Annotated in this window: 94 protein-coding genes and 3 tRNA genes (1 of these 97 running past the window's edge); 56 read left to right on the top strand and 41 right to left on the bottom strand. The window is 40.3% G+C overall.

From position 1 onward, the window contains the following. Positions 1-752 precede the first annotated feature (752 nt). Positions 753-2,756, bottom strand: coding sequence for a M13 family metallopeptidase (locus ACK2WI_RS10305; protein ID WP_409150685.1), 2,004 nt, complete (start codon positions 2,754-2,756; stop codon positions 753-755). Positions 2,757-2,893: 137 nt separating this feature from the next. Here ACK2WI_RS10305 and ACK2WI_RS10310 point away from each other — a divergent pair, with 137 nt between their 5' ends. Further along, a complete protein-coding gene (locus ACK2WI_RS10310; protein WP_409150687.1) occupies positions 2,894-3,541 on the top strand; it encodes a hypothetical protein in 648 nt (215 codons plus the stop codon). Continuing rightward, positions 3,522-3,890, top strand: a complete 369-nt coding sequence (locus ACK2WI_RS10315; protein ID WP_409150689.1) for a hypothetical protein — start codon at positions 3,522-3,524, stop codon at positions 3,888-3,890. The genes ACK2WI_RS10310 and ACK2WI_RS10315 overlap by 20 nt, the downstream gene beginning before the upstream one ends. Here ACK2WI_RS10315 and ACK2WI_RS10320 read toward each other — a convergent pair. The 3 genes from ACK2WI_RS10320 to ACK2WI_RS10330 form a co-directional block, all read right to left on the bottom strand. After that, positions 3,887-4,081: a hypothetical protein gene (locus tag ACK2WI_RS10320; RefSeq protein ID WP_093098030.1), complete on the bottom strand. Its 195-nt coding sequence runs from the start codon at positions 4,079-4,081 to the stop codon at positions 3,887-3,889. The genes ACK2WI_RS10315 and ACK2WI_RS10320 overlap by 4 nt on opposite strands. A gap of 193 nt (positions 4,082-4,274) precedes the next feature. Further along, entirely contained in the window at positions 4,275-5,066 is a 792-nt protein-coding gene (locus ACK2WI_RS10325) for a S1/P1 nuclease (protein ID WP_093098493.1), read from the bottom strand. A gap of 8 nt (positions 5,067-5,074) precedes the next feature. Next, a complete protein-coding gene (locus ACK2WI_RS10330) occupies positions 5,075-5,536 on the bottom strand; it encodes a DUF4268 domain-containing protein (RefSeq protein ID WP_313368302.1) in 462 nt (153 codons plus the stop codon). Positions 5,537-5,614: 78 nt separating this feature from the next. On the opposite strand from ACK2WI_RS10330, the gene ACK2WI_RS10335 reads away from it, so the two are divergent. Beyond that, entirely contained in the window at positions 5,615-6,151 is a 537-nt protein-coding gene (locus ACK2WI_RS10335) for a lipocalin family protein (protein WP_093098495.1), read from the top strand. Here ACK2WI_RS10335 and ACK2WI_RS10340 read toward each other — a convergent pair. Further along, complete coding sequence (locus tag ACK2WI_RS10340; RefSeq protein WP_409150692.1) at positions 6,148-6,459, bottom strand: hypothetical protein; 312 nt, start codon at positions 6,457-6,459, stop codon at positions 6,148-6,150. The genes ACK2WI_RS10335 and ACK2WI_RS10340 overlap by 4 nt on opposite strands. A gap of 80 nt (positions 6,460-6,539) precedes the next feature. Beyond that, entirely contained in the window at positions 6,540-7,868 is a 1,329-nt protein-coding gene (locus ACK2WI_RS10345) for an OmpA family protein (RefSeq protein ID WP_093098035.1), read from the bottom strand. A gap of 126 nt (positions 7,869-7,994) precedes the next feature. On the opposite strand from ACK2WI_RS10345, the gene ACK2WI_RS10350 reads away from it, so the two are divergent. After that, positions 7,995-9,404 (top strand): alkaline phosphatase, encoded by a 1,410-nt coding sequence (locus ACK2WI_RS10350; protein ID WP_093098036.1) that lies wholly within the window; start codon positions 7,995-7,997, stop codon positions 9,402-9,404. Between the two features lie 81 nt (positions 9,405-9,485). On the opposite strand, the gene ACK2WI_RS10355 is transcribed toward ACK2WI_RS10350, so the two are convergent. Beyond that, positions 9,486-9,863, bottom strand: a complete 378-nt coding sequence (locus ACK2WI_RS10355) for a single-stranded DNA-binding protein (protein ID WP_313368305.1) — start codon at positions 9,861-9,863, stop codon at positions 9,486-9,488. A 154-nt stretch (positions 9,864-10,017) separates the two neighbouring features. Here ACK2WI_RS10355 and ACK2WI_RS10360 point away from each other — a divergent pair, with 154 nt between their 5' ends. Continuing rightward, positions 10,018-10,401, top strand: coding sequence for a hypothetical protein (locus ACK2WI_RS10360; protein ID WP_409150695.1), 384 nt, complete (start codon positions 10,018-10,020; stop codon positions 10,399-10,401). 63 nt (positions 10,402-10,464) lie between these two features. On the opposite strand, the gene ACK2WI_RS10365 is transcribed toward ACK2WI_RS10360, so the two are convergent. Together ACK2WI_RS10365 and radC are read right to left on the bottom strand one after the other, a co-directional pair. Further along, positions 10,465-11,175: a pirin family protein gene (locus ACK2WI_RS10365; protein WP_093098041.1), complete on the bottom strand. Its 711-nt coding sequence runs from the start codon at positions 11,173-11,175 to the stop codon at positions 10,465-10,467. A gap of 75 nt (positions 11,176-11,250) precedes the next feature. After that, complete coding sequence (gene radC, locus ACK2WI_RS10370; protein WP_409150696.1) at positions 11,251-11,943, bottom strand: RadC family protein; 693 nt, start codon at positions 11,941-11,943, stop codon at positions 11,251-11,253. A gap of 151 nt (positions 11,944-12,094) precedes the next feature. Between radC and ACK2WI_RS10375 the strand changes: the two genes are divergently transcribed. The 8 genes from ACK2WI_RS10375 to ACK2WI_RS10410 all read left to right on the top strand — a co-directional run bounded on the left by ACK2WI_RS10375 (position 12,095) and on the right by ACK2WI_RS10410 (position 19,456). Further along, on the top strand, positions 12,095-12,553 hold the full coding sequence (locus ACK2WI_RS10375; protein ID WP_093098044.1) for a peptidylprolyl isomerase: 459 nt from the start codon (positions 12,095-12,097) through the stop codon (positions 12,551-12,553). A gap of 22 nt (positions 12,554-12,575) precedes the next feature. Further along, positions 12,576-12,980, top strand: a complete 405-nt coding sequence (locus ACK2WI_RS10380) for a DUF5606 domain-containing protein (protein ID WP_093098045.1) — start codon at positions 12,576-12,578, stop codon at positions 12,978-12,980. 115 nt (positions 12,981-13,095) lie between these two features. After that, positions 13,096-14,190, top strand: coding sequence for a DUF695 domain-containing protein (locus ACK2WI_RS10385; RefSeq protein ID WP_409150697.1), 1,095 nt, complete (start codon positions 13,096-13,098; stop codon positions 14,188-14,190). A 10-nt stretch (positions 14,191-14,200) separates the two neighbouring features. Beyond that, the gene (locus ACK2WI_RS10390) at positions 14,201-14,650 is read left to right on the top strand and encodes a GNAT family N-acetyltransferase (protein ID WP_093098496.1); all 450 of its coding nucleotides are present in this window, start codon (positions 14,201-14,203) and stop codon (positions 14,648-14,650) included. A gap of 192 nt (positions 14,651-14,842) precedes the next feature. Beyond that, on the top strand, positions 14,843-15,436 hold the full coding sequence (locus ACK2WI_RS10395) for a methyltransferase domain-containing protein (RefSeq protein WP_409150700.1): 594 nt from the start codon (positions 14,843-14,845) through the stop codon (positions 15,434-15,436). Then, entirely contained in the window at positions 15,429-15,638 is a 210-nt protein-coding gene (locus ACK2WI_RS10400; RefSeq protein WP_093098049.1) for a hypothetical protein, read from the top strand. The genes ACK2WI_RS10395 and ACK2WI_RS10400 overlap by 8 nt, the downstream gene beginning before the upstream one ends. 603 nt (positions 15,639-16,241) lie before the next feature. Beyond that, positions 16,242-17,090, top strand: a complete 849-nt coding sequence (locus ACK2WI_RS10405; RefSeq protein WP_409150702.1) for a DUF3347 domain-containing protein — start codon at positions 16,242-16,244, stop codon at positions 17,088-17,090. 44 nt (positions 17,091-17,134) lie between these two features. Continuing rightward, on the top strand, positions 17,135-19,456 hold the full coding sequence (locus ACK2WI_RS10410; RefSeq protein ID WP_409150704.1) for a multicopper oxidase domain-containing protein: 2,322 nt from the start codon (positions 17,135-17,137) through the stop codon (positions 19,454-19,456). 54 nt (positions 19,457-19,510) lie between these two features. On the opposite strand, the gene ACK2WI_RS10415 is transcribed toward ACK2WI_RS10410, so the two are convergent. Both ACK2WI_RS10415 and ACK2WI_RS10420 read right to left on the bottom strand, forming a co-directional pair. After that, positions 19,511-20,380 (bottom strand): pirin family protein, encoded by an 870-nt coding sequence (locus tag ACK2WI_RS10415; protein WP_409150706.1) that lies wholly within the window; start codon positions 20,378-20,380, stop codon positions 19,511-19,513. Positions 20,381-20,530: 150 nt separating this feature from the next. Then, positions 20,531-20,977 (bottom strand): DoxX family protein, encoded by a 447-nt coding sequence (locus ACK2WI_RS10420; RefSeq protein WP_093098056.1) that lies wholly within the window; start codon positions 20,975-20,977, stop codon positions 20,531-20,533. A 183-nt stretch (positions 20,978-21,160) separates the two neighbouring features. On the opposite strand from ACK2WI_RS10420, the gene ACK2WI_RS10425 reads away from it, so the two are divergent. From ACK2WI_RS10425 to ACK2WI_RS10440, 4 genes are read left to right on the top strand one after another with little or no spacing between them, the layout of a single operon-like run. Next, complete coding sequence (locus ACK2WI_RS10425) at positions 21,161-21,946, top strand: N-formylglutamate amidohydrolase (protein WP_409150708.1); 786 nt, start codon at positions 21,161-21,163, stop codon at positions 21,944-21,946. Further along, a complete protein-coding gene (locus ACK2WI_RS10430) occupies positions 21,933-23,768 on the top strand; it encodes a flavohemoglobin expression-modulating QEGLA motif protein (protein ID WP_409150709.1) in 1,836 nt (611 codons plus the stop codon). Before ACK2WI_RS10425 ends, ACK2WI_RS10430 begins: the two co-directional genes overlap by 14 nt. 21 nt (positions 23,769-23,789) lie before the next feature. Then, positions 23,790-24,797: a glutathione synthetase gene (locus ACK2WI_RS10435; protein ID WP_093098061.1), complete on the top strand. Its 1,008-nt coding sequence runs from the start codon at positions 23,790-23,792 to the stop codon at positions 24,795-24,797. Positions 24,798-24,800: 3 nt separating this feature from the next. After that, the gene (locus tag ACK2WI_RS10440) at positions 24,801-25,910 is read left to right on the top strand and encodes a hypothetical protein (RefSeq protein ID WP_409150711.1); all 1,110 of its coding nucleotides are present in this window, start codon (positions 24,801-24,803) and stop codon (positions 25,908-25,910) included. Here the strand turns inward: ACK2WI_RS10440 and ACK2WI_RS10445 are convergent, their stop codons facing one another. After that, a complete protein-coding gene (locus ACK2WI_RS10445) occupies positions 25,911-26,885 on the bottom strand; it encodes a YihY/virulence factor BrkB family protein (protein WP_312697756.1) in 975 nt (324 codons plus the stop codon). 130 nt (positions 26,886-27,015) lie between these two features. On the opposite strand from ACK2WI_RS10445, the gene ACK2WI_RS10450 reads away from it, so the two are divergent. Continuing rightward, complete coding sequence (locus ACK2WI_RS10450) at positions 27,016-27,183, top strand: hypothetical protein (protein ID WP_157739536.1); 168 nt, start codon at positions 27,016-27,018, stop codon at positions 27,181-27,183. A gap of 415 nt (positions 27,184-27,598) precedes the next feature. Here the strand turns inward: ACK2WI_RS10450 and ACK2WI_RS10455 are convergent, their stop codons facing one another. From ACK2WI_RS10455 to ACK2WI_RS10475, 5 genes are all read right to left on the bottom strand, one after another. After that, positions 27,599-30,769, bottom strand: a complete 3,171-nt coding sequence (locus ACK2WI_RS10455) for an efflux RND transporter permease subunit (protein ID WP_093098065.1) — start codon at positions 30,767-30,769, stop codon at positions 27,599-27,601. A 25-nt stretch (positions 30,770-30,794) separates the two neighbouring features. After that, positions 30,795-31,853, bottom strand: a complete 1,059-nt coding sequence (locus ACK2WI_RS10460) for an efflux RND transporter periplasmic adaptor subunit (RefSeq protein ID WP_093098067.1) — start codon at positions 31,851-31,853, stop codon at positions 30,795-30,797. A 13-nt stretch (positions 31,854-31,866) separates the two neighbouring features. Then, positions 31,867-33,186 carry a TolC family protein gene (locus ACK2WI_RS10465; protein WP_093098068.1) on the bottom strand — a complete coding sequence of 440 codons (1,320 nt, stop codon included), beginning with the start codon at positions 33,184-33,186 and terminating at the stop codon, positions 31,867-31,869. A gap of 1 nt (position 33,187) precedes the next feature. Next, positions 33,188-33,793 (bottom strand): TetR/AcrR family transcriptional regulator, encoded by a 606-nt coding sequence (locus ACK2WI_RS10470; RefSeq protein ID WP_409150713.1) that lies wholly within the window; start codon positions 33,791-33,793, stop codon positions 33,188-33,190. Between the two features lie 152 nt (positions 33,794-33,945). Then, the gene (locus ACK2WI_RS10475; RefSeq protein WP_093098071.1) at positions 33,946-34,608 is read right to left on the bottom strand and encodes an NrtR DNA-binding winged helix domain-containing protein; all 663 of its coding nucleotides are present in this window, start codon (positions 34,606-34,608) and stop codon (positions 33,946-33,948) included. A gap of 142 nt (positions 34,609-34,750) precedes the next feature. On the opposite strand from ACK2WI_RS10475, the gene pfkA reads away from it, so the two are divergent. From pfkA to gap, 3 genes are read left to right on the top strand one after another with little or no spacing between them, the layout of a single operon-like run. Then, complete coding sequence (gene pfkA, locus ACK2WI_RS10480) at positions 34,751-35,734, top strand: 6-phosphofructokinase (protein ID WP_093098073.1); 984 nt, start codon at positions 34,751-34,753, stop codon at positions 35,732-35,734. Between the two features lie 4 nt (positions 35,735-35,738). Next, positions 35,739-36,587, top strand: a complete 849-nt coding sequence (locus ACK2WI_RS10485) for a hypothetical protein (RefSeq protein WP_093098074.1) — start codon at positions 35,739-35,741, stop codon at positions 36,585-36,587. Positions 36,588-36,592: 5 nt separating this feature from the next. Beyond that, positions 36,593-37,588: a type I glyceraldehyde-3-phosphate dehydrogenase gene (gene gap, locus ACK2WI_RS10490; RefSeq protein WP_409150714.1), complete on the top strand. Its 996-nt coding sequence runs from the start codon at positions 36,593-36,595 to the stop codon at positions 37,586-37,588. Between the two features lie 757 nt (positions 37,589-38,345). Here gap and ACK2WI_RS10495 read toward each other — a convergent pair. Both ACK2WI_RS10495 and ACK2WI_RS10500 read right to left on the bottom strand, forming a co-directional pair. Beyond that, entirely contained in the window at positions 38,346-38,546 is a 201-nt protein-coding gene (locus ACK2WI_RS10495) for a hypothetical protein (RefSeq protein WP_409150715.1), read from the bottom strand. A 375-nt stretch (positions 38,547-38,921) separates the two neighbouring features. Next, positions 38,922-39,311 carry a nuclear transport factor 2 family protein gene (locus ACK2WI_RS10500; RefSeq protein ID WP_093098079.1) on the bottom strand — a complete coding sequence of 130 codons (390 nt, stop codon included), beginning with the start codon at positions 39,309-39,311 and terminating at the stop codon, positions 38,922-38,924. Between the two features lie 112 nt (positions 39,312-39,423). On the opposite strand from ACK2WI_RS10500, the gene ACK2WI_RS10505 reads away from it, so the two are divergent. Then, entirely contained in the window at positions 39,424-39,756 is a 333-nt protein-coding gene (locus tag ACK2WI_RS10505; RefSeq protein WP_093098080.1) for a helix-turn-helix domain-containing protein, read from the top strand. A gap of 604 nt (positions 39,757-40,360) precedes the next feature. Here the strand turns inward: ACK2WI_RS10505 and mnmA are convergent. Further along, entirely contained in the window at positions 40,361-41,461 is a 1,101-nt protein-coding gene (gene mnmA / locus ACK2WI_RS10510) for a tRNA 2-thiouridine(34) synthase MnmA (protein WP_093098082.1), read from the bottom strand. A gap of 187 nt (positions 41,462-41,648) precedes the next feature. Between mnmA and ACK2WI_RS10515 the strand changes: the two genes are divergently transcribed. From ACK2WI_RS10515 to ACK2WI_RS10530, 4 genes are all read left to right on the top strand, one after another. After that, positions 41,649-41,724: transfer RNA gene (locus tag ACK2WI_RS10515), tRNA-Phe, on the top strand. A 41-nt stretch (positions 41,725-41,765) separates the two neighbouring features. Continuing rightward, a tRNA-Phe gene (locus ACK2WI_RS10520) sits at positions 41,766-41,838 on the top strand. A gap of 193 nt (positions 41,839-42,031) precedes the next feature. Then, entirely contained in the window at positions 42,032-45,211 is a 3,180-nt protein-coding gene (locus ACK2WI_RS10525) for an ATP-binding protein (RefSeq protein WP_409150718.1), read from the top strand. 27 nt (positions 45,212-45,238) lie between these two features. Then, entirely contained in the window at positions 45,239-46,015 is a 777-nt protein-coding gene (locus ACK2WI_RS10530) for a hypothetical protein (protein WP_409150720.1), read from the top strand. Positions 46,016-46,953: 938 nt separating this feature from the next. Here ACK2WI_RS10530 and ACK2WI_RS10535 read toward each other — a convergent pair. The 3 genes from ACK2WI_RS10535 to ACK2WI_RS10545 are packed head-to-tail and all read right to left on the bottom strand — an operon-like array spanning position 46,954 to position 49,335. Next, a complete protein-coding gene (locus ACK2WI_RS10535; RefSeq protein ID WP_409150721.1) occupies positions 46,954-47,922 on the bottom strand; it encodes an exonuclease in 969 nt (322 codons plus the stop codon). Beyond that, positions 47,922-48,518: a dephospho-CoA kinase gene (gene coaE / locus ACK2WI_RS10540; protein ID WP_409150723.1), complete on the bottom strand. Its 597-nt coding sequence runs from the start codon at positions 48,516-48,518 to the stop codon at positions 47,922-47,924. Before coaE ends, ACK2WI_RS10535 begins: the two co-directional genes overlap by 1 nt. A 1-nt stretch (position 48,519) precedes the next feature. Then, on the bottom strand, positions 48,520-49,335 hold the full coding sequence (locus ACK2WI_RS10545) for a hypothetical protein (RefSeq protein WP_236736493.1): 816 nt from the start codon (positions 49,333-49,335) through the stop codon (positions 48,520-48,522). Between the two features lie 301 nt (positions 49,336-49,636). On the opposite strand from ACK2WI_RS10545, the gene purL reads away from it, so the two are divergent. Together purL and ACK2WI_RS10555 are read left to right on the top strand one after the other, a co-directional pair. Further along, on the top strand, positions 49,637-53,311 hold the full coding sequence (purL, locus tag ACK2WI_RS10550) for a phosphoribosylformylglycinamidine synthase (RefSeq protein ID WP_409150725.1): 3,675 nt from the start codon (positions 49,637-49,639) through the stop codon (positions 53,309-53,311). 85 nt (positions 53,312-53,396) lie between these two features. Further along, a complete protein-coding gene (locus tag ACK2WI_RS10555; RefSeq protein WP_409150727.1) occupies positions 53,397-54,266 on the top strand; it encodes an aminoglycoside 6-adenylyltransferase in 870 nt (289 codons plus the stop codon). 9 nt (positions 54,267-54,275) lie between these two features. On the opposite strand, the gene ACK2WI_RS10560 is transcribed toward ACK2WI_RS10555, so the two are convergent. Both ACK2WI_RS10560 and ACK2WI_RS10565 read right to left on the bottom strand, forming a co-directional pair. Next, positions 54,276-54,893, bottom strand: a complete 618-nt coding sequence (locus ACK2WI_RS10560; RefSeq protein WP_409150728.1) for a hypothetical protein — start codon at positions 54,891-54,893, stop codon at positions 54,276-54,278. Positions 54,894-54,999: 106 nt separating this feature from the next. Continuing rightward, positions 55,000-56,598 carry a Na+/H+ antiporter gene (locus tag ACK2WI_RS10565; protein WP_312696712.1) on the bottom strand — a complete coding sequence of 533 codons (1,599 nt, stop codon included), beginning with the start codon at positions 56,596-56,598 and terminating at the stop codon, positions 55,000-55,002. Positions 56,599-56,639: 41 nt separating this feature from the next. Here ACK2WI_RS10565 and rlmF point away from each other — a divergent pair, with 41 nt between their 5' ends. The 12 genes from rlmF to ACK2WI_RS10625 all read left to right on the top strand — a co-directional run bounded on the left by rlmF (position 56,640) and on the right by ACK2WI_RS10625 (position 75,961). Further along, positions 56,640-57,524, top strand: a complete 885-nt coding sequence (gene rlmF / locus ACK2WI_RS10570; RefSeq protein WP_409150730.1) for a 23S rRNA (adenine(1618)-N(6))-methyltransferase RlmF — start codon at positions 56,640-56,642, stop codon at positions 57,522-57,524. 466 nt (positions 57,525-57,990) lie between these two features. Next, positions 57,991-60,954 (top strand): SusC/RagA family TonB-linked outer membrane protein, encoded by a 2,964-nt coding sequence (locus tag ACK2WI_RS10575; protein ID WP_409150732.1) that lies wholly within the window; start codon positions 57,991-57,993, stop codon positions 60,952-60,954. A gap of 6 nt (positions 60,955-60,960) precedes the next feature. Next, positions 60,961-62,466 carry a RagB/SusD family nutrient uptake outer membrane protein gene (locus ACK2WI_RS10580; RefSeq protein ID WP_169919011.1) on the top strand — a complete coding sequence of 502 codons (1,506 nt, stop codon included), beginning with the start codon at positions 60,961-60,963 and terminating at the stop codon, positions 62,464-62,466. 11 nt (positions 62,467-62,477) lie between these two features. Then, the gene (locus tag ACK2WI_RS10585) at positions 62,478-63,578 is read left to right on the top strand and encodes a fasciclin domain-containing protein (RefSeq protein ID WP_409150734.1); all 1,101 of its coding nucleotides are present in this window, start codon (positions 62,478-62,480) and stop codon (positions 63,576-63,578) included. Between the two features lie 24 nt (positions 63,579-63,602). After that, positions 63,603-64,694, top strand: coding sequence for a DUF5007 domain-containing protein (locus ACK2WI_RS10590; RefSeq protein WP_093098100.1), 1,092 nt, complete (start codon positions 63,603-63,605; stop codon positions 64,692-64,694). 11 nt (positions 64,695-64,705) lie between these two features. After that, entirely contained in the window at positions 64,706-67,867 is a 3,162-nt protein-coding gene (locus ACK2WI_RS10595; protein ID WP_312696715.1) for a SusC/RagA family TonB-linked outer membrane protein, read from the top strand. A 5-nt stretch (positions 67,868-67,872) separates the two neighbouring features. Next, positions 67,873-69,417 carry a RagB/SusD family nutrient uptake outer membrane protein gene (locus tag ACK2WI_RS10600; protein ID WP_236736494.1) on the top strand — a complete coding sequence of 515 codons (1,545 nt, stop codon included), beginning with the start codon at positions 67,873-67,875 and terminating at the stop codon, positions 69,415-69,417. Continuing rightward, a complete protein-coding gene (locus tag ACK2WI_RS10605; protein WP_139185470.1) occupies positions 69,389-70,174 on the top strand; it encodes a hypothetical protein in 786 nt (261 codons plus the stop codon). The genes ACK2WI_RS10600 and ACK2WI_RS10605 overlap by 29 nt, the downstream gene beginning before the upstream one ends. A 4-nt stretch (positions 70,175-70,178) precedes the next feature. Continuing rightward, positions 70,179-71,789 carry a DUF5008 domain-containing protein gene (locus ACK2WI_RS10610; protein WP_312696717.1) on the top strand — a complete coding sequence of 537 codons (1,611 nt, stop codon included), beginning with the start codon at positions 70,179-70,181 and terminating at the stop codon, positions 71,787-71,789. A 10-nt stretch (positions 71,790-71,799) separates the two neighbouring features. Beyond that, positions 71,800-73,518, top strand: coding sequence for a LamG-like jellyroll fold domain-containing protein (locus ACK2WI_RS10615; protein ID WP_312696718.1), 1,719 nt, complete (start codon positions 71,800-71,802; stop codon positions 73,516-73,518). An 11-nt stretch (positions 73,519-73,529) separates the two neighbouring features. Further along, positions 73,530-74,906, top strand: a complete 1,377-nt coding sequence (locus ACK2WI_RS10620; RefSeq protein WP_312696719.1) for a BT_3987 domain-containing protein — start codon at positions 73,530-73,532, stop codon at positions 74,904-74,906. A gap of 17 nt (positions 74,907-74,923) precedes the next feature. Beyond that, positions 74,924-75,961 carry a PKD domain-containing protein gene (locus ACK2WI_RS10625; RefSeq protein WP_312696720.1) on the top strand — a complete coding sequence of 346 codons (1,038 nt, stop codon included), beginning with the start codon at positions 74,924-74,926 and terminating at the stop codon, positions 75,959-75,961. 389 nt (positions 75,962-76,350) lie between these two features. Here ACK2WI_RS10625 and yajC read toward each other — a convergent pair whose 3' ends face one another. The 4 genes from yajC to ACK2WI_RS10645 are packed head-to-tail and all read right to left on the bottom strand — an operon-like array spanning position 76,351 to position 79,214. Next, entirely contained in the window at positions 76,351-76,662 is a 312-nt protein-coding gene (yajC, locus tag ACK2WI_RS10630; protein WP_185214208.1) for a preprotein translocase subunit YajC, read from the bottom strand. Positions 76,663-76,689: 27 nt separating this feature from the next. Beyond that, on the bottom strand, positions 76,690-77,133 hold the full coding sequence (locus ACK2WI_RS10635) for a DUF1573 domain-containing protein (RefSeq protein WP_409150735.1): 444 nt from the start codon (positions 77,131-77,133) through the stop codon (positions 76,690-76,692). An 11-nt stretch (positions 77,134-77,144) separates the two neighbouring features. Continuing rightward, complete coding sequence (gene nusB, locus ACK2WI_RS10640) at positions 77,145-78,095, bottom strand: transcription antitermination factor NusB (protein WP_312696721.1); 951 nt, start codon at positions 78,093-78,095, stop codon at positions 77,145-77,147. A 48-nt stretch (positions 78,096-78,143) separates the two neighbouring features. Next, positions 78,144-79,214, bottom strand: a complete 1,071-nt coding sequence (locus tag ACK2WI_RS10645; RefSeq protein ID WP_093098116.1) for a Glu/Leu/Phe/Val dehydrogenase — start codon at positions 79,212-79,214, stop codon at positions 78,144-78,146. 147 nt (positions 79,215-79,361) lie between these two features. Between ACK2WI_RS10645 and ACK2WI_RS10650 the strand changes: the two genes are divergently transcribed. The 4 genes from ACK2WI_RS10650 to ACK2WI_RS10665 all read left to right on the top strand — a co-directional run bounded on the left by ACK2WI_RS10650 (position 79,362) and on the right by ACK2WI_RS10665 (position 85,211). Next, the gene (locus tag ACK2WI_RS10650) at positions 79,362-81,134 is read left to right on the top strand and encodes an ABC transporter ATP-binding protein (RefSeq protein ID WP_409150736.1); all 1,773 of its coding nucleotides are present in this window, start codon (positions 79,362-79,364) and stop codon (positions 81,132-81,134) included. A 98-nt stretch (positions 81,135-81,232) separates the two neighbouring features. Further along, positions 81,233-83,203 (top strand): DUF3857 and transglutaminase domain-containing protein, encoded by a 1,971-nt coding sequence (locus ACK2WI_RS10655; protein ID WP_409150737.1) that lies wholly within the window; start codon positions 81,233-81,235, stop codon positions 83,201-83,203. Continuing rightward, on the top strand, positions 83,200-85,101 hold the full coding sequence (locus ACK2WI_RS10660) for a DUF3857 domain-containing protein (protein ID WP_409150738.1): 1,902 nt from the start codon (positions 83,200-83,202) through the stop codon (positions 85,099-85,101). Before ACK2WI_RS10655 ends, ACK2WI_RS10660 begins: the two co-directional genes overlap by 4 nt. Before the next feature lie 36 nt (positions 85,102-85,137). Beyond that, a tRNA-Ala gene (locus tag ACK2WI_RS10665) sits at positions 85,138-85,211 on the top strand. A 323-nt stretch (positions 85,212-85,534) separates the two neighbouring features. Here the strand turns inward: ACK2WI_RS10665 and rpmA are convergent. The 5 genes from rpmA to glmM all read right to left on the bottom strand — a co-directional run bounded on the left by rpmA (position 85,535) and on the right by glmM (position 89,607). Next, positions 85,535-85,801, bottom strand: coding sequence for a 50S ribosomal protein L27 (gene rpmA, locus ACK2WI_RS10670; protein ID WP_409150740.1), 267 nt, complete (start codon positions 85,799-85,801; stop codon positions 85,535-85,537). 43 nt (positions 85,802-85,844) lie between these two features. Further along, positions 85,845-86,156 carry a 50S ribosomal protein L21 gene (gene rplU, locus ACK2WI_RS10675; RefSeq protein WP_093098124.1) on the bottom strand — a complete coding sequence of 104 codons (312 nt, stop codon included), beginning with the start codon at positions 86,154-86,156 and terminating at the stop codon, positions 85,845-85,847. 395 nt (positions 86,157-86,551) lie between these two features. Then, positions 86,552-87,481 (bottom strand): hypothetical protein, encoded by a 930-nt coding sequence (locus tag ACK2WI_RS10680; RefSeq protein WP_409150742.1) that lies wholly within the window; start codon positions 87,479-87,481, stop codon positions 86,552-86,554. Positions 87,482-87,580: 99 nt separating this feature from the next. Beyond that, entirely contained in the window at positions 87,581-88,150 is a 570-nt protein-coding gene (locus ACK2WI_RS10685) for a hypothetical protein (RefSeq protein ID WP_409150744.1), read from the bottom strand. 74 nt (positions 88,151-88,224) lie between these two features. Further along, positions 88,225-89,607 carry a phosphoglucosamine mutase gene (glmM, locus tag ACK2WI_RS10690; RefSeq protein ID WP_093098130.1) on the bottom strand — a complete coding sequence of 461 codons (1,383 nt, stop codon included), beginning with the start codon at positions 89,605-89,607 and terminating at the stop codon, positions 88,225-88,227. A gap of 191 nt (positions 89,608-89,798) precedes the next feature. Here glmM and ACK2WI_RS10695 point away from each other — a divergent pair, with 191 nt between their 5' ends. Further along, positions 89,799-90,398, top strand: a complete 600-nt coding sequence (locus tag ACK2WI_RS10695) for a phosphatase PAP2 family protein (protein WP_093098131.1) — start codon at positions 89,799-89,801, stop codon at positions 90,396-90,398. Beyond that, a complete protein-coding gene (locus tag ACK2WI_RS10700; RefSeq protein WP_093098133.1) occupies positions 90,395-91,231 on the top strand; it encodes a ZIP family metal transporter in 837 nt (278 codons plus the stop codon). The genes ACK2WI_RS10695 and ACK2WI_RS10700 overlap by 4 nt, the downstream gene beginning before the upstream one ends. Here the strand turns inward: ACK2WI_RS10700 and ACK2WI_RS10705 are convergent, their stop codons facing one another. After that, positions 91,232-91,702, bottom strand: a complete 471-nt coding sequence (locus ACK2WI_RS10705; protein WP_093098135.1) for a MarR family winged helix-turn-helix transcriptional regulator — start codon at positions 91,700-91,702, stop codon at positions 91,232-91,234. A gap of 106 nt (positions 91,703-91,808) precedes the next feature. Here ACK2WI_RS10705 and ACK2WI_RS10710 point away from each other — a divergent pair, with 106 nt between their 5' ends. The 5 genes from ACK2WI_RS10710 (at position 91,809) to ACK2WI_RS10730 (ending at position 96,845) form a co-directional block, all read left to right on the top strand. Next, the gene (locus ACK2WI_RS10710) at positions 91,809-92,048 is read left to right on the top strand and encodes a FeoA family protein (protein ID WP_312696728.1); all 240 of its coding nucleotides are present in this window, start codon (positions 91,809-91,811) and stop codon (positions 92,046-92,048) included. After that, positions 92,048-94,150 (top strand): ferrous iron transport protein B, encoded by a 2,103-nt coding sequence (gene feoB / locus ACK2WI_RS10715; protein ID WP_409150747.1) that lies wholly within the window; start codon positions 92,048-92,050, stop codon positions 94,148-94,150. The genes ACK2WI_RS10710 and feoB overlap by 1 nt, the downstream gene beginning before the upstream one ends. Beyond that, the gene (locus ACK2WI_RS10720; protein ID WP_157739540.1) at positions 94,150-94,296 is read left to right on the top strand and encodes a FeoB-associated Cys-rich membrane protein; all 147 of its coding nucleotides are present in this window, start codon (positions 94,150-94,152) and stop codon (positions 94,294-94,296) included. The genes feoB and ACK2WI_RS10720 overlap by 1 nt, the downstream gene beginning before the upstream one ends. A 427-nt stretch (positions 94,297-94,723) precedes the next feature. Beyond that, positions 94,724-96,163, top strand: coding sequence for an amino acid permease (locus tag ACK2WI_RS10725; protein ID WP_409150749.1), 1,440 nt, complete (start codon positions 94,724-94,726; stop codon positions 96,161-96,163). Positions 96,164-96,173: 10 nt separating this feature from the next. Continuing rightward, positions 96,174-96,845, top strand: a complete 672-nt coding sequence (locus tag ACK2WI_RS10730; RefSeq protein ID WP_093098141.1) for a lysoplasmalogenase — start codon at positions 96,174-96,176, stop codon at positions 96,843-96,845. Between the two features lie 47 nt (positions 96,846-96,892). On the opposite strand, the gene asnB is transcribed toward ACK2WI_RS10730, so the two are convergent. From asnB to ACK2WI_RS10745, 3 genes are all read right to left on the bottom strand, one after another. Beyond that, positions 96,893-98,587, bottom strand: a complete 1,695-nt coding sequence (asnB, locus tag ACK2WI_RS10735; RefSeq protein WP_409150751.1) for an asparagine synthase B — start codon at positions 98,585-98,587, stop codon at positions 96,893-96,895. Positions 98,588-99,031: 444 nt separating this feature from the next. After that, positions 99,032-100,870, bottom strand: a complete 1,839-nt coding sequence (locus ACK2WI_RS10740; protein WP_409150753.1) for a UbiD family decarboxylase — start codon at positions 100,868-100,870, stop codon at positions 99,032-99,034. A 63-nt stretch (positions 100,871-100,933) separates the two neighbouring features. After that, the gene (locus tag ACK2WI_RS10745; protein ID WP_409150754.1) at positions 100,934-101,806 is read right to left on the bottom strand and encodes a hypothetical protein; all 873 of its coding nucleotides are present in this window, start codon (positions 101,804-101,806) and stop codon (positions 100,934-100,936) included. A 203-nt stretch (positions 101,807-102,009) separates the two neighbouring features. Between ACK2WI_RS10745 and ACK2WI_RS10750 the strand changes: the two genes are divergently transcribed. The 4 genes from ACK2WI_RS10750 to ACK2WI_RS10765 all read left to right on the top strand — a co-directional run bounded on the left by ACK2WI_RS10750 (position 102,010) and on the right by ACK2WI_RS10765 (position 108,617). Then, on the top strand, positions 102,010-103,245 hold the full coding sequence (locus tag ACK2WI_RS10750) for a deoxyribodipyrimidine photo-lyase (protein ID WP_409150755.1): 1,236 nt from the start codon (positions 102,010-102,012) through the stop codon (positions 103,243-103,245). A gap of 199 nt (positions 103,246-103,444) precedes the next feature. Then, on the top strand, positions 103,445-106,186 hold the full coding sequence (locus ACK2WI_RS10755) for a 2-oxoglutarate dehydrogenase E1 component (RefSeq protein WP_409150757.1): 2,742 nt from the start codon (positions 103,445-103,447) through the stop codon (positions 106,184-106,186). A 65-nt stretch (positions 106,187-106,251) separates the two neighbouring features. Beyond that, the gene (gene odhB / locus ACK2WI_RS10760) at positions 106,252-107,499 is read left to right on the top strand and encodes a 2-oxoglutarate dehydrogenase complex dihydrolipoyllysine-residue succinyltransferase (protein WP_409150758.1); all 1,248 of its coding nucleotides are present in this window, start codon (positions 106,252-106,254) and stop codon (positions 107,497-107,499) included. Positions 107,500-107,618: 119 nt separating this feature from the next. Continuing rightward, positions 107,619-108,617 carry a hypothetical protein gene (locus ACK2WI_RS10765; protein WP_409150759.1) on the top strand — a complete coding sequence of 333 codons (999 nt, stop codon included), beginning with the start codon at positions 107,619-107,621 and terminating at the stop codon, positions 108,615-108,617. On the opposite strand, the gene ACK2WI_RS10770 is transcribed toward ACK2WI_RS10765, so the two are convergent. Together ACK2WI_RS10770 and ACK2WI_RS10775 are read right to left on the bottom strand one after the other, a co-directional pair. Next, the gene (locus ACK2WI_RS10770) at positions 108,614-110,542 is read right to left on the bottom strand and encodes an LTA synthase family protein (protein ID WP_409150760.1); all 1,929 of its coding nucleotides are present in this window, start codon (positions 110,540-110,542) and stop codon (positions 108,614-108,616) included. The genes ACK2WI_RS10765 and ACK2WI_RS10770 overlap by 4 nt on opposite strands. A gap of 1 nt (position 110,543) precedes the next feature. Next, on the bottom strand, positions 110,544-112,424 hold the full coding sequence (locus ACK2WI_RS10775; RefSeq protein WP_409150762.1) for an LTA synthase family protein: 1,881 nt from the start codon (positions 112,422-112,424) through the stop codon (positions 110,544-110,546). Positions 112,425-112,592: 168 nt separating this feature from the next. Between ACK2WI_RS10775 and ACK2WI_RS10780 the strand changes: the two genes are divergently transcribed. Then, complete coding sequence (locus tag ACK2WI_RS10780; RefSeq protein ID WP_409150764.1) at positions 112,593-115,208, top strand: valine--tRNA ligase; 2,616 nt, start codon at positions 112,593-112,595, stop codon at positions 115,206-115,208. 71 nt (positions 115,209-115,279) lie between these two features. On the opposite strand, the gene ACK2WI_RS10785 is transcribed toward ACK2WI_RS10780, so the two are convergent. Then, positions 115,280-115,343 carry the final stretch of a PepSY-like domain-containing protein gene (locus ACK2WI_RS10785; RefSeq protein ID WP_409150766.1) on the bottom strand. Its footprint extends 437 nt past the window's final position, so the window shows 64 of its 501 coding nt (coding positions 438-501); the start codon falls outside the window, past its right edge; its stop codon occupies positions 115,280-115,282.

The raw sequence follows: 115,343 nt of genomic DNA on the forward strand, positions 1-115,343 counted from the left end.
GCGGTTGTAAACAAACTGATCAAACAGGCGTTCGCCATTGCAAAGTCTGGTGAGGTATATCGAGTGGAAAAAGGATTAGCAGAATAAAATTTGGAAAAAATTTAAAATAAATTTGGAAATAGACACAGTTCATCCTCCATCTTCGATGGAGGACCTGTACCCCAATACCCCCACTTTGTAAGGTTCCGAGATCCTTCCTGCGTCACGATGACAGCGGGAAATGGAAAATAAATATATGTGAGCGGCATTCCGCCAACGATCTTGGTCCATCCTCCAATCCCGAACATCCTGGTTCAAAACGGTTGTATCATGACTGATAATCAATTATTTGTATTGTATAGTTCCGAGATCCTTCCTGCGTCAGGATGACACTGGAAAAGGACATTTTTTTTGCAACATACTGCCCTAGAAGGGCAGTATTATTTTAGCTTAGATGGTAAACTATATAGGGGTAATGCAAAAACGATGTTCGATTAATCGAACATCGTTTTTGCGCTACTTCCAGGCTAAGGTGCCATGTCTGCTAAAATAATGGAACCCCAAAAGGGGTTCTATATTTAAAAAATAAAAGAGCTAATTTATTTTCATTGCCAACATGCTGTCATCACCTTCCAATAAATTTAGTCCAAATTTTTACTTCTCAGGATGACACTGGAAAGGAGATTTTTTTTGCGCCATACATCCCCTCACCCCCCAAAAAAAACAGGAGCAACCTTCCGGCTGCTCCTGTTTCTCTTGATATCAAAATCTGCTTACCAGATTACGATACGTTTATCTTTAGGGATATACAATTTATCACCTTCTTTGGTTTCGAATGCTTTGTGGAATGCATCTAAATTGATGATCGGTCCAGTAGCACGGTATTGAGCCGGTGAATGTGGGTCAGTTTTCACTTGGTTTACCACAAACTCATCGGTAGTTTTGGTACGCCAGATGGTTGCCCATGAAAGGAAGAAACGTTGGTCTTGGGTGTATCCATCGATCAAACCAGGGTTTCCTTTGTCTTTTAGGTACATCTGCAATGCATCGAATGCAACTGAAGAACCACCAAGGTCACCAATGTTTTCACCTAGGGTGAATCTACCGTTCACAAATACTCCCGGTACAGGTTCGTAAGCTTCGAATTGCGCAACTAATGCATCAGCAGCAGCTTCAAATTTAGTTCTGTCTTCGTCAGTCCACCAGTTATTCAGGTTACCATTTCCGTCGTATTGAGAACCAGAGTCATCAAATCCATGTGATAACTCATGACCGATAACCGCTCCGATACCACCAAAGTTCACTCCTGGATCAGCTTTATAATCATAGAATGGAGGTTGTAGGATAGCGGCTGGGAAAACGATCTCGTTGAACAATGGGCTATAGTAAGCATTTACCGTCTGTGGCGTCATGCCCCATTCTGACTTGTCTACTGGTTTGCCTTGTTTAGCAAGGTTTTCTTCAAATGACCAACGACGCACGTTATTTACATTTTCGATCAAAGAAGTACCTACTTCTAAGTTAGAATAGTCTTTCCATTTGTCTGGGTATCCGATTTTCACGGTGAATTTAGAAAGTTTCTCTAAAGCTTTTTCTTTAGTGGTTGGTGACATCCAAGCTAAATCTTTGATGTGTACATTGAAAGATTTGATCAAGTATTGAACCAACTCCTCACATGCAGCCTTTGCCTCAGCAGGGAAGTTTTCTTTCACATAAAGCTTTCCTAACAATTCACCAGCGTTGCCATTGACAAATTCCAAACCTCTCTTATCCAACGCACGTTGTTCTTTTTGACCTCTTAATTTCTTTCCGTAGAAATCGAAAGACAATTGATCTAGTTCTTCAGTCAAATAACCAGTAGCGTCATCCATTACATGGAATTTCAAGTATTCCTTGATAACTGGTAAATTCTCCTCATTAACGATCTTGTCTAGATTCTGGTAATATTTCAATTCACCGATGATCACGGTATCCGCTTTGAATCCCAAGGCTTGGATGTATTTAGCCACATCCATATTCTTCACCATTTTATTCAAATCTTTTACCGCAACCGGATTGTAACGTTTTTGAGCATCACGCATCTCCTCTACTGTTTTTAGGTTGGAAGCGATCAATTTCTCAAATTCTATTACTTTCGGTCCTTTTAGATCTCTGGTCTTCGGATCAACCTTTCCATATAACGCATTGATATATTGGTTATAGTTACCCAAGGTTTCGGTGTTTTTGGCATCTTCTTTTTGGTAATAAGTACGTCCAAGACCTAGACCACCACCACCTAAATAAACAGCATTCATATTACTGTTTTTCATGTGGGCATAAACATAAGCTCCGAAGAAAGGGTTGCCACCGATTGCTCCGTATTTCACGAAGTAATCGTAAAGACCTTTCAGGTTCTTCACTTGATCGATATCCTTCAATTGTTGTTGAATAGGAGCTATTCCCAACTTGTTACGGGTATCAAAATCTACATAAGATTTATAAAGATCAGCAATCTTTTGACCATCAGTTCCTTTTTCGAATTTGGTATTCAAGGATTCTTTAAGGATTTTCAAGGCTGCTTCATCTGTGTTCTCTCTTAGTTGATCAAAAGAACCCCAACGAGCCTTATCAGAAGGAATTTCTACAGTTTTCATCCAATTACCATTGACATAATTGTAGAAATCATCTTGGGGACGAACGGATTTGTCCATGTAGGAAACATTGATTGCTTGATGTTCTTGCCCAAAAACACAGGCTGAACTAGTAAATAATGCTGCCATTAATACGTATTGTTTCATAATTAACCTATTTTGTTTAAGAACTAAGAGATAGTTCCTATGCAAACATAGCGAATCTAGGAAAAAACAAAAAGTAACTATTTTTATATATTTAATTGATTTTAAATTAACACAATGGATTTGCTAAATTGGCCGAAATGATAATTCAGGTTGAAAACATCGATTATTTATTGGTCAGCAGCAATAAAAAAAGGATAAGCATTGATTTCAATGGACAGGATTTACCTGTCATATATGCTCCTGCTGATCTATCTATCCAAGAATTGACTGCATATGTCAAGCGTTTTGCCAAGAAAAATGCCAACAAGGCTATTCCAACGGAAGAATTGGAATTCTTTAGCTTGAAAATCTTCTCCAGGGAATATCCTGTGCGGCCTTTGCCTACTGGACAATCTAAACCCTATTTAAAAAATAATATTATCTACTATTCCAAATCCACATTGACCACTAAAAGTCAGGAAAAACTGGAAAAACAGCTGGGACAATATATGTTTGAACAGATGATCATGAGCTTGGTTGGCAAATGGGAAGAACTTTTGGATTACCTTTTGGAAGACATCAAATTCAAGAAAATACCAAAGAGTTATTTTGTCTTTTCAGGGAAAACATTAGTCTACAATAAATCCAATATTGACCTGGACTTGAGGTGCAATGAATATTTATTGGCAAAGGCTTTGATAGAGATAGCTGGTAAAAACAAACTACGGCCTACTATTTTGGAAAGACATTTTCCAGATGCGAGGCAAATTGAAAAAATATTATCCTATGGAAACGAAAGAATATAGATTTGAAACTGAAATCAACCAGCAACAACTGGAGGGCATATCAACCGATCCTTCTGCATTATTGGACATCATATCAAAAGAAGAACTGGATAAGTTAAGCTGGTTTATTTTTGATGTCTTAGGGGATAAGGATGGCAGCCCGGAAGTTGGGAATATCCAGGTTTCAAGTTTTAAATATGATGCCGAAAAGAACAAGGGGACCTTTCGAATGCAATTTGACATTGACCGAAAGTTTTGCTGTTCCGATATGGGTAGCTGCAGCAATGATTACCTTGATTTCAACTTCAATATTGAAAATAATCTCTTGGTAGCAAGCGGTAATTACTTCGATTGGACCTTGAACAATTAAGCGAATTTATAGACTTTGAAATAATAAATGATAATGGCGATCAATATCAACATGATCGAAAGGATTAGCAAATTTGCTTTCAATGCAGCCCAGTCTTTCTGTACTATATTGCTACTGATTAAAATCAATTTGAATAGGACACTTATTCCAGCTATCAGATAGAAAAAGTTAAAGAAGTTAATCTCCATCATACGCTTGAAGGGTTAGATTTTGTTAATAATTGGTTTTGAATCAAATATACAAATTTCAACTTTTAATTTCCTAGTAATTAAAAGTTTATATCCCGATTAGCGTAAATTGATTAAAAAAGAATAGGTATCTGAAATTAGACACCTATTCTTTTTAGTAATAATGTTCTTTTTGTTCGATTGAACAAGGGAATTCTTAGCCAAATACTTCGTTCAATTCTTTTGCAAGTCTTAACCCAGCTTTCAACAGGGCGTTTTCCATAGGATCTTTGAACCTGAAGATATAATCGTAAGATAACTTGTTGTTCTTAGCTACATCATCATAAATGATATTTGCCATTTGATGTGATTCATACAACCAGTCCTCTAGTGTTGAATTTGTGTATTGCTTATAGAAGGACTTTTCAAAATCCAGCACACGTGCGTATTCAGTATAAGACCATTTTTCGTTATCGACTAAGTCGCTATCCCAAACACGGTGGATATTAGATCCCCTTCCAAAGAAAGTAACGGCAATTTTATTTCCACCAAGGTCCTCTGCCCTACTCACATGCATGGGTTGATGGGCATCCCCTAATAAATGGACCATAAAATAAAAAGCCTGTCTTCTTTGTTCGATGGTCAAGTCTTTGTTTGCAACATCTTTTTTCACTCGTTGATAAGCTTTGTATAGATTCTGTTCAGGTGAATTTTGGAGTTCCAGCAAAAACTGCTCATGTGTCAGGTTACCTGGGGTATTTAAGAAATGCCACGATCCTGTTTTCAGGAGTACCGAATCTGGTGAAGACTTGATAAAGTCTGCCCAATTGGACCAATAGGCAATTTTTTGATGGCCTATCAGTTTTTCGATGTTGCGTTTAGCTTTTCTTGTCAAATGTTGTTCTGCGATTTCAGAAATCACGCGATGTCCAGTCATCCCCCATGCCATTACATGATGAGATTGCGTTAATAGCATAAAAAATACTAGAATTCTACCTACTAGTTTCATATTCCTCATTATTTAAAAAGTTCAAATCCATATTGTGCTGTTGACCAAAAGCTATCCAGCGCGATGATGCGAGGTTTAAAGAAAGAAATGAGTTCTGGCCAATCTTCCTTTTTAAAGACACTCAATCCTCGAATTTCGGTGTATATACGAGCTGTTTGTTTGCCGTAATCATCGTAAAAGGAGTCGTCCCAGATCCATTCCTCCCCAAGTTCTGCTTCCAGTACCTTGGCATATTCCTTAAATTGTTCAAAGAGCAGGGCACGGATTCCGTCATCAGGATTGGCTATCTCGATCCCAATCTGTGCTATCTTATTGGTTGCTTCCATTCTAAAGAACAAGAAGCGAATACCGGTTTTATAATTCACCCATGTTACCTTTTCACCATCCTCGCTTGGGATTGGCGCCATGTATTGCCCAAAAGTGGTCCAAAAGGACTCCTTTATTTTCTTTGCTTCTTCTCTTGAATACAATTCTTTAATTTTATGCAAAACTAGGAATCTCTTTAAACATTTATGAGGTTTAACCTGTTTTCCTATAAAATATTTACGATGGACAAGAAGAAAACCCTAATAGCCCTTACCGCAGTAGCCCTCGGTTCTGTAGTCTACAACTATTTGAAACCCATTAAATCAAATGCAGATGCTGTTCAAGATTTTGACCTGCAAAGATATCTTGGAAAATGGTATGAGATTGCCCGATTGGACTTTTTCTGGGAAAAGGACCTGAAGAACGTGAGTGCTGAATACAGTTTGAATGATGATGGATCCGTTCGGGTGAAAAATGAAGGTGTAAGCACTGTGAATGGCAAAACTAAAACAAGTATTGGAAAGGCTAAATATGCAGGTGATGTCAATGAAGGTTCCTTAAAAGTTTCTTTTTTCGGTCCTTTCTATTCCGGTTACCATATTGTACAATTAGACGAAAACTATGAGGATGCCTTGGTCTTCGGGGATAACCTGGATTATATGTGGATCCTTTCCAGAACAAAAACCATCAGGCCAGAAAGAGAAGCAGCTTACCTGAAATATGCAGAAGCTTGTGGTTACGACACTTCAAAATTAAAGTGGACCATACAGGAAGGTTAAAGATCAAATACAGGTTGGATGATGGAATAATTCAAGGTAGGATCTTGTTGAATTACCGTTGCGATTTCTTGTTGATCGGCAGCACTGATAACATTTCCTAATCCTGCATTAAAAAGACACACCAATAAAAGGGCAGATTCTGCCTTTTCGTGGTTGGTCAGTAAAGAACTTCCAACATAGAAGTTAAGGATTGATGCGGCATAGTCTCCAAAGAGTTCGAAATCCAAGGTCTTTCCTTTGGATTTCAAATCCTTAAAGAACTTTTCAAAATCCCCATTGATCATGTCTTGTTGTGTCTCTGTAAGCATACAGCAAAAATAACAATCGGATTGACAATAAAAAAAGCAGTCCAATGTAAATTGGACTGCCTCACTTTGGTTTTCAATAGTTATTTTCTTACGCTTATCGCGACTCTTCTATCTTTCACACGATCAGATTCGGGTGCATCAGCGGGATATTTAGCGAATTGGGAACCATAGCCTTCGGTTGCCATCACCCTATCTCCTACTCCTTTGGTATCAAAAGCATTCTTAACTGCAATTGCCCGATCATTAGAAAGCTTTTTATTGATGGCTTCATCACCGGTTTTATCGGTATAGCCACCAAGTTTCACTTTAGCATCTGGGTAAGCATTTAAGATAGCGACCAAATTGTCCAGCTGAACCTGACTTTCAGGAAGAATATTAGCTGTTCCGGTTTCGAAATTTAAATTGTCGAAATCAAACCAGCGGTCTTTCAATTCTTCATCTGATAAGCTCTTGTAATCAGAATTCAGGAACTGTACCAATTGATCTTCAATACCACCTTTATAGGCGTTGAGTTCGGTATTATTTGGCAGAGTTACCATAATACTTTCCCTAACCACTTCCATTGGGCTGGTTGTAGTATCTTGGTTTACGACAGAGTCAGTGATCAAGGAGTCCACATGGGCATCTGACACAGGTGCTTCTTCTCTATTACAGCCTTTTCCGAAAAAGAACCATAACAGCAGCAGGATAATCGGAAGCAGGATCCACCAAAGGCCTGCACCTTTCTTACGGTCTTCATCTGCAGGGGGAAGTGCCGCTGGCGGCTCTTCACGTCGAACCCTGGAGGTAGGAACTATTGGATCTTCGACAAGAACGTCTCTTGCTGGATCGACAATGGGATCAACCTCAACCACTTCTTCCTTGACAATGGTTGGTCCTTTTGGCTCTTCGCCAAGGATATTCAAGGGAAGTCCGGCAGGCAATGCCTTCAGGAAGTTAGAACGGTTGTTGTTAAGATCGGCTTCAATGGAGGTGGTGTCCCACCGTTGCCCATTGCTGGTCAAAGCACCTACCACAGCGGGAATTGCTGCAGAGAACATACGAATCAAGGAGTTCGTATTCAGGCCTAAAAAGTTTGCCGTATTGGGTATTACCTGGTCAAATGAATTCCCGAAAAGGGAGCTTAACACCGTCCTTGTGGTATCCCCATCTTGAGGTACATCCTGCACTGGAGGGCTGAACCTCAATACATCTGAAAAATTAAATCCAGAAAAATTTGATTTCAATGTTTCTAAAAGATTTCCTAGACCGTGGCCGGCTTTACGTTGGAAACCTAAGAATAAAGAAGGAATTACAGTTTCGATTCCTTTTTTTGCCTGATCTGGGGAAATGTTTTCCTCGGAGGCAAGAGTACTATAGGTGTGCTCATTGAAGTATTGATGAGCAAGCTCTAATAAATTGTTTTCCATAACTGAGTTTATAAGTACAATTACAGAAACAATCCGTGTAACATTTTGTTTGCAACAAGCTGTTTTTGCCAATTAACATTATCTTAATATGAGAACCTTAGTTTTGTATAAATTAATCCATTTGGTATGAACATTAAATTTTTCAATTTATTCCTCGCCTTATTTTTATTTATAGGCTCCAGTTTTGCACAGAAACAACCGAAATACATTTTCTTTATGATTGGAGATGGTATGGGTTTGAACCAAGTCCAGGCGGCAGAAGTATACAAAAGCTCCCTAGAAGGCAAAAATTCAGTGTACCCAACTGTTTTCAGTCAATTCCCTTATGCGACCTTTGCAACATCTCATTCTCTATCCCATGGGGTAACGGACTCTGGTGCTGGTGGTACGGCCTTGGCAGTAGGTTACAAAACTAAGAACGGTGTAATTGCCATGGACAGTGCTGGCGTGAAATCTTATAAAAGCATTGCCTATTTAGCTAAAGAAAAAGGAATGAAAGTTGGGATTACTACTTCGGTAAGTATTGACCATGCTACTCCGGCATCTTTCTTTGCAAACCAACCTGATCGCGATATGTATTATGAAATTGGTTTGGATATCATCAAATCTAAATTTGACTTCTTTGCAGGATCTGGTTTCCTAAAACCAACTACGAATGCTAAAAAGGAAGAAGTGGCTTCTATATTTCCTCAATTGGAGAAAGCAGGCTATAAATTGCTTTATGGTTTAGATGACTACAAAAAAGCGAATAAAGCCGATAAATTGATCTTGATGAATAAAAAAGGTACTGACAATGTATCCTTAAAATATGCGATCGATCAAAAACCTGGAGACTTGAACCTTGCTGAAATCACTTCGGCTGCCATCGAATCCCTAAGCCAAGGCGATAAAGGTTTCTTCTTGATGGTTGAAGGCGGTAAAATCGACTGGGCATGCCATTCCAATGATGGTGCTACAGCGGTACATGAAGTTTGGGATTTCAATAATGCAGTTCAAAAAGCGTTTGAATTCTATCAAAAACATCCTGAAGAAACATTGATCATTGTTACGGCGGATCACGAAACGGGTGGTATCGGCGTTGGCAACGGTAGCTCTACTTTGCGTTTGAAAAACCTAGAAAACCAGAAGATTTCCCAAGAAGCGCTTTCAGCTGCAATCAATGAATTCAGAAGCAAGAATGAGAATGCTTCATGGGATCAATTGAAAGAGTTTTTAGGACAGCACCTTGGTTTGTGGAAAGCAATCAAAGTAAGCGAAGATGATAACGAAGACCTACATGAAGCCTATAAAAAAAGCTTTATTGAACATAAGAATGAAACTAGCAAAAGCCTATATGCTACCAACGATAAAATCGCTTCTTTAGCGATCAAAGCTTTGAACAAAGCTTCATCGATTAGCTGGGCTTCTGGAAGCCACTCGGCAGCCTATATCCCAGTTTATGCTATTGGAGTAGGTGCTGAACAATTCCATCAGAAAATGGACAATGTGGATATTCCGAGAACGGTTTCTAAAGTTGCGGGTTGGCAACATCCATAATAAGTCAAAGAACTTAATCAAGTTATTTATCGGGAGCTGATGTACATACAGCTCCCTTTTCATTGCTGTGGGGGCCTATTTTCAGGCGCTGATTTCAGGTTGCATCTTCTGGTTCAGCCCCATCCCTTCCATCAGAAACATCAACTTATTTGCCCTGATTTCACAATACTGTTGTGTATTGCCGCTTTCCTTTTCGTATTGTTTGTAGAAAATAGTTCCTTGGATCAACCAAAGACTACCTTTTTTACCGCGTTTCTTCATTTGATTGCACAGCATATTGCCCCATACCGCTATCCGATGCCATTGACTTTTCTCATACTGTTCACCATTCTTCTTGACCCCGTATTCATTAGTGACCAAAGAAATAAAACAGTATGGTATACCAGTGCTGCTGATCTTGATCTCTGCTTCCTGACCTAACCTTCCCAATAGTTGTACTGAATTTTTTATCGTGCTCATGGATATTTCAATTTTTGATATTTATTTTCTTATTAATCAATTATCTTAGCTAAGTAACTGATACAAAATTGAGGAAGGGTGCCTAGTTTATTCGTATTTCAAACAGTTAAAAACGACTGTAGTCGGTTTTAAACGATTAAAATCATTTATTGCCATGGGTATTAGAACATGTAAAGAATGTGAAGAGGTATTGCGCGGAAGGACTGACAAAAGGTTTTGCAATGATGGATGCAGAAACGCTTACAATAACAGAGAAAACAGCAAGGATAGTGACATCCTCAAGAAGATCAATAATCAGCTTCGAAAAAACAGGAAGATTTTGAGAACATTGCTTGCAGAAGAGAAAATGCTGAAAACGAATAAAAGTAAGCTCCTGGCAGAAGGGTTCTCCCTAAAATACCATACCCATCGGATAATCACTTTAAAGGGGCAAGAATATATCTTCTGTTATGAATATGGTTACTTAGATCTAGGGAATGATTATATCCTGATAGTCAAGAGCAAGGAAAAGAAACGCGAGATCAATGCCTTGGTTTAGTTTTGGATCCATAAAAAAGCACCTGTATTAGATACAAGTGCCTTATACTTAATAAAAATATATTTATACCGGAACTTCCATCAACAGAAATTCAGCATTGGTATCTGCTTTGATCTTAACATCATGAGCACCTGCAATTCCTAGGCCATCCCTGCTGTGCAATTTTTGACCTTCCACATCTAGCTCGCCATTCAGCACGAAAATATACAAGCCCTGATCAGGTTTTTTCATCATATATTGACGGGCATAACCCGCATCAAAATCAGCAAAATGAAACCAGGCATCTTGGTGGATCCAAACGCCTGCATCATCGGGATCAGGGGAAAGGATCTGTAAGAAATTATTCTTGGCTGCTTTGAAATCGATGCTCTGCTGATCGTAACGTGGTTCAACGTTCTGTTTATTTGGAACAATCCATATTTGGAGGAATTTAACTGGATCAGTTTTGCTGTTGTTAAATTCGCTATGTTCCATTCCTGTTCCCGCGCTCATCACTTGGATATCTCCTTTTTTAATGACCGAACCAGTCCCCATACTGTCGTTATGCGCCAACTCGCCTTCCAAAGGAATGGAGATAATCTCCATATTGCTATGTGGATGTCTTCCGAAACCCATGCCGGCCTCTACATTATCATCGTTTAAAACACGTAGTGCACCGAAGTTCATTCTTTCGGCATTCATGTAGCCTGCAAAACTGAACGTATGATTAGATTTTAACCATCCATGATCTGCATGTCCACGAGAGTCAGCTGGGTGATAAAAAAATTTTGCCATAATATTCTCCTCCTTTAATAATTAACACAAAGTTCAAGCATTAAGTTTTATTGTACATTGACATAGGTTAAGAAATCAAGTGATCAAAATTCCTTCATCTCGGAAGCTATAATAACTCTCATCTGTAATGATGAGGTGATCGTGGACATGGATGTCCATCAGTTTGGCGGCCTGCGCTATTTTCTTGGTCAAGGTCCGATCGGCATCGCTAGGCCTTAGGGTTCCTGAAGGATGGTTATGGGCCAGGATAATGGAATTGGCCTTGTTCATCAGGGCAAAGCGGAGGATTATCCGCACATCAACAGGTGTAAAATCATTGCCTCCCCTTCCGATCAATTGCTTGTCCAGCACCTTACAACTGGTATTGAGAAAAATCACCCAGAACTCTTCATGGCTCAGGTCTTCTAAAAGATGTTTCAAAAATTCATAGGCTTTTTTGCTGCTATTGAGGACGGGTTTTTCCTGGATTTCTGACTCCTGCCTTCTTCGGCCGAGTTCCAGTGCGGCAATGATGCTGATGGCCTTGGCCTCTCCGATTCCCTTAAATTGACAAAGCTCCTTGACATCCATTTTGCTGAGCCGGAAAAGGTCGTTGCTAACCGAGCTGAGGAGCCTTTTGCAGAGTTCAACAGCAGTTTCATGCCTGGATCCGGATCCGATCAATATGGCCAGGAGTTCGGCATCTGTTACGGCCCTTCGGCCTTGTTCGAGGAGTTTTTCGCGCGGTCTATCCGATTCTGCCCAATCCCGAATGACTAATTTCTGCATATACTTTATTGCAATAATATTTCTTTAAAGTAAATATAGTGATTGTAAACGAGAGCTTAAAAACTGGGATTCAACATCTTATTGTACAATCTTTAGAATTTACGCAGAAACCTTATCTTTGTAGGCTATTACAACATTAAGGACAGAAATAATGAGCAAAGCGATTATCAAAACAGAAAAAGGCGACATGACTGTGCAGTTTTACACAGAAGATGCTCCAAATACAGTAGCCAACTTCATTAAGTTAGCTAAATCAGGATATTATGATGGTTTATCATTCCATAGAGTTATTCCAGATTTCGTAATTCAAGGCGGATGTCCTAATACACGCGAAGGCGCAACAGGCATGCCAGGTACTGGTGGCCCAGGATACAAGATCGATTGCGAATTGGATGGTGAAAACCAATACCATGACCGCGGTGTCCTTTCCATGGCGCACGCTGGAAGAAACACAGGTGGATCACAATTCTTCATCTGCCACAGCCGTAACAATACTGCTCACCTAGACCGCAACCACACTTGTTTCGGAAAAGTAATCGAGAACGTCGATGTTGTTGATGATATCCGTCAAGGTGATCGTATTTTAGGAGTAGAGATTATTGAAGATTAATTCTTATATAAGAAGCAAAAAAATGAATTTAAGAGGATTAGTGTCAGTTACTGGCAAACCAGGATTATTTAAATTGATCGGTCAAAACAAAGGTGGATTCGTTCTTGAATCCCTAGATGCCAGCAAAGTTAAATCGGTAGTGAACCTATCGACTACTAAAATGGCTACCCTAGAGGATATCACTATCTACGGTGAGGATGAGGAAATCCGTTTATTGGACGTGTTTGAAACCATCAAAACAAACGGGGGCAATACTCCAGATGTAAAAGCTGACGGAAATACTTTGCGTGAGTATTTCAGAGAAGTAGCTCCTAATCATGATGAAGCAAGAGTTTACTCTTCTGATATCAAAAAGATTATTACATGGTACAATATCATCAAAGAACTTCCTTTGTTTGAAGAAGAAGCTCCAGAGCCTCTAGCGTAAATTGACCAACATATAAAAAAACCTATCCTAGATATTTTTTAGGATAGGTTTTTTTATATCCTTATATTTAAGAATTGGTGATATTATCGATTACATTCAAGTTAATTCCATAAATATGAGCAGCGAAAAACCCACTTCATCTACCCATTTGATCAACAGCTATCATGAATTCTGGCATTGGTTCGAATCCCGAGCACAGGAATTCTATGATGTCATCAGATCGGGCAAGGATGTTGAAGAAAAGTTCATCAACATTTTTGCTCCAGAGTTGGACAGTGTGGAACCTAGGGTATTTTTCTTGGTCGGTATGGATAAGGATAAAAAGGCGGAGCTGGTCTTTACCCCTGATGGTATCATCAAGAATGTGCTGTGGGCAGAAAAGATTGTCGCCGCTGCCCCTGCTATAGACAATTGGAAATTTAGAGCTCTCAAGCCTGAGTCCAACAATGAAGACTTTGCCATCCGTATGCACGACCTGCAGTTTGATAAAGAAAACATTAAGTTCTACCCTATCCTGCACGACAATTATCCGGATAAAATAGACCTGATGTTTGTTTATGATTCCTATCATGAAGAATCCAGGGAAGAAATCCTTAATGGCATCTTTATCTTTTTGGACAATTATCTAGGTGAGGAAACCATGATCCAATGTATAGATAAGATTGATGTCCGTGGTCCGCTAAACCTACAGGAAGAATTGATCCCTTTGAACAAATTAGTGGATTACATCAAATGGAGAGAGAAGGAATTTGTGGAGAAGTACCAGGATGTCAGACATGATTCCAGCGATGACCGTTTTTCAGGCTTTGAAGGAACAGTCGAAGGTGGCAAACCCATCCTATCGACCATTAACACTTCGGTCTTGGATTGGGACTATAAGGCTTCCCATCCTTGGATCTTGGTGATCATGAATGCTTATGATGCAGAAACGGAGGCTGGTTTCCCAAATCCGGAAACTTATGAGGACATATCTAAACTTGAGGAAGACCTAGAAGCTGAGCTGCCTAGTATAGATGGCTATATCTTCTTGGGATCTGAAACAGTGGATGGCTTGAGGGAAACGTTTATTGCCTGTAGGGAGTTCAGAAAGGCTACGGAAGTGATGGAGAGATTGCTGCAGAAATACCAGAGCCAGCTGAACCTATCCTTTGATTTCTTTAAGGACAAATACTGGCAATCCTTTGAGCGTTATAGAATGGACTTACCCTAATAGCAGAACCATGGACAAATTCTCTATCCGTCGTTATCAGCCTGTTGATTTTCAGGAGGTCATTGGAGTATTCAATACCAATGTCCCAGATTTCTTTGATCCTTCGGAGACCCAGGATCTTTTTCATTATCTGGAACAAGAGATTGAAGATTACTTCGTCATTATCAAAGATGCCCAAATTGTGGGTGCCGGTGGTATCAACTATGATGCTGATGGAATCACTGCTCGCCTTAGCTGGGATTTCTTGGACAGGAATATGCAACAAAACGGTGCCGGAACCATATTGACACAACATCGAATCTTACATGTGCAACAACTGCCCCATATCCAAAGATTGATCGTGAGGACTTCCCAAATGGCAGAAGGCTTTTACCAAAAGATGGGCTTTGAAGTCAAGGAAAGGCTTCCTGATTATTGGGCTAAGGGTTTTGACCTGGTAGTGATGGAATTCAAAGCCTAGCTAAGATCAAAACCGACATTTTTTTAGCTTCGGTATTCCTTTGAATACTTCTTGAGAAAATTTAATCCATTCTCGTCAATCCAACAGGAAATAGCTATGTAACAAAAGATACAGAGCAACATAATATTAATCTACACTTTTGTGCTATTCTTTGTAAGAAATAAGGAGTAGCGTTCTTAAAAAAATCACTCAATGGAAACATCTTTAGATCAGAACTTCTGGAATGAGCGTTGGGAAAACCAACAGACTGGTTGGGATATTGGCTATGCATCTACTCCTATTGTGACCTTTATGGACAGTTATCCAAACAAGGATGCGAGAATTTTGATTCCCGGATGTGGCAATGCCTATGAAGCGGCTTACCTCTTGGAACAAGGCTTTACAGACCTGACATTGATCGATATTGCTCCAAAGGCAATCGAGCAGGTACGGAAGCGGTTTAAGGATGAGCCCAACATCGAAATCATATTAGGCGATTTCTTTGAACATGAAGGCAAGTATGACCTGATGCTGGAACAAACATTTTTCTGTGCGTTAGAGCCGAAACTCCGCCCTGACTATGTAAAAAAAGCTCATTCCCTATTAGGGGATAAAGGACAGATTGCAGGAGTATTGTTTGGAATCGAATTCGAAAAGCAAGGACCTCCATTTGGTGGTTCAGCTGAAGAGTATAAAGAACTATTTGAACCTTATTTCAGACTAGATAGAATGGAGCCATGCTACAATAGCATTGCACCAAGGAATGGAACGGAATTATTTATAAAATTGGAGAGAAAAAATGGATAAAGTAAAAATTTATTTGTCCCAATGGAATGTGATGCGTGTGTTGCGTTTGGTAATGGGTATCCTCATTATTATCCAAGGGGTTAAAGCAGAAATGTGGCTAATTGCCGGATTAGGAGTATTATTCACGATTTTACCTTTAATGAATATTGGAGGTTGTTCGGTAAATGGATCCTGCCAGGTGCCACCGAGAGAAAGAAGATAAAACATTCTCATATTAAAATAGCAAGGTATAATTAATAATAGTTAGTGATTATAGGCCCAGGTTCCCAACTTGGGCCTTCACTTTTATATGCTTTTGCTTTCTAAAAATTTTACATAGCTTTGTAAGTATCACATGATGACGAAGATAATTTACATAATTTGTTTCACCCTAATTGCCCTGATGAGTCCTAAGCATACTGTTGCTTGTTCTGAACATCAGGAAAAGGCATCTATGGAAACAAGTTGCGATACTGATCAACATCATGCGACAAATGAACATGACTGCTGCGATACGAAAACTACTGATCATGCTGACAACAAAAAAGATAACAGTACCTGTGGCGATAGCAATTGTTGCTGCCCTATGATGGCAAACCATAGCTGTTGCCTCTATTCCAATCCAGCATTCGAATTTCATTTCCATACCCCAGCTTACAAGGAGAAAATATCTACTTTATTGGTTTTCCTAGAAACCACTGGATATTCGTCAATTTTCATCCCTCCCAAAATAGCTTAATACATCAATAGAAAACCTTTTTGGTTTTAGAAAGTAATGGCAGGCCTCCGTTTGCCGGGTTATTTATATGTATTAAAATTTTTAAAAATGAAAAAGATATCCTTAATCTTAGGCCTGATCCTTGGTCTAGGTATAAATGCTAGTATAGCACAAATCAACAATGCAAAAACAGTATCGGTAGCCGTAAATGGTAACTGCGGAATGTGCAAGAAGACCATTGAGAGCAATGGATCGGAAGGCAAAATCTCGAAAGTATCCTGGGATTCCAAACAGAAACAAGCGGAAATAACCTTTGATACCATCAAGACCAGCGAAGCGGCTGTCCTGAAGAAGATCGCACAGGCCGGTTATGACAATGCACAATTCAGGGCTCCAGATGATGTATATGCAAACCTACATGAGTGTTGCAGATATGATAGAAGCCATGAAATCAAAGGTGGCCCACATGCCCAAATGAATCATAATGACATGCCAAAGGCAGCAGCCCAGCACGGCGATGCAGAGCAGGCAAAAGGCTTAGCTCCTGTATTCCAGTCCTATCTTGGCTTAAAAGATGCTTTGGTAGGTAGCGACCAGAAAAAAGCAGCCCTTGCAGCCGAGAAATTAGGCCAGAGCATCCAAAAAGTGGATATGAAATCCCTTGCAGATGCTGAGCATACGCAATGGATGAAGCTAAAAGGAAGCTTGGAGAAAGCTTCTGAATCTATTGCAAAGGACAGCAAACTGGATGGCCAAAGGAATACCTTTATGGACCTTTCCAACCATATGTACGAACTGGCAAAGACTTCCAAATCTAGCCAAGGTCTTTATTGGCAATATTGCCCAATGGCAAACAACAATAAAGGCGCCCATTGGCTAAGCAAGGAAGAGGCCATCAAAAACCCTTATTACGGATCAAAAATGATGAGCTGCGGCGAGGTAAAAGAAAAAATCTAAAACCATTGCTGCAGAACTATTATTTTAAAACGTAAGAGGTAATCATGAGAGAACAAATCAAATACCTATTGATCTGTGCGTTTATGTTATGCTCAACTATTGGGTTTTCCCAAAAAGTTGTGCGCTACGACCTGAACGTTACAGACAGTATGGTAAACTATGCAGGTAAGAACCGGAGGGCGGTGGCAGTGAACGGTATGATCCCCATGCCTACGCTGACCTTCACCGAAGGTGATACTGCAGAAATACATGTACACAATAAGCTCAAGGAAGGGACTTCCCTCCATTGGCATGGGGTCTATCTACCGAATAAGGAAGATGGGGTTCCCTTCTTAACGCAGATGCCCATCGAGCCCAATAGCACCTTTACCTATCGCTTTCCTATCATCCAAGATGGAACCCATTGGTATCACAGCCATTCGGGGATGCAGGAGCAGATCGGTATGTACGGGGCGATGATCCTGAAGAAAAGACCTGACGACCCCAATTTCCGGAAAGGCATCGATGACCTTCCTGAGATCCCGGTAGTTTTAAGTGAATGGACCAATATGGACCCAGACAATGTCCATCGGATGCTCCACAATGCCAATGATTGGTTTGCCATCAAGAAAAATGCAACCCAGAGCTATGCAGAAGCAATCAAGGAAGGTCATTTTAAAACTAAGCTGACCAACGAATGGAAGCGTATGGTTGCCATGGATGTCAGTGATGTTTATTATGATCGATTCCTTTTGAATGGTGATTCAGAACAGACCTATTCCCAGTTCAAAGCTGGGGATAAGGTAAGGTTGAGGGTCATCAATGCTGGTGCTTCCTCCTATTTCTGGCTGACTTATGCAGGCGGAAAGATCACTGTTGTGGCCAATGACGGTAATGATGTAGAACCTGTGGAGGTGGACCGATTGATCGTTGGTGTATCAGAAACCTACGATATCGTGGTGACGATTCCCGAGGATGGATTCGCCTATGAATTCATGGCGACTCCAGAGGATAGAACCAATCATGTTTCCATGTATTTAGGTTCAGGAGTCAAGCAATTGGTCAGTCCTTTACCGAAGTTGAAATACTTCGAAGGAATGAAGATGATGAACGACATGATGAAAATGAATGGTGACCTTGATGATATGGGTATGAAGATGAGCCTCCAGAAAATGGACATGAATACCGTTATGTACCCCGAGATCCAAGATCAGAAAGGACATCAGGACCATCAAAACCATGGAGCTCATGATAGCTCAGCAATGAAGGAGGACCATTCTATGCACGATATGGGAAACAAAAATGAGCATGCTGCCGAACAGGATCATTCAGAAATGAAAGCTATGGACCATAGCCAACATGCAAGTTCCGATATCGTGACTTTAAATTATGGCATGCTGCGCTCTCCTACCAAGACCACACTCCCGAAAGACGCCAAAGTAAGGGAAATGAAGTTTGAGTTGACAGGGAACATGAACCGGTATGTTTGGAGCATGGACAATAAAGTCCTTGCTGAAAGCGACAAAATCTTGATAAAAGAGGGTGAAGTTCTAAGGATCGTCTTATATAACAACTCCATGATGCGGCACCCCATGCACCTGCACGGACATGACTTTAGGGTGATCAACGGCCAAGGAGATTACGCTCCTTTAAAGAATGTCTTGGATATCATGCCTATGGAAACCGACACCATCGAATTCCTTTCCAATGTGGAAGGCGATTGGTTCTTCCATTGCCATATCCTTTACCATATGATGGCGGGGATGAACCGCGTGTTTAGCACCGAGGACCAACAGCCAAATCCTTATCTCCCAAATAAGGAATGGGCATATCGCGAACTGCAAAAAGAAAGCAATATGAAACATTTCATGATCCAAAATGATTTTGCGACCAATGGAAATGATGGGGAATTGATGCTACATAACACCCGGTATAGCCTGACCACCGAATGGCGACTGGGTTATTCCGACATGCATGGCTATGAAGTCGAGACCCATTTGGGCCGGTATATCGGTAAAATGCAATGGTTTATGCCGTTCATCGGTTTTGATTATCGCTATAGGCGTATGGACAAGCATGGTCCAGAAAAGAACATTTTCGGACAACGGAACAGCAAAAACGAAAGGGCATTACTATCTGCCGGTTTTACTTATATGCTTCCTATGCTGGTGCGATTCCAGGCAGAAGTGTATCATGATGGAAATGTACGATTGCAATTGATGCGTGAAGACATTCCAGTAACCAAAAGATTAAGAGCCGGAGTTATGGTCAATTCCGATCTAGAATATATGGGCGACCTACGTTATATCCTGACCAAGAATCTCGGAATCCGAACACATTACGATTCGGATATGGGCTTCGGAGTCGGACTGTCGGTCAACTATTAAAAGCAACAAGGGTAGAACAAATGTTCTACCCTTGTTAATTTATCGAAGGAATTATTAATCTTCTAAATAACCGAATTTCCCAGTTTGGAAATCACGGAATGCTTGTTTGATTTCATCTTCGGTATTCATCACAAATGGACCATAAGCTGCAATAGGTTCATTAATGGGCTGACCGCTCAATACCAGTACCAATGCATCTTCTGTTGCTTCCACAGCTATCTTCTCACCATTGTTTTCAAACAGCACAAAATGATCCGTAGCAACATCCTGTCCATTGACTTTCACCGATCCTTCCAGAATCAACAAGCCTGTATTATAGTCAGCAGGAATGTCAAATTCCACTTTGGCAGTTGCTTTCAACTTAGCATTGAACAAATTCACAGGGGTAAATGTACTCGCAGCACCCTTCGTTCCTTTGTATTCTCCTGCTACCACTTCAACATATCCTAATCCACCGTCCACATCCACTTTTGGAATCGCATTATTTTCCAAAGCCTGATATTTGGGAGCAGACATCTTGTGTTCAGCAGGCAGGTTTACCCATAACTGCACCATTTGGAATTCACCTCCATTCTTGCTCCATTCCGATTCATGGAATTCCTTGTGCAGTACTCCGGAGGCTGCGGTCATCCACTGCACATCACCCTCGCCGATGATTCCACCACCGCCACTGTTATCGGCATGCTCTACCCGGCCCTTATAGGCTAAGGTCACAGTTTCAAATCCGCGGTGTGGGTGAACTCCCACTCCCTTCGGAATCTCACTGGCTGGAAAGTTATATTTTGAGTTATAATCAAATACGATAAAGGGATCCATTCTCTGCATTGGAATCGCAGAAGGAATAAAACTATGTACTCTAAATCCGTCCCCTACAAAATGTGGCATTCCAGGTTTGATAATCCTTTCAATTTGTTTTTCTTTCATGGTATTCTCCTTTTTGGTAATACAAAGTTAACCCTTCCTTAACCTGAAAGCGTTGACCTATGGTAAGAAGTAATAGCCAAAAAATTAAGGCCTTGCGAGCAAGGCCTTTCCAATTAATACTAAGAAATCTTTATAGGTGCTTTCCACCTATTAAATTTGTCTTTTATAACCTGGCTTATCCATTGCTTTGTCCAGCGACATCGGTCCTGAACCTACGATCAAGAAATAGATAAGGAGTAAAAGTACCACTAGGGACAACCAAAATTCGGAATTCAAAAAGCTGAATCCATTCGTAATGTTCACAAAGAATACCGCCCCTATTAGGATTGGAATCTGTAAAGCTACAGCCAATCGGGTACACAATCCCAATGCGATGAATATCCCCCCAACTAGGTGGGCAAACACAACATAGTGGACTGCACTCCAAATGGACAATTGAAAATGTGTCTTCTCAATCAAAGTAGCAACTGAATCACGATCCATAATAAAGCTTATTCCTTTTGCAAAGATCAGAATCCCGAGAACAATCCTCATAAAATCGATCCATCTCGGATGATGGGCATCTCCCCAATGTTCAATGCGTTGAATTAGGTTCATAACAACCTCCTTTTTAACTGGTTATATAAATAAAACGCAGATTAAGACCCTGATATTATGTGATTTATTAATTTTTGTAAAATAAATACAATCCATCCTCTTCCTTAAAATCAATAAATCTATCCTAGTCCCACAGAAAACTAATTAATGGGTTTGTTGTTCATTAAGGTAGAAAAGATATTTATGGCAAAATTCACTAAGTATTTCATTAAAAGAATAGATAGCCCATTTTGGGCCTTTGCAATTCATGACGGACAGCAGATCGATCCTTTTATTGATCCATATATCAATCTCAAGGAGGACGAAAGACTGCGTGAGGAGGATCCATTTACAGCCGTAATGGCTGAATTACCGATGAATCAGTTTATCGTCGGCTCCTCTCGGTTCCAACTTGATCTCAACCGAAAGCTTGAAGATTCGGTATACCTACGCCCTGATCAAGCTTGGGGCTTAGAGGTGTGGAAAGATAGTCTACCTGAAAATATTGTTACAGAACTCCACCTAGATCATAAAAATATCTACCAAGAAATCGAGGAACAGATCCAAGAGACCATTGATCAATATGGCTATTTTGTACTGTATGATATCCATAGCTATAATGCCAAAAGAAACGGACCTCAGGAAGAAGTCGACTCCGAAAGCAATCCACAAATCAACCTTGGTACAGCCTATATCGAGCCGAAATGGCGCCCTCTGATCGATCAATTGACTGCATTCATCAGCAAGGAAAACCTGTATGAGGGACCTATTGATATTCGAGAAAACATTAAATTTAAGGGAGGATACTTATCCCAACTGATCAACAAAAAGTTTGGAGAATACGGTTGTGTGGTTTCATTCGAGTTCCGAAAGGATTTCATGGATGAATGGACCGGTGCTCCAGACCTGCCTAGGGTAGTCTCCTGCAAACAGCTTCTAATGAACTCAATCCAGGTCTTAAATCAGTATTTTAAAAATGACTCCAGATAAGAACAAACCCCTATTAAGAATCCTAAACGCAATAAATAAGCGGAATGCAATCCATTACCAGATTCCAAACGTAGGCAAGTTCATCTTCAATAAAATTGTCCCTTATATCTTTATTTATAGAGTGCCCAGCGCAGAAAAAAGGGATAAGATGTTGGTGGACCTAGCTAAAACGGAAAATGCCAGCATCGTATGTCGATCCAAGGAGTTTGATCTGGAGGAATGGATAAAGCCTATTTCGCATCGTCTTGCAGAAGAGTTCGGCGCCTGTCTTTTAGTTGAAGCATGGACGGCAGAACCAGGACAGAAGGAAGACATCATGGTCCACGTTGGTCAGAAGGATATGCTGCCCTTAGCGGAATATTTCCAGAAGAACATCAAAAAGGAAGCCCAGGAAATCAATATCTCCTTGGCAAAGGACCTCAATATACCGCAACCTTTGGATGTCCCTGCCCTGTTCAGCAAGAAGGAATTGCAGAACCGACAGATCCTGTACATGGGGCTTTCCATTAAGCAGAATTATATCGAGGATGAAGATCAGGTCCTACCTATCCTGATGCGCTTATATCGCGAAACCTTAGCTAAGTCCCTTTCCAGACTTTTCTTTGAGTTCCTGCGCGTCTATACCCATTTAAATGCCACCGCACAAAGGCTCAACTTCCATCAGGAACTGACTCCTTTGATGATCGATATCGATAAATCCTTGGCACAGGAAAGCACTAAATTCGATTTCCTATTGATGGTCACCCCATTGAATGCCCATGAAGCCTGGCTGCAGTTCAAAAAAGATAAGTTCTGGAAAACGCCCAAGTTCCTATACCGACCTATGCACATCGACCCTGATTTGGTCAAGCGTAGGCTGTACAATCTACGTATTGAAGATATCTACGACCCGACCATGGCCTACATCTTCAGGGATAAGCGGACAGAATTGGACTCCATGGTCAGCATGATTGCCGACCGTGGTAAAGAGGACTTCCTACATGGCAGTCTTCAGGTCTTTGGCAACGTCTCAGAGAAGCTATACAAATCAGCAATGGCCATTCTGATGGTGACCGAACCTGAGGAACCCATCAAAAAAAGTGATGATTATATCTCAGCTAATGAGTTCGCAAAACTGGCTAGGGACGAAATCAAGTTCCTTCAGAGGCAGAACGTGGAATTCAACAGTCCTGTCCGTGTCCGGGAAGATATCTCCGGAGTAATGGTCAACCGTGGCGTCCTAAATATCAGCAAGGAATACCGCTTGACCCGCAAGCGTGCCGAAGCCTTGATCCAACATGAGATTGGCACCCATGTGGTCACTTATTTCAATGGTCGGCAACAACCCTTGAGCATCTTCAGCCTTGGGGTACCTGGGTATGAAGAGCTCCAAGAAGGACTTGCCGTACTCGCAGAATATATCGTAGGCGGATTGAACAACGACCGTCTCCGCATTATCGCCGCAAGGGTAATTGCAGTGCAGAACATGCTTTTGGGAAATTCATTTATCGATACCTTCAACATGCTGGTCGAGCAATATAGCTTCCAGCCAGAAACAGCCTTCCAGATCGTTATGCGCGTTTATCGTGGTGGCGGCCTGACCAAGGATGCACTCTACCTAAAAGGGATCATGGAACTTTTGAATTACCTAAAGGATGGGAATAATGTACATCTGCTGATGATGGGGAAAATCCGCAAGGATTACCTGCCCATTATCAAGGATCTCCTGCAAAAGGAGATCTTGATCCCTCCTGCCATTACACCGCGCTATCTTTTCCCGGAGTTCAGTCCCCAATGGAAGGACGTCAAAAGGAAAGGAAGCATCTTTAAATTAATCCAATAAGTAATTTTTTCAACAACATATATGAAAATAGCGATCTTAATCAACCAGTCTCACAAAGAAGAGGAAAAATTTACGACGACCATGCTGGCCCTCAAAGCCCTTGAAAGAGGACATTCCGTTCTTTACATTGGCTTGGCCGATTTTGTTTATGAGGACGAACAGACCGTCTTGGCGCATTGCAGGGTCATAAAGCCCGAACATGGCCTAACCAATGGAGCAGATTTTGTAAAATACCTGAAAGATGCAGAAAAGACATTGGTAGACCTTGGCGAGATTGATGTCCTTTGGTTAAGGTTCGACCCTACCTTGGATATGCTCAACAGACCTTGGGCGGCAGCTGCAGGTATACAATTCGCACAGATTGTCAAAAAGAATGGCCGTTATGTCATCAATGACCCTGATTATCTGGTCCAAGCCAACAACAAACTCTATCTCGAGAATTTCCCCAAATCGGTACGTCCGAAAACCTTGGTCACCAGAAACCATGATGATGTGCTCCGGTTCTTGGAGGAACAAAAAGATAAGATCATCCTGAAGCCATTGAAAGGTTCAGGTGGTAAGAATGTCTTTATGATCGATTACAAAGAACGGCAGAACCTCAAACAAACCGTAGAGGCCATCGCAAGGGATGGTTATGTCATCGCCCAGGAATATCTACCTGAAGCAAAAAAAGGCGATATTAGATTCTTTATGATGGATGGTGAACCTTTGATCGTCGATGGCAAATATGCCGCCGTCAGGAGGGTGCAAAAAGAAGATGAAATCCGTAGCAATATCCACCAAGGTGCAAAACCTGAGGAAGCGATCATTGATGAAAACATCTTAAACCTAGTAGGTCAGGTATCACAGCAATTAAAGGATGATAACATGTACTTGGTAGGCTTGGATATCGTAGGCGATAAGATCATGGAGGTGAATGTATTCAGTCCAGGGGCTTTATACCATGCATCGAAGATTCTGAACAAAGACTTTGCAAATGCCATTATCATGGATTTAGAAAAAAAAGTAAAAGATTTTTACAATAAATAATTGATGAGAAAGCTTGTTCCATGGAGCCTCTTGCTAATGTTCTTAACGAGCATTAACCAAGTCGAGGCTTTTCAGGTAGAGGTATTAGACACCGTTGCGGTAGATTCCGCATTTACAGACCTGCTGTTGCCTGCAAACCCAATTGGGATATCAGGAGCAGATGGAAGCATTTCAATTGATCTGGGCCAAGGAAAATCGCTCTTCCTCTGGGGAGACTCCTTCCTTGGTCCCATTAAGGATAATATCCGCCAATCCCCATCTAAGTTTATCTTAGGAAATACAGCAACTTTATACATCAAAGACTCCATTCAAAGTCTATATTCTGGAAATTTTGAGCAGCCCAGTTCTTTTATTGATGTGAAAGATGAAGAGCGAGGCAAATATTGGTATTGGCCTGGTGATGCCCTGCTTTATAAGAAGCATCTGCTCGTATTTATGGCCAAATACAGCAAAAAGGCAAATGAAAAAGGTCCTTTTGCTTTCCAATACGAAGGCTGTGACTTTCTACTCCTAGACCCCAAAAATTACCAAATCCTTCACCGTGCTCCATTTATTGATGCCAATAACCCCATACATTACGGACATGCCATTATCCGGAAAAATTACGAACTCTATATCTACGGCTCAAAAGCAGACAATAGCAAGTTCAAATCCGAACTGCATGTCATGCGTGCAAGGATCAAAGGGAATAAACTGGAAAGATTGGAATACTGGAATGGAAGCCAATGGGTAAAGGATGCCAGTCAGAGCCAAGCCATCCAGGGAATAACGAGTATGGTATCCGAACAGTTCAGTGTTCGAGAGCTCAATGGGAAGATCGTCTTAGTGAACCAAGATCGGTATCAAATACCCGGAAAGATATATTCCTACACAGCTAATGATTTCCAAGGACCTTTCAGCCAGGAGAAACTACTCTATCAAATAAATGAACCCGAACTAAGAACAGATAGCCTATTTACCTACAATGCCATGTTCCATCCGCAGATCAGAAAGAATAACAAGGTTCTGATCAGCTATAATGTGAACACCTACAGCGAAAGACTCTGGTGGAAGAAAGCATCGGTTTACCGTCCCAGGTTTATTTGGATACCTATAGACAGCATCTTAAATTGATTATTTTTCAATAACCTTTTCCTCCTCAGTTAGTGGCGCGGGGGGGATTTCACTGACATTCCTTTCTATTTCCTTCAGTTCTACATGTACAGCATACTCCGAAGGTTCTATGCTGATGCCATGGAATGTGGCAAATTCTCTTGTAAATATGGCTCCAAAATAAAGGATGGCCGCTGTATAATACACCCACAACAAGATCAGGACAATGGATGCTGCGGTACCATAAGTAGATTCCGTATCGGAGGATTGCAAGTAAAAACCGATCCCAAACCGACCTATAGCAAAAAGAATGGCCGTAAAAAAGGCACCAGCTTTTACAGGTCGCCAGCCTATGGTCACATCTGGCAACACCTTAAAGATCACAGCAAAGAGAATAAAGGTAATCCCGAAGGTCAGGGCAAAATTGATCGCGTCCATCACATAGACGGTCATATCGGGGAAAAACCGCAATAACCTATCCGTAAAGGCCAGGATAATACCATTGACAACCAAAGTCACGACCAATAAGAATCCTAATCCAATGATCAAGGAAGAAGACAGCAAACGGTCCATAATAAGCTTTAACCAGCCCTTTTTAGGCTTTGCCTTCACATGCCAGATCTTGTTTATCGAGTTTTGCATATCTCCAAAAACCGTCGTGGCACCGATGATCAAGGTCACGATACTGACGATCATCGCCAGATTGGATTTACCGGAAAGGCTCAGGTTCTTGATTACATCTTGGATCTGACGGGCAGCGGTCAAGCCGACCAGCTCATTCAATTCAGAAAACAACTTGCCTTTGATGGCATCCTCTCCATAGAAGATCCCTGCAAGGGAAATCATCAAAACCAATATGGGACCAAGGGAAAATATCGTATAATAAGCTAGTGATGCACTGTACTTCATACTGTCCTCATTCATAAATCCCATGACAGTATTCTTTAATATTTGAAAAGTATCCTTAAAAAAACCTTTGCTCTTTTGTTTTTCCATAAATTATCGTTGCTCTCTACCTGTTACAAACAGCCATGAAATTAAAATGTTTGCTGATGCAACCTACAATTGTAAGAACATAAACTAGCCTGCCTTGTTCTATCCATAGTAAATTTTAAAAACGATCATCATGAGTAAACAGAAAGAAACAAGACCAGAAGATTTAGAAAAAGACAAAACCGAACAACCTCGGGAGGAAAATGAAAAGGTGCAATCCGATACTGGGAAACGTCCCGAAGGTGACACCAATCCCCTGCCTCCTAACCCGAATAAGGTCGATGACCACGATGGAGATTAAAAAAACGAAAAAATTAAACGGCCTGGACCCTTGCGGATTCAGGCCGTTAGCATAATAGTTAGTGTGTGTGATTTTTCAATATCTCGATCCAAAAACCGATTTCAAATTTAATACGATTCGTTGGAGGAATTTGCTTGCTACCAAGTACGGTAAAATTCACCACAGAAGGATATAATTCTAAAAAAAGTAAATGCTTTCCATGGTCTCAAAAAAACACAAAACAGCCTTAATCATAAAATAAACATAGATTTTACAGCATTTAAATTACATGTTTAACCATTGACTTTTCCATAAATTTCCATCGTTTTCTAAGCCATTTCCATCCAAATCAGCGGCTAATTTTTCCCTATTATCCATAAAAAAGGCCTGAAACGAATTCCAGGCCTTTGGTATTTAGAAAATTAATTGTTCGAGTTTAGTTATGCTTAACTTCCATTTCATCGACATAATGTTCGTTAGGAACATAATCCGCTTCCATCATTTCTGCATAATCTGTTTTTTCCTTCTTACCCCAACGACGACCGAAACCATCGAAGATTGAGTAAACCACCGGTACTACAACCAAGGTTAATAATAGAGACGATAAAAGTCCCCCGATAATTACAATCGCTAAACCTCTGTTGGTATCTGCACCATCACCTGTCGCCAATGCAATCGGGATCATACCGAATACCATCGCAATAGTCGTCATCAAGATCGGACGTAGACGGGCATGGTTGGCAGCAACCAAGGCATCATGCGTACTATCACCATGTTCTTTCCGGTGGTTGGCAAAGTCAACCAATAAGATCGCATTCTTCGCCACCAAACCAATCAACATGATAATACCTAAGATGGTAAAGATATTCAGAGTCTGGTTCGTTAAAGCTAGCAACAATAACGCTCCGATAAATGACAATGGAATCGAGAACAATACCACAAATGGAGTAGAGAAACTGTCATAAAGTGCAACCATTACTAAGTATACCAATAAGATGGATGCAACCAAGGCTACTCCTAAGGTACCGAAACCCTCAGTTTGGCTCTCCATGTTACCACCCCATACATATACTACACCTGGCTTACGCTCTAATTGAGAGAACCCTGTTTCCCATTCTGCAGCCACCGTACCCATTGGGCGACCAACTACCGAACCTTGTACAGATACAGCAGGTGATTTATCGCGACGTTCCAATAAAGTTGGCCCTGAACCGTAACCTACAGTCGCAAACTGATCCAATGAAATGGTAGCTCCTTGGTTATTGATAAACTTCAAGTTTCTAACATCATTGATATTCGCTCTTCCACTTTCAGCAAAACGGATATTGATATCATATTCGTTATCACCAGCGCGGAATTTATTGTCTGTGTTACCTGAGAATGCAGTCTGCATGGTCATACCCACAGTTGCCACATTCAATCCAAGTGAAGTCATCTTATCACGGTCCACTTGAACGCGGATCTCAGGGTTACCATCTTCCGAAGTCAATTTCACCCCTGTAGCTCCAGGAATATTACGTAAAATCTCTTCCGCTTTGATCGCAAACTCACGTGCATCTTCCAAATCTGAACCCATAACGGTCAATTTCAAAGGCGCTTGCTCTGCTCCCATCAAGCCCATATTTACGGCTGTAACTTTGGAACCGATCAATTTATTCTCCAACTCACGTTTCAATCGAGCTGAATAAACCTTGGAACTTTCTGTATAGGTATCTTTTAAGATTACGTGGATCTCCGACTTATAGCGTGAACCTGCAGTAGACATCACCCCATCTGAAGATTGACCTACCGTGGTAATGATACTTTCTACTTCTGGCTTAGACTCAATGATAGACTCCGCTTTTTGTGTCAGGAAGTTGGTTTTCTCCAAAGACGCATCTTTTTCCAATTCCAACTGGATCATGAATTCTCCCTTATCTGATGCTGGGAAGAAATCGGTACCAATATATCCAAGTCCTACCAATGCGAATGAACCAAAGAATAGAACCAAGGCGATAAACAAAGTTGCCAATTTGGTCTTCCAGTTTTTCAAACACCATTCTAGGATACCTGTGATCCAATGCGTGAATGCGGTCAATCCTGCCTCAAAACCATGTACAATCTTTCCGATAAAGGAATTAGGATTGATATGCTCTAGTTTTCCGAAACGTGAATACAACCATGGCACCACCGTAAAGGAAACCAATAGGGATAATAAAGTGGAAATAATTACCGTCACACAGAACTGTGCAAGAATGTTGGCCACCAAACCTGTTGACATCGCAATCGGTAAGAATACCACCACGATAACCAAAGTAATTGCCGATACGGTAAATCCAATCTCTTTTGCCCCATCATAAGCCGCGCGAACCTTATTCTTACCCATCTCCATATGGCGGTGGATATTCTCGATTACAACGATCGCATCATCGACCAAGATACCTACCACTAGGGATAGACCTAACAAGGACATCAAGTTCAAAGTATAGCCCATCAATAACAAACCGATAAAGGTTGCAATCAAGGACAATGGAATCGCAATCATCGTAATGGCCGCGTTTCTCAAACTGTGCAAGAAGAACAACATGATAAAACCTACCAAGGCAATCGCAATCATTAAATCGTGGATTACGTTGTCTGCTGCGTTCAAGGTATAATCCGTTGAATCGTTCGCAACCCTGATCTGTATATTATCTGTTTTGTAATCAACCTGAACCGTTTCAATGGTTTCTTTTACCAATTTGGAAACCTCTACCGCATTCGCATCCGACTGTTTGAACACCTGCAATAAAATAGTGTTCTTACGATCTAAACGAGCGATTTTCTCGATTTCCTTGATTCCATCCTGAACATCGGCAACATCTTTCAAGAAGATCGTTACACCTGAAGGAGTGGTAATCGGCAAGTTTCTCAACTCTTCCACATCCACCACCTTACCTGCCAAACGGATCGTCGTTCTCGACTCACGTGTACTCACGTTACCCGTAGGGAAATCCAAGTTGGACTGAGCAATTACGTTTTGGATTTGGGAAATGGAAACACCATAACCCTCCGCTTTTTGTGGATCCACGGAAACCTGGATTTCACGTTCTTCACCACCGACCATGTCTACTTTGGCAACCCCAGAGATACGCGCAAAGATCGGCTGTATCTTGTTGTCCAACAGGTCGTACAATTCTTTCTCCGATTGGTTGGAGGTCACCGCCAAGCTCATGATGGCGATATCATCCAAGGAGAATTTATTCAAGGATGGAGCCTCAACGTCTTCAGGGAGGTCATTTAAGACCGCATTGATCTTCCGCTGGGCATCCGTGAGCAGGAAGTTGACATCCGCTCCATCATTCAGGGTGATCATAACAATCGAAACGTTCTCCAAGGAGGTTGATTCCAATTTCTTGATATTTTCCAAAGAGGATACAGCATCCTCGACTTTCTTGGTTACAGTACTCTCAACCTCGGAAGGTGAAGCACCTGGATACACCGTTTGGATGGTAATTACGTTTACCTCAAACTTGGGTATCAACTCATAACCCAATTGGGTATATGAGAATATCCCGCCTAATGTCAATAGTATGAATAATACTATGATCAGACTCGGACGTTTTATCGATATTTCAGTAATCTTCATTTTATGACTTCGTTCTTAGCACAAATTATTTAATGATTTCAACAGGTGAGTTGTTAAACAAGTTGATTTGACCTGAAACAATAACTTGGTCACCAGCTTGTAAACCGCTAAGAACCTCAATATTATCACCAAAGCTTCTTCCTGCTACAACCTCTGATTCTACTGCTTTTCCGTTTTTCAAAACGAATACTTTGTTATCCGAAATACTACCTACGAATGCTGTTCTAGGAACCACCAATACGCTTGATGTACCGCTTGCGCCGAATACGGCTGTACCGTACATACCTGCACGCAATTCATTATTCGGATTGTTCGCTATCTCGATCTCTACAGGGAAGTTCAAGCTACCATCTGATTTAGGTGCGATAAAAGTAATCTTTCCTGTAAATTCCCTGTCAGCATAAACACTCACTCTAACCTTTACAACCTGTCCAACACGAAGGGTTGCAACATTCTTTTCATCCACATTCACACGCAATTTCAAGGTGCTAACATTGACGATATCAAATGCGGGAGTACCTGGGCTTACATATGCTCCGGGCTCAATCTTACGTGAATTCACGATACCTGCAACTGAGGTTTTGATCGTAACATCACCAGCAGTCAATTTTGCGCTTTTCAAGTTGTTTTTTGAACTTTCAAATTGCAGGCGCATTTGATCTACCTGTTGTTGCGTAACACCACCTGTAGTAAGTGCATTTTCATAACGTTGTAAGTTAGCTAGCGCATTATCGTAAGATGCCTGTGCGTTGGCCACATTTACATTCAACTTATCGCCTTCAACGATTGCCAAAGTTTGGCCTGCTGAAACTCTTGATCCTTCATCAACCATAACACGAACCACACGACCACCAGTTTCTGCTGCTACCGTTACTTCTTGTTTTGGCATAAAAGTACCATTCGCTAGGTATTCTAAGCTCATATCGCTATTCTCAGCAGTATCGATACGAACTGCCACTGCAGCGTTCTTCTCAGCTACTGCAGCTGTATCTGCATCATTTTTTGCTTTATTCTTTTGGAGGATAAAGTAAATACCTGCTCCAGCAGCAATGATAACAATTAGGGTAATTAATGTACGTTTCATTTATGTGGTTATATTATTCGTTTACTAATGATTTTAACTGTCCGTTTGCTTTGATCAATTGGACCTCGGCAATCTTATAATTCAATAAAGAGGTATTCAAGTTGTTCTCTGCCGTAGCCAATGCATTCTCAGCATCTAAAAGCTCGGTCAAGGTTGCCAAACCGTTACGGTAGTTGTTTTGGGTGTCTTCCAAAACCTCTTTCGACAACTGTACGTTTCTTCTGTTAGCATCAACGGTCAACAAACTGTTCTTGATCTGCGCTTTCGCATTTTCATTCGCCAAGTTCAGCCCTAAACGGGTGTCTTCCATATCAACCTCCAATTGCTTGATCTGTATGGTCGCTTGATTGATCTTCGCTTTGGTAGATCCACCATTGAAGATTGGAATAGAAAGGTTCAAGCCCAGTCCTGATGTTGGGAACCATTTGAAGTCATTGCTTCCCGGAATCCCTTGACCGAAACCTTGGTAACCGATATCACCACCAAATGATAGGGATGGATAATAAGCAGCTTTCATGCTTTTTCTATTTAATTCCAATAATTCAGCTTGTTTTTCCATCAATTTGATTTCAGTTCTTCCCGCTAAATCCATGGTTGTTGTTGCCAGCTCCAGGTTCACATCAAATGTTTCCTCTGGTAATTCGATATCAGTTTCAATTGGCATACCGATAGCAAACTTCAAGGCATTCTCCTTCAGCTCCAGTGCATTGACAACAATCTGTCTCTGTGCTACCAAATTGTTGATATTTACGATGATACGATCTAAATCGATCTGTCTAGCAATACCCGCAGTTACCAAACCTTCGATAACCGTTTTGGTCTTGTTTGTATTTTCCAAGTTATTGTCGATGGTTTCCAATTGCAATTGCGTTTGGAAAACATCATAATAGGCATTGGCAACTTTCTCGATCAAAGTTTCGTCGGTCAATTGTCTGTTGATCGTATAAAATTCGCGAGTAGTCCTTGCTGCTTTCAAACCAGTGAACAATGATTGGTTGAAGATCTGTTGGTTCACCGAAAGTCCAGCAGTGGAGTTCCAAGGCTGACCCATTTTAAGGTATTGGGTCTGTCCCCCCACCTCCAATGGCATACTTGGAATGATCGCATTGTATTTTACACTTGCCGAGCCGTTGATCTGTGGTAAAGCCCCTGCCCTAACCTCATCGATTTGGTACTCCGAGTTTTCTAGGTCGAGCATTGCCTTTTTGGCTTCAGCTTTATTTTCCAATGCAAATTTTACCGCTTCCTGCAAGGTCAAGGTCTCTTGTGCATGTAACAATGATCCAGATAGCATTCCAGCTACCATAAGGGCCATGAGTTTAGTTTTATTCATTCTATTTATTGCTAGCTATTCGTGCTTCGAAAATTAATTTTAGCGCTCTTTTTTGACTCTCGACGATCTTGTCTACATTCGACTCATTGGGAATGCCTGTGATGACATCCGAAATGGTATGGATGATCCCAAGTCCTTTCTGTACTTCGACCAGAGTCTGCGCACATCCTTCGATATCGTCCATGATCAATTCACCCGCATCTACAGATCGCTGGAATAGCATCTTGATCAAGGCTACCTCGCGTTTGTAGAAATCCTGCATCACTTCATTTAGATCTAGACCTTTGATCCAGTCCAGGTTCTCACAGATATGCAACACATAATATTTACGTGTATAGGCAGCCCTATAATCCAACACATCCGTCATCGTCTTCATGATATCTCCTGAATACGATTCTACAATTTCCTTCTCTCCTGCATACACATCATTTCCAATCTTTATCAATACATCTAAAATAAGAGTTGACTTATCTGGGTAATAGTAGTAAAGATTGGCTTTTGTAATTCGCAGATCATCAGCAATTTCATTCATTGTGGTTTTATGAAAACCAAAATGAGAGAAGCGTTTTAACGCTGCATCAATGATTTGATCCTTACGGTTCTCCATTTTATACCTTTTTTATTTTTGACTTTTTCTAAAAATTGTTCAAAAGTATAAAATTGACAGCAAATAATATCATCCCTTTGTCAAAAAAGTGACGATTAACACTTTTTTAACACAAGGACTACGTTTAGACAAAAATTTAAGGAAGATGTTTTTTAATCCTGGCTAAAGATTTTGTGGAATTTCTTTTTATCGAATGAATATAGTTTGGCAGCACGATAGGATACTCCTTTTTGGAATTCGTTCAATTCTTTGAGATAACCCAGATTATTGATTTTTTTCCTAAAGTTTCTTTTATCAAGTTGTTTATGGAGTAGTGCCTCATAAACCTGCTGCAATTGGGTCAGGGTAAATTTGGCTGGTAATAATTCATAGGGAGTAGTAGAAAAAGTAACTGTTTTCTTCAGTCGGTCCAAGCTTAGCTCAATAATATCCTTGTGGTCAAAGGCCAGGTCTGGCAATTCTGTTACAGGAAACCATTTCAACTGGCGCATATAAGTGCTGCCTGAAGAAATTTTATTCTTGACCTCTTCCATCTGGACCAAGGCCATGTAAGCGACCGTCAAGATCCGACCTTCGGGATGTCGTTTGACCCCGGCGAAGGCCGCCAATTGATCCATGTAAATATCCTTTAAGCCGGTCATCTCGAATAGGATACGAGCCACCGCATCGGCCATTTCCTCGTATTTATTCACAAAATAGCCCGGTAGAGCCCACCAATCCTTATAAGGATATTCATTTCTTTCCGCTAACAATACTTTTAGTTGGCCCTCATCAAATGTCAGAATGACACAATCTATGGTAAAATGTGTTTGCAAAATCTAAATTTATTTTAATTGATCAATTGTTTCCCCTAAAACCTCAACAATAATAAGAATTACACAAACAAATTACTAAAAAAATTTAATAGTGTAAGAAATACACATTATATTCGTATTTCTAAAAAATAAGAAAGACCTAATGAACAAGATACGAAGGATTGGCGTTTATACATCAGGAGGAGACGCTCCAGGCATGAATGCAGCCATTCGCGCAGTAGTTCGAACAGCACTTTTCAACGACCTCAAAGTAACAGGTATATTTAGGGGATACGAAGGTATGATCGAGGGAGATTTCACCGAAATGGTAAGTCGCTCGGTCAGTTCTATCCTTCAAAAAGGTGGAACGGTTCTGAAATCTGCTCGCTGCCCTGAATTTAGAACTCCCGAAGGACGTAAAAAAGCTTACGAAAATATCAAACGTGTGGGCATCGATGCCTTAGTGGCAATCGGTGGAGACGGAACCTTTACGGGTGCCGAAGTGTTCTCACAAGAATATGACATCCCAGTGATGTGTATCCCTGGAACGATCGACAACGATCTGTACGGTACTGACTATACCCTGGGCTTTGACACCGCAAACAATACTGTTATTGATGCCATTGACAAAATTAAGGACACTGCCGCATCACATAACCGTCTGTTTTTCGTTGAAGTAATGGGTAGAGACTCGGGATGTATCGCTCTGAATGCCGGTGTGGCTGGTGGCGCTGAAGCCATTATGCTCCCTGAAAAAGATACCGCCATCGACGAACTGATCGAGATGCTGGAAGTAGCAAAAGATAGAAATAAAACCTCCATGATCGTTATTATCGCCGAAGGTGATAAAAATGGCGGCGCCTATAATGTCGCTAAACGCGTGGAAGAAAAATTTGATTTTTATGACACAAAAGTTAGTATATTAGGACATTTACAGCGTGGAGGATCCCCAAGTAGTTTCGACAGAGTACTTGCAACCCGAATGGGATACTTCGCCGTCAATGAACTAATAAATGGCAATAGAAGCGCTACAGTAGGAATACGCGGTAGCAAAATGGTAAGCACCACGCTAGAGGAGGCTTTGCGGGGCAAAGAATTCAAACTGGACGAAGAACTTATCACTATTGCAGAAGTAATGAACATATAAACTTATGATTGCAGTCGTTTTTAGTGGATCAAGATATGCCGATTGGCGCCTTGCCGAAAAAGGCAGGATCCTGCATGGATTCCGCACTACCGGTATCAACCCGTATATCCAAGATGAAAGATTTATCTTTCAACTGCTCAATAAAAACACCCAACTGATCAACAATGCCGAACGGATCCGCAAGATCTATTTCTTCGGCGCCGGTGCATCTTCCAAAGAAAGACAGGAAAAGATCGAAAAGGTATTTTCCAATTTCTTCAAGAATGCCAAAGTCAAAGCCAGCCACGATATGTTGGCCTCGGCGATCTCCACCTTCGGAAACGAAAAGGGAATCATCGGCATCATCGGTAGTGGATCAAATGCTGCTTATTATAACGGACGTAAAGTCGTAGAGAACAATTTTGGCCTGGGCTACATCCTAGCGGATGAAGCTTCTACAAACTGGCAGGCCCGTCAGATCCTCAAGGATTTCCTGACCGAAGCCATGCCCCAGGGATTCCGCGAAAAACTATTGAACAAACACAATATCGATCGCAAGGTAATCCTGGACAAAACGTACAACAGCCCGAACCCAAATATCTTCCTGACCTCTTTCGCCGATTTCATCCTAGAAAACAAGGATGACCCCTACATGGAAGGAATCATCAAAAAAGGTCTTGAAACCTATGTGAAGACATATTTGATCCCTCTTTCTGAGACTTACCCTGATTCAACCTTGAATTTCACAGGTTCAGTTGCTAATAATTACGCCGATTGGTTGCGCGAAATCGCCAAAGAAAACCATTTGGCCGTGGGCACCATTATTAGAGAACCTGTACAAAACCTTGTTAAATATTTTATAAATAAAAATTAGTAAAAATGAAAATTGGAATTAACGGATTTGGCCGTATTGGCCGTTTAGCATTCAGAGCTGCAGTAAAACGCAGTGATATCGAAGTAGTAGGTATTAACGACTTAGTGGAACCTGATTACTTAGCTTACATGTTGAAATACGATTCAACACACGGTCAATTTGACGGTACTGTTGAAGTAAAAGACGGAAACTTAATCGTTAACGGAAAAACTATCCGCGTTACTGCTGAGAAAGATCCTGCTAACCTGAAATGGAATGAAGTAGGTGCTGAAGTGGTAATCGAATCTACAGGTTTCTTCTTGACTCAAGAATTAGCTCAAAAACATATCGAAGCTGGTGCTAAGAAAGTAATTATGTCTGCTCCTGCAAAAGACGACACACCTACTTTCGTAATGGGTGTAAACCATAAAGATCTTAAACCAGAATACAACATCGTTTCTAACGCTTCTTGTACTACAAACTGTTTAGCACCTATCGCTAAGGTATTGAACGATAAATTCGGTATCGTGGAAGGTCTGATGACTACAGTTCACGCGGTGACTGCTACTCAAAAAACAGTTGACGGTCCTTCAGTAAAAGACTGGAGAGGTGGACGTGGTGCTTACCAAAACATCATCCCTTCTTCTACTGGTGCTGCTAAAGCAGTTGGTCTTGTATTACCTGAATTGAAAGGTAAATTGACTGGTATGTCTTTACGTGTTCCTACTGCTGACGTTTCTGTTGTTGACTTAACAGTACGTCTAGAAAAAGGCGCTTCTTACGAAGAAATCAAAAAAGCAATGAAAGATGCTTCTGAAGGCGAATTGAAAGGAATCCTTGGATACACTGAAGATGATGTAGTTTCTACTGACTTCTTAGGTGATGCTCGTACTTCGATCTTCGACGCTAAAGCTGGTATCTCTTTGAACGACAACTTCGTGAAAGTGGTTTCATGGTACGATAATGAGTGGGGTTACTCTAACAAAATTATCGACCTAGCTCAAGAAGTAGGTAAATTATAAGGATAATAGGATTAGTTCCTGGAAACAGGAGTAATCTTTAAGATAGAAACAGTAGTGGCGGAAAGCTGCTACTGTTTTTTTTTGTGTTACTTTTCGAGGAAAAGTAACCAAAACCGCTGTTGAGTGTATGTTTGAACCAGGATTGGGTTCGACTCCCCTTCGACGCCGCTCAGGGTACGGGATGGGAGGATGGGCCAAGATTTTAATCAATTATTCGCTGGAAAGTCCCCAATACTGTAGGGGCGTATCGCATACGCCCGCCATATACAAACCTAAATTAATATCAATTTTGATTAAAGAAATTCCTAGATTTTCAAACTCTCTGCTGTACAAATCCACAACCCAAAACCTCATAGGTAACATCTTTTTAAAAAATCAAAATCGATCAACGGTCCACGGATACCTCACAGCGTGGGCGGAATATTTATCATCCATTTCCTCTGTTACTTTTGGAGCCCAAAAGTAACCAAAACCGCTGTTGAGCTTAGGTTTGAACCAAGATTGGGTTCGACTCCCCTTCGACGCCGCTCAGGGTACGGCTCACCCAACGAGGATGGGAGGATGGGCCAAGATTTTAATCAATTATTCGCTGGAAAGTCCCCAATATTGTAGGGGCGTATCGCATACGCCCGCCCCATACAAACCTAAATTACCATCAATTTTGATTAAAGAAATTCCTCGATTCTCAAACCCTCGCCTGTACAAATCCACAACACAAAACCTCATAGGTAACATCTTTTTAAAAAATGAAAATCGATCAACGGTCAACCCTCAGCGTGGGTGGAATATTTTTCACCAAAATCTCATCGTTACTTTTGAAGCGCAAAAGTAAGCAAAACGCTTCGGCCCATTTAAGGTGGCTTTTCGCACAATCATCCGCACATGGATAGAATGCCTTGTTGTCGGGAATATCTTTCAAAAGATCATCCCTTTTGATGGGATGATCTTTTGAAAGCATTCCAAGGCCAATCCCATCGCACAGGACATCGGCATTCTATCCATTTTTCCGCCACTGGAAATGTGCCGGAGGCTAAAGGACTTCCTTCGGAAGGATGATGTTTGTGGAAAACCCTAAGCGAGGGTGAAATCTTTTCTAAACCCTTTCGTGTCACCCTTCGGCTGCGCCGTCAGGTCTCGGAAATATTGCCCATATTTTTTTAAAACCCCCAGCGGGGGTGAAATCTTTATAGAATAACCAGCTCGATAAGCGGCGAACCCACAGCGTGGGTGAAATATTTTTCAACCGTTCTTTTTGTTGCTTTTCTCGGCACAAAAAAAAGAGCATTCATTTAGAATGCTCCTTTACCATTTTTGCCCATTGAATAATATTTCACTATTTCCCCCAAAAAGTATTTTCAGCTTCTTGATCACCTGAAAACAACCACACTTCGGTAATCTTTCCGTTTTCTACTTTGAACAAATCAATGCCATTCATATCCATTTTGCGGTCTTCTATTGTACCACTGAAACGCAAAGGCATAGCAACCAATTCGCCATTGACCATTAAATTGCCATTAGGCGTTAATGCAAAAGTTCCCTTGGAAACTTCCATCATTCCAGCAATCATTTTGCCGATTTCATTAGCACCATTTTTCAAACCCGAAAATTGATTGTCGCCTGGCTGATGCCATTTAACGTTATCTGAAAAATACGAAAATGCAGTTGGGATATCGCCTTTGCCAAGTGCTTCCCCATAAGCTATTACTACTTCTATTGCTGTCATAATAAATAATTTTATTTGTTTATTGTGCAAAATTAGGACATTACTTACCTTTGTACAAGTACTAACCTAATGGTACAGTACTTACCTATTTGTTAGAATTACTGATTATCAAATGGAAAAAACTAAAAAAATAATTAAGCAGTCAGACGAAAACTGTCCTGTACGGAAATCTTTGGGGTTATTGGGCGGTAAATGGACATTACTGATATTATTTCAGATAAACGAAAGAGTAATCCGCTATGGTGAACTCAAACGCTGCATTCCCAAAATCAGTGAAAAAATGCTGATTCAAGAACTGAACTCCTTGGTTGCAAACAAATTAGTTTCCAAAAAATCATATCCTGAAATTCCCCCGAGAGTTGAATACAGTTTAACCGAATTGGGTTTAAAAACTTTACCCATCGTAGATAAATTGGCTACTTTTGGATTGGAAAATTTGAAATAGGCAGTTCAGGTGAGAAAAAAAGACAAGCAACTTCCTAAGCAAATCATAAAACAAAAATTGAAAAAGATTTCACCCACACTGTGGGTTATCCTTTGATCAGCAGCAGGGTGCTACAAAGATGTCAGCCCCCTAGGGGTTTTCAAAATATTTAATCAGCAAATAATCCTGTGCCGGGTCTCGACTCCGCTCGACCGTCGGAATAGTTCTTGGTCCATCCGGTGGGTGAGCGGAGCCGCCCCCCCTCATCCCACGAATCCTGGTTCAACTTCCCTCAAATTTTCACTAATCCCCTTCCCCCATCTCCTCCTCACATTCCAAAAACCAAAACATTACCCTTTCACATCCCTTCCCCTCACCTTCCCTTAACCATCCCCAAACCCATCAATAAAAACTCAACCACATCCTCCCAGTCTCCTTTTACTCTCATTCGAGACATATTGCGAAAATTCCGAATATGTCTCGAATAAAACCAATCCCGTTTCCTACAAAAACCTAACAACCCCATCCAAACAAAATAGTTCCTAAAACAACAAAAGGCGATGTGCTGTACACATCGCCTTTTAGCTTTTCTATTGATTCACTTTTTTACAAAAGTGCTCTGGAATTATCTTTCTTCTTTCATCAAGAAACCACCACCGATCAAATCATCGCCTTCATAGAAAACAGCCGACTGACCTGGAGCAATCCCTTTTACATTATGCACAAAATCCACCTTCATGATATCCCCTTGTTGGGTCAAGGTCGAGATAGCACCTGAATCCTTGTAACGGATCTTGGTGATCGCTTCCATCGGTTCATCAAGGGATGCATACTTCACCAGATTGATGTTCTTGACAAATGCTTGGCTTCTTTCCAGCTCATGTTCCTCACCCAATACCACCGAATTGGATTCCGGTAAGATCTGGATCACGAACATTGGCTTACCTAGGGCAATTCCCAAGCCTCTACGCTGTCCGATCGTGAAATATGGATAACCAATATGCTGACCCACTACGGTACCGTCAGAAAGGATAAAATTACCCGGTCCGATCTCTTGGTCCAATGTAGGACGTTTATGTCTTAGGAAGGAGCGATAATCGTTGTCAGGAACAAAACAGATCTCGTAACTCTCCGATTTATTCGCCAATTCCTTTTGGTCCATATCTAGTGCCATCTGGCGGATTTCCTTTTTGGTAAAACTTCCCAAAGGGAATTGCGTCCTCGCCAAGTTCTCCTGGGAAACGCCCCAAAGCACATAAGACTGGTCTTTGTTTTCGTCCTTACCCTTGGAGATCACATATCTTCCATTGTCATGCATGCGGATATTCGCATAATGACCGGTTGCAATAAATTCACAATCCAATTTATCGGCACGCTTCATCAAGGCCTCCCATTTGATATGGGTATTGCACAGCACACATGGATTCGGAGTTCTTCCGGCAATATATTCATCAACAAAATTGTCAATCACATAATCTCCAAATTCTGAACGAATATCAAGGATGTAATGCGGGAAGCCATAGTTTACAGCCAATGTCCTTGCGTCATTGATACTGTCCAGACTACAACATCCTGTTTCCTTTGAAGAGCCGCCGGAACTAGCATAATCCCATGTTTTCATCGTGATCCCGATGACCTCATATCCTTGTTCGTGTAGCATGACTGCAGCCACGGAGCTATCTACCCCACCGCTCATTGCCACCAAAACTCTTCCTTTTTTACTCATAATATTTTATTGAAGTGCAAAGATACCGTTATTTGCCCATTCCCAATGTTTATTTCATGTAATTTTATCTCAATCAAAATCAAGACTTTGAATATTTCAACGAAAATATTTAAGGCAAAAGTTTTAGAATTCGAAAAAGGACGGTATATTTGCATCGCAAGTTCGGTAACGGACATGTCAAAAAAAAGGTGCCATAGCTCAGTTGGTAGAGCAAAGGACTGAAAATCCTTGTGTCGCTGGTTCGAATCCAGCTGGCACCACCAAAAATCTGACAAGTAACAGATTGTAAAAACAAAAACTTGAAGGTGCCATAGCTCAGTTGGTAGAGCAAAGGACTGAAAATCCTTGTGTCGCTGGTTCGAATCCAGCTGGCACCACAGAAAAAATCCTCAATGAAAATTGAGGATTTTTTGTATAACCAATTATCTCAAAAACAGAACAATCTTTACTCTTGATTTCAAATTAATTTTCGATATTTCTTATACTTTAACTATATAAATATTTTAAAAAAGATTGGATTGAATTCGGAGTTGTATTAAAAACAGAATTTAAAAATTTTAGTTCAAAAATATGATTGAAAAAGTCCTAAACCATGAATTAATCAAATTACTAAAATCTAAAATCAACAATTCAAAAAATAAAGATTTTAGCTTTATTAGTTTCTTAGAAGAAATCTCAAATAATATTTCAATTGAAATATCTCAAACTAATATAGATTTTCCAGAATACACTCCTCATGATGAGATAAATCACATTGCAAACCTCTTTGATTTGGCCATATTAGTAATAGATGAATCAAGCCTAAATCAAATGAATGAAGTTGAATTATTTTGTTTGATAGTTTCTTTATACGGACATGATTGGGGAATGGCAGTATCTAATCACGAAAAAGATTCAATCCTTAAAAAAGTGAAAAATTCAGATTATCCATTTATTGATGATGAGTTTTCAAAAATTCAAGAGCACATAGATAATAATAACATAACTAACAATGAGTTAACTCAAGAAATTTGGGCAGATTACATTCGAAAAACTCATGCAGAAAGAAGTGGAAAAAGAATCGAAAAATATTTTAATAATAAAAATAAATTACTTGGAAAAACCATATCAAAAATATGCATTGGTCATTGGTTGGATTTTAAAGACTTATCCAAATATAGCTCAAATGATTCTGTTTTATTTCAAGCTGTAGACACAAAAAGTTTATCTATTTATCTTCGACTCATTGATTTACTTGACATTTCCAATAAAAGAACACCATTTGCATTATGGAAATTTATTAATCCTAAAAACAAAATATCAGAAATTGAATGGCAAAAACACAACTCGATTAATTCTATTAGTGTATTCAAGGAACATGATCAAAAAATATTAAGAATTCAAGGTCAAACAAACTCTTCTGAAATTTACACAACATTAATAGATCTAAAAAAATACATAAAAAATCAATTAGATGAATGCATTAAATTAATGAGGGGCTACAAGCCAAATCATAAAATTAATTTCCATTCAATTGATTGGAGGATTGAAACAGATGGTTTTGAGCCACTTGAATATGAATTTAATTTTGATAGAGAAAAAGTTTTAAAAATATTGACAAGTGCAATTTATGATTCAAACCCATATATATTTATTAGAGAATTAATACAAAATTCAATTGATGCAATAAATCTAAAACTGTCAATTTATAAGACCCTTGGAAATTCATTTACACCATCTATCGAAGTAAATATAACTCAAGAAAATCTTCAACAATGTATTACTATTAAAGATAATGGCATAGGAATGGATGAATATGTAATAGAGAATTATTTTTTAAAAATTGGCAAAAGCTACTTTAATAGTAGTGAAAAAATCATAATTGATTCTAAAATAAAACAAATATCACAGTTTGGAATTGGTGTTTTAAGTTGTTTTATGAATGCTGAAAAAGTAGAAATCGAAACAACAATAGATCCATTTATTAAAGAATCTAAAAATATTGAAAAAATTAGTTTAACTATTAATAACTACAACAAATTTCTAACAGTAAAAAAATCACCAGCATCCGTAAAAAACACAGGAACATCAATAAAAATATATTTAAACGATGAAAATTCATTAAAAGAAAAATATATTTTAGATTTTATAAAAATATATTTCAATTTTTTAAAAAATATAAAATTAAATTTTAACTCTGAATACTTCAATGGGGGATTTAAACTCGATTCGAGCGATAAATCCAATTATCCAATTGAGAAAACTGTTAAGCCTTTTCAAAAAACTATTTTTAATAAATATTTTACGACACAATCATTTGCAATATCAAACAAAGTTGTTGAAGCTTATTTTAATTTTATTATCCCTAAAGATTCTAATTTCGATCTGCAAACACTAAACACTGATAATTTTAGTAATTTTTCCATAATTAATTATAATGATTTTTCAGAAAGATCAAGGATTAGTTTTAATTCCAATCCAAAAAACAATGAAACAGATCCTTACAATCAAATTGGGATAATAAACTTATTATATTGCCAAGGTATCCTTATTGAAGATTTCCAATTTGGTTATACATTCATTGATAACCATTATTATCCAATCGGAAAATATTCTCTTCTAAAAGATTTTTTAAATTATCAATCAATTGAAACTACATTTAAGCCAAATATTTTAATTAACATAAAGGATAAAACCAATATCAATATTTCTAGAAAAAATATTGATTTTAATGGCAAATACATTAACAAATACATCATTAAACCTTTAATAGCTAAAATAATTACATCTTTTAGTCAACCAGATTCTTTAAAAGAAAAATTTCTTAACTACGGTAGAATTATCACGTTTTATGGAGTACCCTATAATTTAATATTAGAACAAATTAATTCATTAAATGAAATAATATTTCCATCTATTAAGAATGGTGATTTTATTTACACGAGATTCGATGAAATTGAAGAATTAATAATTATTCCAGAATCTTCAAATGAAGAAATAAAAACAAGTATTTTTAATAATGTTTTTAAAAACTACAATACCAATCCCAGCGTAATAGATTTAATCAGCAAATCTGACAATTATAATGTTTTTCCTTATTTCCTATATACTCAATTTAGAGATAATATGCCTATTGCCCTAAACAATTCATTTTTATTTGTCAACTTATTATTTGAAAGCTGTTTTTGTTTAACAAGTTTAAACATCCTAGAATTTAATCAAGTACCAATCATTGTCGCACGCAAAAACAATTTATTTCTAAGCGCAATTGAAAAAGGAAAAGATGAAGAAGATTATTTAAATATTGAAGAATTTTTTAATGAATGGATCCCTGAAAAAATTCAAATTGCTAGGCTAATCTTAAGTCATAATTATGATGTTCTTCCTCTATTTGTACCATTTGAAAATCACGATAATATTATTGGTTACGGTTTTAATATTATGAATACAAATAATGATATTTCTAAATTTCTAATAACAATTTTATGGGAATGGAACAGAATTAATCTTGGTTATAATAACAATAAAATTATTAATGAAGATGAATTTGAGGATTTAATTAATACTCTTCCGTTAGTAAATGACATTGCAATATCTATTGAAGATTTAGAAACTAACATCAATAAGTTATTACAAATAGCAAAGTTAAACAATTTGAATTGCCACACAAATATTTCAAAATTTACTATTGAAGGCAATATGTTCTTGCTTGAAGATATTAAGGATCCATTAGGTAATATAGACTTTAGACCATATCAAAGTTATTTTTAATTTCAAACAAACAAAATATTCATGATAATGAAATACGATCAGCGCATTGTGTTATTCTTAGATATTTTAGGATTTAAGAAAATAGTTTTAGAGACTATTGAAAAGCAAGAGCCTAAAGGAAATTTTATAGACAGAAAGGAAAAAATCCTTGATCTACACAACACTTTATCTAAAATGGGGGAAATTGCTGGAAATCAATCAATTTTAAATAATATTAACGTAACTCAATTTTCTGATTCAATTGTTATTTCTTTTCTCGAAGAAAGTCCAAATAACGCTCCAAAAGTATTTAGAATCATATTAGAAATAATTATTAATTTAATTAAAAGAGGCATTATTTGTAGGGGAGCTATTTCATATGGGAAATTCATCCATTCTGAAAAAATATTATTTGGGCCTGCATTAATTGATGCATATGAAACGGAATCAAAAGCAGCTATGTACCCAAGAGTAATAATGGATAAAAGAATTTATGATTATTCAAATTCATCAAAAATAAAATCATCAAAAGTAAAAGATAATTCAATTTCTGGATATATTAAAGAAGATTTGGATGGAAAATTTTATATAGACTATATTTCTAACGCTCACTTAATAATACAAGATGAGTATGAATTAATTGAATTTTATAAATCATTAAGGAATATTATTGTTAATGGCAGAAGATACGACCAACCTGATTTAAAGGTAAAATATGGATGGCTTAAAAATAAATATGACAATTTTTTAAATAGCGACATTACCAAAAAGACCAAATCTATCATTTTAGAAGATTATTTTAGACAATTAAAGCCTTTAAAATAAAGTATGATTAATTTCACCTGTATAAAAATAGTATCCGCAATTGCCTCCATACATTTAATAAGACATTAATACTATTACTAGATAAAAAAATTATCAATCGAATTATGAAATAAAGTTTATAGGAATTACATCTTACAATAGGTAAATCAATTGATTGCTTTCCAAGATACTCAGAATAACACCAAAATCATTATTCACTAATCTAATAATAAAAAAATACAAAAATGAGAGATTGCCCTTATATCTTATTTTCATCCCACTCAAAGAAAACACACCACCATTTAAGAATTTAACTTTCTCATTTTCATAAATTTACCACAAATCAATACATCATAAAAAGCCAAAAATTCGAAATCCCCTAACCTATTCTAGACCGTATTTCTCCTAATCCCGCGTTACAAAGCCTCTTTATTTCCATAATTTCAACAATCCCACTCCCCTTTTATTAATTTTATAATATTAATACTCAATAAGTTAACATTTTAAAAACGTGATTACGTAAAATACCTAGCATTAGGTATTCATTTATTGGGTTTTATACGATATATTCGGAATACAGAGAATTGGAATTCTGATAATCTGGATTTCAAGATAAACCTTAAGACCGATAACTATTAATTGCAGCAGAGAAACAGAGAATTTCAAGAATTATTTTAAAAGTGGAAATCATGTGTTCCCTACACAATTTCTTATATAAGCCGTCCTGGCTATTATTGTTAAACAGAAAAATGGCTAGATATTCCGCATCTAGCCATATTTTTTTTAATTGATTTTCAAGATTCTATCCTGCTCCTACAAATAACCGAGCAAGTAATAGATTATGATAAAAACCACTATGGTTCCAAAACATCCGAGGCCCATTTTCTTGGCGCCCCAGCCTGCAATTAGTGCTCTAAAGAATTTGTTCATAAGTTGATCTAAATTGTTTACCAATCCTATCAACAATAATCTGGAATAAATGTTTGGCTATGAATATCTCGAATTGAAATATCTTTGGAAAAGTGCGCATGCAGGGCTCTGCCGTCGCCGTGCAGGGTCCAGATCGCTTTTGGTTTTACCTTGCCTACAAAGTACAGGATATCATTCCAGTCCACATGGTCGGACAGGAAAAGGCTGATATCGTTCTGCGCCTGCAAACGTTCCCATCCTGAGGCAAATGCCTTCATTACATTCTTTGCCCTACGGTAGCTGTTGAAGGTCAATGGCGGCACCAGATAGATCTTATTGTCTCCGGCTTCCTTCATCGACTTCCTGTTGTACTGCTCGTATTTCAAGGGCACATCGATAAATTGATCGTAGATGCGATGGATGGGCATGATCTGGTAATGCAGTAGAATCTCTTTATGGGGAAGATGCTCATTGAGTAAGGCGGTAATGCGCTGGGCTTTGCCTAAAGCATAGCAACCCAAGAGGATATTGCTCTTGACATCGAGTTTCATGATTTCAGAAACAGGATCTGGATGTTTGGTATCTGGATTGGCAAAGGTCGTTTCGGTAATCAGCACCTCTGCCTCTACAATCTGTATAGGCTCGCAGGTACGGTCCTCCTGTAGTTTATAGTCGCCTGTATAAAGATATCTCACCCCTTTGTAGATCATCATGATCTGTGCGCTGCCCAAGATATGGCCTGCGGGATAGAGATAGATATCGACCCCATTGATCTGGAAAAATTCAGAAAAGCCTTTGATATGGTAAGATTCCAAGGGCTGCTTGGGATAGCGGTATTGCATAATGGCTGCTGTTCCCGCAGTACAGTAGATATTTCTATGGCCAGGTGAAGCATGGTCCCCATGGGCATGGGATACGACGGCATGTTTGACCGGATAGAGAGGATCTATATAGAAATCCCCATAGGAACAGTAATATCCTTTATCTCTTTTAACTAGAAAGTCTTCAATAATTTGCATTAGCTTGTTTTTCCTTGAATAAATTTCTGATGCAGTTCCATCACTTGCTCTATCAGGCTATGCTCGTCATCGTTGTAAACGATGCAGTTGCTTAGCTTTTCCTTTTCCTCTTCGGGCATCTGTTTATTTATCCTTCTCAGGACCTCTTCCCTATCCACCTTATCGCGTTGCATGACCCGCTCGATCCGCAGCTCCAATGGAGAAACCACCAGGATCGTGAAATCTAATGCTTTATAGGATCCGCTTTCAAATAAGAGTGCGGCTTCTTTGACACTATATATGGAAGTCTGGGCTGCTGCCCAATCTTCGCCATCTTTGATCACTGCAGGATGAACGATGGCATTCAGTTTCTTCAGTTCTTCGGCATCGGCAAACACACGTTTTCCTAGCCATTCTCGGTTAAGGCTACCATCTTCAAAATAGACCTCCTGACCAAAGGTATCCACGAGGGATTGACGGACAGCATCGTTTTTGACCATGATATCCTTGGCTTCCTTATCGGCATCATAGGTAGGGATGCCTAATACCTTGAATATTTTGGTCACCACGCTCTTGCCGACCCCTATGCCTCCTGTAATCCCGATTTTCAAACTCATATTATCTCCTTACAAAAAAATCAACATTCTGAGGTTCTATGCTCAATACCTTGACATAATCTGGCATTTTGGTAATAATGACCGGGAGGCTGGAAACCTTATGGTCTTTCCAAGCATCCAAGTCCACGACGGCTTCAAAATCCCTAGAAGTATATTTATTATAGTCCTTTACCGCCAACAAGATGGTTGCACGGACCTTACTCGGCAATACGCGAACGGAGGTATAGCCTTTACTGTTCTCTACTTTGATCGGCAATTCGATCACCTTCTCAGTAATCTCCCCTACCGGAACGATCACCTCTGCAAAGGTCGGGTAAATGGTAATGTTTGTCCGTTGCTGTTTATTCAAATAGGCGACGGTACGTACATCTGTATTGACATCCTTGCCTTTGATGGTATCGGTCTCCAAGTATTCTATACTGGCCACATCTTCCAATGGGCCGGTAATGGTGACATATTCAGGGTTGGTACGGGTCTCGCCGATCACGCCATATTGCCTTTGGAAGGTCAGGCTTTCGACCGCCTTTACAGGAACCTTACGTTGGGTCTGTTTCGAGAAATCGAAGTATAGGGTGTCCGGTGAAACGGCTATAACCTGTTTGTCCGTTGGGAACTGCCTATTGATAAAACCGATCTGGTTTCCAAATACGATGAAGTTCCGGCTTTTAAGACCGGAAAGGTCTACCTGGATCTTGGCGGTATCGGGGTGCAATCTTTCCATGAAAACCTTCCAGCCGGACATCCTGATCCTGACCGAAACGGTATCTGATTGCAGGGGGTGGAAAGCCTTGTTTTCGGGCAAATTAACATAGGACATGCTTGCCTTTTTGGTGAAGGTATAATCACTGGAAATTGCAAACAAGGTCCAAGCTAAAAAAGAAATGATGATACAACGCAGGAAAATGGATAATTTTCGACGTTGAACTTTGTTAATCCGCCTTAAAGCCATTCTACAAATGTAATATTTTGTGAGCAAAAATCACATTTTGACAGTAGCATGAGCTATCCGGCTCAAAAAGCGGAATTTTAGCAAAAAGATGCCATTTTCAGCCGATTTATTCTTAAAATAATCCGTAACTTTGCAGAATAATTGAAGGACGTTCAAATTCACTTTAATAATGATTCATTTCTTCGTGAACCCATTGAACACAGTTTATGCTGTTCAAACCCAAAATGATTTATCTACTGAAGATATCTCCAAACTAAACTGGCTTTTCGGCAACTCTAAAAAACTCGACGAACAAACGCTTAACGACTACTACGTAGGTCCACGAGCTGCCATGGTTACGCCATGGAGCACCAACGCCGTAGAGATTACCCAAAACATGGGGATCAGCGGAATTATTCGCATCGAAGAGTTTCAAAAGGTGACGGAAGATTTCAAGGATTTCGATCCGATGATCTCCCAAAAGTTCAGTGCATTGACTCAGGACATGTTTACGATCAACATCAGCCCTGAACCAATCTTGGATATCGACGATATCGAGGCCTACAACCAGTCTGAAGGATTGGCATTGAGCCCTGAGGAGGTAGAATATCTAAACAAGCTAGCTGAAAAGATTGGCCGTAAGCTGACGGACTCTGAGGTTTTTGCGTTCTCGCAAGCGAACTCTGAGCACTGCCGTCACAAGATCTTCAACGGTACTTTCGTCATCGATGGTGAGGAACAGCCTACTTCCCTATTTAAATTAATCAAGAAAACATCAGCGACCAATCCGAACGAGATTGTTTCTGCCTATAAAGATAATGTGGCCTTTATCAAAGGTCCTAAAGTAACGCAGTTTGCTCCTAAGACAGCAGACAAACCAGATTTCTATGAAGAGAAGGAATTCGATTCTGTTATTTCATTGAAAGCTGAAACCCATAACTTCCCGACCACGGTTGAGCCATTCGCTGGAGCGGCAACAGGTTCGGGTGGTGAGATCCGTGACCGTCTAGCTGGTGGCCAAGGTGCTCTTCCGCTTGCTGGAACGGCAATCTATATGACTGCCTATTCCCGTTTGTTGGATGACCGTCCTTGGGAAAAAGGAATGGACGAGAGAAAATGGTTGTACCAAACGCCAATGGACATCTTGATCAAGGCGTCGAATGGTGCTTCAGATTTTGGAAACAAATTCGGTCAGCCATTGATCACTGGTTCTGTCCTTACCTTCGAGCATGAAGAAGATGGTCGTAAGTTGGGTTATGATAAAGTAATTATGCAAGCGGGTGGTATCGGTTATGGCAAGTTGAATCAGGCCAAGAAACATGAACCGCAAGCTGGAGATAAAATTGTGATCTTAGGTGGTGAGAACTACCGTATCGGTATGGGTGGTGCAGCGGTATCATCTGCAGATACAGGTGCTTTCGGTTCGGGTATCGAATTGAACGCTATCCAACGTTCTAACCCTGAAATGCAAAAGCGTGCAGCCAATGCTATCCGTGCTTTTGTGGAAAGTGATGTAAACCCTATCGTTTCCATCCATGACCATGGTGCTGGTGGCCACTTGAACTGTCTTTCTGAGTTGGTAGAAAATTCAGGTGGTTTGATCGACTTGGATAAACTGCCAGTTGGAGACCCTACCCTTTCGGCAAAAGAAATCATCGGTAATGAATCCCAAGAACGTATGGGCTTGGTGATTGCCGAAGAGGATATCGAGAAATTGAAAACCGTTGCTGATCGCGAGCGCTCGCCAATGTATACCGTTGGGGATGTGACTGCTGATCACCGTTTCACTTTCGAATCGAAGAAATCTGGTGAGAAGCCAATGGATTATGCCCTTGAGGATTTCTTTGGTTCTTCGCCGAAAACAATCATGAACGATAAAAAGGTTCAGCGCAACTATGCTGACCTAGCATATAATGTACAGGATGTTCCTAATTACCTGAACCAAGTCCTACAATTGGAAGCGGTAGCTGCCAAGGATTGGTTGACCAATAAGGTGGACCGTTGTGTGGGTGGCCGTGTTGCAAAACAGCAATGTGCTGGTCCTTTGCAATTGCCATTGAACAACGTTGGGGTAATGGCTCTGGATTATAAATCTAAAGAGGGTATCGCAACGACCGTTGGACATGCACCTTTGGTAGCATTGGTTGATCCAGTTGCTGGATCGAGAAATGCAATTGCTGAAGCACTTTCGAACTTGGTGTTCGCGCCTATCTATAATGGTTTGAAAGGAGTTTCTCTTTCAGCTAACTGGATGTGGGCTTGTAACAACGAAGGCGAAGATGCTAGATTGTACCAAGCTGTACAAGGATGTTCTGACTTTGCAATTGAATTAGGAATCAATATCCCTACTGGAAAGGATTCACTTTCCATGAAACAGAAATACCCGAATGGCGAGAATGTAATCGCGCCAGGTACGGTAATTATTTCTGCTGGTGGTAACTGTACCGACATCAATAAAGTAGTGGAGCCGGTTTTGAAGAAAAATGCAGGTTCTATCTATTATATCAACCTTTCACAGGATAGCTTCAAACTTGGTGGTTCTACCTTCGCACAGGTATTGAACAAAATTGGTACTGAGGTACCGACCATCCAAGATGCGCAATACTTCAAGAAAGCTTTTAATGCAGTTCAGGAATTGATCAACAATGGTCAGGTTGCTGCAGGTCATGACATCGGTTCTGGAGGTTTGGTCACTTCTTTATTGGAACTATGTTTTGCGGATGTTGATTTAGCTGCTGAATACGATCTATCTTGCTTGAACGAAGCGGATAGCGTAAAAGCATTGTTCAATGAAAATATCGGCTTGGTACTTCAGGCTAAAGAAGATTCTGCATTTGAAAAAGCATTGGCTGATGCCGGTGTGGAAGCTTTCAAAATCGGTAAAGCGATCAATGGCACTGCTGTAAGCATCAAAAACAATGCTGATACATTCAGTTTTGATGTGGCTGAAACCAGAGATACTTGGTTCAAGACTTCGTATTTATTAGATCAAAAGCAATCGAAAAACGGAACTGCTGACGAGCGTTTCAAAAACTATAAAAATCAGCCTTTGAGATTTGATTTCCCTGCTCAATTTGATGGTAAAAAGCCAGCTATTGACGGAAGCAAGGCTCGTCCTAAGGCAGCGATTATCCGGGAAAAAGGTTCGAACTCGGAAAGAGAAATGGCGAATGCCATGTACCTTGCAGGATTTGACGTGAAGGATGTGCACATGACGGATTTGATCTCAGGTCGCGAAACATTGGAAGACATACAGTTCATCGGAGCTGTGGGTGGTTTCTCTAACTCTGACGTATTGGGTTCGGCAAAAGGTTGGGCCGGTGCTTTCCTTTATAATGAAAAGGCTAAGACAGCTCTTGAAAAGTTCTTTGCTCGTCCTGATACTCTTTCTGTAGGTATCTGTAATGGATGTCAGTTGTTCATGGAGTTGGAAATGATCAACCCAGAGCATGAGGTTCATGGAAAGATGTTGCACAACACTTCCCAAAAACACGAATCAAACTTCGTATCGGTGAAGATCCAAGAAAACAATTCGGTAATGTTGTCTACCCTTGCGGGTTCTACATTAGGTGTTTGGATCTCGCATGGTGAAGGAAAATTCAATTTGCCAAACAAAGAGGATCAATATAACATCGTAGCAAAATATGCTTACGATCAATATCCACACAATCCAAACGGATCGGATTTCAATACAGCAATGATGAGTGACAAAACTGGTCGCCACTTGGTAACCATGCCACACATCGAGCGTTCAGTTTTCCAATGGAACTGGGCAAACTATCCTGATGGACGCAAAGACGAGGTTTCTCCTTGGTTAGAGGCTTTCGTTAATGCGCGTAAGTGGATTGACAACCAAAGCAAATAAGTTGGAATAACGTAATAGTTAAGAAAAATCCCGATGCAATCAGCATTGGGATTTTTTTGTTATCTTAAAATCTGAGGAATTATTTATGAAAGCAAGAGATGAAAAATTTGCAGCCATCAAGGCATGGACCAGGAGGAATGATGACATCCGTGTAGCATTGCTGACGAGCTCTTTGGTCAATCCATTGGCTCCTGTGGATGATTTCTCTGATTTGGATATCGAACTTGTTTTCCTTGATCCTACACCCTATCTGGACTCTAAGGATTGGATTAATCTTTTTGGAGACCCCCTGAATATTTACGAGGAAGGAACTGATGCTTTTGATGGGAAGCATGCCATGAAGATGGTGCAATATTGGGATGGGGTAAAAGTCGATTTCAAGATCTATAGCTTGGAGCAGTTTAAGGCTGAAGTATTGGCAGATGAACTTCCTGAGGATTGGGATATTGGTTTTGAAATCTTGATCGATAAGGATGACCTCTGTGGTAGTTTGCAATCTGCAAGCCATCAAGTAAGCATCATAAAGGCTCCTACTGAAGAAGAATTCCAAAAGATCGTTGCGGATTTCTTTTGGGATGTGACCTACCTTCCGAAGTGCCTGGTCCGCAAGGATCTCTTCTATCTTAAGTTTATGGTTGAAAAGATCATTCGGGTAGAATATTTTATTCCGATGATCGAATGGTTTATCGGCAGTAGAAACCAATGGGAGGTGACAACGAATAAGTACGGCCGGCTGTTCAAGAAATACCTGAGTTCTGCAGAATGGGAGGAATTGGAATCAACCTTTGCAGGTGCAGATATGGAAGAAAACTGGGTGGCCTGTGGCAATATGATCGATATCTTTGACAGAATGGCTCAAGCTGTTTCAAAGACCCGAGGATACTTCTATGATCTGGATAAAGCTAAGGCTACTAAAGAGTTTTTCAATATCCATAATCCAACAAAACTGTCCTAATAACTACTCTTATGTATCATAAGAGTAGTCATAGCCTATAACTTTCCATTTTCCATCTACCAATTCGAGAAAGTAAACAACGCCCTGCCCACACATTACTCCACAATAGTAATAACTGTTGATCAATGCTTTTTTCTTATCAGCGGTGAACAGTGGTTTATCGAACGAATAGAATTCTATGGGGACTTCAAATTTTCTATGGACAGTAAATTTTGCGGGTTTCACTTTCTTCGACAATTTGGAATAAATGGGGTAATCTTCAGTATGCAATAATTGGGTTTGATAGGCATTGAAATCTTTTATATCGTTGGACAGTTTTTCGGATGCCAACTCAAGAACAGATAGCTGAGACTCCAGATCAAATTCGCTGTCTAAGCTGGAATTGTAGTATCCTCTCCCAAACTTAGGATCATAGAATTTATGTTCTAAATCTCTATCAATAACATACCTTGCGGTATCAAATTCTACCACTGCATCCACAATCTTGGAGAATTCAGCTCCAATTGGGGAATAAGTCGGGAAGACCCTGTCCAAGAATTCTTTTCCTGAGATATAATTGGTTTCCTTTTTCTGCCTACATGCCATCATCATGATGATAACCAATGTGTAAATCCCTAGCCTTTTCATAATCTTGACCTTTTGTACTGATATGATGAAAAAGCAAACTAGATTGCATAAAGCAGATGAAAGATAAACTAAGACTATCCTTTTGGAATGAAATTCTCCCTTTCATTTACCTCCTATTCAGCCTCGATTCCTCTAAATCCAGGTTATGCTCCAAGGACCTCAAAATAGCATCGTCATAATTCTTTTCACTGACCAAGGTATAGATCACATCCCTCCTCACATTGATCAGGTCCTGCATCACCTGCTTATAGAGCCCTCGTTCATTGGCAATCTTGATCTTGGACTCACTGTTCAAGTTTGTAGCTGTAGATTCCAGGCTGCGTTTGAGGGATAGGTTAATAGCTTTTACGGTATTGCTCTCTTCAAGTTCCTTGGCATATTTGGTTTTCAGCAATTCCATTTCTTCCTTCACCAACCGGTACCTGATGGCCTCAATCTGCGCTTCTTCTGGAATCTCTGATGACTTACCATCTAGGTTCACTAGTTTGATCAACCAAGGCAAGCTCAATCCTTGTATGACCAAGGTGACCAGAATGACCACAAAGGTGATGAAGAGAATAAGGTTACGATGTGGAAAATGTTGCCCGCTGGAAACATAGATGGGAATCGCCAAGGCTGATGCCAAGGAAACCACTCCTCGCATTCCTGCCCAGCCAAGGATGAGCGGCATCTTCCAACCCGGTGAAGCTTCCTTTTTACGGACTTTCGGAAAGATCCTTGGGACATAATTCACAATGTAAATAAACGCGATCCGGATGACGATGATAACCAAAGTGATGATCAGCGCAATTTCAATCGCCCAGGATGTTGACACGCTTTCAATTCCGTCGATAATAATCGGTAGTTCTAAACCGATCAGGATAAATACAAATCCATTCAATAGGAAGCCAACGGTTTCCCAAACTTCACGCGTCTGGATCCGGGTATTATAGTCCATATAATCCTTGGAGCGATATGATAGGAACAGTCCTCCGGACACTACCGCAAGGACACCTGACCATTCAAAATGCTCTGCAACGATATACATAATATATGGAGCGATCAGAGTGATTGGCGTGGTGATACTGGATGCTTTGGCAATGTATTTCAAGAAATAGAAAAGGATATTTGCTATTACAAGTCCCACGCATACGCCCATAACGGCAAGTAAAAAAAATCCTACGACCGCTTCCTGCATGGTAAAAGCACCGGTCATAATGACCGCCAAGGCCATCCTGAATACCGTAAGGGAGGCAGCATCATTGACCAAGCTTTCGCCTTCTAACAAGGTAATCCCCCGTTTTGGCATAGTTACTCCTTTTAGGACCGAAGTAGCAGCCACTGCATCTGGAGGCGATATAATGCCCCCCAAAAGGAATCCTAATGCAAGCGTAAATCCTGGAATTAAATTAACAGATAAATAAGCTACAGCAATGGATGTAACGAAGACAAGCCCGAATCCCATGGTCAGGATAGACCTGCGATTGCTCCAGAAGCTATTCCATGAGGTATACCAAGCCGCTTCAAATAATAAGGGTGGCAGAAAAACCAAAAACACCACATCGGGGTTTATACTGAACTCTGGTAATCCTGGAATCAAGGAAATCGCTAATCCTCCGATTACCAATAAGATAGGATAAGAAATCTTAAAGCGCTGAGAAACGACAAATAACATGGACATGAAAAAGAAGAGAATCATGACCAATAATATATTGGATTCGATCATATTTACTTAATTAATAGATATCTTTGTGCACAGTAAAAATAATGGAAAAAAACTCAAAAAATCTACACCCCCGCAATAAGTTCAATCAGGAATATGACTTCAAGAAGCTGATCAAACATGTTCACCAACTGAAGAAACACATCGTTGTCCTACCTGATGGCCGTCAATCTCTAGACTTCAGAGATCCGGAATCTGTTTTCCTTTTGAACAAAGCTTTGTTGGAATCGGAATACAAAGTCAACAACTGGGACCTATTGAATGGCAGCCTATGTCCTTCCATTCCGGGAAGATTGAATTATATCCATTATTTAGCTGATCTCATCCAACCTAAAAACCCGAAGAAAGTCAATGTGCTGGATATCGGTACTGGCTCTAGCTTAATCTATCCCATTCTCGGCTTCTTAGAATACCATTGGAACTTTGTGGCATCGGATACCCATATCCCTTCCATACAACATGCTCACAAGATCTTGAACGACAATCCTTATCTAAAAAAAGGAATCAAGATAAGACAGCAAGAAAACAGTGACCATATCCTTAAAGGAATCATTCAACCCAACGAATATTTCGACGCCATACTTTGTAATCCCCCATTTTACAAATCGCGTGAAGACTACAGGCAAACGGTTCTGAAGAAAAATCAAAAACTACATCAAGAAGCTGAAAGCACGAAAACCAACTTTCAGGGTCTTTCGAATGAGCTTTGGTTCCCAGGTGGAGAAAAGAAATTCATCAGCAATATGATCTACGAAAGCTTTGACTTAAGAGATCAGATTGGCCTATGTTCTGTCCTGGTTTCCGATAAGGATAACCTGAAGCCTTTAAAAGCCATCTTGGAATACCACAAAACAGAAGATGTAAAAGTGACCCAAATGAATCAAGGCAACAAGATTAACAGAATACTTTCTTGGCGGTTGAATAAATAAGAGCAAAGTTTAGTAATACTCTTTTCGACTGTTACAATTTTCTAAGTCCACTTTAACGTTAAAGCAGATTTGGACAGGATTTGCTATTTTTTTTAAAAAAATTTGCTAAAACGTTTTTTATTTCTAAATTAGTCTTAACCATTAACATAAACTAATACTAACAGTCACATTATGAACTTATTTCTACCTACAAAAATCTGCAATTTATTTTCCGGCTAATTAAAGGAAATCATGTTTAATTTTTACCCAAACTAAACACAATTGACCGTTGATGTACCGATATCCTATTACCCAAAAACTTAAATTATGAACCAGAACAAATTGCATTTCAACTTTCAGAACAATTAACGGATCTAGAGCATAGACTTTTATTTCCCTTTATTGAACGGATGGCTTCCTTCTGGAATTGCTGTCTGAAACCTACTAGTATCTACTATTTTACTAACCGATAAACAGCACTACAAATATGAGTGTATTATGGAAGTTTAAATCGTTATTGATTTTAATGTCTATGTCCGTGGGGCATGCGCATAGTCATAACGTTGATTTTGCCAACCTATCCCTGCAGGACACCACCGGAACGGATTCCATTCCTGCTGTCGATACCTTGGCGGAGTTAAAGCCACTTTATGAACTAGACCTACCTAAGTTCAACACCCTTCGGAACATGAGAACTAATTCCCTGGTTACTGCCAATAGTTTGCAGCAGTATATCAAAGGTGAATTACCTGGCGTCTATGTCTCTGAATCAAGCGGTGAGCCTGGAAGCAATATCCAGATGTTCGTTCGCGGTATCAGTAAACCAATCCTGAACAATCGGGATATTTACAATACCCAACCCTTGGTCGTTCTAGATGGTGTTCCCTTAATCGGTGAACATCCCTTTGCATTTGATGTACAGAACTTTGACATCGAACGTATCGGAACTGAGAACAACCTGCTTGGCAATATTGATTTCGACAATATCCAAAGCATCAGGGTATTAAAAGACCTATCCGCAATCGCAACCTATGGCCCTTTAGCTGCCAATGGAGTGATCGAGATCACATCTAGGAAGGCTGAAGGCGATGGCGACAAAAGAATAGCAGTAAACAGCTATATCGGTATGTCACAACGCCCTTCGGTGACCACCATTAACGGAGCTTATGAAAATGCTTTTAGAAAGCAGTTTTATGATCTATACACCACCAATGGTAAATACAACCAGGATGATGTCTACCCAATCTATTTAAGTGACTCCTTAAATAATGATTACTATGGCCCATCAAACTGGTCTGACAGCTATTATTCCAATGGTTTGAACCATGGTATCAATGCCAATATCTCGGGTGGACAGCCTCGTGCTACTTTCCAGTTCTCGCTCGGAAATGTGAAGACCACCGGTGTAGCCGATGACACCAAATTCGACAAATACAATGCTCGTTTCTTCCTGAACCTGCGACCTTTCAAATGGCTAAACTTTGAAACGCTCTTCAACGCATCGAGATTGAACAGAGACCGCAACAGAAACTTGCGCAACAGATTTGCCATGATGGGATACCTTCCAGACTTAGGTGCACCTCTTGCCCCTAACAAAGAAGTCTATGATTTATATCTTAAGGAATTCGATAAGAGCTTTGACAATAACTTCAGCAATATCCTAGAAGGATTCTTCCGTCTACAAGTGAATGTTGGAGCCTTAAAGATCCGCAGTAAGTTCGCCGTTGATTACAACGAAGGTTACCGCGATCTGTTCTACCCAAGCACCATCTTGGAGAAAAGTAATTTCGCTTCCAACTACTATGGTTACAACCAACGCTTATTGGTGGATAACCAAGTTTCCTACGATATAGAAAACGATGCAAACTATTTCTATTTCGAAGCAGGTAACACCTTGATGTGGGATACCTATAAATACAACTACGCCTATGCCTACAAAGGTGTCAATGACTTTATCAAGCTTAACCTATTAGAGTCTGACCCAAATAGTGGCAACTACCTAAATCCTACTGCCTTCCCTAGACAATTGGTCTATAAGTTCTTGGACAGAACCAAGCACAACATGGTCAATTTCTATGGTAAAGCTTCTTACACCTACAACGAGGCCTATACTGCAGCCTTGACCCTTCGTTATGACGCATCATCGAATGCACAGCCGACCACGAGATGGTTCTTGTCTCCTATCCTAGCCTTAGGATGGAATGCAAAGAACGATTTCATGAAGGATAACGAATCGGTTAGCCTATTTAATATTAGAGCAAGCGTAGGCAGGATCGGTCATTACAACCTATACGATAATTACGGACAAGGGCCTAGCTATACAGCAGAAATTGGCTACACCGGTAATGCAATCGTTCCGGGATACAATGGTTTTGCGGCATTAGTTCGCCCTTACAACGTAGGATGGGTTGGTTATGACCTTCCTTGGAGCTATTCAGACAACCTGAACTTAGGCTTTGACCTAGGCTTCAAGAACCGCGATATCCAAGTATCCTTTGATGCTTACGTTCGCGACAGCAAAGATCAGTTGATCATGTTGCCGGGTAAGAAAGACTTCGGTTATGATTATCAATATGAAGCCGGAATGGATGTACGCAATATGGGTATCGATCTTTCCGCTTCGGGAAATGTAGTGCAAAATGACAAGATCACTTGGAACACTGGATTAGTCCTAGGTGTGAATACCAACAAGCTATTGGCCTTGCCAAATAACTTGGATGAAATCGAAGTGAACGACAGATTATTGAAAGTCGGTGAAAGAATCGATGCATTCTGGTTGTATGAAAACAATGGAATGTACCAAACTGACCAAGAGGTTCCGCAATCAGGCGGTCAACGCATGACCTACAATGGAATTATCTTGAAAGCTGGAGATCCAATCTGGTCTGATACCAATGGCGATAACCAAATCACCAAAGAAGACAAAGTCCTTCAAGGCAATATCATCCCTAAGCTTAGCGGCTCATGGAATAATATGGTTGCTTACAAAAACTTTGATCTGAACCTGAACTTCTACTTCAACTTGGGAAGAAAGATCGTCAACCAAGAGATGTCAAACCGATTCAACTTTATTGAAAACGAGAATGCCAGCAGTATAAATTCAATCAAAGAGATTACTTTTTGGGAGAAAAGAGGAGATTACGATAAATATCCACTGTACAACCCTTGGTCTTCCGTGGCTCCTTTCCAAACCAATCAATCCTTGTTCCTTGAGGATGGTTCCTTCTTAAAACTAAGAACAGTGACCTTAGGCTACAACTTCAAGGACATCATCGGAGACCGTCTAGGTAAAAAAGGAGATTTCTACGTCTACTTATCTGCCAACAACTTATTTACTGTCAGCAAATATTCTGGAAGGGATCCAGAACTGGTGAATTACATGGGTTACGACCAAGGTTATTCCCTTCCGATTCCAAGAACATTTGCCTTAGGATTCAAACTTAAACTGTAACCGATCATGAAAAGAATATTAATCATTTTAATCGTATTGAGCCAAGTTTTCGTGTCCTGCAAGAAAATGCTGGACATTAATTCCACTCGATTGGTTTCAGAAGAAAATATGTGGCTGAGCATGGAGGATTCCAGAGCGGCCCTAATGGGGATTTACGGATTGACCAAATCCGCCCTCAATGATAACAATGCACATTGGATCTACGGCGATGTACGTTCCGGAGAGTTCTCCGTGCCTATCCGCCAAGACTTGAAAGCTATTGCCAAACACGACCTGAATGCTTCTTTCGGTGTAATGAACGACCTAAAGAGCTGGAGACGCTGGTATGCAGTAGTGAATGCTGCCAATATCTTCCTAGAACGTATCCAGGAAGTTAAGGACAATGACCAACGCTATACCAACAACAACATGGTGGTGGATATCGCGCAAGCCCGTTTCCTACGTGCCTTTGCCTATTTCTATATGGTGCGCATTTGGGGAGATGTTCCATTGATCGTCGCTTCTAAGGAAGGAACTTTTGATGATCAACCGCGCGAAGATCAAAGCAAGGTGATGGCCTTTGTGGAGCAAGAACTGCAAAAGGCAGCCAATGACCTTCCATTCCTTTATAGTTCCAATGACCCTCAACAACAAGGTAACTACTATAACGAATATAACAGCAGATGGAATGGCGCATTAGCTCGTAAAACTACGGCTTATGCTATTTTAGCGCATGTTGCAGCTTGGCAAAGTAATTATCCTGATGCTGCGGCTTACGCCAAATTCGTTATCGACAACCAACAGAAAGGTAGCTTGGGTTTAATCCCTACCAATAACTTAACGGATCCCAATGGATTTTTCTACGACAAAAACCCGAACCAGTTATTAGGTTTCGGACATATTTACAACCACGTAGAAGGTTCCTTTACAGGGCATATTGAAGAGTTGACCTTGGCATCGCCAGTGGTAAACAAAAGCATCCCGGATATGTACATGTCCAAAGACAAGATCCTTTCCATCTTCAATGAGTCCACCGACGAACGTTTCTCTGCCGATACCTTAGGAAACCCAGTAACCGAAGTCTATTTCAAAAACTTCAATGGACAGTATCCTATCTTCAGCAAAGTGAAATGTATCATGGGTGGAGTAACTGACCCTACATTCAGGTTCTATTCCAGTGCTACCGTATTCACTCGTCTTGAAGATATGTATCTATTGCGTGCAGAAGCTTTAGCCGTTATCGGGGAACAAGCTGGTGCCATCGACCTATTGAATTCCATTCGTGAAAGAAGAGGGCTTACCAACTATTCAGCTGCTAAAAACGGTGAATTGATCGATGCCATCTTCCAAGAGAGAAATCGAGAGTTGATGGGTGAAGGGCATCGTTGGTATGATATGGTCAGACAGTACAAGATCAAGAATGATAATTCAGATCTGAGCAAACTGATCCGTTCCAAAGGACATTATTGGCCTATCTCGCCTCAAGTCTTGACCCAGAACAAATTATTAACCCAAAATGAATATTGGAAATAAACCGTATAACCATGAAAGTCAACAATCTATTTTATAGTTTACTCTCCTTGATTTTGGTTAGCGGATGCACCAAAGACAATGGATATTACAACGAGTCGGTAAATAAGGTGACTTATGATGGTACTATTTTGGAGTACCTTCAAAGCAAGCCCGGTGTTTTTGATTCTCTACTGAAAGTATTGGATCGCACAAAAATGCAAGCCGTTCTAGCTTCAAACGATAAATACACCTTCTTTGCGCCAACCAACCAGAGCTTTCAATTAGCAATCGAAAACTTGAACAATACCCGCAGAGAATCGGATAAACCTTTGGAATATCTAGCCAATGTGGACCTCCTTCAATTGGACACCATGATGGCGCAATACCTGATCAAAGGCTTCTACCCTAGTGATTCCATGATGATGAAAGATGGAATCCAGCTGCACGACTTCAAGTACAAAAGAACGATGAACGCTAAATTAACGACAGCGACCTCATCTGGATTTGAAAGCGGCGGCCCTAAGGTCATTGAATACTCGGACACCAAAAACAGCCAATTCACCAGAAACTGGATTACCGCAACGACTGCTTCCATCAATATCGAAGCAAAGAATGGGATGATCCACGTTGTTTCTCCGAACCATGTTTTCGGTTTTAACGACTTTGTGACCCGATTGACCTACATCCCACCTCCACCAAACTTATTCGTAACTGTTGGCGGTAAATTCTCGGTATCTCGCGAGAACGATGGTGGTATCAATGCTGTAGAAGCTTCGAAATATGTGTTTGATGGCAATCCAGAAACCAAGTACCTGTTAGGTAGTTTCGGTGGAAACTGGATGCAAGTGGAACTAAACGAACCAACTGCAGCAAATGCCTATACCCTAACCTCAGCGAACGACGCGGTTGAAAGGGATCCAATTGACTGGACCTTGACGGCATCTGATGATGGATCAAACTGGGTAACACTGGATTCTAAATCTGGAGAAGAATTTACATCTAGGTTCCAACAACGTGTCTTCTGGATCAGTAACACCAAAGCATACAAGTATTACAGGTTAAATGTACAACGTGTTCGCTCTGGAAATCTATTCCAATTGGCCGATTGGAGCGTAAATAAAGGAACTAAATAATCTATTAACCTTAATTGAAGAAAAATGAAAATCAAAAATAGTATCCGATTGCTCTGTCTCTTTATAGGGAGTTATGGATTATTTACCGCCTGTTCAAAAATGTACGACCTTCCTGAAGACAGGGATTTTATAAGCGAAAACATCAATTATATTATCAAGGTCATCGAACCTACCCTAGGCAGGACGAATGTCTTTACTTCCCTTTCGGAGGATAACTCTACCCTACCGATGAAGTTTGAAATTGTCAATGCTAGGTATGGTGACGGTCGCCCTGTTACGGACTTATTTACCAATGTTAAAACCTATGAATGGATCCAGGAATACGATGGAAAGGAAAAATCATTGGCAGAGATCGAAGCGAAGAGAAAATTGGTGGAAAAACCAGCATTCGAAGTTGATAGCAATGGTCGATTGATCTTATGGGCAGGAGCAACAAACGCGGTCATCAAACCAAGGCCTGTCGATACAGTCTTGAAAACACAAGATATCCGTTTCTTTGACCTGAAGGTTCAGAACTCGGGAGGTACCCAGATCATCAAGGACTTCCAATTTATTCCTTGGCGTGAGATCCCTTATTACCCAGCGACGGACATCAACCCTTATACCGGGGGGAAAGCTCCAGATCCGCAGCGTCCTAAGGATACCACCAGACAGGATTATATCATCCCAAGTTTCTTAAGCAATGTAATTGGCGAAAGGACCCAATTGCCTTTGGTTAACAATAACATCCAGAAAGATGTCGTGGTTTACATCCGACCATTTTCTGGAGGCAAAGGCAACAGCTTACGTTTCAAGTTCATGGGTGCTGACGGTAAGTTTATCAATCCCGTGAAATTCAATGAAACCCGATGGGACTTCCTAGTCCATGGATTCAGTAAAGTGACGACTACAGAATATGTGCAATATGATGTGGCCTATCCGATTCCATTAACCTCGTTCCGCACAGACTTTTCTTCTGGTGGAACGGCCAGTGTGTCTTTTGCCTATTCCAGGATTGGATTTGGAGGAGACCGTACAGTGGGTCAATTTGGACTGAACTTCGCGATCTATAAAAAGGGAGATTGGGAAATCGTTTTCCATTTCCGTAATCAGAACCCAAAATTCGAGGATGAATAAACCTTAGCCTTATGAAATTACAGAAACTAATCATATTAATCTTAAGCATTTTTAGCCTACAATTTGCTTATGCTCAGAACCAAAACCTGCGTGGTCGAGTGGTTGATGAGTCTAATAACGGTATTGCCGGCGTAACAGTGATAAATGCGGCGACCAATAGGGCTATTACGGCAACTGACGACAATGGTAACTTTGGCGTGAGTATAGCCCCAAATACAGCTTTAATTTTTAAAGCTGTAGGTTTTAATCAAAGAAGAGTAACGGTGAGAGCCAACCAAACGACCTTAACGGTTCAAATGAGCTCCACTCAAGATCAGGTAGAAGAAGTCGTAGTCCGTGGATATGTTGCCCGTAAAAAGGAAAATACCACAGGATCTTCTTTCACACTTGGAGAAAAGGATATCCGTGACGTCCCAACTGCCAACCTAGAGCAATTGATGCAAGGTAAGGTACCGGGATTAAACGTACAGGTAAATACCGGTGCACCAGGTTTTAGGGGCTCAACTCAAATCCGTGGTCTTTCTACCCTTTCCACCACAGGTTCAGGTAGCGAGTCCATCTTGATGCCTACATCTCCCCTATATGTAATCGATGGGGTTCCGATGGATGCAGATAGAGCTTCAGAATTCGGTCTACAACAACAAGGACCGGGAATCTCGCCACTTTCCTTGATCCCACCTGAGGATGTGCAGAGCATCGAAATCTTGAAAGATGCCCAAGCGACATCACTTTACGGTTCTCAGGGAGCCTACGGGGTAATCATTATTACCACAAAACGTGGAAATTCTCCAGTGCCTAGAATCAACTATACACACAGTACCTTCTTGAAGACTCCACCAAAATTGAGAGAGACTTTAGGAGGTAACTTAGAACGCCAAATCAAAATCTGGCAGATTATCAATAACGCGAGAACACAGGCCGAAATTGACAGAATCATGCAAACCCCGATGCTTGCAGATAGTTTGAATGCATTCTTCAATAACTCTACAAACTGGCAATCGCTTTATTACCAAAACACATTCAACCAAAACCATAACTTAAGTTTGGATGGTGGTAATGAAATCCTTTCCTATAAATCCAATTTGGGTTATTATGGGGAAACCGGAGTAATCAAGAATACAGGCTTCAACCGTTATTCAGCCAACTTGAGAATGGATTACCGTCCTACGAAGCGCTTTGAATTTACAGGACAGGTATTTGCTCAGTTAGGTAAACAGAATAAAGGAGATGGTACAGGTATCCTTCAAACTGGGGTATCAACAGGCGGTATGAACTCTACCCTATTGCCTCCTCCGGGATTCTTCTCGGCAGACAACGATTATATCTCTGCCATTAGAACCAAAAATGATAACAGTTCCAAATTGATCCGTCCGTATGTGGAAGGTAAATTTGAGATCATCCCAGGTCTGAGATTACAGTCGGCTATGAGTTATGAATTTGCTTCAAACAATGAAGACAAATTTACTCCGGCTGCAGCTGCGGGTCAGTTCTCTGAAGTCTATTCATTTGCTGGTCGCGAATCAAACCTATACAACAGAAATATCCTGAACTATACCAAGGATATCAATGAAGACCACAACATCTTTATCAACTTGTTCAATGAGGTAAGACATAACCAACGTCAGAATACCATCACCAAACAAGCGAGAACACCAAATGACCAATTCGAAGGTCCATTAGGTTTCGATGGTTATTTCTCTAGAGGTGGTGGTGTATTGTCCAACTTCAGAAATGAGAAAGCGCTATCATTTGCCCTTGCGACTACCTATAGTTACAAAAGCAAATATATCCTAGATCTATCCTATCGTTTGGATGGTTCCTCTGCCAATGGTTTCAAGAACCTATATACCAAGAATCCAGCTGTCGGAGTTCGTTGGAATGCACACCATGAAGAATGGATCAAAACCCTTCCTTGGATCAACCTTGCATCCCTACGCTTTACATGGGGTGTAAACGTAATGCCAACCAGTACCTTGGAACGTATCTATGGTAAATATGATATTTCTGGTCTTTACAATCAGATCAATGGTATCGGTATCAATTACGAATTTATTCCAAATCCAAACTTGTTGCCAGTTACCTCCATGCAGTATAACTTAGGGGTAGACCTTACCTTCCTGAACAACAAAATTGAGATTATTTACGATACTTATTACAAAAGGGTAGAAAACCTATTGTTTGAGTCTTTCTTGAACAATACTTCCGGATTTGACAAACTTCACTCCAATGATGCTGGACTAGCAAACTATGGGCATGAGATTGCGTTGAACTTCCGCCCTCTTTCGGTCAACAGTCCGTTCAACTGGACCCTGTCTATCAATGGTGCTTACAACCAAGACGTCCTATTGCAATTGCCTGACAACTTTAGAGGACAATTCATCAAATGGGATGGTCAAGCAGATAGATTGCACATGGTAAACCGCGTAGGTACCTCGGCTTTATCAAATTACTTGTTAGAAAATATCGGTGTATATGCGACGGATGCCGATGTACCAGTGGATCCGGCTACCGGCCTTCGCTACCGTACTTCGGATGGAACTTTCTTCCAAGCTGGGGACCCAATCTACGTAGATAGAAATGGAGATTATATTTTAGACAACCGTGACTATGCACGTGCTGGTAATACGCAACCATTATGGACTGGTGGGGTTCAAAACACCTTGAACTACAAAAACTTCCAGTTATCGATCTATGCCTCTTACACAGCCAAGAGAACCATCTTGAACTATGCCTTAGCACAACGTCTAAACCTGTATAGAGATCCTTTTGGAGGTGGTTTAGTCGGAGGCAAAAGTGATGGAGCCACTGCCATTGTCCCTATTGAAAACTTAGATATCTGGTTGAAGGACGGTGATATTGCCAAGTATCCTTATCCATACGATTTCTCTAGAAATGGCAGTGTTCAACCATTCCGTTATGATCAGACCTTATGGGAAGAAAACGGTAGTTATTTCAAAATCAACAACATCATCTTCGCTTATGTTTTCGATCGTGATATGTTGAGGAGATTTAAACTAGATCGCTTCCGTATCTATGCTTCAATGGACAATGTATACTCCTTCTCTTCGTATTCTGGGCCAAACCCTGAAAACGTAACGAGCTTAGGCCGTGATGCATCAAACGGATATCCAGTACCAAGAACTTACACCCTAGGCTTCAACCTTTCATTCTAATGACTATGAAAAATTTGATAAAAAATAAATTAGCTGTAATTGGACTTGGGATTGCCTTAGGGTTCAGTGCGACCAGCTGTAATAAATATCTAACCGTAGAGCCTATTGACCGATTGACAGGTAATAACTATTACCTATCCCAACAGGATGTTGAATCCAATATGGCCTTTATGTACGCTAGGTTCTTTGAAAAGATCAATGAAACCTGGGTAATGGGCGCAATTGGAGAAGCTAGATCCGGGGAAATATTTGTTTCTGATGGCGCTAATAGCTACAGCCAAAGAAAGGTAATCGAGGTCTTAGGCAAAAACCAACTACCTGTCGCCATGTATTCTTCGCAGTTCGACTGGTATAGATTATATGTGATCAGCGATTGGAAAAAGTACTATCAAGTCATCCAAAGTGCCAACATTTTAATTGAAAAATTAGAAGAAGGTATCCCTGGGGTTACTGGTTCTGATCAGAGCAGGTACATAGCCGAAGCAAAATTCATCCGCTCATTTACCTACTTCTGGATGGTCAGGTTATATGGTGATGTACCGTATTATACCGACCCATACCATACTGACCCACTTCCTCGTGAAAACATGGTTTCAGTGTTGAATAAATGTATTGCAGATCTGACTCCACAAAAAGATCTAATGCCTTGGTCATTGAATGATCCAGGACTTAGAGGGGCAAGACCTGCAAAAGGTGCCATTATCGCCTTGTTGATGCACATGAACATGTGGAATTCAAGTTTCGATCCGGGCAACAAACAAAAGTACTTGACAGAAGCAGCGGCCCTTGGCAAGCAATTGATCGACAGCAAGCAACATAAACTGGTTGCTCCGTTCACTGACCAAAACTGGGCAGTTGTCACAAAAGGTAGAAGTGAAGAATCCCTTTTTGAGTTCTACAAGAGTATCAACTACGGAGACAATGTAGCCGCTTTAGCGCCATTCTGGGATCACTTCTTGCGTTGGCCATATAAATTCCCTCGTTTCAACAACCAGTTGAGCCACTGTTATTTTATCTCTTCCTACATGAACCAGATCTTCCCAGAAGGTGATGCAGACAAGAGAAGAGAAATGTGGTTTGAAGATATTACTTCAGACAATGGAAGGTTTGTGTTGAGAAAGTTCGGTACCAACGTGTATGCTTCTGGAAACGAAGATAAAAACCCTGACAATACCTTCAGTATTTTCCGCTATGCAGATGCTATCCTGCTTTACGCTGAGGCCTGTGCCGAATTAGGTAAAGATGCAGAAGCAACAGCCGCAGTGAACTTGGTTCGTGATCGTGCTCAAGCTTCCCGTTATAGCGGTGGCGGTGGTGCTGATTTGAAGAACTTTATATTCCTAGAAAGAGAAAGGGAATTGATCGGTGAGGGCCATCGTTATTTTGACCTGATCCGTACCCGTAGGATCCTGAGCTCAGAATGGACCATGTCCCCGCTTACACTGGATCAATACAACCGTGGCGGTTGGACTTGGCCTATCGACCCGTCGGCCTTGAACAACAACCCGCACATGAAATTAAATGAATACTGGACTACAATTGGACGATAAGATGAAAAAGATATTTAAACCCCTGCACATCGCTCTTTTCCTTTTCGGAATCCTGTTTATAAGCAGCTGTAATAAAGATGATTATTATGAGGATGGTGGATTGGCAAATGCTGAATTTAACGGTACTATTTTGGAATACCTGGAATCGAAACCGGTATTATTTGATTCCTTAGTCCAAGTCATCAAACTTGCTGGCCTAGAAAATGAATTCAAGACCAAAGAGTTTACCTTTTTTGCACCATCGGATCCGGATATCAAGCAATTGATCGGAACCATTAGGACTGGCAATTCACTCAACACCTATCTCTACAACCGAGGATTGGATACCATTCAAAAACTGAGTGATATTGACTCGGCAATCTGGAGAAAAAACTTGTTGCGCTATATGTTTAATGGAAAGAATAAACTGGCAGATTATCCACAGATCGACTTCTCGTTGATGGGAACCTATCCAGGACAAAACTACATTTCTCAATCGGGGTATGTATCCAATATTGGTGTAGTTTTCAATGATATTGTTCAGATGAGTGGTGCAACAGAAGTATCAAGATTGAAATACAAAGGCTACAGACAATTGCACCTGTCCTTTTTCCCAGATGCTTCCAATCCAGATTGGTATGTCAGTTACCCAATAGGTACGTCAGACATACAACCCAACAACGGTATAATCCATGTATTGGACTACACCAAAAGTGTATTTGGACTGTACCCAGGTTCGGAAGAATTTATCCTAGATGTTGCTCAAAGTAAACGATAAAATTATGAACAAGTTAGCTAAATATTATATATTCATTTTTGCGGTCTTCGGATTGTTCTCTTGTTCCAAAGAAATGGATTACCATGCTGAACCTTATCAGGAAGGTAAAGAAGCTTTGGGCATTGTACTGGAACGTACGCAAAAACCCGCACCTGAAACAGGTGGTCCAGGTACCCAAGTGAAATTCAAGGTGTCTGGTCTGGCGGCCCATAAAGACAAAGCCATTTTCAACTTCAATGGCCAAAAGGCAGAAATAGTATCCATTACCGATTCTGAGATCACCGTTAAGGTGCCGGAATTCGCCAGTACCGGTATTACCAGTATCCTGATTGATGATATCATTTTTTACGGTCCAAATTTCTTTGTTCAAGGAAAGGTGAAAATAGACCCTTCTTGGCAAGCGACCTATGGTGCCTCAGGTGGTGGTATCTATGACATCTTACAAACCGTAGAGGAGAAAAACATCCTAATCGGATCTTTTACCAATTATGAAAATAAAGGTAATATCAAACCGACCAATAGAATTGTCAGGACCTTTAAAAATGGACAGTTTGATGCTAGTTTCCGTCCTGGAAATGGTGTACAAGGTTTCTTGAGTAATATTGTCCAAATCCAAAACGCGTACTACATCGCGGGAAATTTCTCTGGTTATGATCAGCGAACTGACAATATCTCCAATTTGACCCGTATCAACTTAGTGGGACAGATCGATACCATGGCCGTAAAACCATATCGCCCGCCACACTTACCGGATACCATCAAATACTACCCTAAATTCAATGGTGGATTCAATAGCATGATCCATACTATCAATGAACACAATGGAAAAATATTAGCCGTTGGAGATTTTAGATATCATATCCATAGAACTTACGGTAAACCAAACTACCTAGAGACCAGAGATTCGGTAATCCTAGACAGTACCGAGATCCGCTCAGTAGCCTTATTGAACCTCGATGGAAGCCTAGACAAGACTTTCCGTTTTTCAGGAGGCAAAGCACTTGCAGGTGCTAATGGCCCTACCAAAGGCTTCTACCACAAAACCGGCAGTTTAAAAGGTAAAACTGTTATCTATGGTTCCTTCACCAGTTTTGACTCGGAAGCACATGGATATATCGTCCGCCTAAATGCTGACGGAACGGTAGACAAGACCTTCAACGTCGGAAAAGGTGCCAGCTATAAAGTGGAAAGTGTGACTTATAACGAGAAGACTGGAAAATATATGTTGACCGGAGATTTCAAGACCTTTAACGGCGTAAATACACCAAAATTGGTGATGCTGAATTCCAACGGAACTATTGACAATACCTTTAAGGTTAAAGCATTCAATGAAGGTTCCAATACTAGGTATGCACTACAGTTGGAAGATGGTCTCATTGCGGTGTCTGGTTATTTCCTTTCTTACAATGGAATAGCAAGGACTAACTTTATGATCATCGACGCGAAAGGTGACCTAGTGAAAGGCATGAACAATACCGGTTTAGTAGGCGGATTGATTTCGAAAATGTATGAAACCAAGTCTGATGATGGTAAACGAGCCATCCTATTGTTGGGTGATTTCTTCAAATTCGACAACATAGATGCTAGAGGTATTACTAGAATAACCATTGAATAAACTCCTAATTATGAAGAAACGTATTTTAAACTCCATTTCAGCCATTATGCTGATAATTCTGGGCCTTAATATCACTTCCTGTCAGGAGGAATTCTCTAAGGTTATTCCAGAAAACGACACGGATACCGTAGATGTGATCTACGGTACTCCAAAAGTATTGTTATTGATAGCCGATGGTGCCCGCGGCGAGTCCGTACGCACCTCCAATGTGACGACGATCAATGCCCTTCTTCCCCACTCTATCTATTCATGGGTTTCACTAAGTGAAGAAAATGCTGCAGGTATTTCTTCCAACTGGGCCAATTTGTTCACCGGTGTAAACTATACCAAACATGGCGTGCGGGAAAATGACCTAGAGGCCAATAAATTTGATGCTTATCCTCTTTTGGCTGCCAGGATCAAAGAATCATCTGGTGATTCCATCAAGATGAGCACTATCAGTCCGAATGCTACCTTCCTTAAATATTTTGGTGCCAATACCAAAGCTCAGGCTGCCCAAAACGATGAGGATGTAACCACTAAAGTAATCAATGACTTGAAAGACGAAAAGCTCTCTTTCATTACAGGTCATTTTACAGCGATCGATGCTGCTGGAAAAACCGCAGGCTACGATGTCTCTAAACCAGCATATAAGGCTGCTATCGAAAAGTTTGATGGACAGGTTGGTCAGATCATCAAAGCCTTGGAAGCAAGACCGAATTACGCTAAGGAAAATTGGATGGTGATCATCACTTCGAGTCAAGGTGGCGAATATGAAATTCCACCTGCACAAAATGACAATACCATCTTTAGTAATGCGGCACTGAATACCTTTACTATTATCTATTCGCCAAAATATGCAACCAAATTTATCGGTAAGCCATTTATTGGAAATAAGTTCATCGGTGATTTTATGCGCTTCAATGCAGAGAACTATGCTCAATTGGATGTTGGTGACAACAGTATTTTCAATCTTGATAACACTGACTTCACGATCGAACTGAAAATCAAAAAGAACAAAGGTCGCGACAATAACTATGCCTTTTGGTATCCTTCCATTATCGGCAAGAGACAACATTGGCAAGGCGGTTGGGGCGAAGATCCAAGCGGCATCGGTTGGGTAATCCACTTAGATGGGGAGTCCTGGATTTTCAATGCCCGCGGGGATAAAGGTACCGGTGAAGTGAAAGCTGACCGCAACATGAACCGTGGTACTTGGAACTCGATCGCTGTCACAGGACAGATGGTAGATGGCAAGAGAACCGTTAGGTTGTTTACCAATGGCGAACAAACCAAAGAAGCTGATATTACAGGCTGGGGTTCCATTACATCGGATGCCAAATTCCGCATCGGTTTCTTGGAGACTCGTGAAGGCTGGCGTTCCGATGCCTACATAGCCGATGTGAAATTCTGGAAAGAGGCTCTTTCTCCAGAAACCATCAAACAATACAGTTGTGATGTAGGTATTGTATCAAACCATCCGAACATTAATTTCTTGGCTGCCTATTGGCCAATGAATTCAAAGGATGCAACAACCATCGTGGATGAAGGTCCATTAGGTGCAAACCTGAAAACAAACGGAACTTATCCGATTACCACATTGAACGATTTCATTTGTGCGCCTACTTCGTCAACATTGAGTTCAATGGTACCTAGAAATATCGATATCTCCACGCAAATTATCAGTTGGTTGAAAGTACCAAGACAATTGAGCTGGGGTCTTGATGGTCGTGTTTGGATTGATAAATAAACCTATAGATTATGAAAACCATATTGAAATTATTCAAAAATATATACCTGCCGATCCTTTGTATTTCCGTTTTGTTCGGATGTAAGGATACAGCCTTGGAGGATTTCTCCCTCAAACCGGGCTCTGCTACGACGGTGGGTTCGGGGGACATCGCTGGTGGCATTACGAAAACCAATGAACAGATCACCGTTCCGGTAAGTATCAAACTGAGCACGCCTGCTTCTAAAGCTTTTGATGTAAACCTAGCGGTGAATCAGAAAGCTGCAGCGGACCATATCAAAAACAAGAACCTAGGCAGTAATTACATTGCTATCAAGCCAGAATCTATCTTTTTACCAAACAGTACCAAGGTAAATTTCGGAGCAGATTCTGCAGTGTTCAATGTTACGATAACCCGTACCGAGGTGGAAAAATATTTCGGAAAGAACATTGTCATTGGCTATAGCATTACCAATGCTGGAAAAGGAAACAACATTGATAAAAACAATGCTACGGGGGTACTAATCCTGAAAGTTAATGACCTGATCACAGAATCAGACATACATTTCATTTCCTTAACCAATGGTGCAGGTGCGGTCTTAGAAGCTAAAAACCAAGTTAATTATGTCAGCTCATCCTCTGGGATGACCATACCATTGGGCATTAGCTTGGCAAGTTTCCCTGGTTCTGCTTTCACGGTGGAGGTGGTTACTTCGACGGATACCATCGCCCAATTGATTAAAGCTGGAACATTACCAGCAAATACTATCGGGCTAACACCGGAGCAATATACTATCCCTAGTAAGGTATTGGTTCCAAGCAATGCCAAATCAGCAGGTCTTGAAATCAACGTTCCTTGGTCGGTAGTCAATGCTAATCTGGACAAAAAACTGGCTGTATTGGTAAAACTAAGCTCTTCTACCCTACATGTGCTCAATCCACAGAAAAACTATAGCATCATCTTGATCGATTCTGAAAACGTGGTTGAGGTGGATGTAACGAATCAAGGCGAATATTTCTACAGTAGAGATAATGGAAACCAAAATGAAAATGCTGTCAAATTGATTGACAACAACTACAACAGTAAGTTCCTATTGTTCGATTTCGTAGACCTAGAGCTGAAACTGGTATATGATGAGCCACAGAAGATCGGGGCTTATACCTTCACTTCAGGAAATGATGCCCAAGAAAGAGATCCAGCAGAATGGGTGCTTTATGGATCCGATGATGGAACCACTTGGGAAGCCTTGGATACACGCAGAACAGAAGTTTTCAATAACCGTACAGAAACTAAACGCTTTAACATTCAATTCCCTAAAGCGTACAAACAGTTCAAGCTACATATTGAAAGAACGAGAAGCAGTAGTTTATTCCAGATGGCGGAATGGAGAATGGTTAGAATTCCTTAACAATTACAATGATCAGAATGATGAAAATAATGAAATATGCATTTTACTGCTTGATCTTGGCTTCGATCAGCAGCGCATGTACAAAGGATGAACAGGGGGTTCCTGAAATCATAGAAAAAGAGCCGAAGCCAACGGCAGCTTTTACCTATGCATTGGCAAATGCAAACGACCCCTTTACTTATAAATTCGACAATAAGGGAACTAATTTCAAGGAAACCCGCTGGTCCTTCGGTGATGATAGTACATCGTCTATTGCAGCACCATCCCATACCTTCTTGAATACAGGCACCTATGTCGTAAAAATGGTAGCATTAAATGGAGAAGGCTATTGGGCACAGCGGGAGGAAACGATCCGCATCTCTGCAGCCAATTTGATCAAGGTAAATACCAAAACCGTTGGAGCAGGTAAACTGAACTTGTCTTTCACGACCAATATGGCCGTGAGCAAAACAGAATGGCGTGATGGCTATAAAACTTCTGGAGCGATCCTCAGTACCGACAAAACCATTGATCTGACCTTTGACCCGGGAACCTTTAAAGAGATCCAGTTAAAGCTGACGACCGCAAAAGGATCGGTAGCGATGATGAACCTTTTTGTATCCGAATTGGGACTAATCAAAGATGTGACTACCTTTGAGAACATGTTCTCGGTATCCCATGAAAATGGTGGTGGTCCAGATGGTGGAGAAGGATCCAAGAAGATGATCGACGGTGATATCACTACCAAGATATTTGTGGGTGGTGTGGGACCAAATATGAGCTGGCAGTTCCTATTTGACTCGCCACAAGTGGTGAATGGCTATAGCTTGACTTCTGGTAATGATGCGCCAGACCGTGACCCAAGGAGATGGAAAGTGGAAGGCTCCATTGATGGTAAAACATGGGTAGTGGTTGATGAAAGAGGTCCTGAATACTTCACAGAAAGAAGACAGTCTAGAACCTTTAATTTCACCAATAAAACCGCCTATAACTATTATAAATTCTCCATTACTGAATTGAATGGTGGAAGTAACTTCCAGATTTCGGAAGTCCGAATCCTTGAATTCCCTCAATAGAAATTCCACATAAGAATTTAATACGTTAGTAAAATCCTGGTTGCTGATTCTGTTTACAGAAAAGGCAATCAGGATTTTTTTTACCCTTCCCTTTTAAGAGTAATATTTTAAGTTTGACCTTATTCGAGACACATTGCTAAAACTCGCAAAATGACCCAATAAATTCCAAAGGAATTCCCGACTCATTTCCGAAGGTTTCCCGAACATGTCTCGAATATGCCTCGAATGAAACCAAAAAAAATCTCGCTGCATCTTTTGAAATGCAGCGAGATTTTTTTTGAAGTATTTAGTAGTTAGTATTTAGACACCTATATAGGCTTCAAAAGAACCTAGTGGGATCCATTGTACGCCAATACAAAGTCTAAATACTAAATACTTTCTACTAAATACTACTTAGCTTCAGTATTCAAAGCTTTAGAAGCTTCTAGAGAGATAGCCGTTTTGTCAAAGCGGATTTTAACACCATTACCTACGTCTACTAAGAAAGTTTTATCACTTACTTCAACGATACGGCCGTGGATTCCAGCAGTAGTCACTACTCTAGAGTTTACACCAATTTCTTCGATATATTTTTTGTGTTCTTTTTGCTTTTTCATTTGTGGTCTAATCATAAAGAAATAGAAAACCACAATGATTAATACCATAGGAATTAACTGTGTAAAGCCACTTCCTCCTACTTGTAATAAAATTGTTGAAATCATTTGTATATTATAGTTTATAGTTACTTATTAGATTGCCTCTACTTCACCTTTCAATTGAACGGTGCTGATGTTTGCCTCAGCATTGGAAGCAATGGTGATTATTTTCTGTTGTTGTCCGACTTGGCCACTGCTGTTGAACTCTACAGCGATTTCACCCACTTTCCCTGGTAATACCGGAGTCGTAGTAAATGTTGGCGTGGTACAGCCACAGCTTGCTGAAACTTGGGAAAGGATTACAGGGCTAGTGCCTGTATTCTCAAACTTGAAAACATGCTTAACGACTTCGCCTTCTTTGATCTTTCCGAAATTATAAACGGTTTCCTCGAATTCCATTTTTCCGATTCCATCGTTCCCTTCAGTAGTTGCTGATTCGGTTGTATTTTGTGCATCAGCATCTGCTTTCTTGCCTTCTTGGTTACAAGAAGCAAACAGGACTGTTGCAGCAACAAATGATAAAATAAGTTTTTTCATGTTAATATGATTTAAGCGATCAATCCCCTACCTTCTTTTTTGATACGTCTTTGCGCATTCAGGTCGGCAAGGATTTTATCTAAGATACCATTGATAAAGGTACTACTTTTCAAGGTACTGAATGATTTCGATAGTTCGATATATTCGTTTATGGTTACTTTGACAGGAATAGTTGGGAAATTGATCAACTCTGTGATTGCCATACGCATCAATAGGTTGTCTACCAAAGCGATACGGTCAGATTCCCAGTTCTTGGTCTTCGCCGCGATCATATCTTGATACTCATCTGCATATTTGATAGTCATCTTCAATAGATCGATAATGAAATCCTTGTCCTCTAACCAGCTCGGAGTCAAATCAGCTAATTTGTTTTTAGCAGGAACTTCAGAACTGAAATTCTTGAAGGTCTTGGCAATCATAGCCTGAAGCACTTCCTTGTCCACTTGCCAATTGATGAAACGCTCGTCTAATGCCTGCTCGATATCTGGTGATTTCAAGATGATCTTTTTGAAGATATACTTAATGATATCTTTTTCGGCTGAAATAGAGCGGTCTTCAAGATTTAGGTATTCCAGGTAGGCTTCTGAATCTTTTAGTTGGGAAAAGATAGAACGAACAATTTCCGGATCGTAATTCCAATCAACTTTATAGCGCTTTACCTTCTCTAGGTATTCCCTGTTTTGTCTCAAGGAATCGATGAAGGTATTGCTGTTTAATTTGGTAGAAGTAAAGGTCTTATCCTTATCTGATGGAATCCACTTATTGGCGATTCCCTCCACATCGACTAGGACATACTCAGCCACTTCATCTAGGAGATTCAGTGTCCAGATGTACATTTCATCGACTTCCTCCACACTTTTGAGCAGACTTTTCTCAAAATTGACGATGTTCTTGTCTTCCGACAAGCTGTAGGCATACAATGTCTGCATGACCTTTACCCTAAGGTGTCTTCTATTTAGCATAATTTATTGAAAGAACGAATATTTAATAAAGAACGATATTATACTATATTATTTTAACTTTCTCATGTCCTGAATACGCTTTTCAGCTAATTCTTTAGCGGCCTGATAAGTAGAGATATTTTCTTCTTTTGATTTTTGGATTACGTGTCTGGTTGCGGTGTAAATGTAACGGATCAGGTGATCAGTGCGATCAGCACCATAACCTTCTAATTCCGAGAAACAGCTGATCAATGCACCAGCATTGATTAAGAAATCTGGAGTATAAAGGATGTTGTTATCCTTCAATAATTGAACGGTTTTTTCCTCCTCCAAGAGTTGGTTGTTCGCAGAACCAGCGATAATCTTGCAACGCATACGTGGAACTGTATCTGGATTCACTGTACCGCCTAATGCACATGGTGCATAAACATCAGCATCCAATTCAAAGCTAGTTGAGTAAGTTATAGGTTCAGCTTTATATTTCGCTGCAATTTTCATCTTACGCTCTTCAGTCATGTCAGAAACATAAACCCTAGCATTTTCAGCACGTAATAGAGATACTAAATGCTCTCCTACGCTACCTACACCCTGTACAGCGATCTTTCTTCCGGCAAGGTTATCATCGCCATAAAGCTCTTTGATAGCCGCTTTGATACCGTAATAAACGCCTTTGGCAGCAAATACGGTAGTATCACCAGAACCATTCAATGAAGTTGGCAAGCCAGCAACATAGTTAGTTTCTGCATGAATGTATTCTAAGTCTTTTTGGGTGGTACCCACATCGATGGAAGCGATAAAGTTTCCATTCAATCCGTTGATAAACCGTCCAAAACGACGCATTAAGACTTCTGATTTTTCGGTTCTGTTGTTACCAATGATAATGGCACTACCTCCACCTAGGTTAAGACCAGCAAGGGAAGCTTTATAGGTGATGGCTTTCGATAGACGCAAAGCATCTTCGATAGCTTCGGCTTCTGTAGCATACGGCAACATTCGGACCCCACCGATGGCAGGTCCTAGCGTGGTGTCATGGATAGCTACAATAGCTTTCAAACCAACTTCCTTATCATTACAAATGAAAATATTTTGATGGTCTGAAACACGCATCAAATCAAATAACGAGGTAGAATCTTTTTGCATAAACAAACAAAATTAACAGGTACAAAATTAGCAAATTATTTAGTTCTTTAGCCAAAAGCCTTAAAATATTCGATTTAGGGCAAACTATTGACATTATCACAACTTTACTGCATAGTTTATTGAAAATTATCCATTATTTTTGTTCAAATGAAGGAACTATCATACCTCAATAAATTTTTCTATAAATATCGTTGGCGCGTCATCCCAGGTGTGATATTCGTAATTATATCCAATTACTTCGGAATTCTGCCTGCGCAGGTCATCCGTGAAGCCTTTGACTTGGTCAAGGAAAACATCGACCTGTACCGATTGTACGACGGCTTTGATAGGCAATCCATCATTTATGAGGTATTCAGTAAATCCCTTCTTTTCTTTGGTATCGTGGTATTGGTTCTGGCCCTATTGCGCGGGATATTCCTTTTTATGATGCGCCAGACCTTGATCTTGACCTCAAGACATATTGAATATGATATCAAAAATGAAATCTATCAGCATTATCAGCAATTAGATTTCGCCTTCTACCGCAGGAATAATACGGGTGACCTGATGAACCGTGCGACAGAAGATGTCAATCAGGTGCGTAACTATTTAGGTCCAGCCATCATGTATGCGATCAATACCGTGGTATTGTCAATCATGATCATCTATGCCATGTACAATGTCAATGCGACATTGGCTACCTATTCCCTGCTTCCTATTCCGATTATTTCGGTGATTATCTTATTTGTAAACAAGGTTATCAATAGACGCAGTGAGCGGATCCAGCGGCAATTGTCGCAGTTATCTTCTTTTGTCCAAGAAACATTTTCAGGTATCCGGGTCATCAAGACCTATACCCGTGAACAGGACAAGATGGATAATTTCAAGGTGGAAAGTGACCGCTATAAGGATATCAATCTGAACTTGGTGAAGGTGCAGGCTATCTTTTTCCCTTTGATTATTTTCTTGATTGGTTTCAGTACCATCATTACGGTTTATATCGGTGGATTGGAAGTGAATGCAGGTAATATCACGGCGGGTAATATTGCCGAGTTTATTATCTATGTCAACCAATTGACCTTCCCTGCGATGTCATTGGCTTGGGTAACTTCCTTAGTCCAACGAGCTGCGGCATCCCAAAAACGGATCAATGAATTCTTGGATACCAAATCTGAAATTATTGGAGGTCAACTGACCCAGGAATTGAATGGCGATATCCAATTGAAGAATGTTTCCTTCACCTATCCGGAGACAGGTATCAAAGCGATTGACAATGTCAGTTTCCATATCCCTGCGGGGAAAACCATGGCTATCATAGGTCGGACAGGATCTGGTAAATCCACCCTGGCGAACCTGCTGATGCGCATGTTTGATGCTGACCAAGGTGAAATCCTGTATGACCGCCGCAACATCAAGGACTTTGAGCTGAAATCAGTTCGGGAGCAGATTGGTTTTGTGCCGCAACAGGTCTTCCTTTTCTCGGATACCATCGCCCGCAACATTGCTTTTGGTCTTGATCAAGTCGATACTCCTAAAGTGGAGCAAGCCGCGAAGGATGCTGTTGTTTATGATAATATCATAGGTTTTGATGAAGGCTTTGAAACCCATATCGGTGAACGTGGAATTACCCTGTCCGGTGGTCAAAAGCAAAGGGTCTCCATAGCTAGAGCTTTGGTAAAGGATCCTAAAATCCTGATGTTTGATGATTGTCTTTCGGCAGTGGATACCAAGACCGAGGAAGAAATCCTGCATAACCTAGGTAAAATCATGGATGGAAGGACTTCTATCATCATTGCCCACCGTATTTCGACCATTAAAAATGCCGACCATATCATTGTCCTGGAAGATGGAAAAATCATCGAAGAAGGAACCCACTTAGAGCTCCTAAATATGGACGGAGAATACGCCTCCCTTTACGAAAAACAATTGTTGGAGGCTTAAAAATTGTCCTTAAAAAATATTTTCAAATAATTCTTCTTCCCCAGCATTAAATCAGATGTAAATTATTTACATTTGACTATAATTATTACCAAATCATTATGAAATCTATGTTTTTAGGCCTCTGCATGCTATTTGTATGCCTATTGGGGAATGCGCAAGACAATCCTTTACCGAAATTGGACTTGGCATTATTCTCTACTGACCACAAGCAGAACGACACTTCTGCACATGCAATTGTATTATTTGAACATGGAAGAACTGAACTGGAATTCAGCGAAAGTGACCGCGCCTTAATGGTCGTTCATAATGTACATGTTCGGATCAAGATCCTGGACAAAGACGGTGCTAGCTCTGCCAATATCAGCATCCCGCTTTACAAGTATGGTTCGGACATGGAATATGTGCGCGACATAAAAGGCAGGACGCATAATTTTGAAAATGGTAAACTCGTTACGGATGACCTGAAGAAAGAAGCAATCTTTACCGATAAGACTTCCCAATACAGACATGAATTAAAGTTCACCCTCCCTAATATTAAAGACAATTCTATCATCGAATACTCTTACAGATTATTATCGCCGGGAGTCAGAAACTTTAGAACCTGGTACTTCCAATCGGATCTACCTAAGTTGCACAGCGAATATGTAGCGGTAATTCCAGCTACTTTTGTGTATAACACCAACTTGAAGGGCTACCTAGGATTAACGGATCAGAAATCTACGGTTTTAAACAAACATTTCCTTTTGGGAGGTGATAGACAGGACTGTTCAAAAATGACTTATATCATCGAGGACGTTCCGGCATTTAAGGAAGAGGATTTCATGCTAGCTCCCATCAATTATATTTCTTCGATCAATTATGAACTCAGGACCTATCTTGACCCACATGGACCGCATACCAATTACGCGAAAAATTGGTCCGATATCGATCAAGACCTGATGGCGTCGAAAGAATTTGGTGGACAGGTAAAAAACAAAGGGGCATTTAAGGATTTGCTGCCTACTATCCTGGCTGGGAAAGAAAGTAAATTAGACAAGGCCAAGGCCATTTACTATTATATCCAGAAAAACATCAGCCATAATAATGTCTTGGGAAAATATGCTGAAATAGGAATAAAGAAAGCCTTGGAAACCAAAAAAGGAAACATTGCGGATATTAATCTTGGCTTGGTTGCCGGATTGAATGCTGCGGACATTGAGGCTTATCCTGTCATCATTTCCACCCGTAACAATGGTATCCCAAACTTTTTGTTTCCAGCGATGACGGATTTCAATGCAGTTATCTGTATGGCTAAAATCGATGGAAAAGACTATCTATTGGATGCCTCAGAGAAATTCCTTCCTTTTGGAGAGCTTTCTATATCTTCGATTAATGATCGCGGTAGGGTGATCTTTTCTAGAGACCGTTCGGATTGGGTGCCTTTAAAGAATGAGGTCTCCTCTAAAAGATTGTATAATATCCTTGGAAAATTAGATAGTACCGGTAAGATCACAGGTACCATCAGGGTGCAATATACAGGGCTGGATGCGATCGCTAAAAGAAACGAGATAGACGGATTCAATAGCTTCGAAGAGTATGAGGAAAAACAGATGGAACATGTGACATCCATGAGGCTATTGAGCTCGAAGGTGGAAAACATTGACGATATGGAAAAACCTCTCGTGGAGCAATTGGAATTTGAAATGGAACTGAGAGAAAATTTTAGACCTGATGGTATCCTGCTGAACCCTATTATTTATGAAAGGACGACTAAAAATCCATTCAAACTAGAGGAAAGGAATTATCATGTGGACCTTGGTGCCCCAAGGGGTGAGACCTATAACATCAATATCAGCATTCCTAATGGTTATACCATTTCAAACAAACCCAAGGATTCGGCGATGACTTTGCCAGAAAGCACTGCAAAATATACGTTCAGGTCCATATATGACAACAACATTTTGATGCTGCAACAAACGACTTTCCTGAACAAAGCTATTTTCACTCCTGAGGAATATTTTCACTTGAAAGAATTCTTTTCCAGGATCATCCAACAACAAATGACTGACTTTCAATTCAAGAAGATATGATGAGAAAAATAGGTTTTATTCTGGCTTTCCTCCTATTGGGACAACTTGATTCTTTTGCCCAATATGAGGTTTCCAATATCCCAAAGGAATTGCTGAGTCGTGCCTCGGCAACAATTCGGGAGGAACATACCACTTACGACATCAAAAGCCCAAGTGAGATGATCGAAACTGGCCGTCGGGTAATTACCATCCACAACAGTGCTGGTGAGGAATACAACAGTATCACGATGTCGTATGACAAGTCTAAACAGATCAAGAATATCAAAGTGGAAGTCTTAGATCCTGATGGAAAGGCTGTCAAGAAATATTCCATGAAGGATTTTAAGGACTACAGCGCCTCTGATGAGGGAACCATGTTCACAAATACCAGACTCAAGCACTTAGCGCCTTCATTGCCTTCTTTTCCCTATACAGTGGTCACTGAGTATGAGGTAAGACACAACCAAACACTGGCCATCAGTTCATGGCGACCTGACTTCTCCTTGGATATCTCAGTGCAAAAGAGCAGCTATGAGATATTGGCTGATCCCAATTACAAACTGAGAATCCTGAAAAAGAACCTCAAAAAAGAGGGTAGGGAAGAAATGAAAGGAAAGCAGAAATCCTATTATTGGGATATTGAGAATATAAATGCTGTCCGTTCAGAACCCTATAGCCCGAATAGGCATGAGACTGGAATGCGCGTTTTTGTAGTCCCTGAATCTTTTGAATATTACAAACATGCGGGAACGGCCAACGATTGGAAATCCTATGGCGACTGGATGAACAGCGCATTGCTGAAGGATAAAAGAGACTTGCCTGCAGCAACCGCCGCAAAGGTTAAGGAAATCTGCAAGGACCTGAAAACCGATCAAGAAAAAGCCAAGGCTCTCTATGAGTACTTACAGAAAAAGACGAGGTATATCTCTGTACAGGTGGGTATCGGTGGACAGGAGCCTTTTCCAGCATCAGATGTAGACCGCTTAGGCTACGGCGATTGTAAGGCTTTGGTCAACTATATGCAATCCCTATTGGATGTGGTCAATATCCCCTCCTACTATTGTATCGTAGAAGCGGGCAATCGTAAGATGAATATTGAACCTCAATTTGCCAACTTGATCGATGGTAACCATGTTATTCTTTGCTTACCATTCCAAAATGACACTACTTGGCTGGAATGCACAAGTCAGGACTTCCCTTATGGCTATTTGGGAGACTTTACAGATGATAGGTTGGTATTGGCGATGACTGAAAATGGTGGTAAGATTTTAAGGACGGTCAGCTACCCTTATGATCAGAGCATACAACATAGAAAGGGTTCATTTAAGCTGAATACCGATGGGAAAATCAGCGGAGTGATCACGACTGAGTTTTCAGGCTTCCAGTTTGAAAATCACTTCCCGAATGTTAAGAAGATCAAAGATGAGCAGATCAAATCCCTTGCTAGGCTATATGACATCAATCGTATCCAATTCAAGGACATCAAGTATACCATTAACAGCAATGACAAGCTTTCGCTTACCGAGGACCTGAATATCGAAGCTGAGAACTTCGCAATCAAGAACAATGACAATGTCACGGTCTTTCCTAATTTCCTGAACCGAAGCGCTTCAATACCCGATATCCGCAACAGAATAAATGTTGTCCGGATCTCTAGAGGATATACCGACATTGACGAGACTGAAATCGAATTACCCGAGAATCTTTCAAACAATATCATCCCAATTAACAAGAAGCTAGAGGTCCCTATGGGTACCTACGAGTTCCGTGTAGAGATCAAGGATGGAAAGATGATCTGCTACAGAAAGCTGCAACTCCGTGAAGGTGAATACCCTGTATCCAGCTATGCTGATTTCAGCAAGTTCATGTTGGATGTATCCATCACGGATGGCACAAAATATAATTTAGCATTGAAATAGGAAATATCGGAAATTCCAGTATATTTGCTGCGCTAAGGGGGATTAGCTCAGCTGGCTAGAGCGCTTGCCTGGCAGGCAAGAGGCCACCGGTTCGAATCCGGTATTCTCCACATTTTAACGAAAAAGGCAGGATTAATGATGATCCTGCCTTTTTCGTTAGACATCAGACCATAGTCACAAGACATTAGACCTTTCCATTCGCTCTCTTATATCATTAAATCAATTAGCTACATATCTATAACTTGACTATTTAGGTCTGGTTAGTGACTTTCATCCATACACGGCCAGAATAGCAAACACTTTGTATAGATTACGTTGGAATAGCCAATAGAACTTTCTTGGTCTCAAGTCTCATATCTCATATCTCATATCTAAAACAAAGAAGGTCTGTTTGGAATACCAAACAGACCTTCTTGTGTTTTATTAACTAACCTTAGTTGTTTTCATCTACTGGAAGAACTGAAACGTAAGATTTGTTGTTAGCTTTTTTACGGAATACTACTGTACCGTCGATTAGAGCGTATAAGGTATGATCTTTACCGATACCAACATTAGCATCAGCATTGTGCTGAGTACCACGTTGACGTACGATGATGTTACCAGCGATAGCTTGTTGACCACCGAAAATTTTGATACCTAATCTCTTACTGTGTGACTCACGGCCGTTCTTGGAACTACCCGCACCTTTTTTGTGTGCCATTTCTTTATTCTAATTTATGACTTGCGTCAGATTAAAAATTCGATTATAAACTGATACCAGTGATCTGGATTTTAGTGAATTGTTGACGGTGACCGTTTTTCTTTTTGTAGCCTTTACGACGTTTTTTCTTGAAAACGATAACTTTTTCACCTTTCAAATGTGACAAAATAGTAGCTGAAACTTTAGCACCTGAGATACTTGGAGTACCTACAGTAAACTTACCACCGTCTTCTGCTAACAATACATTGTCAAATTCAATACTAGCGCCCTCGTCCCCTTGTAAACGGTGTACAAAAAGGTACTGGTCTTTTGCAACCTTAAATTGCTGTCCTGCTATATTTACTATTGCGTACATTGTTATTTATTAAAATTGTTAATATTTAATGAGTCGCAAAGATAGAATATATTTTTCATTTCAACAAAACTATTTCATCTATTTTAATGCAGTTCTGTTAATCTACCTCAAGCAAACTATTCCCCCGGCTTCAATAAATCCAAGGTCTGCTTTATTTGATTCAAATAGCTCCCGTACATCCTTTGGATCATCCAACGGAACAAGAATGTACCACCAACAATCAAGAGCATTTATATTTTAGGATAGAAAAAGCATTCCAAGAAAAGTAAGACAAAGGCTGTCTCCAACAATTCCTTTTCTTTAATTTTCAAAGCCAATAGTTTAGCAATTCTATAAGTTAGAATAGATTATGTTAATACGTTACAGAAAGAATAAAAAAGAGGAGAATCGGTAGGTTATAATACTTTGATTTCACCTTTGATAGGTACCTGTTGCTTCCAACGGCCTTTCAGGGTGCTCAAATATCCAGTGTCTTTGTTCTTGATCTTGAAGGTAAATTCACATTCACGGCTCACCATCGTTACTTCAGCATACACTGTTTTCTTGCTGTTCGCAGGAACAATGATATCAACTGGCTGAGTAGCATTAGCCATATAAGGAGAAGATTGAGCTCCTCTTACATATTTTACTTTTGCATCCCAATATTTAACGCCTTCATGCTCTAATGGGATCATGCTGATCAAACTATCAGGAGCTGGAGTCCAATCAAAAACACTGAAAAGGTTTGCACTGAACTCTGAAACAAAGCTAGCGGTCTTGTAATATTCCTTAATCGGGGTTTTAATGGTCATCGCATTGCTTGCCTGATTATCAACTGTAGTACTGTTCAGCCTAAGAACAGTCACTTTACGAGCAGTAGGATTTTCAGTGATGATCTTATCAACCAGCTCATAGTTACCACCCCTTTCTTGGATGATCTCAATTTCTTTGGTAGACTCTTGATCCTTTATCCCGATCAGTAACCTTCTCGGTTCTGCGCTGAAGTTCTCAGTCATGGAAATAAATAACTTCCTAGGGTCATTCCCTTTCTTCTCCAAAGCGATAATTCCTGTAGAATTTTCCACACGGCCTACCCCACCCAATCGCATGATTTGCAAACGGGAATCCAAGAGATACTTGGTAGGATTAATATTTCTAACATGAACAACCTCCCAGGTGTCGGAGGTCATCGGAACTTCTTTGTCTACAAATCCGGTATTAACCTGGATATTAGCCTTTTCCTCTTTAATAAGAGGCTTATGAAAATCTGGTGCTTTCTCGCAAGATGAAAGACACAAAACAGACAACAAAAATACTGCACTTAACAAACGATATTGAGTCTTCACTGGCGATAATGTTTTTAATCTATCGCCAAATTTATTAAATAGTATAATATGTTGTAGACATTTAGCTATAAAAACAAAAAAAATTACTGAAAATAAATACTACATATTGATTTTGGCATGGTAAAGTACCTTTTTTTCAATCAAATTGTAGTCCTCATCATAAACTGGCTCATAGACAACAACATACACTGGTCTTACCATATCTTCCATCTTGAAGGACTCACCGAACTCAGTCAGATAAAAAGAATTGACGGTCCGTTCCGCTAACCATTCATTCTGTGTTCCATACGGATTTTTGTCAAAGCGGTGATCATCAATGGCTGTATAGTACCAATAGCTCGGCGCTTCATCCGAAATCATCGTCGTTTTATCCTCATTGAAACGACCTTCTGCCATTCCTGTATTCTCAAACCACATCACTTCCATATCAGCTTCACCGATCGCAGAACGATAAATGTCTTCATTTTGGGTAAAACCAATACAAAAGCCGTCCGTATTCCTTACATGGAATACTAACTTGAACGGCTTTTTCTGGATATGGAAGACCCCATCCTTAGCCGTCAAAGTCTGAAAATCCTGCTTGATTTTGATATTGACAAACTCCTGCGCATGTAGCCCCAGAAAACCAAAAATGAATAAGAATAGAAGAATCGGCTTGATGTTTTTCATACTGCAAATAAACAGAAATCCCCCAATACAATAAATAACTGTTTTGGGGGATTTTATATCGTTCCTAAAGATCTTTATCCAACGATCTCTTGGATTTCATTCATTATTTTTTGTGCGATTGCCTCTGCAGCTTCCGCTGTAGGTCCTTCCGAATAGATACGGATGATAGGCTCTGTATTCGATTTACGAAGATGCACCCATTCATTCGGGAAATCAATCTTCAAACCATCAATGGTAGAATGCTGCTCATGAGCATATTTCGCTTGCATTTTCGCCAATAGATTATCGATATCCAGTTCAGGAGTTAGTGTAATCTTATTTTTGGACATAAAGTATTGCGGAAGTTCAGCACGGTATTCTGTTACCTTCTTACCTAACTTCGCTAAATGCGTCAAGAACAGAGCAACCCCAACCAAGGAGTCACGTCCATAGTGAGAAGCCGGATAGATCACTCCACCATTTCCTTCACCACCGATTACTGCATCCACCTCTTTCATCTTAGTCACCACATTCACCTCACCTACCGCAGCAGCAAAATATTGCCCACCATGTTTTTCAGTCACATCTCTAAGGGCACGCGTAGAGGAAAGGTTAGAAACTGTATTTCCTTTTTTCTGTCCCAAAATAAAATCTGAAACCGCTACCAATGTATATTCTTCGCCGAACAGCTCACCATTTTCCATCATGAACACCAAACGGTCAACATCTGGATCCACAGCAATACCTAGATCAGCCTTATTGTCAAGCACTGCTTGGGAAAGATCTGTTAAGTGTTCCTTTAGAGGTTCTGGGTTATGTGGGAAATGCCCATTAGGCTCACAATGGATCTTATAAACCGTCTCCACACCTAAAGCTTTCAACAACTCAGGGATAAATGTACCCCCAGTACTGTTCACTGCATCAACAGCAACTTTAAAATTGGCTTTCTTGATCGCTTCCACATCCACGAATTCCAATGCCAATACATCATCAATATGTTTTTGTAAAAATGAATCATCTTTTGTAACAGAGCCCAATTGATCGACCTCTGCAAAATCAAAGTTCAAGCTCTCACCAAGCTCTAAAACCTCTTTCCCTTTGGCATCATCAATAAATTCGCCCTTTTCGTTCAAAAGTTTCAGTGCATTCCATTGTCCTGGATTATGGGAAGCAGTCAAGATGATCCCACCGGCAGCCTTTAACTTAGGCACTGCAATCTCAACAGTAGGCGTAGTGGACAAACCTAGGTCAATTACATTTACCCCTATGCTCTGCAAGGTCCCGATCACTAAATTAGAAACCATCTCGCCAGAGATACGAGCATCCCGGCCTACTACGATAGTCTTGTTTTCTGCATTTTCTGTAATGATTTTTCCATAAGCAGCAGTAAATTTCACAATATCCACAGGTGTTAAGTTATCACCAGGTCTACCGCCTATAGTTCCCCTAATTCCTGAAATAGATTTAATTAAAGCCATAAGTATACATGTTATTAATGCTCGTAAAAATAACGGAATAAAATAATTATTAATGTTTTTTATTCTTTTTTTCCTTCTTATGTATATCTTTGTTGCAACTTAGTTTCGTTTACTATAATAAGTAAGGTATTACATCTTATTTTTTTAGATTTGGTTTAATTATTGAAAATTGACCATTCTACAACAAAAATATGTTAGAGAAAATAATCCATTTCGATCAAGATTTATTTCTATTAATCAACCAGGGCTTAAGCAATATTGTTTTTGACTGGTTACTACCTATCTTACGTAATCCTTACACTTGGTCCCCGCTTTATTTATTTTTGATCATCTTTTTCATCAAGCACTACGGAAAGACCGGCATTTTAATCGTTGCCTGTACCTTTGCAACCTTCGGGCTCTCGGATGCGGCTTCCTCCCATTTGATAAAGAAATCGGTGAAACGCGTTAGACCTTGTAATGATGTAGTTTTCAAGAACCAAGTTAATTTACGTGCTCGCTGTGGTTCTGGATTTAGTTTCACTTCATCCCATGCAACCAACCACTTTGCGATGGCGTTCTTCTGGATTGTATTATTTCGTCGCAAATGGAAACACACCCTTTGGCTGTGTATTCTTTGGGCGGCTTCCATATCCTTTTCTCAGATCTATGTCGGAGTACACTATCCCTTGGATATCCTCTGTGGGGCCATCTTGGGGACACTCATAGGTTTAGGGACTGGTTATTTATTCAAAAGGTTTTATCCTCAGTTTTTTGAACCCAAACCCATTCCAACAACAACAGCTGCATGAGTAGTTTCTTGATCGTATCCATCCTATTTTTCTCCGCATTACTAAGTGGTATTGCTGTATTTTTTGTCAAAAGAGATAATACCCAATTACTGAAATTGGTGCTTTCTTTCAGTGGTGCCTACCTATTTGCCATCACCGTTTTGCACTTGATTCCAGAAGTTTACCACAGTAACCAAACCCCAGGAGAGATCATCGGGCTCTATATTTTAGGTGGTTTCCTGTTTCAGTTAGTGCTGGAACATTTTTCCCAAGGTATAGAACACGGTCATATACACAGCAGCCACGATGGCCATAGCCATCAGGCATTTCCTATCGCTATCCTGATCAGTCTTTGTTTACATGCCTTCTTAGAGGGGTTCCCATTGGCATCTGGACACCGCAATGAATTGGTCTTTGGTATTGCCATCCACCATATCCCTGCTGCTTTTGCTTTGGGAAGCTTATTGATCGGAACCCGATTGAAGAAACCTACCATTATCGTGTTTATCGCTATTTTCGCTGCCATGACACCCCTAGGATTCGTGACCAGCAAAGGGATCAGCGCAGGAGAGATCGGTAACATCTCACAGTATTTCGATAAGATTATGGCGGTGGTAATTGGTATTTTCTTGCACATCTCGACTACGATCCTCTTCGAGTCAGGATCGGCAGATCATCATACCTTCAACAAGAAAAAAATGCTGGCGGTCTTGTTAGGCGTTTTGGTTTCAATGGCCAACTTCTTATTTGAAGGTCATGATCATTCACATCATAACCATGGAACTACAGATCAAACTGAAGAAACCCATGACCATGATCATCATGACCATGACCATTCTGATCATGAACATTAGTTAGTACTCCACCCCATTAAGGCCTCTGAACTTATCTAATAATTCACTTAGCTTCAAGCAATCGTCACTGGAAATGTTTTCTGGAAGTACATCATCCAGCATCATGTCCGTTTCGATTTCTTCAAGCAGATCCAAGCCTTTGTCGGTGATCAATAGATCGACGGCGCGCTTGTCTACGCTGTTCTTTTCCCTAGAAACTAGGCCTTTACTTACAATGCGATCAACTAACCTACTGATATCAGGCGTTTTGGTTAGCAGCCTCTCCTTCAACAAATTATTGGTAACAGGATTGGGGTACTGACCGCGTAAGACGCGCAACACATTAAACTGTTGCAAGGTGATTTGTTTGGCATTCGCTCTCTTTTCCAGCATCACGTTCAACCAGTTGTTAGTGTAAATAATATTGATCGTTGCGCGATGCCAAGGACTTGCGAATTGCTTTACTTTAACCAATTCTTCGATCTTCGGCATATTTAATAATACATTAGTGTGACTTAATCCGCAATTTAAAAGATTTTAATTATTTATCTTTGCTATTGTTGATTTTTATTCAAAAAACATAAAAAATTGTCGTCGAATGCCGCAACATATTAGCCTTGATAAATTGAAAATAGGAGATCTCGCTAAAATTAATGCAATCCAATCCACAGAAATACCTGCAAAATTCTATGAACTAGGCTTTTACCCAGGTTCAGTTGTTGAAATAAAACATAAAGCCCCCCTAAGTGGACCTATCTGTGTGAACGTCATTGAAAGCAATGCCTTAATCGCAATCCGTAAATCCGAAGCTAAACTTATCACTGCAGAATTAATCTAATGAAAGATCCTAATATTGTCCTTCTGGGGAACCCCAATGTTGGTAAAACCTCTTTGTTCAATAGACTTACTAAGCTTAACCAAAAGGTTGGTAACTATCCTGGAATTACCGTAGAAAAAAGAGAAGGAAAATTAAAAGCAAATAACAAAACTTACCACATCATTGACCTCCCTGGGACTTACACCCTATTTCCTAACTCTTTAGATGAGGAAATTGTTTTCAAAATTTTAAGCCAGCGAGAAAATAAACTCAGCCCCGACCTAACCGTCGTGGTCGCAGAACCATCAACCCTCAAAAGAGGGATCATCCTGTACCAACAGGCACGTGAACTGGGACTTCCCGCCATTTTTGTGATCAATATGATCGATGAAGTGGAAAGCAAGGGCGTACAGATCGACTTCCATAAGCTGGAAGCCTATCTGAAAACCAAAGTCTACCAAACGAATGCAAGGACCGGAAAGGGATTGGATAAACTGATCAATTCCTTGGATGAAAAACCATCTTTCTACCTTGGCACCTTCCAAATTCCAGAAAAATACACTCAAGCCCTATCGGAAGCTAAAAAACTGTTCCCTTTAGAAACTGAATACCTTACTTGGCAATATCTGGCGCAAGAAAACGTAAGTTACCTTCCGTTGGAAAAACAACAAGAATTAGCTAGCATCCGTGCAAAATACCAATTGGATCCGCACGAAATGCAAAAGACTGAATCACTCTTGAGACAAGACCAAATCAGTCTGGAGCTTGACAAAATATTGGTCAAATCTAAAAACCAAACCCTAGACACCACATCCAAAATCGATAAGATCTTATTGCATCCAGTCTTAGGGTATATAATCTTTTTCGGACTATTGTTGTTGATTTTCCAAGCCATATTCAGTTGGTCTGGTCCATTAATGGATTGGATCGATGGTAGCTTCGGCGATTTAACAGCATACCTATCTACCGTCCTTCCCGAAGGACCACTCTCTTCTTTATTCATTGAAGGGATTGTAGCCGGTATTGGTGGTATTGTCATTTTCGTACCGCAGATCGTTATCCTATTCCTGTTTCTTTCCTTAATGGAGGAATCAGGCTATATGAGCCGTGTGGTATTCATTATGGACCGTTGGTTAAGACCTTTCGGATTGAACGGTAAATCGGTCATCCCATTGATGTCTGGAGCAGCCTGTGCTATTCCAGCAGTTATGTCTGCCCGTAATATAGAAAATCCAAAAGAAAGATTACTGACCATCTTGGTTACCCCATTCATGACCTGTTCGGCACGTCTACCGATCTATATCGTAATCATCGGTTTGATCATCCCAGAAACCACCTATATGGGCTTTAACCTGCAAGGTATCACCTTATTCTTCATGTATATCTTAGGAATAGTAGGAGCTTTGGGTTCTGCATGGATCCTCAACAAAGTCATCAAGAGCGTACGTTCTTCTTTCTTGATCTTTGAATTGCCAACCTACAAATTTCCTGACTGGAAGAATGTAATAACCAATGTTTGGGATAAGGCTTCTGGTTTCTTGATCGATGCCGGTAAGATCATCTTGATGATCTCCATCGTATTATGGGTTTTCGGAAATTTCGGTCCAAACCAAAAATTCTACAATGCTGAAGAAATCGTGCAACAGAACAACCCTAATCTATCTGGGGATGATTTGGAACAAGAAGTTGGATCATATAAACTGGAACACTCTTTCTTAGGTTATATCGGAATGGGAATCGAACCTATCGTAAGGCCATTAGGCTACGACTGGAAAATGGGAATCGGTCTGATTTCTTCCTTCGCCGCTCGTGAAGTCTTTGTCGGAACCATGGCAGTTGTATACAGCATGGGACCCGATGTTGATATCGAAGACGAAGCCCAAAAGGGATCGCTGTTGAGCCGAATGCGCGCTGAGGTCAATAGCAACACTGGAAAACCTGCATACAATTTTGCATCAGGAATTTCGTTATTATTATTTTACGCATTTGCAATGCAATGTATGGCAACCATTGGTGTAGTTCGTAAAGAAACAGGTTCATGGAAATGGACCATGATCCAAACGCTATTCATGACAGGCTTAGCCTACGTTGCGGCGCTGATTGCTTATCAAATCTTAAAGTAATGAGCTTAATTATTCAATACATCATCATCTTTATCCTTTTCATCTACGCTTTGTACGTGATCTTTAAACCCTTTTTCTCTAAGAAAAAAGGAAACTCAGGATGTAGCAAAGGTTGTTGTACGGTAGAAGTAAAGCCAAAGAGCTAATAAAAAATCTTAAATAAAATGGAAAGGCACCTGAGATAGGTGCCTTTTTTCTTTGGCGAGATAGGTATGCCGGGGGATGGGGAGAGTTGTATTTGCCCTGCATTTGAACCAGGATTGGGTTCGACTCCCCTTCGGCTCCGCTCAGGGTACGGCTCACCCAACGAGGTTGAGAGGATGGACCAAGATCATAACCGAAATACCTTTCTTGAAAAAAAACATCATCCCCCTTCCCTCAAAAACCCACTTCTTCCCATTTCCTACTTAACATAAAAAAAATTATTTTACATGTATGCCGCTAATAAAACACTCTTTATTTTATTTGATGCACAAAAATTAAAATGAAAAATTTATCTTGTGGCTTTTATCGGTCCTCAGGCCGATGGAGAATAATAACTAGGAACATAATCAGGAATTAACCTTCTTCAGAGTGCAAGAAAACAACGAAAAAGAACTAAAAAGAGGCCTTAGTAACAGACATATTCAGTTAATTGCCTTAGGTGGAGCTATTGGTACAGGTTTATTTTTAGGGGTTGGGCAGGCTGCTATTTTAGCTGGTCCGTCCGTTATATTGGGATATGCCATTGCAGGGCTTGTCGCCTTCTTCATCATGCGCCAGCTCGGCGAAATGGTTGTTGAAGAACCGATCTCAGGTAGCTTCAGCTCCTTCGCCAATAAATATTGGGGACCATTCGCAGGCTATGCCTCCGGCTGGAACTATTGGTTGCTGTATATCTTGGTCAGCATGGCCGAATTGACCGCAATCGGCAAATATGTGCAGTTCTGGTGGCCAGAGATACCGCTCTGGGCTTCTTCCCTATTCTTCTTCCTGGTCATCAATGTGATCAATCTTGCTTCGGTAAAGGTATATGGTGAAACCGAATTCTGGTTTTCCATCATCAAGGTTGTGGCTATTATCGCCATGATCATCTTTGGTGTCTACCTATTGGTTTCAGGAAATGGAGGTGAAAGAGCAACCGTTGCCAATCTCTATAATGATGGCGGTTTCTTCCCCCATGGCTGGCTCAACGGAAATGGCGATATTGGATATACAGGATTACTGGCCGCACTCGTCATAATCATGTTCTCCTTTGGAGGTTTGGAATTGGTAGGTATTACGGCAGCAGAAGCTGAAAACCCTGAAAAAAACATCCCAAAAGCAACCAACCAGGTTTTATGGAGAATCTTGGTGTTCTATGTAGGAGCGCTTTTTATCCTATTCTCATTAATGCCTTGGAGAACCATTACCGCAGATACCAGTCCATTCGTGGAAGTATTTGCAACCCTAAAAGGTTTCCAATTTGAACTGTTCGGAAAGACTTTCTTCTTTACGAGCATCATCGCCAATGCCTTGAACGTCATCGTACTGACCGCAGCCCTATCGGTTTACAATAGCTGTGTGTACAGTAATTCAAGAATGCTATACGGTTTGGCTGAACAAGGCAATGCACCGAAATTCCTAAAGAAATTAAACTCCAACCACTCCCCTGTCAATGCCATCTTGGTTTCTGCAGGGATTGTGGCAATAACAGTTTTGATCAATAAAGTGATCCCTAAGGAAGCTTTGGGAATCTTGATGTCCCTAGTAGTATCTGCATTGATCATCAATTGGATCATGATTACTTTGACGCACATGTTTTTCAGGAAACAAAAGGATAAACAAGGAATCAAGACCAAATTCCCAACCATCCTCTATCCGATCAGCAATTATTTCAGCCTCTTGTTTTTGTTAGGCGTATTGTTGATGATGTGGTTTACTGGCCTAAAAATCTCAGTGGAATTGATCCCAATCTGGGTACTGCTACTTTGGATCAGTTATATCTTGGTGAAAAGGAACAAAGAAAAACAACTAAAAAATACGGATAATTAGATCCCATAAAATGAAGCAGTACAAATTACATATCGCATTCTTGTTCCTTGCACTGCTTCATTTATATGCTGTTTACGCCAATTTGCCCAATCTCAGGTTCTTTAGCAAACCTTTGATCTGTATCTCGCTTATCTTTATCCTGTATAAGGAAACTGGATTAAAAAAGAACATTGAAAAATTAGTCGCTGTAGGCCTATTTTTTGGTTGCCTCGGCGATATTTTCCTGATGCTGAACGAAAATATGTTCGTTGCCGGTTTAGCATCCTTTTTGATCGGCCATATCCTCTATGTCATTGCCTTTAGCAAGCAAACAAGCGCCAAGGCCCTGAGCAAACATAAAAGCTATATCCTCATCGCGGGTATACTGGCCAGCTTTTCCTATTACCTGTATAGCATTCTGAAACCCAGCTTAGGACCATTAAAGATCCCGGTCATCCTATATATCATTGTCATCGCCGCTATGGCATTCTTTGCTTATACCAGGAGGTACCAAACCAATACCCTAAGTTTTATCATTTGCTTGATCGGCGCCCTATTATTCATTTTCTCAGACTCCATATTGGCCTTGAATAAATTTGTTGCCTATCTAGCCAACTCTGGACTTTACATAATGTCCAGCTATATCCTCGCCCAATATTTTATTACCCTCGGTATCATATTAGACAAAAAAACCAGGCCGTAAATAATTACAGCCCGGCATTAATACAAGTTGATATGATATGATTTAAACTATGTCAATAATTCTTCTTGTGTTTTTTTTCCATAACTTTCAAGATGGACATTGGCAACTGCCCTACCCGAAGGATCGTTTAGGTTCTGGAAGGAAGCATCCCAAGCCAAAGCCTCAGGGGTGCTACAAGCAACCGATTTAACAGAAGGAACAGTCTTCGCTGCTGCATCCGATGGGAAATGTGTTTCAAAGATGCTCCTGTACAGATATTCCTCTTTATTTTTTGGAGTATTGATCGGGAAACGTTGCGCTGCAGCTTCAAATTCCGTATCCGAGACTTTCTCCTCAGCTTGTGCCTTTAGGGTATCGATCCAAGAATAGCCTACGCCATCTGAAAATTGTTCCTTTTGTCTCCAAGCAATCGACTCGGGCAAATAATCCTCAAAAGCCTTTCTCACCACCCATTTTTCCATTCTGCCATCCTTGATCATCTTATCCTCTGGGTTGATGCACATGGCGATATCCATAAACTCCTTGTCCAAAAATGGGACCCGCCCTTCAACTCCCCAAGCAGCCAAAGATTTGTTAGCCCTTAAGCAATCATATAAATAAAGTTTTTTGAGTTTTCTTACCGTTTCCTCATGGAATTCCTTCGCATTAGGTGCCTTGTGGAAATAAAGGTATCCTCCAAATAATTCATCTGAACCCTCGCCAGACAAGACCATTTTTATTCCCATGGACTTAATTACCCTAGCCAACAGATACATTGGAGTCGAGGCACGAATGGTCGTCACATCATAAGTTTCCAAATGATAGATTACATCCCTGATTGCATCTAAACCTTCCTGTATCGTGAAATTGACCTCATGGTGGATGGTTCCAATATGGTCTGCTGCTTTCTGCGCAGCGATCAGATCCGGAGAGCCTTGTAAACCTACTGCAAATGAATGCAATTGTGGGTACCAAGCCTCTTCCTCATCATTGCTCTCAATCCTTCTGGAAGCAAACTTTTTGGTTATGGCAGCGATCACAGAAGAGTCTAATCCACCAGATAAAAGAACACCATAAGGCACATCCGACATCAATTGATGATAGACCGCATCTTCCAAACCTTTTCTCAATTTGGCAATATCCGTTTCACTGTCCTGAACCGTATCATAGGATTCCCAATCGCGGGAATACCAACGTTTAGGCTCCAATCCTTCTTTGCTATATAGATAATGTCCCGGAGGAAACTGCTCGATCTCCGTACAGAAATCCTCCAAGGATTTTAATTCCGATGCCACAAACACCTGTCCATACTCATCTTTACCATAATACAATGGAATAATCCCCATATGGTCCCTAGCAATAAAGAATGAATCATCACGAGAATCATACAAGGCAAATCCAAAGATCCCATTGAGTTCCTCAACAAATGCCGGTCCTTTTTCCAAATACAGAGCCAAAACAACCTCTGAATCGGACTGGGTAGAGAATTGATAATTTGGCAATGAATTTCGCAACTCCTTATGATTGTAGATCTCACCATTGACAGCAAGGACTACTTGTCCATCAGGACTGTATAAGGGTTGACTCCCAGATTTAGGGTCAACAATAGCCAAACGCTCATGAGCTAACAATGCTTTGGCTGAACTATAGATCCCCGACCAATCTGGTCCTCTATGACGAATTCTTTTCGACATTTCCAAGACCTGCGGCCTTAAGGATTCTAGGGGTTGTTTCAATTCAAATGCTCCGACAATTCCGCACATACGATTGTTGTTTTGTTAATGATTTAATTGTTTTTATGAATTAATGACACAAAGTAAAGTATTAAAAAACAATTTTCATAATCTTTTTTAATTTTTATTAAATATTTATTAAATATTTTAAACTTTTATTGAGTTATTTATACTCAATTGGAGTATTTATTGAAAATCACATCAAAAATATATTTTCAACAATTCTGGTTGACAGGCTAAAATAAATTTGGATTTTCATTCGGCTGTCCAGCTGAAAAGGCTTCGACTCTCAGTTTGACCTTATTCGAGACATATTCGGAAAATTCGGAACGTGGCTCGAATAAGGTCGAAACCAAACGCACAAAAAAAGAAGAATGAGATTTTTTAGGGGAGGCAAGAATTATGGCTTGCTATAGAAAGCAAAACAAGGCTGCCTGATGGGGCAACCTTGTTTATAATATTTGATTATTTCTTTTAGTATATACCGTGCAGTGATCCACCTTTCGCGGCCAGTTGATCTACCCTTTTCTCTACCGCCGGGTCTTTGATCAGATCAGGGGCATGATGAGGTTTTCTTCTCGCATCAATGATCACAGGGCCATGACAGCCCCAGTGTTTATGGCTGATAAAACTATCAATACCATAAATATCGTAGGAAGGATTGGATTTAGTGAATGTAACCCAAACAAAATTATTTTCATTCTCTGCAGTAAATGCGGCATCATCTGCCAAGACAATGAGCTGGATTCCTTCCCAGTTTTTATCTTTTGCCGCTGCACACCAATCTTCCAGCACTTTGGCTTCTTCTTCATAGCTGGTAAAGTCCTTCCCGTCTACAACAAGAATCCCCGGCAAAGCTAATTTTCCTTGGTTGAAAGGTCTTGGCAGTTCCAATGCACTTGGATATTCCGTAATTAATTTTCTTTTTACATCCCCAACAGCTGCAAAGGTCACTTTTGATCCCGCATTTAAACCATCACCGGTATAATCCAGGGTATCGATGGTTGTATTGGTCTGAAAGTGCAAATCCCTGCTTAGATCAATCCTTTCAAAGATATGCGTAAAGAAATCTTTGATGCTATGGATATCCAGCTGAGGGTTATCCTCAAAGGCGGATATAAATAGATATTTTGCCAGACTAAGTTGATTGGTTCCTAGAATCTGGTTGGCAATGGTCAACACTTCCTGTGGGCGATCCACTTTTTGATAAGGCGTATATCGTTCACTTCCTATAGCGAACAACAGCGGGTGCACACCTGCTGGGTCCACTGCATGCACTGCATGAAGGCCACCAATCTGTTGTGGAATGGCATTGCCTGTGATTTCATGGATCAAAGCGCCAAAGCTGGTATCCTCTTGCGGAGGTCTTCCCACTACGGTAAAAGACCAGATAGGATTCTTCCGGTGATACACTTTATGGACCTTCATCAATGGGAATGGGTGCAGCAAGGAATAATAACCGATATGATCACCAAATGGACCTTCAGGTTTATTATCATTTGGATATACCGTACCTGTAATAACAAAATCTGCATCAGCAGAGATACAGAATCCTTCCTCATCATAGAAATAGCGGAAGCGACGGTTTCCAAGAGCACCGGCAAAGATCATTTCAGAAAGGCCTTCTGGAAGAGGCATCACCGCAGAAAGCGGATGTGAGGGAGGACCCCCAACGAAAATACTTACTTTCAGCGGTTTCCCTAATGCATTAGCTTTGGTTTGATGGATTCCAATCCCACGATGCAACTGATAATGCAGCCCAATTTCTTGGTCTTGAATATAGTCATTGCCCCCCAGTTGTATCCTGTACATCCCTAAGTTGGCATTCATGATGCCAGGTTTGCTGATATCTTCTGTATAAACCTGTGGCATGGTCACAAAAGGACCACCATCCATAGGCCAGTTCACGATCTGTGGTAGTTCGGATATTTTGGTCTGTCCGTATAGAATAGGCGCTGAAGATTTCTTTTTCCAAGGCAATGCACCCAAGGCGACCATGGAAGAACCTGCATAAGAAAAAGGATTCTTCAAAACCGATATTGGGTTCATCTTAACATCCACCAATTTCTTGACATGGTCCAAGGTATCCCTGAACATGAATCGCGATCGTTCTAGGGTTCCAAAGAGGTTTGATACTGCAGGAAATTTAGATCCTTTGACATTCTCAAAATATAAGGCCGGACCTTGGGCATCATAAACGCGCATCTGGATAGAGGCCATTTCCAGGTATGGATCGACTTCTTCTTTGATACGAATTAAATGACCATGGTTTTCTAGGTCGGCAACACATTCTTGTAAACTTTTGTATCCCATATTTAATAGCTCGCTTAGCTACAAATGTAAGCTAATAGCGGCAATATAAGAAGGTTTAAGAATTTATTGGTCGAGCTTAATGACTTGATCGATGGGGGTAAAGGAGAATAGCATTTCGTTTTTCCAGGAAGTATTGTCAATCGGATATTCGCGCTCCATTAAACGCTTGAATTCGATAAGGTCTTCCTTATGGATATGGTAGGCTTTTTTAAAGACCAAACTCATAATGAAATGAGGCACTAAAATACTCTTAACCTCTGCATTTGGATACAAGGTTTTTTTATACAAGCGATAGATTTCCTGGACCGTAATGGTACTTGGCCCACCTATCTCGATGGTTTCATTGATGAAACATTTTTCCCAATCCACATTATAGACCCAACGCAAGAGGTCCAAAGATGAAATAGGGTTGAATTTAACGTGCGCAAAGGTATTGTCATAAGGAAGATACTTTCCGTTGATCAAGATATGCATGTATTTGTCCAGGACACTACCCTTTCCTATCGCCAGGTTCTTGAGCACGATGGTATAGGCGATATTGGATGCCTTCAAGAGGGCTTCAATATCCCTAATAAAGGGTTTGTCCATTAGCCTGGCTATATAGACGATTCGGTTCCCTCCATTTAACTTGGTCAGTTCAATGAAGTTTTTCAATGTAATAAGTTCTAAATTAAGGTTAACAAGTTCACCCAAGGTTGGAACATGCGTAATATATATGGCAAGGCCGACTCCTGATTCGATTTTGTAGGCTTCAAATTCTTTGCCTCTCCGCAGTAAATCGACCTTATCAAGAGTTGCCGTCACCGTCTCAAAAACCTTGGATTTGAACAAATCCAAGTCTCTGACGATCCCATGTACATTATAATCTTCCCTACTCAGGTTACTCATGGCTCGTTTTCCCAAATAAGAATTCAAACCTGACAATAACACTTCCATTTTCCCTCCACTTATTTGTATAAGATTTATTTAATGCTAACAGAATTGAACTGTGAAAGTTTAAAGTTTCTAAAAATTTTACAAATCAAATAAATTTTAACAATAAATCACATTGTCTTTGACATGTAAAAATTCGGGTCAGGGATGCCCCCACTCACTTATAATAGACTATATTTGTTAAGTAACGCATTTCGGGGTATAATATGAGTAAAAGAGTAGTTCTTGTTTGGTTTAGGAATGATTTAAGAATGCATGACAATGAGGTTTTAATTGAAGCTATAAACAAATCAGACTTAATCATCCCAGTTTACTGTTTCGACCCTCGTTATTTCCACAAAAACAAATTCCAACAGAACAATACCGGCATCAAAAGGGCACAATTCCTACTGGAGTCTGTGGCACAATTAAAGTCGAAACTTCAAGGAATGGACAGCGATCTGATGACTTTTGTCGGCAAGCCCGAGGATATCCTTCCTGTACTATGTGCAAAATATGAGGTTGGAGAAGTGTTCCACCATCGGGAAGTTGCATCTCGGGAGACCAAGATCTCGGAGGCCGTGGAAGCGGAATTATGGGAAAACAAAATTAACCTGCGGCATTTTATCGGCCATACCCTTTTTCACAAAGAAGACCTTCCCTTTCCTATCAAGGACATCCCTGATAAGTTCAATATTTTCAGAAAGAAGATTGAACGGGAAAGTACAGTCCGCACCCCCCTTGATGCCCCAAGCAACATCCTAAGTCCGCAGCACTTGGAAAACACCGCTATCCCAAGCTTGAAAGAGTTGGGCTATTCGGATGTGGAAATAGCATCTCTAGGTGATCAAGGCTTTGAAGGAGGTGAAGATATAGGTATAGAAAAACTAAAAAATTTATTGGATCCCAATTATGAAGGACTGAACAATTTTTCATTGGTCTCTCCTTATATTGCTATTGGTGCCCTGTCCCCTATTTACGTGTATCATCAGATGCAAAATTCATCTTTAAGCCAAAATAAAAAAAGATATGAGCGCTTGATGACCATGCTCTTATGGAGAGACTATTTCCGCTTTATGCTCAAAAAATATCCCAATGTATTTTTTAAGCTCAACGGCATCGAAGCTGAGGAAAAAAATACGGAACAGATCGATGAGGAATTGGTATCAAACTGGAAAACGGCCAATACTGGCCAAGAAGCAGTCGATGAAACCATCCAAACATTATTGAGCACAGGAAATATCACTTATGCGGAGCGAAGATTGATTTCAAAATATTTTACACAAGAGCTAGACTCCAACTGGCTTGCAGGTGCTAGCTTCTTTGAAGAACACCTTTTAGATTTTGCGCCTGCTACCACCTATGGTTTTTGGTCGCACATGGCTTCTGTAGGGACCAGTCCTAAGGAAAATACTTGTGCTGACTGGCAAGTTCTTGCCAAGAGATTGTATGTTTCGAAATAAACAAAATCATTTTCTCAACGTTAAATTATTATGGAAAAAACAATAATAAACTCAAAGTTTATCAAAAATCGACTATTATTTATTTCTTAAACAGAATACACGAAAAAACATGCTAAAACATTGTATTTTATATCGATTAAATGCGGAAAAGTATGTTTATTATTTATAAATTTGGCAAAATTTTATCACCCCAATCCACATGGACAAATTGACATTTTTGAGTAATGCTGATTCGAGTTACATCGACGGTTTATATCAAGCATACAAAGCTGACCCAAATTCAGTAGATTTTGGTTGGCAAAAGTTTTTTGAAGGATTTGACTTTGGTCAAACATCAGAAGGTGGTTCGGTTGAATCAGTTGAAGGTGTTTCTGATCACGCATTAAAAGAAATCAACGTATTAAACATGATCCATGGTTATAGAGACCGTGGTCACCTATTTACCCAAACCAACCCTGTTCGCGAGCGCCGCAAATACTACCCTGGCAAAGAATTAGAGACCTTTGGCCTATCAGAATCTGATATGGACACGGTTTTCAATGCTGGTGTGGAAGTTGGTTTAGGCCCTGCCAAATTAAGAGATATCCGCCAGCTTATCGAGGACACCTACTGTCGTTCGATTGGTGCTGAATTCAAATATATCCGTAACCCTGAAAAAATCAAATGGTTGCAAGACCATATGGAAGCGGATAGAAACCAACCTCATTACGATGTTGACCAAAAGAAACGCATTTTCAGAAAATTGAACCGTGCGGTTATTTTCGAAAGTTTCTTGGGAACAAAATTCTTGGGACAAAAACGTTTCTCCCTTGAAGGTGCAGAAAGCTTAATCCCTGCATTGGATTCCATCATTGAAAAAGGTGCAAGTTTAGGTATCCAAGAATTTATGATTGGTATGGCACACCGTGGTCGTTTGAACGTATTGGCAAACATCATGGGAAAACCTTACAAAACCATTTTCTCGGAATTCGAAGGCAAAATGTATGCGGAAGAAGATCCAGAATTACAATTTGGTGGTGACGTAAAATATCACTTGGGTTATTCATCCGATGTGACTACAGAGGATGGCAAATCCATCCACCTTTCCCTAGCACCTAACCCTTCGCACTTAGAAACCGTTGACCCAATCGTTGAAGGTATCACGCGTTCGAAAATCGACATGAAATACAATGGCGATTCTTCGAAAATTGCGCCGATCTTGATTCATGGGGATGCTGCTATTGCTGGTCAAGGTGTGGTATACGAGGTAACTCAGATGTCTAAACTTGAAGGATACCGCACCGGTGGTACCATTCATATCGTGATCAACAACCAAGTTGGTTTTACAACTAACTACAAAGATGCACGTTCAGGAACTTACTGTACTGACGTCGCAAAAATCTCTTCTTCACCTGTATTCCATGTAAACGGTGATGATGCAGAAGCAGTAGTATACGCGATTAATTTAGCGGTAGAATACCGTCAAAAATATAAAACTGACGTTTACATCGACCTATTATGTTACCGTCGTTACGGACATAACGAGGCTGATGAGCCTAAATTTACCCAACCATTGCTGTACAAGGCAATTGAAAAACACCCTAATCCAAAAGATGTATATGCTAATAAATTAGTGGATGAGAAATCAATTGACCAGAGCTATGTGAAGAACACCGAGAAGGAGTTTAAGGATTACCTTCAAGAGCAATTGGACATCGCTAAGAAAACGGACAAACTGGACGAAGAAGTTCCAATGTTCGGTGGAGCGTGGAAAGGATTACATGCTGCTAAAAAAGCAGATAACTATGAAGAGGTTGACACCAAGGTTCCAGCTAAGGAATTCTTGAAATTAGCCAATGAGATCACTACTTTGCCGAAAGACAAGAAATTCTTCCGTAAGATTTCTAAATTGTTTGAAGATCGTGCTGCCATGGTTAAAAATGACAACTACGATTGGGCAATGGGTGAGTTGATGGCTTATGCGACCTTATTGGATGAAGGCAATCGCGTTCGTATTTCAGGACAGGATGTTCAACGTGGTACATTCTCCCATAGACATGCGGTCCTTACTTTGGAAGATTCTGAAGAGAAATACATTCCATTGGCAAATGTAAATGGTGGCGAGCGTTTCAACATCTACAACTCTTTACTTTCTGAGTATGCAGTTTTAGGTTTTGAATATGGCTATGCGTTGGCAAACCCACAAGCACTGACCGTTTGGGAAGCACAGTTTGGTGACTTCTACAATGGTGCACAGATCATCGTTGACCAATATTTGTCAAGTGCAGAAACTAAATGGAAAAGATCGAACGGATTGGTCATGATGTTACCTCATGGTATGGAAGGTCAAGGACCAGAGCACTCTTCAGGACGTATCGAGCGTTTCTTGGAATTATGTGCTAATGATAACCTGATCATTGCAAACTGTACTACTCCAGCGAACTATTTCCACTTATTGCGTCGTCAATTGGTAAGAGACTTCCGTAAACCATTGGTTGTCTTTACTCCAAAAAGTTTATTACGCCATCCAAAAGTGGTTTCTAAACTGGATAACTTTACCAAAGAGAACTTCCAAGAGGTAATCGATGATAACTACGCAAAAGCAACGACAGTAAAACGTGTATTATTCTGTTCAGGAAAGATCTACTACGATTTATTGGAGAAACAACAAGCAGACAAACGTACCGATGTAGCTATCGTAAGGGTTGAGCAATTGTACCCTGCTCCTGCTGAGCAATTCAAGGCGATCCGTGCGAAATACAAAAAAGCGACGGAATTCATCTGGGTTCAGGAAGAAAATGAGAACATGGGTGCATGGCCTTATTACTGCCGTATTTTCCGCAAGACAGATCTTGATTTCACGGATTATATTGCACGTACCGAGAGCGGAAGTCCTGCAACGGGTTACATGAAAAAACATGTGGCACAACAAGAAGCAATAATTAATAAATCATTCGAATAAACAAAATGTTTAACCGTCCGTTGTAATATTATAGTATATTTAATGGAGGTTTAAAAGAAGTAAATATGAGCTTAGAAATCAAAGTCCCTTCGGTTGGTGAATCAATTACCGAAGTAACCTTGGCCCAATGGCTAAAACAAGATGGTGATTACGTCGAAATGGACGAGAACATTGCCGAATTAGAATCTGATAAAGCAACGTTTGAATTACCGGCAGAAAAAGCGGGTATCCTACGTATTATTGCGCAAGAGGGTGATACCCTGGAAATCGGCGCAGTAGTATGTACTATTGAAGACGGAGATGCTCCTGCAGGATCTGGCGACGCTCCAGCGAAAAAAGAGGAAGCTCCAGCTGCTCAAGCGGAGTCAAAACCTGCTCAAGCTGAAGCGGATGAAAGTCCTGAAACTTATGCTGCTGGCACGGCATCACCTGCTGCTGCTAAAATCTTAAGAGAAAAAGGAATTGACCCATCTACGATCAAAGGAACAGGTAAAGACGGAAGAATCACCAAAGAGGACGCTGAAAAAGCTCAATCAACTCCAGCGAAAGCGGAATCTAAACCAGCTGCTCCTGCTGCTGCAGTAACAGCTACTGCTCCAGTAAGTGCTGGCGACCGTGTAGAACGTCGTGAGAAAATGAGCTCATTGCGTAAAACAATCGCAAAGCGTTTGGTAGCCGTTAAAAATGATACCGCTATGTTAACTACTTTCAACGAAGTTAACATGCAACCTATCATGGACCTACGTGCTAAATACAAAGATACCTTCAAAGAGAAACATGGTATCGGCCTAGGCTTTATGTCATTCTTCACTAAAGCAGTGACCACTGCATTGAAAGAATGGCCTGCGGTAAATGCTCGTATCGAAGAAAACGAATTAGTATATTCTGACTTTGCTGATATTTCAATTGCAGTTTCTGCTCCAAAAGGATTAGTGGTTCCTGTGATCAGAAATGCAGAATCTATGGCACTATACCAAATCGAGAAAGCAATTGCTGAGTTAGCTACTAAAGCTCGCGACAACAAATTGACAATCGATGAAATGACTGGTGGTACATTTACCATTACCAATGGTGGTGTATTTGGTTCAATGATGTCTACTCCTATTATCAATGCGCCTCAATCGGCAATCTTAGGTATGCACAACATTATCCAAAGACCAATCGCTGAAAACGGTCAAGTGGTTATCCGTCCGATGATGTATATCGCTCTTTCTTATGACCACCGTATTATTGATGGTCGTGAATCTGTAAGCTTCTTGGTACGCGTTAAGCAATTGCTAGAAGATCCAGCTAGATTATTATTGGAAGTATAATTCCAAAAACAGATAATTCTCAAAAGGTCGCTTAAAATAATTAAGCGACCTTTTGTATTTTTGACAGATTCTTTATAAGTTGACCTCCAAATTATTCTATGCACCATTTCCGCGTATCCATGTCAAGATTACTCCTTACAGCTTTGCTTTTCCTCATTAGCTTCTCCACATTTGCTCAAAAGATTGGCCTAGATATTGATTTCTTCGGATATGCAGACAATCGGGAATATGGAGCACAATACACGATCCCAAAAACCTTTTTTGGGGCGACTATCTCCCCTAACCTTTATTTTGAGATTGAGAAAAACCATAGGTTATACGGAGGTGCCCATTTTAACCAGGAGTTTGGCATCAATTCGGAAAATAAAAGTCGATGGAACCCTATCGCATATTATAACTATAAGACGGAAAAATTTGATTTTGCTTTGGGATTTATGCCTAGGCATGAACGATTGAAAGATATCCCCCGAATGGTTTTAGCGGATACCTTGATGTATGACCGCCCCAATATCGAAGGGATGTATTTCAACTATAAGAACCGCAATTTCCAACAATCAGTCTTCATTGATTGGATGAGCAAACAAGGTTATCAGAATAGGGAACAATTTGTAGCTGGAATCTCAGGTAAATATGCTATCGGAAGCTTCTATATCCGCAATGATGGGATGATGTACCATAATGCCCTCACGAGCAATGATAGCATTGAGGAACATATACAGGACAATGCGGTGATCATGCTTAGGTTAGGTGTAGACCTAAGCCACAAGACCGTTTTTGACTCCTTGACCATTGATGCTGGCGCAGCTATGGGTTTTGACCGTGTCAGATCGGTCTATGACATGCAAAAAGCCAATGGCTTTATCTCCAATATCCATGTAGGCTATAAGCGATTCTTTCTTGCCAACACTTTATATCTTGGGGAACCCATGAACTTACCGAATGGCGATTCCTTTTACCATCGTAAAACTTATGATCGATTAGATTTAGGCTGGATGCCATTTAAATCAGACAAAATAGAAGGGAAATTTACAGCTTCTTTCCATTTTTCCCCCGGAAAAGTGGACAATCAGCAAGTCTTTACCCTACGTTATAAGTTTGGAAAAACAATCGTGGATTAATTCTCTGCTACCAATTTATTGTGGATCATTCGATTGTTATACTGCTGCATAAAGGATTCGAGATGTTTCATCAGGGAGTCCTGAACTTGGAGGTCCTTTCCCTTAAGATCATGTTCTAAAAACTTATCGGCTTTAAGATTATAGACCGATTTCACTTCCTTATCTCCATAGGTCATAAAATAATCACCCATAAAAAAGTTATAGATATTGCCAATATTGCTGACCACGAAATTATTCCGATCTGGAGCAAAAGCATCAAATCCAAAAGAGAAATAGGGCTTATCATATTGCAGATAGTTTAGCACGGTGGGCATAATATCAATCTGTTGTACAAGTTTATCAGAAACCCCTTTTAATTCCCCTCCTGGATAGTAGAATACAATCGGGATGGCAAATGAATTAGGCATGGTATTGTACTCTTTGAAATGGCTCATACTGGCATGATCAGCACAGATCACGAACAGCGTATTATTGTACCAAGGGCTCTTAGAAGCGGTCTGGAAAAATTCCTTTAAGGCATGGTCGGCATAGCCCAATGGCTCATGCAATGGCAGGGTTCCTTTCGGGAATTTGCCAGCGTATTTCTCAGGAACCTTAAATGGATGATGGGAAGACAAGGAAAAAAAGCTACTGAAAAAAGGCTCTTTCATCTGGTCCATTTGTTTGGCCATATATTGCATAAAGGGTTCATCCCAGATACCCCAAATACCATCAAAATCTGCATCATTATTGTATTCATTTTTACCATAATAATGCTTGATTCCGGCTAATTGCATATAAGCGGAAAAGCCCATACTTCCATTCGGTGCACCATGGAAAAAGGAAGTTTCATATCCTTCATCTGAAAGCAGCTTGGCCAAACTAGTAGTCTTGTTCCCAGAATATATCGAAAGGACAAAAGGCTCTCCAATAGAAGGAATTCCTGTGATCACAGAAGGCAGCGCATCGATGGATTTACGACCGTTGGCATAAGATCTGGTAAAAGTATAGGATTGTTCAATCAAAGAGTCTAAGAAAGGCGTATAGCCTTTGTAAGTTCCATTTTCCAGGTCCCTATTGAAGAAGCCTATATGCTCTTTTCCAAAGCTCTCCAATATCAACATTACTACATTCAATTTTTTAAACTGTGCTGAATCCTTTGGTTGATGGACCACCGGATACATGGCATTAAGCTCTTGGTCAGAAAAGAAATGTTCTTCCTTGAGACTTACAGCCTTTAAGGTCTTAAGAATCGAAAAAGGAGTATTGAGCACAATATTCATTTCTTCAGGAGACTTCACATAATCTCCAGCATTGCTCAAAGTGATCGGTCGAGTGCTATGTGCCCAGCCACCACGGACACCGCCCACAAACAGGAAGGCTACCGTCAAGAGCAGCAGCAGCTGTACCGAATAGAACTTCCAATTGAAGACCGCCGGTTTTTCAACTTGGACTAGGTCATAAAGTTTGATCAGTCCCCAAACAATCAGAACAAAGAAAAACACCAGGTACCAGTATTCCAGACCAAAGTCCAAGAACAACTTTCCAAGATTTTCCTCATGGGCGAATTGACCGAAAACAGTACCTGTAGTCCGTTTTAAGGTAAATGGATAATAGGCGAAATCCACCAAGTTAAGAGCAATTCCAATGCTATTAGAAACGACAAAGACCCATTTGCTAATTTTAGAAAATAGAGGATTGTATTTAAAAGGAACCGGAAAAGAAACTAGCAGGATATAAAGGATATTGATGTATAGCAGGGCGACAATATCAAATTTCACCCCTCCAGCCATCATATACATCAATTCAGAAAAGGATACTTGAGGAAATTGGGCCATATTGAACCCATAGAACCCGAGCCTAAGGATTCCATAGAGCAAGAGCATCAAAACAAGTCGTATTGCCAATGCCAAATAAGGTCCAAACCATCCTTTTAACTTGATCATATTAGTATTTCATAAAGTCTTCATATACCTCTTGGTAGTATGCCTTTGCCATATTCAATAGGCTATCAGCTTTTTCCTTCGGATATTGTTCGTTGGAATTAAAGTTTATTCTATTTCCTACACGGTCGTAGGAGATAACTTCATCTTTGTTGATCACGCCAAAAGCATCTTTTGAATTATAAAATGCAATCTCCGGAAAACTACTGTTGAATAGATCGCGGCTCCAACGATAACGATCAGTAGGCAGATTTAATTGATTTAACAGGGATTTGGCAAGATCGGTTTGATTTCCAATCTTGTTTATTTTTTTTCCTCGGTATTCCGCTTTAATAGGTTCACCGAAAAACAAGAGCGGGATATGAAAACGCTGGGGTCTACTTATGTCCCATTTTTCAGTTGGCAATCGGTGGCCATGGTCGGCAACCAGGACAAACAAGGTGTTTTTGTACCAATCTTTGGTTTTTGCAGCTTCCAAAAATTCATGGATGGCCTGATCGGTATAATATGCGGTACTCTTGAATTTGTTTACATTATTGTCCTTCCCGAATTTATATTCATCATATAGTTCGAAAGGTTCATGGTTGACCAAAGTAAAAATACTGGAAAAGAAAGGCTGATCTACATCATCCAGATCTTCTATCATTCTTTCAAATACAACATGGTCATAAACTCCCCAAGAAGTTCTAGGCAATAAGGGGTTGAAGTTCATGATATCAACAACCTTATCAATACCATGGGCTAACATATAGGACTTAAAATTGTAGAACTCACTCTGTCCACCATGGTAAAAAGACGTCTTATAACCTGCATTATGAAACTCTTGGCCTATTGCAGGCATATTTTCATGCTTATCGATGTATTTTATAATGCTTTCGGGACCTTGTGCCGGAAACCCACTGAAAATACCCACGATACCTTTATCAGATCGATCAGATGCCGAATAGATCTGATCAAAAAATAGACCTTGGGAAATCAATTCTTCAAAATGGGGTGTAATACCTTTTTCACCACCCATAGAATGGATCAGATCAGCGACAAAACTTTCCAAGACAAGGACGACCACATTAGGCTTTTTAGTTTTCAAGATATTGAAACTTGAATCTGCCACTTCAGTAAAAGCTGGAGCTATCAGAGCTTTGGCTTCTGCATTGCTTGGGAAATATTTATAAGGCGAACGCATACGTTGGTTCCTCGTAAAATACTCACGCAACAAGGCGTAATGTGTATTGACCGCAGCATGGTTATAGAAAGTGTTAGAAGAAAAATAAGCTTTACTAGGGTTCAATGGAGCTCTTCCAAATCCACCACGGATAAATCCGAATAGGAACAGTCCTCCGATGAAAAATTGGATTCCCAATTTCCACCACACTAATTTCTTGGGAAAATGAACGGACTTGAATAGCCTGAGGTAAAGCCAATACCCTCCGGCAGTCAATAGGACGATACCCAAAACAGGGATTAAGATGGGTGTTGATTCCGCGGAGGCCGCTGCTCCTGCAGCATCTTCGGCAATGGCATCAATAGCCCTTTTTGAAATCTTATCCCCCCATTCCCTATAGATATTGACATTGGCAAAGGTGATGATCTGATAAAAGATCAAAACGACAAAGGTATAGGCATTGAGCAGTTTTCTCTTTAAGATTTCATTGGAATAGTGGTTTAAAACGAGGTACCCTAAAAAAGGAAGTACACAGATATAAGAGACCACAGAAAAATCAAGTGGCAATCCATGGTAGAAAATTCTCAATACATCCTTAAAATTGGAAAAATTGACTTTATCGTTGAACGAAACTAGGAAAATAAGGCGATCCAAGAAGCTCATCAACAGCCAATAGCCAAAATAGAAGAAGAAACCCCTTAAATCTTTAATAACATTCTTCATGTCATAAAAAAAATTCAATCGCCAAATTTACATTTAATTAGAGATAGTAACAGTTAATTAACATTAATTTTTCAATTAGTAAACACAGCATATTTATTTACGGTTAGCAAGTGGGAAATAAGGCATTAAATGCGTATTTTTGTAACCTTTTAGAACATTAAGAATATAATGAGCATAGCAAAAACGTACAATCCAAAAGAAGCTGAAGAGAAGTGGTATTCCTACTGGATGTCAAATGGATTTTTCCGTTCGGTACCAGATGAGCGTGAGCCATACACCATTGTCATGCCCCCTCCAAACGTCACTGGGGTCCTTCACATGGGCCATATGTTGAACAACACCATTCAGGATGTGTTGATCCGTCGTGCACGTATGCAAGGCAAAAATGCCTGTTGGGTTCCGGGAACGGACCATGCATCCATTGCTACTGAGGCGAAAGTCGTTGCTATGTTGAAAGAAAAAGGCATTGAGAAAACATCCATCAGCCGTGATGAATTCTTGAAATATGCTTGGGAATGGAAAGAAAAATACGGTGGTATCATCTTGAAGCAATTGGAAAAGCTGGGAGCTTCATGTGATTGGGAAAGGACCAAATTCACAATGGACCCTGATCTTTCTGAAGCGGTGATCGATACCTTCATCAAATTTTACAAAGAAGGCTATATCTACCGTGGTATCCGTATGGTAAACTGGGATCCAGAAGGAAAAACAGCCCTTTCTGATGAAGAAGTAATCCGTAAAGAGGTCAACCAAAAGCTTTATTACGTTCGTTATAAAATCAAGGATTCAGATGAACATGTGATTATTGCCACAACGCGTCCGGAGACCATTATGGCGGATACAGCAATCTGTATCAATCCATTGGACGAGCGCTATAAACATCTGCAAGGAAAAACGGTATTGGTTCCATTGATCAACCGTGAAATTCCGATCATCCAAGATGAATATGTGGAGATGGAATTTGGTACAGGATGTCTGAAGGTTACTCCTGCCCATGATTTGAATGACTATGAATTAGGCCAGAAACATAATCTGGAGGTCATCGATATCTTGAATGATAACGGTACATTAAATGAGAAAGCTCAAATCTTGGTTGGTGAGGATCGTTTTATCGCCCGTAAAAAGGTAGCAACCTTATTAGAAGAAGCAGGCCAGATCGAAAAGATCGAGGATTATAAATCGCAAGTAGGTTTCTCGGAACGTACAAATGCAGCCATTGAACCAAAGCTATCGATGCAATGGTTCTTGAAGATGGACAAACTTGCTAAACCAGCCTTGGAATATGTTGAGGATGGCACCATTAAATTAATTCCTGAGAAATTCTTTGCTTCCTACAAGCATTGGATGGAAAATGTGAAAGATTGGTGTATCTCCCGTCAATTATGGTGGGGGCAGCGCATTCCAGCATGGTTCAATGAGAAGAATGAATGGGTAATTGCAAAAACGGAGGCAGAAGCCATCGCTGAATTTGAAAATACTGGAAAATCTACTGCGGGTATCCGTCAGGAAGATGATGTATTAGACACTTGGTTTTCATCCGGTCTATGGCCGATGTCGGTTTTTGATGGTGTGAGAAACCCAGAAAACCCTGACTTTAAATATTATTACCCAACGAATGATCTAGTGACAGCTCCGGAAATCTTGTTTTTCTGGGTTGCCCGCATGATCATTATGGGTCATGATTATACGCAGAAACCTCCATTCCGTAATGTATATCTTACAGGTATCGTGAGGGATAAATTGGGGCGCAAGATGTCGAAATCATTAGGAAACTCGCCTGATCCAATCGAATTGATGGAACAATATGGTACCGATGGGGTTCGTGTAGGGATGCTCCTATCCTCCCCTGCTGGAAATGACCTAATGTTTGATGTTTCATATTGTGAACAGGGAAGAAATTTCGCTAATAAGATCTGGAATGCCTTCCGATTGGTAAAAGGTTGGGAAGTGGTAGATCAGGAAGCAACAGCATCGCAAAAGATGTCTGCGAAATGGTTTGAATCTCGCTTTAACCAAGCATTGGTAGAAATAGAGGAACATTTTGCGAATTACAGACTTTCAGATGCCTTGATGGCAACTTATAAGTTGATCTGGGATGATTTCTGTTCATGGTACCTTGAACTGGTAAAACCAGCTTATCAGGCTCCAATTGAAAAAGAAACTTACGAAACTGTTAAAGGTCTATTCCAAAAGGTCCTAAAATTAGCTCATCCATTTATGCCTTTCATTACGGAAGAGTTATGGCATGACGAGATCTTTGGAACCCGTACGGATAAGGACTGCATCATCGTAGCTGATTTCCCTAAGGTTCAGGCATTCGACGAGAACATCATCAAAGAATTTGCAATCGTTCAGCAGATCATCTCTGAGGTACGTAATATCAGGAATTCTAAAGGTTTATCGCCTAAGATTGCTCTTCCATTAGCGATCAATGCGACAAATATTGATTACAGTCGATACCAAGACAGCATCAAAAAACTAGCGAACATTGAAGAGTTAAGCTTTGTAAAAGAAAAAGTAAGTGGAGCGGTGAGCTTCCTTGCAGGAAAAGACGAATGTTATGTTGCCTTGGAAAACAACATCGATGTTGATGCAGAAAAAGAAAGGATCAGTAAAGAGATCGAATACTTAAAAGGATTCTTGATTTCCGTTGACAAGAAATTATCGAATGAACGATTTGTGCAGAATGCAAAGCCTGAAATCGTGGAGAACGAGAAAAACAAAAAGGCAGATGCAGAAGCTAAAATCCAGATATTGGAAGAAAGCTTGAAAAGCTTAGGCTAAGAACCTCAGATATTAAAATAAAGAAGCCCTCGCACAATTTGTACGGGGGCTTTATTATTAGACTAAAACTTCTATTTATCGACTCTCAAGAATTTTCCATCGAGATCAAATACTAAATCGGTATCATTTTTCAAC

Origin of the sequence: Sphingobacterium sp. BS-2 (assembly GCF_046161205.1) — a bacterium.
GTDB classification, from domain to species: Bacteria; Bacteroidota; Bacteroidia; order Sphingobacteriales; family Sphingobacteriaceae; genus Sphingobacterium; species Sphingobacterium mizutaii.

Coding starts and splice junctions, on each gene's coding strand:
- ACK2WI_RS10710 (WP_312696728.1), top strand. CDS start 91,809: ATGCCGCAACATATTAGCCTTGATAAATTGAAAATAGGAGATCTCGCT.
- ACK2WI_RS10360 (WP_409150695.1), top strand. CDS start 10,018: ATGGGTATTAGAACATGTAAAGAATGTGAAGAGGTATTGCGCGGAAGG.
- ACK2WI_RS10430 (WP_409150709.1), top strand. CDS start 21,933: ATGACTCCAGATAAGAACAAACCCCTATTAAGAATCCTAAACGCAATA.
- ACK2WI_RS10685 (WP_409150744.1), bottom strand. CDS start 88,150: ATGAAAAACATCAAGCCGATTCTTCTATTCTTATTCATTTTTGGTTTT.
- ACK2WI_RS10505 (WP_093098080.1), top strand. CDS start 39,424: ATGGAAAAAACTAAAAAAATAATTAAGCAGTCAGACGAAAACTGTCCT.
- ACK2WI_RS10530 (WP_409150720.1), top strand. CDS start 45,239: ATGAAATACGATCAGCGCATTGTGTTATTCTTAGATATTTTAGGATTT.
- ACK2WI_RS10620 (WP_312696719.1), top strand. CDS start 73,530: ATGAAAACCATATTGAAATTATTCAAAAATATATACCTGCCGATCCTT.
- ACK2WI_RS10380 (WP_093098045.1), top strand. CDS start 12,576: ATGAATTTAAGAGGATTAGTGTCAGTTACTGGCAAACCAGGATTATTT.
- ACK2WI_RS10535 (WP_409150721.1), bottom strand. CDS start 47,922: ATGCAAATTATTGAAGACTTTCTAGTTAAAAGAGATAAAGGATATTAC.
- ACK2WI_RS10465 (WP_093098068.1), bottom strand. CDS start 33,186: ATGAATAAAACTAAACTCATGGCCCTTATGGTAGCTGGAATGCTATCT.
- ACK2WI_RS10780 (WP_409150764.1), top strand. CDS start 112,593: ATGAGCATAGCAAAAACGTACAATCCAAAAGAAGCTGAAGAGAAGTGG.
- radC (WP_409150696.1), bottom strand. CDS start 11,943: ATGCAGAAATTAGTCATTCGGGATTGGGCAGAATCGGATAGACCGCGC.
- ACK2WI_RS10365 (WP_093098041.1), bottom strand. CDS start 11,175: ATGGCAAAATTTTTTTATCACCCAGCTGACTCTCGTGGACATGCAGAT.
- ACK2WI_RS10435 (WP_093098061.1), top strand. CDS start 23,790: ATGAAAATAGCGATCTTAATCAACCAGTCTCACAAAGAAGAGGAAAAA.
- ACK2WI_RS10445 (WP_312697756.1), bottom strand. CDS start 26,885: ATGGAAAAACAAAAGAGCAAAGGTTTTTTTAAGGATACTTTTCAAATA.
- rlmF (WP_409150730.1), top strand. CDS start 56,640: ATGGAAAAAAACTCAAAAAATCTACACCCCCGCAATAAGTTCAATCAG.
- ACK2WI_RS10740 (WP_409150753.1), bottom strand. CDS start 100,870: ATGGGATACAAAAGTTTACAAGAATGTGTTGCCGACCTAGAAAACCAT.
- ACK2WI_RS10355 (WP_313368305.1), bottom strand. CDS start 9,863: ATGAGCACGATAAAAAATTCAGTACAACTATTGGGAAGGTTAGGTCAG.
- ACK2WI_RS10775 (WP_409150762.1), bottom strand. CDS start 112,424: ATGAAGAATGTTATTAAAGATTTAAGGGGTTTCTTCTTCTATTTTGGC.
- feoB (WP_409150747.1), top strand. CDS start 92,048: ATGAAAGATCCTAATATTGTCCTTCTGGGGAACCCCAATGTTGGTAAA.
- purL (WP_409150725.1), top strand. CDS start 49,637: ATGATTCATTTCTTCGTGAACCCATTGAACACAGTTTATGCTGTTCAA.
- glmM (WP_093098130.1), bottom strand. CDS start 89,607: ATGGCTTTAATTAAATCTATTTCAGGAATTAGGGGAACTATAGGCGGT.
- pfkA (WP_093098073.1), top strand. CDS start 34,751: ATGAACAAGATACGAAGGATTGGCGTTTATACATCAGGAGGAGACGCT.
- ACK2WI_RS10375 (WP_093098044.1), top strand. CDS start 12,095: ATGAGCAAAGCGATTATCAAAACAGAAAAAGGCGACATGACTGTGCAG.
- ACK2WI_RS10615 (WP_312696718.1), top strand. CDS start 71,800: ATGAAGAAACGTATTTTAAACTCCATTTCAGCCATTATGCTGATAATT.
- ACK2WI_RS10705 (WP_093098135.1), bottom strand. CDS start 91,702: ATGCCGAAGATCGAAGAATTGGTTAAAGTAAAGCAATTCGCAAGTCCT.
- ACK2WI_RS10610 (WP_312696717.1), top strand. CDS start 70,179: ATGAACAAGTTAGCTAAATATTATATATTCATTTTTGCGGTCTTCGGA.
- ACK2WI_RS10340 (WP_409150692.1), bottom strand. CDS start 6,459: ATGCTTACAGAGACACAACAAGACATGATCAATGGGGATTTTGAAAAG.
- ACK2WI_RS10555 (WP_409150727.1), top strand. CDS start 53,397: ATGAAAGCAAGAGATGAAAAATTTGCAGCCATCAAGGCATGGACCAGG.
- ACK2WI_RS10695 (WP_093098131.1), top strand. CDS start 89,799: ATGTTAGAGAAAATAATCCATTTCGATCAAGATTTATTTCTATTAATC.
- ACK2WI_RS10745 (WP_409150754.1), bottom strand. CDS start 101,806: ATGGAAGTGTTATTGTCAGGTTTGAATTCTTATTTGGGAAAACGAGCC.
- ACK2WI_RS10455 (WP_093098065.1), bottom strand. CDS start 30,769: ATGAAGATTACTGAAATATCGATAAAACGTCCGAGTCTGATCATAGTA.
- ACK2WI_RS10545 (WP_236736493.1), bottom strand. CDS start 49,335: ATGTCCTATGTTAATTTGCCCGAAAACAAGGCTTTCCACCCCCTGCAA.
- ACK2WI_RS10450 (WP_157739536.1), top strand. CDS start 27,016: ATGAGTAAACAGAAAGAAACAAGACCAGAAGATTTAGAAAAAGACAAA.
- ACK2WI_RS10595 (WP_312696715.1), top strand. CDS start 64,706: ATGAAATTACAGAAACTAATCATATTAATCTTAAGCATTTTTAGCCTA.
- gap (WP_409150714.1), top strand. CDS start 36,593: ATGAAAATTGGAATTAACGGATTTGGCCGTATTGGCCGTTTAGCATTC.
- ACK2WI_RS10650 (WP_409150736.1), top strand. CDS start 79,362: ATGAAGGAACTATCATACCTCAATAAATTTTTCTATAAATATCGTTGG.
- ACK2WI_RS10415 (WP_409150706.1), bottom strand. CDS start 20,380: ATGAAAGAAAAACAAATTGAAAGGATTATCAAACCTGGAATGCCACAT.
- ACK2WI_RS10305 (WP_409150685.1), bottom strand. CDS start 2,756: ATGAAACAATACGTATTAATGGCAGCATTATTTACTAGTTCAGCCTGT.
- nusB (WP_312696721.1), bottom strand. CDS start 78,095: ATGCTAAATAGAAGACACCTTAGGGTAAAGGTCATGCAGACATTGTAT.
- ACK2WI_RS10525 (WP_409150718.1), top strand. CDS start 42,032: ATGATTGAAAAAGTCCTAAACCATGAATTAATCAAATTACTAAAATCT.
- ACK2WI_RS10605 (WP_139185470.1), top strand. CDS start 69,389: ATGAATACTGGACTACAATTGGACGATAAGATGAAAAAGATATTTAAA.
- ACK2WI_RS10720 (WP_157739540.1), top strand. CDS start 94,150: ATGAGCTTAATTATTCAATACATCATCATCTTTATCCTTTTCATCTAC.
- ACK2WI_RS10345 (WP_093098035.1), bottom strand. CDS start 7,868: ATGGAAAACAATTTATTAGAGCTTGCTCATCAATACTTCAATGAGCAC.
- ACK2WI_RS10320 (WP_093098030.1), bottom strand. CDS start 4,081: ATGATGGAGATTAACTTCTTTAACTTTTTCTATCTGATAGCTGGAATA.
- ACK2WI_RS10495 (WP_409150715.1), bottom strand. CDS start 38,546: ATGCTTTCAAAAGATCATCCCATCAAAAGGGATGATCTTTTGAAAGAT.
- ACK2WI_RS10410 (WP_409150704.1), top strand. CDS start 17,135: ATGAGAGAACAAATCAAATACCTATTGATCTGTGCGTTTATGTTATGC.
- ACK2WI_RS10575 (WP_409150732.1), top strand. CDS start 57,991: ATGAGTGTATTATGGAAGTTTAAATCGTTATTGATTTTAATGTCTATG.
- rplU (WP_093098124.1), bottom strand. CDS start 86,156: ATGTACGCAATAGTAAATATAGCAGGACAGCAATTTAAGGTTGCAAAA.
- ACK2WI_RS10585 (WP_409150734.1), top strand. CDS start 62,478: ATGAAAGTCAACAATCTATTTTATAGTTTACTCTCCTTGATTTTGGTT.
- ACK2WI_RS10460 (WP_093098067.1), bottom strand. CDS start 31,853: ATGAAACGTACATTAATTACCCTAATTGTTATCATTGCTGCTGGAGCA.
- ACK2WI_RS10755 (WP_409150757.1), top strand. CDS start 103,445: ATGGACAAATTGACATTTTTGAGTAATGCTGATTCGAGTTACATCGAC.
- ACK2WI_RS10315 (WP_409150689.1), top strand. CDS start 3,522: ATGGAAACGAAAGAATATAGATTTGAAACTGAAATCAACCAGCAACAA.
- ACK2WI_RS10310 (WP_409150687.1), top strand. CDS start 2,894: ATGATAATTCAGGTTGAAAACATCGATTATTTATTGGTCAGCAGCAAT.
- ACK2WI_RS10350 (WP_093098036.1), top strand. CDS start 7,995: ATGAACATTAAATTTTTCAATTTATTCCTCGCCTTATTTTTATTTATA.
- mnmA (WP_093098082.1), bottom strand. CDS start 41,461: ATGAGTAAAAAAGGAAGAGTTTTGGTGGCAATGAGCGGTGGGGTAGAT.
- yajC (WP_185214208.1), bottom strand. CDS start 76,662: ATGATTTCAACAATTTTATTACAAGTAGGAGGAAGTGGCTTTACACAG.
- ACK2WI_RS10425 (WP_409150708.1), top strand. CDS start 21,161: ATGGCAAAATTCACTAAGTATTTCATTAAAAGAATAGATAGCCCATTT.
- ACK2WI_RS10635 (WP_409150735.1), bottom strand. CDS start 77,133: ATGAAAAAACTTATTTTATCATTTGTTGCTGCAACAGTCCTGTTTGCT.
- coaE (WP_409150723.1), bottom strand. CDS start 48,518: ATGAGTTTGAAAATCGGGATTACAGGAGGCATAGGGGTCGGCAAGAGC.
- asnB (WP_409150751.1), bottom strand. CDS start 98,587: ATGTGCGGAATTGTCGGAGCATTTGAATTGAAACAACCCCTAGAATCC.
- ACK2WI_RS10590 (WP_093098100.1), top strand. CDS start 63,603: ATGAAAATCAAAAATAGTATCCGATTGCTCTGTCTCTTTATAGGGAGT.
- ACK2WI_RS10395 (WP_409150700.1), top strand. CDS start 14,843: ATGGAAACATCTTTAGATCAGAACTTCTGGAATGAGCGTTGGGAAAAC.
- ACK2WI_RS10385 (WP_409150697.1), top strand. CDS start 13,096: ATGAGCAGCGAAAAACCCACTTCATCTACCCATTTGATCAACAGCTAT.
- ACK2WI_RS10750 (WP_409150755.1), top strand. CDS start 102,010: ATGAGTAAAAGAGTAGTTCTTGTTTGGTTTAGGAATGATTTAAGAATG.
- ACK2WI_RS10325 (WP_093098493.1), bottom strand. CDS start 5,066: ATGAAACTAGTAGGTAGAATTCTAGTATTTTTTATGCTATTAACGCAA.
- ACK2WI_RS10420 (WP_093098056.1), bottom strand. CDS start 20,977: ATGAACCTAATTCAACGCATTGAACATTGGGGAGATGCCCATCATCCG.
- ACK2WI_RS10405 (WP_409150702.1), top strand. CDS start 16,242: ATGAAAAAGATATCCTTAATCTTAGGCCTGATCCTTGGTCTAGGTATA.
- ACK2WI_RS10660 (WP_409150738.1), top strand. CDS start 83,200: ATGATGAGAAAAATAGGTTTTATTCTGGCTTTCCTCCTATTGGGACAA.
- ACK2WI_RS10390 (WP_093098496.1), top strand. CDS start 14,201: ATGGACAAATTCTCTATCCGTCGTTATCAGCCTGTTGATTTTCAGGAG.
- ACK2WI_RS10470 (WP_409150713.1), bottom strand. CDS start 33,793: ATGGAGAACCGTAAGGATCAAATCATTGATGCAGCGTTAAAACGCTTC.
- ACK2WI_RS10580 (WP_169919011.1), top strand. CDS start 60,961: ATGAAAAGAATATTAATCATTTTAATCGTATTGAGCCAAGTTTTCGTG.
- ACK2WI_RS10440 (WP_409150711.1), top strand. CDS start 24,801: ATGAGAAAGCTTGTTCCATGGAGCCTCTTGCTAATGTTCTTAACGAGC.
- ACK2WI_RS10625 (WP_312696720.1), top strand. CDS start 74,924: ATGATGAAAATAATGAAATATGCATTTTACTGCTTGATCTTGGCTTCG.
- ACK2WI_RS10400 (WP_093098049.1), top strand. CDS start 15,429: ATGGATAAAGTAAAAATTTATTTGTCCCAATGGAATGTGATGCGTGTG.
- rpmA (WP_409150740.1), bottom strand. CDS start 85,801: ATGGCACACAAAAAAGGTGCGGGTAGTTCCAAGAACGGCCGTGAGTCA.
- ACK2WI_RS10500 (WP_093098079.1), bottom strand. CDS start 39,311: ATGACAGCAATAGAAGTAGTAATAGCTTATGGGGAAGCACTTGGCAAA.
- ACK2WI_RS10485 (WP_093098074.1), top strand. CDS start 35,739: ATGATTGCAGTCGTTTTTAGTGGATCAAGATATGCCGATTGGCGCCTT.
- ACK2WI_RS10335 (WP_093098495.1), top strand. CDS start 5,615: ATGGACAAGAAGAAAACCCTAATAGCCCTTACCGCAGTAGCCCTCGGT.
- odhB (WP_409150758.1), top strand. CDS start 106,252: ATGAGCTTAGAAATCAAAGTCCCTTCGGTTGGTGAATCAATTACCGAA.
- ACK2WI_RS10645 (WP_093098116.1), bottom strand. CDS start 79,214: ATGCAAAAAGATTCTACCTCGTTATTTGATTTGATGCGTGTTTCAGAC.
- ACK2WI_RS10700 (WP_093098133.1), top strand. CDS start 90,395: ATGAGTAGTTTCTTGATCGTATCCATCCTATTTTTCTCCGCATTACTA.
- ACK2WI_RS10770 (WP_409150760.1), bottom strand. CDS start 110,542: ATGATCAAGTTAAAAGGATGGTTTGGACCTTATTTGGCATTGGCAATA.
- ACK2WI_RS10565 (WP_312696712.1), bottom strand. CDS start 56,598: ATGATCGAATCCAATATATTATTGGTCATGATTCTCTTCTTTTTCATG.
- ACK2WI_RS10730 (WP_093098141.1), top strand. CDS start 96,174: ATGAAGCAGTACAAATTACATATCGCATTCTTGTTCCTTGCACTGCTT.
- ACK2WI_RS10655 (WP_409150737.1), top strand. CDS start 81,233: ATGAAATCTATGTTTTTAGGCCTCTGCATGCTATTTGTATGCCTATTG.
- ACK2WI_RS10560 (WP_409150728.1), bottom strand. CDS start 54,893: ATGAAAAGGCTAGGGATTTACACATTGGTTATCATCATGATGATGGCA.
- ACK2WI_RS10765 (WP_409150759.1), top strand. CDS start 107,619: ATGTCAAGATTACTCCTTACAGCTTTGCTTTTCCTCATTAGCTTCTCC.
- ACK2WI_RS10600 (WP_236736494.1), top strand. CDS start 67,873: ATGAAAAATTTGATAAAAAATAAATTAGCTGTAATTGGACTTGGGATT.